The following is a 115,343-nucleotide window of genomic DNA, read 5'->3' on the forward strand; positions in this document are numbered from 1 at the left end:
GTTGAGGCGCGCCGCGGCGTTTTGCAAATGCGACGTTGCAGCGGCGCGGGCAGCTAGCGGGTCGCCAGCGCAAATCGCTTCGAAGATGAGGACATGCTCGCGATGCACGTCGTCCGGCAGCCGCTCGCGCGTGAGCGAATGCGTGCGCGCCGTTTGCACCGCCTGCCGGATCTGCAGATTCAGGTATTGCAGCAGGTCCACGTAGTAGCGGTTATGCGTGGCATGAGCAATGGCCACATGAAACGCTATATCCAGTTCGACCGCCGGTTCCGGCGTGTAGAGGTTATCGGCGAGGGATTTCAAAATGCTTTCCAGTGCCTCGATGTCCGCAGTGGTGCGCCGCGCCGCAGCGAGCGCCGCGGAAGCGCCTTCCAGATCCAGCCGCAGTTCGTAGACCGCGCTTAAATCCGCGCGGTCGTTGCCCAGCGCTGATGGAACCCGAAAGCCGCCACTTTGAGTACGCGCCGTGACCGTACAGCCCGCACCCTGCCTGCTATCGATAAGACCGTGAGCGCGCAGGCGTTCCGTGACCTCGCGAATCACCGACTGGCTCACGCCGAAGCGGATCGCGAGATCCTTGCCCGACGGAAGCTTCGTCCCGACAGGATAGATACCGTCGCCAATATCTTGGGTCAGCTGCTGCGCGACCTGATGCGTGAGGGTAAGAGTCTTGGTCAACGACGTTCGCTCATCTCGATTTATCATGTTTGCATGTTATATGAAAACTTTGGATCAAGAAACCCACCTTATGACGAAAGCGGCGCGCGCTGAACCCGCGACCCTTTGCAACCATCGAGCACGCATGCGTGCAACCGGCGTTCCTAGTGGATCGAGGACATCGCCAGCTGATTCAAGGCCATGCTTGGCGGCGATGTTTGAAACGGCCGGATCGCTGACGGATCCGGCCCGTTCGATGAGCACCGGCACGGCGCTCGGCCACGTCCTGATGCGAGAACGCGCAGCAGGATATCCCGGCCAGTCTTACTGGTTCACCAAGTCCTTGAACGCTTTACCGGCGGTAAACTTGACTGTTTTGGCTGCGGCGATCTGGATGGTGTCGCCGGTCTTCGGATTGCGGCCCGTGCGCGCAGCGCGTTGACCTGTGCTGAACGTGCCGAAGCCAACAAATTGAACGCTCTCGCCGCTGACAACCGCTTGGGTCACGGTGGAGATAAATGCATCGATAGCCTCGGCGGCGGCGGCCTTGCTGGTGCCAGTAGCGGACGCAACAGCGTCAACGAGTTCTTGCTTGTTCATTTCTGTTTTCTCTAGGATTGGTACGACTCACTGCCCATGCGAGCGCACGGTGGAAGCGTCACCTTACCGGAGGCGGCGGCCATAGGCAAATCAGTTTCTCCCTGATAGGGCAGGCGATCCGGGCCGGTTGCACTGCGCCGGGACCATTGAACAGCATCGCGGTGTCAGGGGAGACAGCGTTGCGTGGCTGGCCAGTTGTCCGGTGTGTGCGGACATAAGCTTTTCTTGCCGGCTTTAACGGGCAAGTGCGTCGAAAATGTATCCAACTTCGATTTTCTGGTCGGCATACCCCAGTTCCATATAGGAAACAGCGATGTAAGCAACGCCGATAATATTACTGTTTGCTTTCGAATAGAGGGTAAGGATTTTTACAAAGGCGATGTCGTTGCATTAACTTTAGACAAACCAGAAGCCTGTCCGCACCTTTACATGTTGTACGGCAAGTGGTGGCAATCGCCACTTCTCTTGCCTTGGCTGCCGCGATATTTCCCTGGGCCCGTTTTCATAAAGCGGTGAAGCTGATATTTCAATAGTTCGATATCCGAACTACACATAAGCCGCCCGTTTTCACGTCACGCCCAATTCGAAAAGCTTGTGCGTCTGGTCGTTTTCCGTTCCCGCCGCCCGCACTTTCTTCCAGCCGAGCGCCCGCGCATAACCGCCCAGCATTCCTTGCGCAATCAACGCTTCTTCCGATATCGCCACATGAGCGTCCGCGTTCGGATCGACGTACATGGCGTCGGCCGGACAGTACAGTTCGCACATGAAACAGGTTTGGCACTGATCCGGCCGCGCGATCACGGGAATGCTGCCATCGACTGCGTCGAAGACCTGGGTCGGACACACTTCCACGCAGCGATTGCACGACGTGCAGCGCGCCTCGCTGATCAGTTCGATCAAGACCGCTCTCCTTTCCGGGTTCAGGTGGCGACGGGTTCGGTGCTGAATTCGAATGAGTCGATGCCAGCAACAACCAGCCGGTGACGCATCGCATCCGAACGCTCCGGACAATCACCGCGCTGGTGCAGCGCGCGCGACTCCCTGCGATGCAATGCGCTGCGGTAAGCAAGGCGTGCAACGTATAGCATCGCACGCGCCGAACGGGCTTCGGCAAGATGGGGCGTGTCGGCGTCGACGTTCGTTTCATGCCAGGCGTCGTCGAGCAGCTTGAGCGCGGGCGTAAGAACCGCGGCGCTACGAAAAAGATTCGTGCGCAACGACAACACATGCTGGCCGATCAGCTCGCGCGAAGGGCCAACCGGACTGAGCGCAATCTCTTCTTCACGTGCGAGGGTGCCGGCTCGTCGCGTCCCTTGCCGTCGCGCAAATTCGCTCGCCGCCGTGCCCGCCCAGCTGCCGGTCACGATAGCCCACGCCGAGTTCGGCGAGCCGCCGCCGGTACGGCCGCCCACCACCGTCTCGCGTGATGCGGCGTCTCCTGCCGCGTAAAGTCCCGGCACGTCCGTGGCGCAATCCCGTCCACGCAACCGGATGCCGCCGGTCCCCCGCACCGTCCCTTCAAGCCGCAGACCAACCGGAAAGCGCTGCGTAAAAGGATCGATGCCCGCGCGGTCGAACGGCAGAAACGCATTGGCCTGGCCGCTGCGCAGCCATCGCTGAATGTCGGCGTTTGCGCGATCGAATACGGCGAACACGGGCTCGTCCACCAGCACTCTCGCCACCGATACGAACGGTTCATCATCAACAATCGGCACGACAGTACCGTCCCCGCGCGTATAGGTGCTCCATACGAAAGGCAGGCCCTTGGTCACGGAAGACTGGCTCGCGGCGAGTCCATACTGATTCGAGAATTCCATGCCGGAGAACCGTGCCCCCACCTCGCCGGCCGCAAGATGACCGTCGCCCGTGCATACGTTCGTGCCTAGTGCGCCGCTCATGAACGCGCACCCGCCCGTTGCAAGCACGGTCGCGAAAGCGTTGACCTGCCATTGTGTACCGTCTCTCGACACGCCATGCGCGCCTGTCACGCAGCCGTCCCGTTCAAGCAGACCAAGCATGGGACTGTGATCGAGAATCTGCACGCCTGCGCGCTTGATCTGCAGCCGCATGAAGCGCATGTAGTCGGGACCGCGCAAGGTCGCGTAGTTGACATCTCCCGTTTCGGTCTTTGGAAACGGATAGCCGAGCGTGCCAAGAAAATGCAATTGCTCCACGGCGCTTTCGAGCAATGCAGCGGTCCAACCGGGTTCGCTCAGTCCACCGCCAGACGCAAAACGCGCACCGAACTCCGCCTCCTGCAACTTAGGATCCCTGACGTACCAGACATTGTTATTCGATGCCGCCGCCGCACCCGAGGTTCCGCAATAGCCCTTGTCGGCAAGCACGACTCGCGCACCGCCGCGCGCCGCATGCAGCGCGGCCCAGGTTCCGGCGGGACCGCCGCCGAGCACGAGGACGTCCGCGTCCCATCTCGAAGCGCCGGTCATGCATGTCCTTCCCATGGCACGAGCACGCGTTGAAGCGACCTGAGTCCCCACTCGAACACGCCCGCGATCAACGCAATCACGACAATGCCCATGATGACGACATCGGTCACGAGAAACTGCGCTGCCGACTGAATCATGAAACCAAGGCCACGCGTAGCCGCGATCAACTCAGCTGCAACGAGCACCGACCAGCCCACACCGAGGCTGACCCGGATGCCGGTCAGAACATCCGCCGCCGCGGACGGCACAACGATGTACCGGATCAGTTGCCACCGCGTGGCGCCGAGCGCCTGCGCGCCGCGCAGACGGCTTTGCTTCACGCGCCGCACGCCTTGCTGAGTGGAGATGGTCAACGGCGCAAAGATCGCCAGCCAGATCAACAGGATCTTGGACGGCTCGCCAATGCCGCACCAGATGACGATCAAGGGCAAATATGCAAGCGGCGGCACCGGCCGATAAAACTCGATGAGCGGATCGGCAATAGCGCGCGCTGTCGGATTGAGGCCGATCAGCACGCCAAGCGGCACTGCAGTGACGACAGCCAGTGCGAGCGCCGCGAATACGCGCGACAGGCTTGCGGCCGTGTGCTGCCAAAGGGTGGCGTCGCTGAAACCATTCACCGATACATCCACGAACTTGTGCGCCACCGCCGCGGGCGATGGCAGGAATACGGGGCTGATGAGTTTCAGCCGCGCCGCGAGCGTCCAGGAGGCAATGACCACCAGCACCGTCACGATGCTGATCAGACGCTGCCTGTTGAACCGCAAGGGTCCGGGTTTGGGGGTGTTCCTTTCAGACAGCGCGGGGTCCGGATAATACGCAAGACGCTCTGTGTCGCTCATGGCAATATCTCATCGTCAGCAAAAAACCGGCTCTCGATTTCGTCCCGCAAGCGGATGAACGCAAGGTCGCTCTTAATGCTGCGCGATGACTCTCCCGCAACAAAGCGTGCGCCAAAATCAAGGCGCTGCACAGACGCAATGCGACCCGGGTTCGCCTGCATCAGAACGAGATCCGTGGCCATGAAAAGCGCTTCGGCAATGTCATGCGTGATCATCACCATGCCCTTGCCATAGCGCTTCCAGAGCGTGAGCAGATACTCCTGCATCTTCAGGCGCGTCGAAGAATCGAGTGCGCCCAGCGGTTCATCGAGCAGCAAGAAGCGGGGATCTACAGCCAGTGCGCGGGCAAGTCCCACGCGCTGGCGCATGCCTCCCGAAATTTTCCACAACGGATAACGCGCGTACGCGCTCAGGCCGGTCAACTCAAGCAACGCTTCGACCGTCGCCTCGCGCTTCGCTTTCGGCACGTCAGCAAGCGTCAGGCCGAATCCTATGTTCTGCTCGACGTTCTGCCAGGGCAACAACGAGTCGTCCTGAAACACCATGCCGCGATCCGCGCCTGGACCTGTGATCGCTTCGCCGTCAATCGATACCTGTCCCGCCGACGGTGCAATAAAACCCGCCAGCACGTTCAGCAACGTCGTCTTGCCGCAGCCCGACGGCCCCAGCACGACAGTGAAGCTGCCATCCCGCAATTCGAGGCTGATATCCGCCAGAACCCGGTGCGGGCCGCTTGATGTATCGAAGGAAACGCTGAGCGCGTCGATCCGGATCATGATGTTACTTGCCGCTTCCCGCGCTTGCCTGCTGCACGAACGAAGCCGTGACCGTAGGACCGTAATCGGGCAGCACATCATCCACGCGTTTTTGTTCCTTCAAGAAAGCCGATGTATCGGCGAGCGCCTTCGCAATGCCGCCGCCCAGCAAACGCGGCGAGGCCTGTTCATCGAGCAGCGGGAAGGTCGTTCCCTGCAGCAGCGCGGGCAGGTCGGCAGCATCCGAACCGCTGATCCGCGCGATGTCCGCCACCTGTGGCGTGGCCGCGGTCCACTTCGCACCATCCTTGCGATACTCGGCATTCTGCGCGCCCGTGACCCGCGAAAAAGCGACCAGGAAGTCGGGGTGCGCCTGCGCGAAATCCTTGCGCGCGACCCATGCGAGGAAGGTCGGCGAGCCCCACTTGCGCACTTCCGCCGACGTGGTCAACACCTTGCCCGTCTTTACGATCTTGCCGAGCGCCGGGTCCCACACATAAGCTGCATCGATATCACCGCGCTGCCATGCCGCCGCAATCTCGGGAGGCGCGAGGTTCAGGATGGTGACCTGATTGGCTGGAATGCCCCAATGCTTGAGCGCTGCCAGAAGACTGTAGTGCGTGGTCGAGACGAATGGCACGGCAACCTTCTTGCCAATCAGATCCTGCGGCTTGGTGATGTTGCTGCCGTTTCGCACGACCAGCGCCTCTGCTGTACCAATCTCGGCCGCGACAAAGAACGTTTCGAGCGGCAAGCCGCGCGTGACGCCCGCCGCAAGCGGACTGCTGCCCGTGAAGCCGACCTGTACATCGCCCGAGGCCATCGCGGCGATCACGTCGGCGCCGGTATTGAACTTGCGCCAGTTGATCTTGTAGCCGCTGGCTTTCTCATAGAGGCCGCTGGCCTGCGCGATCTTGGATGGTTCGATATCCGTCTGGTAACCGACCGTGACAGTCTTGTTGTCGGCCGCAAATGCGGAAGATGCGAAGCTCGCGATAAGACTGGAAACAAGCGCCAATAACGCAGCGCCTCGAATCAGATGCTTGAACATGCTTTGCAGCTCCGTAGGAAAACGCGCGGGCGCAGCGGACAGGTCCGCATTCCGGCCCAGTGTGGAATGGTTTGATCAATATGACGCAACATGATTCGGATTCCGATTCAAATGAATCGGAATCCGGTATGGGCATGAAAGCATGCGGTTTTGCACCTTCGCCCGGTTGTCATTACAACTTTTCTGAGGACAGTATATGAACGGCGCCGCACGATTTCCAAGCGATGAATTCTCACTAGCTTAGTGAATTTCCAGCTTTGCGCAGCGTTCTGTGCACGCGTGGTCTAATGTATCCTCGACATCTGAGCGCAGGCTTCACCGTGCGAAGATTGAACTCGCGTTGTCATGACATCGAAACCGATCGCAAACCATTGATGCCCATGCAGGACTACGCCGGCCCGCTGTATAGACGCATAAAAGATCAACTTCGTGCGCGCATGCTCGACGGCACCTATGCGCCGGACGCGCAGTTACCCACTGAACAGGCCTTGTGCGACATGTTCGATGTCAGCCGCATTACCGTGCGCCAGGCGCTGGATGAATTGCGCCAGGAAGGCGCCGTCAAGACGGTTCGCGGACGCGGCACCTTTGTGGCGCCGCCGCGCGCTTATCAGAATATTGCCGCGCTGCAGGGCTTTTCAGAAGCAATGATCCCGCTGGGCCATCAGGTAACGAACCGGCTTGAGGGGTTTCGCTATTTCGATCCGGATGTGGACCTTCGGGCGCGGTTGGGTCTTGACACGGACGTCGGCAACAGCGTCCGGGTCGCGGAAATCAAACGGATACGCATACTTGATGGAACACGTTTGTCGTTCGAGACCACGTTCCTGGGCGAGTTGCTCGCGCAGAAGCTGACGACCGCGGACCTCGCCACGCAAGACATTTTCAAACTTGTCGAAGAACGCAGCGCCGTACGCATCGATCATGCAAATGTGGCGGTGGATGCGATTCTCGCCGATGAAGAAACGCTCTCGGCGTTGGAACTCGCACCGGGTAGTCCGGCACTTCGCGTCGAGCGGCACGTCTTCGACATTCACGCGCGCCCTGTCCTTTTCGAGTTCCTCCATTTTCGCAGCGACGCGTTTCAATATCGCATGCGCATTGACCGTGAACGCTAGCCAGTTAATATGAACATTCTCACTCACGCCGCGCTTCGCGAGCCTTCAGCATCATGATCGGTTCCTTGAAAACGTCGGAGCAGGACACAACCGTAAACATAGTCGTGGTTGGCGGTGGTTTTACAGGTGTTGCGTTTGTGATTCATGCCATTCGAGCGCGCCCGGCTAACGTGAGTCTCGACTTCACCATCGTGGAACCATCGGCTGAACTGGGGCGCGGGATCGCATATGGCACGACTGAACCGTTGCACCGGATCAACGTCCCGAGCGACCGAATGAGCCTCTTCGCCACCGACCCCACGCACGCCACGCGGTGGCTCAGGGATCACGATGCGCTTGATGCAGGCAGCGTCGACGCGCAAGGTCACTACTACGTATCGCGCCAGCGATACGGCGAGTATGTGCTCGCAACGTTGCAAGATGTTATGGCCGAAGCCGCTGCAGACGTGCGCGTGAGCCATCGGCGCGCGAGCGCTGCCGGCTTGAGCAAAACCAGCGCGGGCTATATCGTCACGCTCGATGACGGCGCGCAACTGGATGCGCAGCGTGTCGCGCTGTGCTTTGGGCACACGCCGTCGAAACCGCCAGGACGTATCGATAAAGACGCCTTGCGCGATCCGCGCGTGATCGCGCATCCGTGGTCGCACGACGCATTGCACGCCATTCCCGCTGACGCGCCGGTGCTTCTGGTCGGCACCGGCCTGACCATGGCCGACGTCGCCGTGACGCTGATCGGGCGCGGGCATCGCGGGAGCATCACGGCCATCTCGCGACGCGGCTTGCGAGCGCAACCACACGGCATATTCGCCGATGCCGCCGATTTCCTCGGCAATAGCGCGCCGCCCGCCACGGCACGCGCACTCGTGCAGAGATTGCGGCAGCGGATTGCGCGCGACAAGCTCGCGAACATTGGCTGGCAACCCGCGGCGGACGCGCTGCGCTTCGAGCTTCCACGCATCTGGAACGCACTTCCCGCGCATGAGCAACGCCGCGTTGTCAAAAGGCTGCTGCCGTTCTGGGACGTGCATCGGTTCCGGATCGCGCCGCAGATTCACGAGGCCATCGAACGTGCGATTGCAACGGGGCAAATGAACGTGGTCACGGCTGGTATCGGCGATATACGGCGCCATGAGCATGGCTTTCGCGTGGGACTCAAGCGCCCGGGCGGCAACATGGACGAACATGACTTTGGCGCCGTGGTGTTCTGCACGGGACCGGCGCGCGATATCGATAAAAATCCGCTCGTGAAGTCATTGCTCGAAAGCAGGCTCGTGCGTCTGGACGCCGTGCAGGCCGGTCTCGACACCGACCTGCAAAGCCGGATACTCGACGCGGACGGCAACGTGTCCTCCGGCCTCTTTGCATTCGGCCCGATGACCCGTGGAAGCTTCGGCGAGATGACCGGCGCACCGGACATCGCGCGCCATCTGGAGCGGCTGTTGAAGGACAGCAGCGTGCTTGCATACGCGGCGCCCTAACAACTTTTAATCACATGACGACTCAGAAAATTCATCACGTCGTGCCTGACGCGAGCCCGCCGCCGCCTTCGTCGCTGTATTCGCACGCAGTTGAAGCCGCTGGCTGGCTATACGTCACAGGCCAGCTTCCCACCGATCCTGATGCGCCCGCATCATCATTGGCCGGCGGCATAGAAGAACAAGCCGCGTTCTGCTTCGGGAACCTCAACCGGATACTGCGGCATACCGGCTATGACTACGAAGACGCGGTGTTCGTGCGTATTTATCTGAGCGAGTTCGATCGGGACTTCGCGCGGTTCAATACCGTATATGCGCGTCATTTCGCACAGGACAGTGTGCGCCTGCCCGCGCGCACAACCGTTGGTGTGGCGCGTCTTGGCAGAGGCGCATTAGTGGAAATCGATCTGGTTTGCTATAAGCAGCCTTGAGGGACGTTGGGCAAGTCATCGCTTAGCAAAGCAGAATTACTTGTTTAGCAAGCGATTTCGTTTCCGCTAAGTTCTTGTCGGCAAGCTGTATGCAAGCTAACCGATCAAGACCAAGGAGGAAAAAGAATGACCTTGCTGCGTGGAATTTGCGCGTTATTGTTGGCGTCAGTTGTCACCGCGTCGGCGCATGCGGCCGATCCCGACAAGAAGGAAATTCGCTTTGGCGCGACTGCCGGACCGTATGCGGACCAGATCCGCTATGGCATCAAACCCGTGCTCGAGAAGGAGGGCTACAAGGTCACCATTGTCGAATTCACCGACTATGTTCAGCCGAATCTCGCGCTTGCCGACGGCGCGCTCGATGCCAACGCGTTCCAGCACGAGGTTTACCTGAAGAAATTTTCGGACGACCACAAGCTGCAACTCACCCAGCTAATCAAGGTGCCCACCGCGCCCATCGGTATATACAGCCATAAGCTTAAAAGCCTAATTGACGTAAAAGATGGCGCGACTGTTTCACTTCCGAACGACGTCACCAATCAGGCGCGCGCAATCGTGCTTCTGCAGCAAATTGGCTGGGTGACTTTGAAACCAGGCGTCGATCCGGTAAAGTCGTCCGAGCACGACATTGCTACCAACCCGCACCGGATAAAGTTACTGCCACTCGACGCCGCGCAATTGCCGCGCTCACTCGACGACGTGGACTATGCATTCATCAACGGCAACTTCGCACTTGCGGCCGGGCTGAAGCTCACGGACGCGCTTCTTCTGGAAAAAATCCCCCCTTACTATCTCAATCTCGTGGCGGTACGTACCGGCGATCTTCAGAAACCATACGTTAAGGATATTTCCGCTGCTTATCGATCACCCGAGTTCCGGCATGTCGTGGATGAGCGTTTTCAGGGCTTTAGTAAACCCGATTATTTGCGTTAAGCTGAAACCGGTGCGCCAGCACGTTTCGCATTGCAGTTTTTGCGGTTTGGAAAGCTTCAATAAATATTGGCACGGCGTACAATTGAATCGCGATAATTCCTGAGCGTCCTGCACGGCAAGGTATCTTCGTTACGGACACGTTTAAGGATTGGCGAAGTCTTGTCACAACAATGCAATGCGACGCGACTCGGCGCCCTGGCTTTATCCTCGGTTCTACTTTTATTTTTTAGCTTTAAATTTTTTCTGGACACACTCATGGCAACCGGTACGGTCAAATGGTTCAACGATGCAAAGGGCTTCGGCTTCATCACGCCGGATGACGGCGGCGAAGACCTGTTCGCACACTTCTCGGAAATCAAGGCAGAAGGCTTCAAAAGCCTTCAGGAGAATCAAAAGGTCACGTTCGAAGTGAAGCAAGGGCCGAAGGGCAAGCAGGCGTCGAACATCGTTCCAGCCTGAGTTTCAAGCGGCCCGCGCATCATCCGGCCTGGGTCGTCCACTGTTTATTGGTGAGTACGGTAAAAGCGATGCGCGGCCAGATCAGGCCACTGATCCAAACGCGGTCGTCGTAATGTGCTGCATTGCGCGACCGCGAATTTACCTCGGTTCAACCAGGGTCGATCGGCCGGTATTCATCTGCCAGTTCCGGCAAATTCATCATTCTGCATGACTGCGTGTCCGCTCGAGCCGTGCGCTTTTGCAACGTTGTCCGCGGGACTGTGAGCCAAACTGAAACGCTCGTTCGGCGCGGTCCCGTTCAAATGGTAATTGCCAACAGCGGCCTCACGCTGGATGGCGGGATTATGCGAGACAATGACGCGTGCATTGCGCCAATGGCGGTCGAGCCGGCGCGCTTCGCTCGTCGCCGATGCACCACCCACTTCAAATAACAAGGTTGCCGCCTCCAGCACCTGTTCGAGCACGATCTGCTGCGCCTGATAAGCCTGGATGTCCACAGCGACGTAATCCGCCGTGGTCACCGCGTCCGTAATGCGTGCCTGATGTACACGTTCGAGCGCTGCAGCCACGGCCTCCACGAGCGCTTCGGCCGAATACGCGAGGCTTCCAAGCCGTCCGACAACCCGATGCACCAGCGGATTGTCACGCGGACTGGACTGCCCGGCAACACCGAAAGTCCGCGTGCGGCCCTGAACGAATTCAACGCCGTCACGCAATACCGCGCGGGCTATACCGGCCAGCGTTGCGAGATGGACTGTCTGATAGAACGCAGTAAGCAAGGAATTGCGGCGGGGCTCTGATGCCTTGTACCGGGACAGGATCTGGTCCGCAGGGACCCGGACGTTATCGAAGCGCGTTGTGCCGCTTGCCGTCAGGCGCTGACCAAAACCATCCCAGTCGTCGTGGCGGGCAACGCCCGGGGCGTCGCTGCGCACAAGCACGTGCAGGTCGCTTTGTGTATCGTGCGCTGCGACATTGATCCATTCTGAATAGAGCGTACCCGTGCTGTAGTATTTCTCTCCATTGAGCAGAACGTAAGCCGGATCCTTGTCGGAGATCACGGTTACGCTGTTATGCGTGGAGCCTGTGCGTTCCGACGTGGCTGCGCCAATTGTTTCGCCTTTCGCAATGCGTCCGAGCCATCGATCGCGCGCCGCAGCGTCATCGCTCTCAAGCCGCTGCTCAATGAAGCCGGAGTGCGCGCGGATAATCTGCGGCAGGTTCGAATCAGCTTCGCCCAGCCGTGTCAGCAAGCGGAAATATTGCGGCAAGGAAACGCCGGAGCCGCCATATTCACGCGGCACGCGCAACGCGGTGAAACCGCTGTCCTTCAATTGCCTGACCGCATCGCTAGCGAGTTCGCGATTCTGTTCGCGCGCAAGCGCGCCTTCGCCGATGTGCTTGAATACCTCGGCGAAACGCGCGTAAAGCGCTGCGTCCGACGGTGCTGACGTCGTCATTCATTTCTCCACGGATTAAACGCTATTTAAAGACGCGCGATTGAAACTTCCGTCGACTTCACCAACGCGACTACCTCGGTGCCCACCTTGAGATCGAGCTCGTCGATCGACCTTGTCGTTATTACCGAGGTCACAATTCCGTTTGGCGTCTGCACGTCCACCTCGGAAAGCACGGACCCTCGAATGATCTCCTTGATGTGCCCCCTGAACTGATTACGCACATTGATGGCCGTCACGCCCATGGCGCTACTCCTTTATTGAATGAATGAGCTTTGTCCTTGCGGCTTGAACAGCCGCCGCGTCTCGAACCCGCGCGGACAAAATAGTCTAGCGACGCCAACTGCCTAGCTAAACGATTGATTTGATCTAAGGTTCGCCGCAATTTTGCTTAGCGCCGTGGGCGTTGAATACTTAGCGCCAATCCTTAGCGCTGCAAGGCATATCGATCAGCGGATTTATTGGTCGCGTTACGCCGCGCCGGGATTGAGAATCGAAAGCCGGTTAATCAGGGCCCAGGTCTTGCGGCCCGCAGATCAAACAATGGACCGTCCATGACTCGTCAATCGAGCACGTCTTCAAACACAGCGCCACCGCGCCGTCTTCACCTGAACGTCAACATCCTGCATTCGGGTTTCGTGCCGTCGGCATGGCGGCTTGCTGACGCCGATCCGCGCGCGTTTATAGACGTGAAGCATTACGTGCGAGTCGCGCAGATTGCGGAAGCGGCGAAGTTCGACGCCGTGTTTCTTGCCGACAACGCGTCCATAGCGGATCAGATCAACTTTCGCCCGATCACCGCGCTCGAACCGACCATCCTGCTCGCGAGCATTGCCGCGGCGACATCGCATATTGGCGTGATCGGCACGGCGTCCACGAGCTATAACGAGCCGTACAACATCGCGCGCCGGTTTGCTACGCTCGATCATGTCAGCGGCGGCCGCGCGGGATGGAACGTAGTGACGACCGCCGACCTGGGATCGGCCCGCAATTTCGGTCGCGACGCTGTGCCGGACCATGCCGGGCGCTATGCGCGCGCAGCGGAGTTCACGAGCGTCGTCAAGGCGCTCTGGGATAGCTGGGAGGAAGGAGCGATCGTCGGCAACAAGGCCACCGGGCTGTTCGCCGATACGGACCAGGTTCATGCCGCCGCGCACCAGGGTGCGCACTTCGCAGTACAAGGTCCGCTGAACGTCCCGCGCTCGCCACAGGGGTATCCAGTGCTGGTGCAAGCGGGTGCGTCGGGCGATGGCCGCGATCTCGCGGCGCGTCACGCAGAGGCGGTGTTCTCGGCCTCGCAATCCTTCGATGAATCGCTCGGTTATGCGCGCGACCTGAAGACGCGCGCGGCCGCATACGGTCGCGGTCCGGACGCAGTAAAGGTGCTCGCGGGCCTGACGACGATCATCGGTGCAACCGAGGCGGAAGCGCTGCGTCGCCGCGATGAACTTGTGGACCTGATTCCATGGAGCTACAGCCTCACGCGGCTGGCAGGAACGCTCGGTGTCACGCCCGACCGTCTAAAGCTCGACGAAAAGCTGCCGGATGATTTATCGTTACCCGGCCATGGCAACGGCAACCATACGTTCTTCCACGCCACGCTCGCACAAGGCCGGCAGCATGGTTACACGGTGCGTGAGCTTATACGCGCGCTTGCCGGGGGTGGCGGACATCGTGTCATTGTAGGGACACCTGAACAAATAGCCGATGACATCGAGCACTGGTTCAAAGCCGGCGCCGCCGACGGTTTCAATCTGATGCCCGATACCTTGCCGGGAGGCCTGCAGGATTTCGTCGATGGCGTGATTCCAATTCTTCAGCAGCGCGGCGTATTCAGACGCGAGTATGAAGGCACGACGTTGCGTGGCCATCTCGGGCTCGCAGTGCCGGAAAACCGATACTCGGCTGAGCGGGCCACCGCCTTGGCAGTATGAAACGGCTCGTGTTTCACACTGCCATCCATTAGCGACACACTCAATCCCGATCGGGCGCGCCAAGCGGAAAATACGCGCGATAAGGCCGCGCTTCATCGACCGCGCGCGCGAACGAAGGACGCGCCAATAGCCGCTTCCGGTAGGCAATGACGTTCTCAAACGACGTGGCGATCCGATGCGTCCAGTCCGCGTAAAACAAAAATGGCGCGGCGGCGCAATCCGCCATGCTGAACTGGTCGCCGGCGGCCCACTCGCGGCCGGTCATGGTTTTATCGAGCCATGCGTATGCGGTTTCGAGCATGGCGCGGGCATCGGCAACGCCGCGCGGGTCGCGCTCGCCCTCGGAGCGCATGGAATCGAACACGACCTTTTGCTGCGGTGTCGCGACGTAGTTGTCGAAGAAACGGTCCATGAAACGAACCTCGAGCGCGGCGCGCGGATCGGATGGCAGCAACCGCACCGGTCCCGGATAGAGCAGCGCAAGATGCTCGATGATGACCGTCGACTCGGGGATGGTTCTGCCCTCGTCCACCAACAGGGGAAACCGTTTCAAAGGCCAGCGCTCCGTGAGTTCCGCCATTGGCTGCGGGTCTTCGTTCGACAATTGCCTGTACTCGAACGGCGTGCCGTTCTCGTACAGCGCGGTCAGGACCTTCTGGCAGTATGACGAAAATGGATGGGCATAGAGCTTCAATGTCATCGTCGTTCACCTCGGGATAAAAAAGAATCGGAGCAGAGCCGCGCGTGGCCATGCTTGATCCTACGACGACTGGCGCAAGTGGAAAACGACACATAACGAGAAAAAAATTAAAAGAATGAGCGATACCGACGCCAACCGCCCGCACCCACTAAAATCCATGTAGGCAAAGGATTTTTTTAGGCGGTTATTTGAGCGGGCAATCAAGCGGGCCTCAACCCGGTTTCATTCTGACGCGGCATTGGCGGGACACGGCCGATGGCACCGACGTGGAATTCTGGCTGGCGACGGACAATGGTCCCCGTCATCTGCGCTTGCGCGCTCAAGAGTCGGTGGCGTTTATCCCGGCGCAACAACGGGAGCGTGCCGAAACCATCCTGCAGCGCGAAAGACGCGCCGAGTTGCGGCCGCTCGATCTGGTCGATTTCAGTCATCGGCCCGTGCTGGGACTTTATACCGCGCAATACCGGCAGCTCACGGCGCTTGAACGGCGCCTGAAGCAAGGCGGCGTGGATGTCTATGAAGCTGACATCTTCCCGCCGGACCGCTACATGATGGAGCGCTTCATCACCGCGCCTGTCACGTTCAGCGGCGAGTCTTCCAACGAGTCTCCATTTGGCGCGCAGCCATTTTCTCCGCTCATCAATGCCGAGCTGAAACCTGCGCCGGAATATCGGCCGAAGTTGAAGCTGGTGTCGCTCGATATTGAAACCAGCGCGCATGCGGAGCTATATTCCATCGCGCTGGAAGGCTGCGGCGAGCGGCAGGTCTATATGCTCGGGCCGCCGAACGGCGACGCTGGCGACATCGACTTCAAACTCGAATACTGCGAGACGCGCGGGCAACTGCTAGAGAAACTCAACGCCTGGCTCGAACGTTTCGATCCCGATGCGATCATCGGCTGGAACGTGATCCAGTTCGACCTGCGCGTGTTGCAGGAGCACTCGGAACGCTATCAGGTTCCATTGCGTCTTGGCCGCGGCGCAAGCGTCATGGAATGGCGTCAGCATGGCCTCAAGCAGAACCATTTCTTCGCGGGCGCGGCGGGGCGGTTGTTGATCGACGGCATCGAAGCGCTGCGATCGGCGACCTGGAGCTTTCCGTCGTTCAGCCTCGAATATGTTGCACAAGCGTTGCTGGGGGAAGGCAAGGCAATCGACAACCCGTATCAGCGAATGGACGAAATCCAGCGCCGCTTCGACGAAGACAAGCCCGCGCTTGCCCGCTACAACCTTAAGGATTGCGAACTCGTCACGCGCATCTTCGCGGCAACCGAACTGCTTGCCTTCTTGCTGGAACGCGCATCGGTGACCGGTTTGCCCGCTGATCGAAGCGGCGGATCCGTTGCGGCGTTCACGCATCTTTATATGCCGCGCATGCATCGGCAAGGGTTCGTCGCGCCCAATCTCGGCGATGTGACCGGCGCGGCAAGTCCCGGCGGATTTGTGATGAATTCCCGCCCGGGCCTTTACGATTCCGTGCTCGTGCTCGACTATAAGAGCCTGTATCCGTCGATCATTCGAACGTTTCTGATCGACCCGGTTGGCCTTGTCGATGGCATGCGTCATCCCGACGACGAACATTCCGTACCCGGTTTTCTTGGAGCGCGGTTTTCGCGCACGCGCCATAGCTTGCCGGCAATTGTCGGTCAGGTCTGGAAGGGACGCGAAGAAGCCAAGCGCGAGAACAACAAGCCGCTTTCGCAAGCGTTGAAGATCATCATGAACGCGTTCTACGGCGTGCTGGGTTCCACCGGATGCCGTTTCTTCGACCCTCGCCTGGCCTCGTCGATCACCATGCGCGGCCACGAGATCATGCGTCGCACGCGCGAACTGATCGAGGCCGAAGGCTACGAAGTGATCTACGGCGACACCGATTCCACGTTCGTCTGGCTGCGGCATGCACGCAGCGAGGACGAGGCGGCGCGCATTGGACGCGCGCTCGTTGAACGCGTCAATGCGTGGTGGAAAGAAGATGTACGCGAACGTTTCGGACTGGAAAGCGCGCTGGAATTGCAGTTCGAGCGGCACTATCGGCGATTTTTCATGCCTACCATCCGCGGCGCGGAAGAAGGCAGCAAGAAGCGTTATGCGGGACTGAGCCTTCTGCCCGACGGCAGCGAGGAAATTGTCTACAAGGGACTCGAAACCGTTCGCAGCGACTGGACGCCGCTTGCGCAGCAATTCCAGCGCGAGCTCTATTCGCGCATTTTCAGGCGGGAGCCGTACGAAGACTACGTGCGCGAGTATGTGCGCCGTACGCTGAGCGGTGAATTCGACGAACTGCTGATCTATAGAAAGCGCCTGCGCCGGCCGCTCGATGCGTATGAGCGCAATGTGCCGCCGCATGTGCGCGCCGCGCGTGTTGCCGATGAATACAATCGCGCGCAAGGGCGGCCGCTGCAATATCAGCGCGGTGGCTGGATCAGCTACGTCATGACCAGCGCGGGACCCGAACCGCTTGAAACCTGGCGCTCGGGTATTGACTACGACCACTATCTGACGCGGCAGCTCAAGCCCATAGCCGATGCGATCCTGCCGCTTCTACAGAGCGATTTCGATATGCTGATTACGGGGCAGCATGAGTTGTTCTAGCGGTCGGGATATCCACAGAAATTGGTGACAAGGCTGTGGACAAGTACATTGAACATCGGGCAAGGCCTTGATTTGCTTACGACTTGGTGGCTTGCCTCGATTGCGAGGCATGCAACGAGCCATCGGTCGCGAATGCATGTTGCAACGGCTCTGCCATTCCCTCCCGCGCGGCCTCGTTCTTTCGAAAGACGTTCTTCAAAGCCCCTTCCCACCAATGTCGTCAAGCATCGCAATGCCTTCGTTTTTTGACCATCCGTCACACATTGGCGGCGCTAACCCCGTCGGCGTGTAAACTAGCGGACTTTTTGACTCGGCCTAAATGGTGCAAGCTCCACAGCGCACAGCTCTCGGCGGCCCCGCGCTCATTCGCTTACTTGCGCGCCTGACGGACGTCGAATTTACCGAATCAAGGCAATCGCTTTCGGACCGGCTGAGCCAATGGCTCCACTGGACCGATGCAATCGCGCTTTCTACGGCGCTGGGCGGCAAACCGCCCGCGGTTGCTGCGGGCACGCACGTCTTCAGCAGCGCGGAGGACAGCGAGTGCGCGGGCGCACGCGGCGCATTGGCGAACGCCATCACGAACGATAGCGTGCTGGGTGTCCCGAAGAAGCGGCGCGGCATGGGGCAGACGGATATCGAACCAGCCATCGACTATCCGGTCTTTCGTCAACGCTATCTGACCCTGCAACAGACGATGGAAACCAGCATCGGCACGCTGCGCGGCCGCCTGCGCGCACGACTTGCCGGCAGGACACCTGCCATGACGCGGCTCGCGGAGGTGGACGCGGTCATGGAGCGCGCGCTCGGTCCGCGCGAGCGGGCCCTGCTTGCTACCGTACCCGCGTTGCTGGGACAGCACTTCGAGCGTCTGCGCCGCGCCGCGCTGGACACACTGGCTAACGACGCCTCGAACAACACGCCAGACGCATGGCTCGACGTATTTCGTAAAGATATGCAGAGCGTGCTGCTGGCCGAACTGGATCTTCGTTTTCAACCAGTCGAAGGGCTGCTCGCCGCCCTTCGCACTAGCTAACCGGGACGCCATGTCCAGAAATCTGATCAATCTCGTTGTGTTCCTGAGTGGTCTGGCCGCTGTGTGCTGGATCGGCGCGGGTTACATTGGCTCGAACTTGCTGGCGCTGGCCGTCACGCTCCTGATCGCCGCCTGCTACATGGCCGGCGCGTTCGAACTGAAACGCTATGGCGAGGCCACGTCAAGCCTGACGCGGGCAATTACGGGCCTCACCGCGCCGCCGGCGAGCCTTGGCGCGTGGCTCGACCCATTGCCTGCCAGCCTGCGTAATCCCGTGCGGCTGCGCGTGGAAGGCGAGCGTGTGTCCTTGCCGGGCCCGGCGCTGACGTCGTACCTCGTGGGACTGCTGGTGTTGCTGGGCATGCTGGGGACGCTCCTTGGCATGGTGGCGACCCTCAGGGGCACGGGCATGGCGCTCGACAGCGCGACCGACCTGCCGGCCATTCGCGCATCGCTCGCCGCCCCGGTCAAGGGACTGGGTTTCGCGTTCGGCACGTCTATCGCGGGCGTGGCCACATCGGCCATGCTCGGGCTGCTTTCCGCGTTGTGCCGGCGCGAACGCATCCAGGCGGCACAGATGCTCGACGTGAAGATCGCGACGACCTTGCGCATCCACTCGCAAACGCATCAGCGCGAGGAAGCCTTCAGGCTCCTGCAGCGCCAGGCCGATGCCATGCCCACGCTGGTCGATCGTCTGGAAGCGCTGATGGCCACGATCGAGCAGCAGAATCTTGCGGTGCACGAGCGGCAGATCGCGAGCCAGGACGCTTTCCATGGCCGGACCGAAGTCATTTACACGCGCCTCGCCGCAGCGGTTGAGCGTTCGATGAAGGATAGCGTCGCCGAAAGCGCCCGCGCCGCCGGCGCCGCGCTGCAACCTGTCATGGAGGCGACCATGGCGGGTCTCGCGAGCGAGTCGGCTGCATTGCACACCTCGGTCACGAACGCCGTGCAGCGGCAACTGGATGGATTGTCGAACGGTTTCGAATCGACGGCCACGAGCGTGTCCGACATCTGGCATCAGGCGCTCGCCGCGCACCAGCGATCCACCGAAGCGCTGTCCGACCATTTGCGCACATCGCTTGACCGCTTTACCGAAGTCTTCGAGGAGCGCTCGGCCAATCTGCTCGACGGCGTATCCACGCGCCTTGAAACCACAACGGCAAGCATGTCGGATGCATGGAACGATGCACTGTCGCGGCAGGAACGTACCGGCGGGAAACTGGCGCAGCACAACGAGCATGCGTTGAACGCCGCGGCCGCGACATTCCAGCAGCATTCGGTCTCCCTGCTGGACAAGGTGGCGCAGTCGCATGCGGACCTGCAGACGGAACTGGCGTCGCGGGATGAACAGCGGCTCGCGGCATGGACCGGGCAGCTTGCTTCAATGGCCGCAACGCTCAGCCACGAGTGGGAACAGGCGGGGACGCGCACCGCGAGCCGGCAGCAGGAAATCTGCGACACGCTTGCTGAAACCGCTCGCGATATATCCGCGCAAACGCAAGCGCACGCGAGCGAGACCATCGGCGAAATCGCGCGGCTGGTGCAGGCTGCATCGGAAGCGCCCAGGGCCGCGGCAGAAATGATTGCGGAACTGCGCGCGAAGCTCTCTGACAGCATGGTCCGCGATACCGCCATGCTCGAGGAACGCAGCCGTCTGCTGGCAACGCTCGAAACCCTGCTCAGTGCCGTCAACCACGCATCCACCGAGCAGCGCTCAGCTGTCGACGCGCTGGTGAGCACATCGGCGGATCTGCTGGACCGCGTCGGCACCCGCTTCACCGAGAAGGTGGAAACGGAGACCGGGAAGCTCGCCGGAATTGCGGCGCAAGTCACTGGCAGCGCGGTCGAGGTGGCAAGCCTCGGGGAAGCATTCGGCGTGGCCGTGCAGCGCTTCGGCGATTCGAACGAGACGCTCGTGACTCATCTTCAGCGTATTGAAGCCGCACTGGACAAATCGCTTGCGCGCAGCGACGAACAACTTGCTTATTACGTTGCGCAGGCCCGGGAGGTCGTCGACCTGAGCGTGATGTCGCAGAAACAGATCATTGAAGACCTGCAGCAGATCGCTGGCAAGCGGGCGGCGGGAGCCGAAGCGGCATGAGCGAGGATATTGACGGCGGCGTGGAACCCGCAGCACCGGTATGGGCCGTTTTTGGCGACCTGATGTCGGTGCTGCTCGGCGCGTTCATGCTGATCCTGGTGGGTGTCATCGGCGTGCAGCTTGAGCTTTCGAGCAAGCTGGAACAAGAGGTCAAGCAGCATCAACTGGAAGCGCAGCGCCGCAAGACGCTCGAGCAGGCGCTCGCCGGGCCGCTGGCGGCGGGCCGCGTCACGCTGGTCAATGGACGCATCGGCATCAACGGCAGCGTGTTGTTTGCGCTCAACTCCGATCAGTTGCAGCCCGAAGGCAGGAAGGTGTTGAAGAGCCTCGCTGGTCCGTTGTCGGCTTATCTGCGGGCCAACGAGCAGATCCTGATGGTGAGCGGCTTTACCGATGACCGCCAGTTGCGCGAAGGGAACCGCCGGTTCGCCGACAACTGGGAACTCTCGGCGCAACGCGCGTTGACCGTGACGCGCGCATTGATCGATGAAGGCGTGCCCTCCTCTTCGCTCTTTGCCGCCGCATTCGGCTCGCAGCAGCCAGTCGAATCGAATGCGGACGATACCGGGCGCGCCAAAAACCGGCGCGTGGAAATTGCGCCTGTTCCCCGGCCATCGACAGCAATGGTGAAGGCGCCATGAGTGAGGGTTTCGGCCCGCCCAACGTCATCGCGACGCTCGATGCATGGCGCGCACAGGGCGCCGATGCGCTCGATCCGGTGCGCTTTCGGGTTATCGAAGCAATGCATCGGCGGGCGATGGCATATGACGGCGTAACGCGGCGCGCTCTGGATGCGCGGATAGCGAGGTTGATCGATGCCTATGCCAATGATCTGGCTTCGCACGTCAAGCCCGGAGCACCGGTTAGCAAGCCAGTTCGTGGAGCGCTGGCTGAACTGGCCGATCGTATTGCAGATAATAAAGACGCTTCGCTCGCCTATCCGGAAATGGAGGCGCTCGATTACTTCAGGCAAACGTGGAACACGCTCAGCACCGAAAGACAGTTCAGGCAATCGCTTGCCCAAGTACCAGGGAACGCCGGTCCGCTTAATTCGAGTAGCCTCGTGCACCGGTCGCTAATGCTGATGCGCGAACTGTCGCCGGGTTATCTGCAGCAGTTTCTGTCGTATGCCGATGCTTTGTCGCGGCTTGAGCATATGAATGGCGCAAACACGGCAACGGGCGATAAAGACGCGGCTCGCGCGGGACCAGCCAGAAAAAGCGGCCGGAGTAAAACGCGCTGACCTTCTACCTGAACGCGATCGTGAATACTCGAGTCTGGCCAGCCGCTATATCTACTCCCCGCATTGCACGTCCGGCCTCGGCACGGCGATGATCGCCGGGTATGTCCCCCGGTCGAGTTCAATGCGCGCGACAACGGCCATCGTTTCGTTGTCGATATCATCGTACACGCTGACTTTTTCATGCCGAAGACTGGTGATGCCCGTACAGGCGGACGCGCGGCCCTCGTCGGAAACGCGGCACTGGATCGGGTTGTCGGTGAGGTAGCGATATCTGTCGCGCTCGGGCGTTGCAAGATATTCGTGAACGCTTTGTGCCGAGCCGCCAACGCCAGTCACATACCCAATCGCGCACTGCTGCGTGGATGTCACGCCGCTCGCGGATGTCTGGGCTGTCGCTGTCGCACTCGTGGCGAGGACGGCCACCGCGAATGCCGATGCAAATAAATATCTCATGATGCAGGTTGCCGTTGTCGGATCGAAGTGCTGGAATTGTACGGCTGACGGCTCGCCGGCGTGCGGCGCGTCCGAACTATACTGGGCGTCTGGAGGATTCAATGGCCGATAACGAAAGACTGCATCCGCTGCGCCCGTTCCTCAAAAACTGGGTTTGGGAGCATGGTCGAATTGGGACTCGCTATCTCGACTGCGTCGATGGCGCAATCAAGTTCGACGAAGGCAAGAAAGCGCATTTCGCCGCCGAGAAATACATCTACGTGCCTCTCGGCAAGGACGCGGAAGACACGGGCGCAACAGACGGCCCCGTGATTCAGGAAGCGGGACTTGCGCGATTCCTGCGGGCCGCGCAGTTGGGCACGCCAGCGGACGCCGGTTCCGTTACGGACGTTCAGCGCGCGGTGCAGGATTGCGTGGAACTCGGGCTGTTCAGTGCATATCAAGCCGAAGCCCGGGAGGCGTTTGCCCGCTATTCGGAAGAGCCCATGTTCGAGGACGAGATCCGCGCGGCGGTTGCGGACGACATTCGCCGCAGCTATGCCAGGACACGCGAACAACTGGCGCTGTACGATTTCAGCGTGCTTTACGGCTTGCGCGCGCCGCTGCTGATCAGCGAGACGCCTTTTATCGACTGGCGTGTGCGTGCCAATCCGGCGTTGCCCTATGTGTCGATGCCGCTGGGACCTTACTGCTTGCTGGTAGGCGCGCCGTCGGGCAGGAGCAGCCGCTTGGGTCCTGTAGTCTGGAAGGCCGCGAGCGCGATGGGCCCGCTGAAGGACCACAATCGCCATATCGCGGAGCATGCGCGCCTTTGGCTGGTGGCGACCACGGACGATCAACTGATTGCCGAGCAAAGTCGCTTTGCTGCTCCCGCCAGCGCAAGGAACGAGGATATGAAGCCGTGACCCGGCGCTGATCCAATGCCCCGCCCCCAGTATCATGTCGGTCTACTTCAGACCGCACAGGTGGATCAATGCACGAAGAGCGATGCGATGTTGCAGTTGTCGGACTTGGCGCCATGGGTGCGGCGACGCTTTATCAACTGGCCAGGGCTGGCGCTGACGTAGTTGGCATCGACCGGTTCGCGCCGCCGCACGATCAGGGTTCGAGCCACGGCGACACCCGCATCACGCGACTGGCAGTAGGCGAAGGCGCGGCTTACATTCCGCTTGTGCGCAGGTCGCACGCCATCTGGCGCGAGCTAGAGGCGCAAAGCGGCGAAGCGCTTTTCGAGCAATGCGGCGTGCTCGTGATGACTTCGAGCGAAGCGCCGGGACGGCACCACGGCGCAGACGATTTCACGGCGCAAACCATCGAACTCGCGCGACGTTACGGCATCGATCACGAGGTGCTCAAGGCATCGGAGATTCGCGCGCGCTTTGCGCAATTCGGGCCAATTCGCGACGACGCCACCGGTTACTTCGAACCCGAAGGCGGATTCGTGCGTCCGGAGCGGTGTATCGCCGCGCAACTGGATGCCGCCCGACGACACGGCGCAACGGTGGTCACGGGCGTGACCGTTTCTTCGATAGAGTCAGCGGGCGGCGTAGTTCGGGTCAAAACCGCCGACCGCACATTCGTGGCGAACAAGGTCGTCACATGCGCTGGAATGTGGTCCGCCGGTTTGCTGGGCGAACCGTTCAGCGCGTTGCTGAAAGTCTGCAGGCAAAAGTTGTTCTGGTTCAGGCTCGAAGCGCCATCGATATTCGCTGAAGTCTCCCCGACTTTCATCCTCTCGCACGGTCCGTCGGAAACGGATATCTGCTACGGTTTTCCGCCCATTCCCGGCGAAAACAGCATGAAAATAGCGACCGAGCAATATACGGGACTCGATTCCATTGACTCGCTGGATCGCACTGTTTCGGAGGCGGAAGTCGCGCAGATGTATCGGGATCATGTCCTGGGCAATTTCGCGGGCGTGACGCCTGAACTGGTCAAAGCCAGCGTTTGTACCTACACGGTTACGCCCGACTACGGATTCATTATCGACGAACATCCAGCGCTTGCGAATGTGACGGTGGTATCGGCCTGCTCCGGACACGGCTTCAAGCACTCTGCGGGAATCGGCGAAGCGGTGGCGCAGCGGTGCCTGACAGGCCGGAGCGACGTGGACCTTTCGGCGTTTTCGTTAAACCGCTTTCGTTAAGCATCTTCGCCAAACCATCTTGCGACCGGTAATATTTGCGTTTCTCGAAGCGCCGAGCACTCGCCATTTCCATCGAATTAGCCGTGGAAAGCCGCGCTTTTCACGCAATTGCTTTTTCACCCACGGCCTCACAATTCACCTATGCCAGCTTTTCTTGCAGGCAGCCTCAGGAAAACAATTCGGTTCGGGGATGAAATGAGCACGTTGATGTGGATCTTGTCTGTGTGGGCGACGGCTGCATTGCTTGTCGTGTTGTTCGTGCACGGCGCGAGTATCAAGTCGAAGCCGCCGGCCAAGCGCAAGCCGGCCGACGCACGCACACCGGCAGATTCATCGGAGAATCTCCGCCGCATTTCCTTCGAAGGCTGAACGCTTCCAACAACGTCGGCCCCAAAAAAAGCCGCGCCCGTTTCCGGGCGCGGCTTTCGTTTTACAGCCGGTTCTTGCAGCTGGCTCCCGCAGTCAGCACGCTCAGTCCGCCGGGCGCATCTTCGCCACTTCGGCATCCGATGGCTGCACGCTCGCGCCATCGACATACCGGTACGACGTCATCACGCCCTTGCCATCCTTCAACGCGGTCGTACCCACATACGCGCCCATGGTCGACTGATGGTCTTGCGCACGATACGAGATCGGGCCAAACGGTGTATCGACGGACAAGCCCTTGAAGGCTTCGGAAAGCTTCTCGGAATCGGTCGATTTGGCCTTCTTCAGGCCATTCGCAATGGACATCAGCGCCGAATAGCCGACCACCGATCCAACCCGCGGATAGTCATGATATTTCGCCTGATACGCCGCGACGAACTTCTTGTTCGCAGGGGTATCGATTGAATACCACGGGTAGCCCGTCACGATCCAGCCAACCGGCGCTTCAGCGCCCAGCGGATCGATATATTCAGGTTCGCCCGTCAGCAACGACACCACCGAACGGTCCTTGAACAAGCCGCGCGTGTTGCCTTCGCGCACGAACTTGCCCAGGTCGGCGCCGAACTCCACGTTGAAGATGGCGTCGGGCTTGGCGTCGGCGAGCGCCTGCGTGACCGCGCCCGCATCGAGCTTGCCGAGCGGCGCAGCCTGGTCGGCGACGAACTCCACGTCAGGCTGCGCAGCCTTCAACAAGCGCTTGAATGTCGCCACCGCCGACTGACCGTATTCATAATTCGGATACACCACGGCCCAGCGTTTCTTGTGGAGCTTCGCGGCTTCGGGCACGAGCATGGCGACCTGCATGTACGTGGATGGACGCAGCCGGTACGTGTATTTGTTGCCGTCCTCCCAGACGATCTTGTCGGTCAGCGGCTCGGCGGCAAGGAAGAATATCTTGCGCTGCTTTGCATAGTCGGCGAGCGCGAGACCGGTGTTCGAGAGAAAGCCGCCGAACAGCAACGAGACCTGCTCGCCGGTCGCCAGTTCCTGCGCAACGCGAACGGTGTCGCCCGGGTTGCCGTTGTCGTCGCGCGAGATGACTTCGAGCTTCTTGCCGTCTATACCGCCCGCCGCATTGACTTCGTCGAGCGCCATGTTCCAGCCATTCTTATATGGCCCGAGGAACGCCGGCTGCGCCTTGTAGCTGTTGATTTCGCCGATCTTGATGGTGTCGGCGGCAAGCGCGCCGGTCGACGCCAGGGCGGCGGCCAACGGCGCAAGCATCAAAACGGTCAGGCACAGCCGCGATCCAGCACGCGTGGTCATAGTTGTTCTCTCCAGAGAGGGCATAGATTGATGCTGAGAAGGAAACCGCTTTATACACTGAGGTACGCACGCCGCACGGCTTCGTCGCGGGCAAGTTCATCTATGGTGCCGCTGAAGCGGATCTGTCCTTTCTCCAGCACATACGCGCGGTCGCTGACCAGTTCGGCGAAATGCATGTTCTGCTCGGAGAGAAGAATGGAGAGTCCTTCGCGCTTCAATTCGAGAATCATGTTCGCCATCTGTTCAACGATGATCGGCGCCACGCCTTCGGAAGGTTCGTCGAGCAGCACGAGATAGGGATTGCCCATCAGCGTGCGCGACACGGTCAGCATCTGCTGCTCGCCACCGCTCATCTGGCTGCCCGGACGGTTCGGCATTTCGCCGAGATTCGGGAACAGCTTGAAGAGCTTCCCGGGCGTCCAGCGCGGCGCGTCTTCACGTGGCGGCTGGCGGCCGGTATCGAGATTTTCCATCACGGACAGATCGCCGAACACGCGGCGGTCTTCCGGCACGAACCCCATGCCAAGCCGCGCGATGCGATACGGCGGCAAGGTTGAAATTTCCTGTCCACGGAAACTGATCCCGCCACGCCGCGTGGGCAGCATGCCCATAAGGGCTTTCATGGTCGTCGATTTACCCGCGCCGTTGCGGCCCATCAACGCGACCACTTCACCGCGGCCGACTTCGAGTCCGACGTCATAGAGAATTTGCGCGCGGCCATAGAACGCGTTCAGGCCCGACACTTTGAGCATGGCCGTCATCGCGCCACCCTGTCTTCGGCCAGCGACGCACGCGGCATGAACGATTTCCCCGTGCCGAAGTACACTTCGCGCACGCGCGGATCGTTGCGCACGGTCTGCGCATCCCCTTCGCCGATCAGTTTGCCGCGTGCGAGCACGATGAGTTTGTCGGCATAAGCGAACACCACGTCCATGCTGTGCTCGGTGAACAGCACGCCGAGCTTGTGGTCGATCACGAGTTGCTTGGTCAGCGCCATGAGGTCGTTGCGCTCCTTGGGCGCCATGCCCGCGGTCGGTTCGTCCATCAACAGAAGTTTCGGCTTGTTGGCAAGTGCAATGGCAAGCTCGACGCGCTTTACGTCGCCGTATGCGAGCACGCCGCACGCACGTTTTGCATGCGCCGCCATGCCGACCTGTTCGAGCAACGCGAGGGCTTCGCCGGCATGCAGCGACGGCGCTGGTTTCCACATGTTGAATAACTGGCGATCGCGCGAGACCAGCGCCATCTGCACGTTTTCAATGACCGTCATGGAGTTGAACGTGGCCGCGATCTGGAAGGTCCGTCCAACGCCCATGCGCCAGATATCGCGCGGACGTTTTCCGGCGATCTCCTGTCCATCGAAAAGAATGGAGCCCGAGCTGGGTCTCAACTGCCCGTTGAGCATGTTGAAGCAGGTCGATTTACCCGCGCCATTCGGGCCGATCAGCGCAAGCAGTTGTCCGGCTTCGAGGTCGAAGGAAACGTCGTCGACCGCCTTGAGGCCGCCAAACGATCTCGCCAGATTCGATACGCGCAGCAAGCTCATGACGCCTCCTTGGCGGGTTGCGGCGCTGCGCCGTGATCGGCGTCACGGCGGGAGTCGAGCTTGTGCTGCACGAAGCCCACGATCCCCTGCGGGAACGCAATCACGAGAACCAGGATTGCGCCGCCGAGCAGCGCCTGCCAGTAGTCGGTTTGACGCGCCACCGTATCCTGCAACCAGGTGAACACCGCCGCGCCCACAACAGGCCCGGTCAGTGTCTGCAAGCCGCCGAGCAGCACCATCACGAGGCCGTCGACCGAACGACCCACGCTGATTGCCTCCGGCGAAATGGAACCCTTGGAGAACGCATACAACGAACCGGCCAGCCCGCAAAACAAGGACGCAATAATGAACGCGACCCATTGAATACGCTTTACATCGATACCAATGGCTTCTGCCCGCAACACCGAATCGCGCGATGCACGCATGGCATAGCCGAGCGGCGAGAACAGCATGCGCCTGAGCATCCACACGCCGATCACGGCGAACAGCAAGGTCAGGTAGTAATACGCGATCGGCGAGCTCAGCCATGCCGATGGCCACAGGTTGAGAATGCCATTGCTGCCGCCCGTCACCGCGTCCCACTGGTACACGATCGACCACACGATCTGCGCGAAGGCGAGCGTCAGCATCGCGAGATAAACACCCGACAAACGCACGCAGAACCATCCGAATACCAGCGCGCCGACGCCCGCGAGGACGGGGCCCAGCACAATGGCCGCTTCCATCGGCAGGTTGAGGACTTTCAGGAATAGCGCTGCGCCATAGGCTCCGAGGCCGAAATAAGCGGCATGGCCGAACGAATGCATGCCGCCGGGTCCCATGATGAAATGCAGGCTCGTTGCAAACAGGACAGCGATCAGGATTTCAACCAGCAGCACGGGCATGTACGGAAACACGCCCGACAACAATGGCGCAAGCAACAGCACCGTGAGGACAATGCCAGCAAATATTTTCAGCCGCGAATCCGCGCGGCGCAGCGGCGTTTCGGCGAACGCCATGGTGCGAACGGCGGTCTGCGCGCGGCCAAGCAAACCCCACGGCCGCACGACCAGCACGATCGCCATCACCACAAACTCCGCCACGAGCGTGAACTTGCTGAGCGAGAACACCACGCCGCCAATGGTCACGTCGCCAATGCCAATGCACAGCGCCTTGATCTCCGCGATCAGCAACGCGGCCACGAACGCACCCGGAATCGATCCCATGCCGCCGACCACGACGACGACGAAGGCGTTGCCGATGGTATCGAGGTCCAGCGAAAGATTGGCCGACATGCGCGGCACTTGCAGCGCGCCGCCGAGACCCGCCAAGAACGCGCCGATAAAAAACACGCCCGTGAAAAGCCACGCCTGATTGATCCCGAGCGCGCCGAGCATTTCGCGGTCGCTCGTCGCGGCGCGCACGAGCGTACCGAGCCGCGTGCGCGTGAGGCCAAACCACAACACGGCGAGCACGATGGGACCGATCACGATCAGCGCAATGTCATAGGTTGGCAGCGAGTGGCCAAGCAGGCTGACCGCGCCGCCGAGCAAGGGCGCGCGCGGACCGAACAGGTCTTCCGGGCCCCAGATATAAAGCGCGGCATCGCGGAAGATCAGCACCAGCGCGAAGGTCGCGAGCAAGTGGAACAATTCGGGCGCCTGATAGATGCGCCTGAGCACGATCATTTCCACGAGCGCGCCGATCACCGCCACGACAATGGCTGCTGCAAGCATCGAGAGCCAGAAGCCTGCGACCGTTGAACCAAAGCGGCTCGCAATGCTATAGGCCACGTACACGCCAAGCATATAAAACGAGCCATGCGCAAAGTTGACGATACGCGTGACGCCAAAAATCAACGACAAGCCCGATGCAACCAGAAACATGGCGCATGCGTCCGCTAGTCCGTTGATGAGTTGCACAGCCAGATTCGACAACATGACGCCTCTATCGCTTGGGGTTCATCAGTAAGACGGCGCGCGTCTCGCGCAGCGCTGGATCAACTCATCAATACAAATGTACACGCTCTAATTCTAGTCTTCTATGCAATGAGCATGCCTGTTTTTAGGCTAGTGGCTTTTACTAGGTATTTTGGCTTAAAACCATTATCCAAAAGGCATTTCACGCTGACGGATCGCTGACACTCGGACACTGCGCAGTCCCGCACTGCACCTTTAAAACCCAGCGTACACGCCATAGTCTCTGTTACGGTGCGAAGGTCCCGCTATTGGTGCAATGCCGCGACGCAGTGCAGCGGGGCATGACAGGTTATCGGCCGATTATAAGAAGTGTTGGACGAAAGGGCCTGAACCAACCGCGCGCCCCTACGAAGCGAATATTTAATGCGCGTGCTTCCGAACCCGCGCCGACGCCTGTTCAAGATCCTTCCACGGCGCTTCGTTTGGCGCAAAAGTCGCGCGAATATACGTCACGAGTTCCGCCATCTGACTATCGTCGAACGAATCCCTGAAGCCGGGCATGTAGCCAAGCGCGTCGGTCGCGGGTGCATCAATACCGTTTTGAATGACCTTCAGCAGGTTGTCCGGCGTGGCTTCGCTCACGCTTGTATTGAGCGCAAGCAACGGACGCACGCCGAAGTTGCCGACACCGCCCGTCACCGCATGACACACCGCGCACGCGCCTTCGAAAATGCGGTGGCCACTGTCAAGGCCTTGTAGCGTGACGGCGTCTGATTTAGGTTGCGCAACCTGCGTTGGTTTGGAGGCGTCGGACGTATCCGACAACGAAGCCACGTAGTGCGCCATGGCGCGCACATCGGCTTCCGGCAGCGTCGACAGACTTGCGACGACCGGCGCCATCGGTCCTGCAGCAACACCGTGTTCGGGCGAGAAGCCGGTCTTGAGATAATCGTAGAGCGCCTGCTCGGTCCATTTGACCGGCGCTTTGGAGTTGCCGACAAGCGATGGCGCGACCCATCCCTCCGCGCTGCCGCCCGTCATGTACAAGCGGCCGCCCTTCTCCGCGCCGAACATGTTGCGCGGCGAATGACACGCGCTGCAATGGCCGGCGCCATCGACGAGATACTGGCCGCGATTCCATTGCGCCGAGCGCGTTGGGTCCGGCTTGAATTCGCCTTGCTTCAGATACAGCGCGTTCCATCCCGCCACCAGCGCGCGCTGGTTCAGCGGAAACGGCAGGCGCGTTGGCGGCGGCGCATTTTCGACCGCAGGTTGCGACATGAGATACGCGTAGAGCGCGGTCATGTCCGCTTCGCTCATCTTCGTGAACGCGGTGTAGGGAAACGCGGGATACAGATGATGCCCATCGCGCGAAATGCCCTGACGCATTGCGCGATCGAAGGCGGCGAACGACCAGTTGCCGATACCCGTCTTCGGATCGGGCGTGAGGTTGGTCGTGTAGACCATGCCGAACGGCGTTTCGAGGCCCAGGCCACCCGCGTTGACCGCACCGCCGGGCGCCGTGTGGCAGACGGCGCAATCGCCGAATTCGGCGACTTCCCGGCCACGCGCGATGGTGGCTTCGGACCATGTGGAGGCCAGTGGGCGCGCAATGGGTTCAATGGGTGCACGGAGCGGCCAGAGAGAGCACGCGAGGCCGATCACGCCGCCCACGCCACCCGCCGCCAGCAGCGCCTTCAGCGAGCGCCTGCCGCGCTTCGGCGCGCCCACGAACGACGACGCCGATCCATCCAGCGCCGCGCGCACGCGTTCCGGCGTGAACGGCGGCGCGCGAAAGCGCACGCCGGTTGCGTCGAAGAGCGCATTGGCGATGGCGGCCGCTGCCGGCGAAGCATCGATGCTTTCGATCGCGATCTCGGCAGGCAACGTTGAAGACGGCGCCAATGCCAGTTCGTGCGATACCGCCTGCGCGTCGGGCGTTTCATCGTGCGAGGGCCGCGCGGTGAGTTGCAAACCCAGTGCGCGCGAGGCCGCCGCCGCGATCAGCCGCGCTGGAACGCCGCCCATGTTGCCGAGCCTTCGACGTCCGCTCGCGCGTCCCGCGACCACGCGATTCACGGCCACGTCGCCCGTTAGCCGATTGACGTCGAGATCGACAATCCATGCCGAATACGCGGGCGTTTCGGCGTCGCGCTTGTGTTCGTCGAATGCGAAACCTCGGCCGTGGACAATCGCGGTAGTGCGCGTTTGCCTGGGCTTGCCTCCCCACGCGGCGCGCTCGGCAATGGTGTCGATCAACGCGCGCGCGCCGTCCTGCTCCACGGGATCGAGATGATCGAGCCGGAACGACACGGGGTCGCGCTGATTGTCACGCGCAATTTCATCGATAAACGATTCGCGCGCGAATGTGTGCGCGGCATCCGGAATGAGTCCGGCCGGATCGTCGGTCAGCGACCGGGAACGGCGGGAGAAGTACGGCCCCGAGTCTTCAGCGGCAGACGCTTCGTTGCCTGAAGATCCTGGTATGCGCGCCTCGTATTGCCAGTCGAGCAGCGTGCCTGTGCTATCGAGCGAAGCGGCAACGGCGAACGTCGCTTCCCGCGCGTTCGCCAACGATAAATATACACCGACACACACCGCGCCGCCCACTTCGTTCATCAACATGACGGCCGCCATGGCGGCGTGTGTTGCCAACGCCAGATCCGTGGCCTTGCTCTCGTCCAATGAATGGAATTCGAAGTGCCCGGCGGAAAATCCTGTCGCGGCAACAAGCTTCGAAAGCAAATCCGCATTGGCGGGCGCACGCGTCCACAACGAAACCAGATCGCCATCCATGCGCGCAATCGCCTCGCATGGCGTGAAAGAATCCGAAGAGAGAGGCCATGCGTAATGCGCTTGGTGCTGAAGGTCCGAACGCGCGACCGGCAGCGAAGCAGCGTCCACGCCCGCGCCGGGAACATCGATCAGACGGCGCGCCGCGTCACATGCAAGCTCAAGCCGGCCCGCAACAAACGCAGCCACGCTCCCTGTGTGAATCCAGCGCACGCCTTCGGTCCGCAAGGCAGCAGCACGCTCCAGCAACGCGGCGTCGGCGTTCATCAGCACACATGCGTGAAGCATCGAATCGGGCAGCAGCACGGGCTGGCCGGAATCCCGTTCGCGCATGGCGTCCAGTGCACGCGTCATTGATTCAGCGCCCTTCTTCGCGTTTCAGGTACTCGATCGCGCGATGCACGGCCTTCATGATCTCGATGTGCGTGCCGCAGCGGCACAGGTTGAAGCGCAGCGCGTCGCGGATCGCGGCGTCATCGGGCTCGGGATTGCGATCGAGCAGCGCCTTCGTGCTCATGATCATGCCGTTCAGACAATAGCCGCACTGCGCCGCCTGTTCGTCGATAAAAGCACGCTGGATGGGATGCAGCGCATCCAGTGTGCCGAGCCCTTCGAGCGTCACCGTTTCCCGGCCGACCGCCGCCGCAACCGGCACCACGCATGAACGCGCGGGACCGCCGTCGAGCAGGACCGTGCATGCGCCGCATTGCCCGAGGCCGCAGCCGTACTTCGGGCCATTCAATTCGAAATCGTTGCGCAGCACATAGAGCAAGGGCGTGTCGCGCGTCACGCCTTCGAGCGTGCGCGACGAACCATTGACGGTCATGGTCAATGGTTCGGGAGCCGGCGACACAGACGCAGATGCGGACACGCTCATGTTTGATTTATCGGAATCAGACCGCAGCTACCGATGCCTGTTTCGCCACCGGCGCCTTTAACGGCTCGTTGAACACGTCATACGCAAACACCCACGCCGGATCTTCGTTCGTGCGCAGCCACGTGTTGTTATGCGAGACCAGTTGCACCTTCGAAGCACGCTCCGCGCGATTCGCTTCATACAGCGCGAACGCGCTGGCGTAGTCGTTCACACCGGCCTCGTCCAGGCAGCGCGTCAGCATGGCCGCATCTTCGATTGCCATGGCCGCGCCCTGCGCCATATGCGGTTTCATCGGATGGCAGGCGTCGCCAAGCAGCACCAGGCGGCCGCGGCTCCACAACGGCAAGGGATCGCGCTCCAGCAGCGGCCACTTCGTGACTTCCGGCGTGGCGTCGATCAGCTTTTGCACCGAAGGATGGTAACCCGCGAAAACTTCGCGCATCTCGTCGCGGCTGCTCGGCGCAACCGATTGTCCCGCCGGCCACTCGGCTTGCGGAACGCCGGTCACGTAATAGATTTCATCGCGTTTGGACGTGACGTAATACACCATCATATGACGATCTTCCGACCACCACTTCACGCACAGATCGAACGGATCGGCGCCGAGCAGCGACGCCGGAAACACGGCGCGGTGCGCCACATAACCCGTATAACGCGGCGGTTCGGCGCCCAGCAGATGGTCGCGGATCTTCGAATTCACGCCATCCGCGCCAATCACGATGTCAGCCGTCTCCACGCTGCCATCGGCAAACGTGAGGCGCACATCCTTGCCGGTTTCTTCGATCTGGGTCAGGCACTTGTTGAACTCGATGGTGCCAGGCTCGACCGCCTCGGTCATCAGCGCATGAAAGTCGCCGCGATGCACCGTGAGATACGACGCGCCGTATTCCTTCTCCGCGAAGTCGCCAAGCGGAATCTGGGCAATCGCTTCGCCGCTTTTCCAGTCGCGGCTGTACCAGAAGTCCGGATGCGATCCCATGACGTTGAGCGCATCTTCGCAACCGATGCGACGCATGATCTTCATCACATTCGGTCCGAGATGAATGCCTGCGCCAAGACGCGAAAACGCCGGAGCCTGCTCGTACAGACGCACTGAATACCCGGCGCGCTGCATCAACGCGGCTGCCGCCGTTCCTCCGAGGCCCGCGCCAACAATCGCGATACGGGGTGTGCTCATGATGATCTCTCCATGTCTGGCGCTCGGGCAAAAATTGCTTCAGCCGAGCCTGTTGAATGAACTGATATCGAGTGTACACATTGAATTATTTTGGGTAAAGAAAATTTGCATTTGATCCAGTCAAGTGCGAACAAGCCCTTTATAGGTGCGATTTATCAGGGTTTTCACCAACATAAAGCATGCGTGCACCAGCAAAAAATATTTGTGGAAACTTGTTATATTCCAATGTGTACACTAGAATTTCCTGACGCAATCAACGCACCGCATCGCGCATCCAAGCACTGAACCTATCAAGCCGCCCCGCGTGGCTCACGAAATACGGAGTCGAACAGATGAGCAAGAACTTCCGCATCGGCCAGATCGTGCCGAGTTCGAATACCACGATGGAAACCGAGATCCCGGCCATGCTGCTCGCGCGCCAGGCCATCCGCCCGGAGCGCTTCACGTTCCATTCGAGCCGCATGCGCATGAAGAAGGTGGTGAAGGAAGAACTCGCGGCCATGGATGCGGAATCGGACCGCTGCGCGCTGGAACTGAGCGACGCGCGCGTGGACGTGCTGGGCTATGCGTGCCTCGTCGCGATCATGGCGATGGGACATGGTTATCACCGGGTTTCCCAAAAGCGGCTGCACGAACGTACGGTCGAAAACGGCGGCTCGGCGCCGGTCATCACGAGCGCGGGCGCGCTGGTCGAAGCACTGAAGGTCATCAAGGCAAAGCGTATTGTGGTGGTTGCGCCCTACATGAAGCCGCTGACGGAACTCGTGGTGGATTACATCCGCTCGGAAGGGTTTGAAGTCGTCGACTACCGCGCGCTCGAAATTCCCGACAATCTGGATGTCGGCCGCCACGACCCGCGGCTCTTGCCGGAAATCGTGAAGACGCTGGACTACAAGGACGTGGATGCAATCGTGCTGTCGGCCTGCGTGCAGATGCCGTCGCTCGCCGCCGTGCCGCAAGTCGAGGCCATGACCGGCAAGCCGGTGATTACGGCGGCGATTGCGACCACCTACGCCATGCTGCGCGAGCTCGATCTCGAACGCGTGGTGCCGGGCGCGGGCGCGCTGCTCTCCGGCGCATATTGACCGCGCCGTTGAACCTTTCATTGAAAGCTTTCGACTCATCTACGGACCCCGCGATGGACTCAACCTTGCTCTACGGCGCGAATGTCAATGCCAATGGCATTCGCCAGCATTTCCTGCGCTATGGGGGCGCCGACGGCGTGCGCGCCGGCCGCCCTGCCGTGATCCTGATTCCGGGCATCACGAGCCCCGCAGTGACGTGGGGGTTTGTCGGCGAAGTGCTTGGCCGCCAGTTCGATACCTACGTGCTCGATGTCCGCGGCCGGGGTTTGTCGGAGGCATCGGCCACGCTCGACTACAGTCTCGACGCGCAAGCCGCCGATGTCATCGCGCTGGCTCAGGCGCTCGGCCTCGAACACTATGCGCTCGTTGGCCACTCGATGGGCGCCCGCATTGCCATCCGCGCCGCCCGCAGCGCACCAAAGGGCCTCACGCGCACGGTGCTGGTCGACCCGCCCGTATCCGGTCCCGGCCGCCGCGCGTATCCGGCGAAACTGCCGTGGTACGTGGATTCGATCCGCCTCGCCCTCAAGGGCATCGACGCCGAAGGCATGCTCGCCTTTTGTCCGACCTGGACCGAAGAGCAACGGCGCCTGCGCGCGCAATGGCTCCATACCTGCGACGAACGCGCGATGCTGACTTCATTCGAAGGTTTCCATACCGACGATATCCATGCCGATCTGCCGCACCTGCGCGTGCCGTCGCTACTTATCACGGCGGCGCGCGGCGACGTCGTGCTCGACGAAGACGTCAAGGAAATGCAGGCGCTCGCACCCGGTCTGCTGCACACGCGCGTGCCGGACGCCGGCCACATGATCCCGTGGGACAACGAAGCCGGCTTCTACGCAGCATTCGGCGATTTCCTCGGCGCAAAGCTTATTTAAAGGAGCTGTCATGCCTATCAGCGATTACGAAATGATTGCCGCGTGGAAAGAGGTGCTGACGTTGTCGAACCTTGAAGCCGGCCAGACCGTCACCATTCTCACGAGCGCGTCCACACATCCGCAGACGCTGTCGAGCGCGCTGATCGCCACGCAGTCGATGGGCGCTATCGTCAACCGGCTCGACCTGTTGCCGGTAAATGGCGAAAAGGCGTTGAGCCGCGACTCGCTCGCGTATCTCGGCACCACGCCGCTGACCGGCAATCACGCGGCCATCGCGGCGTTGAAGGAAAGCGATCTCGTGCTCGACCTGATGACGCTGCTGTTCTCGCCCGAACAACACGAGATCCTGAAAACGGGCACGAAGATCCTGCTCGCCGTCGAGCCGCCCGAAGTGCTCGCGCGCATGGTCCCGACCGCAGCCGACCGAACCCGCGTACGGGCCGCGGCGGCGCGCATCACGGCGTCGCGTGAAATGCGCGTGAAGTCGAACGCCGGCACCGAACTGGTTTGTCCGCTGGGCGAATTCCCGGCGATCTCCGAATACGGTTTCGTCGATGAACCCGGCCGCTGGGACCACTGGCCAAGCGGTTTCGTGCTGACGTTCCCGAACGAAGGACAGGCGAGCGGACAGATTGTGATCGATCGCGGCGACATCCTGCTGCCGCAGAAAAGATACGTGAACGACCCGATCACGCTGACCGTTGAGAACGGGTATGCAACGCGCATCGATGGCGGCGTGGACGCCGCGTTGCTCAGCGATTACATGGCGTCGTTCAACGATCCGGAAGGTTACGCGATCTCGCATATCGGCTGGGGTCTGCAGCCACGCGCACGCTGGTCGACGCTCGGGCTTTACGACCGCGAAGCGACCATTGGCATGGATGCGCGCGCGTTCGAAGGCAACTTCCTGTTTTCTCTCGGACCGAATAACGAAGCCGGCGGCAAGCGCACCACGACATGCCATATCGACATTCCGCTGCGTCATTGCGACGTGATGCTCGATGGCGAAGCCGTGGTTCGCGACGGCGTGGTGATGGACCGCTGACACAATCCTGAATCGGAGCATTTGAATGAGCGACATCCAGAGCCATGCGGAATCCGGCGTCTACAAGCAGCAGGGATTCGGTACGCCGTTGCCGGTGAAAGGCAATATCGGCTTGCTGATCGTGGACTTCGTGGTCGGCTTCGCGGACCCGAAGACCTTTGGCGGCGGCAATATTGCGCCGGCCATAAACCGCACCACGCATCTGCTTGCCGCCGCGCGACGCCATGAATGGCCGGTTGCGCACAGCCGCATCGTCTATGCCGCCGATGGCAGCGACGACAACGTCTTCTCGCTGAAAGTCCCGGGCATGGCGACGCTGACCGAGGATCATCCGAACAGCGCCATCGTGCCGGAACTCACGCCGGCGGCCGGCGAACTCGTGGTACGCAAGACAGTGCCATCCGCATTCTTCGGCACGCAGCTCGCGCCGTGGTTATCGCAGCGCGCGGTTCAGACGTTGATCGTGGCGGGCGCGGTGACGAGCGGATGCGTGCGCGCAAGCGTGGTCGATGCCATGTCGCATGGCTTTCGGCCGCTGGTCATTTCCGATTGTGTCGGGGACCGCGCGATCGGCCCGCACGATGCAAATCTCTTCGATATGCAGCAGAAATACGCCGCCGTGATGACGCTGGATGAAGCGCTTGCCGCCATCGAAAATCGATAAGAACACTCAGGTCCGAACGCTCGAGAAGCGCGGCTGAATCAACGCGATTTACCTCGAAAATGTCCCGCCGATCCGGCCCGCGGGACGCTTCAACACGCCTGAAGTAAAAATGATAACCAACTGATTTATAACGATATTTTGTTATAAAAACATTGCATTCCGGATTTTGATTTCGTAACTTTGCAGGTGTCGCGACGCTTAAGTTTTGCACCTTGCACAGCGTGGTCGTCGCCTCTTTGCGGAACTCGCTCTGCCCGCGCCTACAACGAATCACCCAGCCAAAATCCATGAGTCAGTTCTCGCGTTCGCCTTATCCACACAACCGGATGTTCAAGCTCGCAGCGGCAACCGCCGCGACGATTAATTGCGTGCTTCCGTGACGGCGACCGCCGGGCAGTTCGCCGGAACGCTCGGGCTTTATCACCTGTTCTGACCTGTTACAGCACCTTATTTACAGCACCTTATTTACAGCGATTCCCAGGAGACACCTCATGTCGACCCCGATCACGGACACTGCGCGCGGCACGCTGCACACCGACGCCCAGGCGGAACGCGAGCTATACCGAAAGCTCACGTGGCGGCTCATTCCGTTCTTTTGCCTGTGTTATTTCTCGGCCTACCTGGACCGCGTGAACGTGGGCCTCGCGAAGTTGCAGATGCTCGATGCGCTGCATTTCAGCGACACCGTCTATGGACTTGGCGCGGGCCTCTTTTTTGTCGGCTACATTCTTTTCGAAGTACCGAGCAACCTGGTCTTGCAGAAGGTCGGCGCGAAGCTCTGGATTGCACGGATCATGGTCACGTGGGGCATTCTTTCCGGCCTCACGATGTTCGTCAAAACGCCCGGCCAGTTCTACGTCCTGCGCTTCATGCTGGGCGTGGCCGAAGCTGGGTTCCTGCCCGGCGTGCTGCTGTATCTGACGAACTGGTTCCCCGACGCACGGCGCAGCAAGATCATCGCGCTCTTCATGATGGGGTTGCCGCTGTCGAGCTTGATCGGAGGCCCGTTGTCGGGCTGGATCCTGACCTTCTTCGACGGCATGCACGGCTGGCAAGGATGGCAATGGTTGTTCGGGCTGGAAGCGTTGCCGTCCATTGTATTGGGCGCGCTGGTGTTCTTCTATCTGCCGAACACGGTGGAATCCGCCAGGTTCCTCGATCACGATGAGCGCCAGCGCCTGAAGCACGATCTCTCGCAGGAATCGCATGCGGGCAAGCGTCACAGGCTGCGTGACGCATTCACGGACCCCAAGGTATGGGCACTCGGACTGATCGATCTGTGTGTACTGCTGGGCACGTATGCCATCAGCTTCTGGCTCCCGAGCATCATCCGTGATTCGGGCGTCAAGAGTGCGCTGGAAATCGGCATGCTGACCGCCATTCCAAATGCGCTCGCCGTGGTCATGATGCTGGTGACGGGCGCGAGTTCGGACAAGTATCGCGAACGCCGCTGGCATATCGTCGTACCGTTTGCATGCACGGCGTTTGGCCTGATTGCCAGCACGTTCTTCAGCGGCAGCACAGCCATAACGGTGATCCTGTTGTCGATTGCGAATGCAGGCGTTGCCGCTGCCATGCCTGTGGTGTGGGCGCTGCCCTCCACGTTCCTGCGCGGCACCGCGGCCGCGGCAGGCATTGCGTTCGCGTGTTCGATTGCGAATCTCGGCGGCTTTGCAAGCACCTACGTACTCGGCTGGATGAAGGACGCAACGCACAGCATGAGCGCTGGCTTGATCACGTTCGGCTTCCTGATGCTCGCCGGATGTCTCTTGGCGTTGGCGATGCCCAAGAGTATTGTTAATCGATAAGCGCATTTTCAGGAAAACGCGTCATGCCAAATGCAGGAGCGCCTACCCGAGGTGAACTGCTCGCCCGCAACGGCTGCCTGAGCATTGTCAGGCAGCCGGCGGCGCCGGTAAAACCCGCTCCCGGACAACCGGGCAGCGGATCTTCCTACGTTCAGGACACGCCGGAAATCTTCGTCGCAGTGCTGGACGACGGGCGAATTTTCGCGTTCAACGGTCACGTGGATCTGGGAACGGGCATACGCACGTCGCTCGGGCAGATCGTGGCGGAAGAACTCGACGTGGCCGCAGCGCGCGTGCAAATGATCCTGGGCGATTCGACGGAAGTGCCCAACCAGGGGCCGACCATCGCGAGCGCGACGATCCAGATTTCGGCGGTGCCGCTGCGCTTCGCTGCAGCCCAGGCGCGGCTTGCGCTGATCGGGATCGCGGCACAAACGTGGGGCCTGAGCGCGGACCTGCTCCGCACCGGCGACGGCTGCGTGATCGCGCCGGACAACACCCGGCTCACATTCGGCGCGCTGCTTGAAGGGCGCCGCGTGACGCTTGCGCTCGACAACACCGTCGCGGTGAAAGACCCGTCGGCGTATCGCATTGTCGGGCGTTCGGCGCCGCGCGTCGATCTGCCCGCCAAGGCAACTGGCGCGCTCACCTTCGTGCACGACATGCGCGTGCCCGGCATGCTGCACGGGCGCGTCGTGCGGCCGCCGTATGCGGGGCACGATTGCGGCGAGTTCATCGGCAAGATGCTGCTCGACGTGGATCGTGCGTCGGTGGAAGCGTTGCCGGGCGTGCGGGGTGTCGTCGCGATCGGCGATTTTGTCGGCGTAGTCGCCGAGCGCGAGGAGCAGGCCATCCGCGCCGCCCGCGCGCTGCGTGTCACATGGCGCGCGTTGCCTCCGCTGCCTTCTCTGGATGATCCGGCCAGGGCCATATCGAGCGCGCCCGCCAGGCGGCGTTTGCTGCTGGAAGAAGGCGACGTGGAATCGGTCCGAGGTCAGGTCAATACCACTACGCTCGCACGCACCTACGTCTGGCCGTACCAGATGCATGGGTCCATAGGACCATCGTGCGCGCTGGCGGACTATCGCGATGACCACATCACCGTGTGGTCGGGAACACAGAATCCGCTGAGCTTGCGCTACGACCTGTCGGTTCTCGTGGACCGCGCGGAAAGCGATATCGATATCGTGCGCATGGAAGCCGCCGGATGCTACGGCCGCAATTGCGCCGACGACGTCTCCGGCGACGCGCTGCTGCTTTCCCGCGCTATGCATTGCCCGGTACGCGTGCAGCTAACGCGTGCCGATGAACATCAATGGGAACCCAAGGGAACGGCGCAAGTGGTGGACGTGACCGGCACGGTGTCGGACATGGGCGAGACGCTGGGTTATGAATTCGCGTCGCGTTATCCGTCCAACGATGCACCGCTGCTCGCGCTGCTGCTCACGGGCGCAACGCCTGCCGAACCTCGCGTTTTCGAAATGGGCGACCGCACGGCGGTTTCGCCCTACACGTTCAAGCATCGGCGCTTCGTGTGCAACGACATGGCGCCGCTCGTGCGCGCGTCGTGGTTCAGAGGGGTATCGGCGCTGCCGAACTCGTTTGCGCACGATGTGTTTATCGATGAACTCGCGTTCGAGGCCGGCGCTGATCCGCTCGAATTCAGGCTGCGTCATCTGGAGGACGAACGCGCGCGGGAGTTGCTGGAGGCAGTCGCCACGCGTGCCGGCTGGCAGCGCCGCGTCACGCGCAACGACCCGGACGCGCGCGTGCTGCAAGGACACGGCGTGGCGTACGCGCGCTATGTACACAGCCGCTTTCCGGGTTTTGGCGCGGCGTGGTCGGCGTGGATCGTGGATCTGGAAGTCGACCGTGTGACCGGCGAGATTCGCCTGAAGCGCGTGACCGTTGGACAGGATACCGGCACGGTGGTCAATCCGGATGGCGTGCGTCATCAGATTCACGGCAACGTCATCCAGACGCTCAGCCGTACTCTGAAAGAGCGTGTTCGCTTTACCGATGGTCTTGTCGCGAGCCGCGAATGGGGCAGTTATCCGATCCTGACGTTTCCGGAATTACCCGCTGTCGATGTCGTGCAGATGGAACGTCAAGGCGAACCGCCGCTGGGTTCGGGTGAATCGGCTTCGCTGCCGGGCCCGGCGGCAATCGCCAATGCATTGTTCGATGCCACCGGCGTCAGGTTCCGGGAAGCGCCGTTCACCGCCGACGTGGTGCGTGCGACGCTGCAGGCGGCGATGACGGCGGTTTAGAAACACGGCGTTGCAGGGCGCCGCCCTCGTTCCGAGTCCCATGTTCCGTCAACGCCGGCCCGAATTTCCAGCCTCGGACTAGAAGCGCATCCCCACGCCGATACCCACCACCAGCGGATCGATCTTCAGCGAACCGAGCGACGTGTCTCCCGCGGAGGCACTCGTGCGCATCCAGATCTTCTTGATATCGGCATTCACGAACAGATTGCGCGCGACCTGCACGTCAACGCCGGCCTGAAGCGCGGGGCCAAAGCTCGAGTTCTTGATGGAGACCGGCGTATCTCCGGCGTGCAGGCCGTTGTTGTAGAAGAGCGTGTAGTTCAAGCCCGCACCGACATAAGGACGCACCTTGCCCGCGGCATTGAAATAATATTGAAGCAGCAGCGTGGGCGGCAACACGTTCACCCCGCCGAGCGCGCCCGTGTTGGATGTCACCTGGTGGCGTGAGGTCGCGAGGATGAGCTCGACCCCAATACTCGGGCGCACCATATAAACAAAATCAAGTTCAGGGACGATGGCGTTATTGACGCCCGTCCCAATAGCGCCCAGCGTTCCGCCCGCCGAAACATCAGGCTGAATGCTGATCGCCCTGACGCGCGCGAGAATGTCGCCCTGATCCGCATGAACAGACGAACTTGCCGTTGCCAAAACAGCGCAGGCAAATGCGATTGCGATGGATATGTTCTTCTTCAAAATTCACCCCGTTTCTTGGTCCGGCGTCGAATGAAATCGCCATAACAAGATTTTCTATGGAGGTGGATTTTGTCGTTTGATATGGATCAGCGAATGTATTACGGGCTGCGAACTTCGTTGAGCATGTCTATAAAAACCCACAGGCTCGTGCAGACAGCACACCGGTCTTCCCGCTAATTCTCCTCTGCTCGCGTCATCGCCTTCAGCAAATAGACGATTGCCACACGCTCGGCCGGATTCAGTCCGCCGAATGTCTGCTCGCTGACCTGCTTGGCGAAGGGAATGCTTTGATCGATCAACGCGAGGCCTTCAGGCGTGGTGCGAACGATAAGCTTGCGGCCATCGAGCGGATCAGGCGAGACCACGATCAGCGAGCGCGCCTTGAGCCGCTCGACCACGCCGCGGATGGTCGCCTGATCGATTGCGGTCGCTTTCACAATGTCGTTGAGCGAGCAGGATTGCTGCTCCTTCACCGCGCACAATGTCACGAACTGCGCGGCGGTCAGGTCCGAATCCGGAATGGCCGCCTGGAAAATGGCGACGTGGCGCTGATACGCGCGCCGCAGCAGATGGCCGATCTGCTCGGAGAAGTGATACTCGTCAACGCCGGGAATGACGGGCGAAGCGGGAACGGCTGCATCGGCGCGAACAACCGGAGCGGAAAGGGATTTTTTAGCCATGCGGCAATTGTAGCGTACACGTTATACCTCCGGCGATGCACCGCGCAGCGATCAATCGTCGCGGTCAAGGTATGAAAACCGTGCGGCGCAAGCTGTCCGCGTTGTCCCAATGCGCGCCGAGATCCGCCAGAGGCACGGCGTGGGTCGCGATCTGCAATCCAGCGGGTGCGGCTGCTTCGAATACGCCCAGCATGGCATTTAGAAGACGCGGCAGCGGAACGCTGCCAATTCCGCTGCCGAGCAGGGTGATCGCCGCCGCGCGCAGGACGGCGGACGGCAACGGGATCTCCGCGCCGCCAATCGAACCGATCTGGATGAAGCGCACCGGATGATCGTCAGGCGAGGCTTTCGCCGCCGCAATCAGCAGCGACCGGGCGCTCGCGCCCCACAAGTAATCCAGCACGACATCCACGCCTTCGCGAAACTGCGATTCGAATGCTCCGTTCAGCGCGCCCTCGTCCTGCGCCAGTGAAATCGTCACATCCGCGCCGGCCGACTTCAACGATGCCAGCGCATCCGTGCGCCGGCCCGTAGCGATGATCTTCCGCGCGCCAAGCCACTTCGCGACCTGCACGGCGAGGCGGCCGGAACTGCCCGTTGCACCGTTCACGAGCACGGTTTCTCCCTTCACGAATCTAGCCCGTTCCACCAGCGCCGCCCAGGACGACATGCCCGGAATCGCAATCGCCGCGGCCGTGACGTCATCTATTCCATCGGGCAAGAGAACGCAATTCGCTTCCGGCGCGATGCTGTATTCGGCCATCGAACCGAACGGGTCTTGCGGCTTGAAGAAATAAACGCGGCGCCCGTCTTCCAGACGCCCGGTGCCATCGACGCCCGCAACAAACGGAAATTTCCCCACCGACGAATAGTGCGACCCCGATGCCTTGGACCGCGTGACGTGACTGAGCGCGGACGCGGTGACTTCAATCAGCCGATGACCCGCTATGGGAACAGGTTTATCGAAATCGGCGTAAGCGGGACCAGTTCCTGGCACTTTGACGACTGCAGCTTTCATGGCGTTTCCCTCAATATGTGATGTTTGACTGATGCGCAGGTCAATGTGCATCGACCCAATTGCGCAGCGCGGTATCGCGAATGTCCAGTACATCGAACAATCCGACGGCGCGCAGCGCGGGCAATGCTTCGAGCATGTCGGTCTCGGCTTCGGCGCGGGCGCTTGCGGATGTTTCCGTATTTGTCCAGACACGCGCATTCGCGAGAAATGCCGCGACGGTGCCTTTGCGGATCGTCGTACCCGCCAATGTCGGCTTGATTGATGTGGTCAGGAAGGATGTCTTCGGCTCGCATTATGATCGCCTCCGGTGCAGTAGGAATGAAGCCAGTTTAGGCGTGCGAAAGCGGCCAGTCTCCGGTATAAATGCCAATCGATACCGCGTTTCAGCCATGACCTCCTATTTGATCCGACCGGACCTCGTGACCTCGCCCGACGGTCCGTTCCTTGCCGCGGCCGAACTGACGCAGGCCGAGGCGCGCGAGACGCCGCCGCACAGCCACGCGCGCGGACAACTCATGGGCGCGTTGAGCGGACTGATGTCGGTCGGCCTCGACAATCAGCACTGGGTCGTCCCCGCCGTCCATGCAATCTGGATTCCGCCGCACTGCGTTCATTCAGTGCGCTCGTACGGGCCGTTTTCCGGCTGGAGCGTTTTTATCACCGAGCCGCGATGCGCGAACTTGCCGGGCGCGCCCCGTGCAATCAGGACCACGGCGTTGCTGCGCGAAGCCGTGAGACGTGCCGCGACGTGGCCGGGCGCCGAACTCGATCAGACGCAGGCGCGCATCGCGGAAGTGGTCATCGACGAACTGCGGGCATCGAAAGAAGAATCGCTGGCGCTGCCGCGCCCCGAAGATCCGCGGCTCATCCGGATCACGGACGCGCTGGCGGCTGATCTGTCGGATAACCGCCGTCTCGAGGAATGGGCGGCGTGGGCGGGTCTCGCACCGCGCACGCTGAGCCGCCGTTTTTTGGCGGAGACCGGCTTGAGCTTCGCGCAATGGCGTCAGCAAGCGCGCTTGCTTCGCGCACTGGAACTCGTGGCGGACGGGGTCGCGGTGACCACAATCGCGCTTGAACTCGGCTACGAGAATGTCAGCGCGTTTATCGATATGTTTCGCCGGACGCTCGGGACAACGCCCGGGCGGTATCTTGCGGCGGAAGAAACGAACGATAATGCGGGCGCTTGAACTGTCCGCTTGTTGCAAGTCAGTTGCGCCCGCCCAAAGCCTCACAAAGCCGGTGGCGTGGCGCATTCTATTGTTGGGTTTGCGCGGCGCCGGCACCCGGCTTCACGCTGCCATCGGCTTGCGGGACTTCCACGGGCTTGACTTCGACCGGCGCGGTGCCGTTCTCTTTCAACCCGAGCTTGTCGGCGGTCTTGGGCGATACGTCGACTATCCGATCCTTCACATAAGGGCCGCGATCCCTGATTTCGACCACTTCGTTCTTGCCGTTTTCCAGATTCGTTACGCGGGCCTTCGTGCCAAGCGGCAGCGTTTTGCTGGCAGCGGAATTCGTTTGCGGATTCATGGGCGTTCCGTCAGCCATCTTTTTCGAATAAAACTTCTGGCCGTAGTACGAGGCTTCGCCTTTGCGGGCTTTCCCGGTGCGATCAAGACTGTGATGGCGGCTTGCCTTTGCGCCCGGCTGGCTGGCAGCGGTCGATACCGGCGGTTGCGCGTAAAGCGCCGTGCTCAGGCAACATGACATGACCAGAAGCACCAGCCTTCCAAGAACGTCGTTCATTTGCCAAGTCCTCGTCCGCGCGTCAAAACGGCATTGAAATAGCCCTATCGTGGATCCACGGCTTTGAGAAGACTGGCACGCCGGCGCACGATGTCTGTACGGTATCGCACCGAGTTAAGCGCGCGCGAGAAGGCGACTGCCAAATGCATCAAACATGCTTGTAGTAAAACGTCGTCGCGCAGAACGTGCCATGCGGCATCAACGCGTATTTCGGCACAACGCCCACACGTTGCCACCCTGCCTTTTCATACAGACGCTCGGCATCTCCACCTGTCACGGTATCGAGCACAAGCACGCTCTTGCCTTCCGCTCGCGCGGTGTCTTCGGCGGCTTTCATCAGCCGTTGCGCAATACCCCTGCGTCGAGCGTCGCGACGCACCAGCATCTTGGCAACATCAGCACGATGCGACTGGTTCTCAGGTTGCGCCAGGACCAATTGCACCGTGCCAACAACATGGCCGCCGCTATCTTCCGCGACCAGCAACGCACGTTCGCTAGAGGCTACCCCTTGCGCCACACCACGCCAGAACGCCAGTGCTTTCTCGCGCGACAGCGGCAACATGAAACTGACCGAGGCACCGCCCTCGACGCAATCAATCAATACATCGGCCAGGCTTTCCACGTAGGACGCAGCTTCATTTGAGCCGATGCGACGTACGTTTATGTCGTTGCTCATGCTTTTCTCCGGGCATGAATAAAGGGATCGATCCAGGTTTGCATCTTAGCCGTTACCGGGTCTCTTCTAAGTCGGGCGAGCATCTCCAATGCTCGCCGATATTCGAACGGGACGTAGTCGTAGCGTTGGATGCGCGGTCGGCTTTCGTCCAACGAATGCCCGCCACCATTATTCGCCTGGCTGTTCTATCAATATAATTTTTGATCATTTGCATTTCGCATGCTTGCAGCGCAAGAATGCAATTTCTGCATTCATCGATATCGATCTGCCGGCTCATGGAAATTCGCCAACTCGAAGCGTTTGCCGCCGTCATGTCCGCCGGAAGCGTCACTGCTGCCGGGCGTCTGCTTGGACGCTCGCAGCCGGCAGTGTCGCGTTCCATCCAGGAACTCGAAGCGGAGATCGGTTATCCGCTGTTCCAGCGTTTTGGCCCGCGCGTGGCGCCTACGCGCGAAGCGTCCGAGCTTTATCAGGACGTCGAACGCACGCTGGCAAGCCTGCGTCAGGTCAAGTCGCGCGCGGCGCAGATCGCGCTGAACGCGCCGCCGCCGCTGACCATTGCCGCAACCTCCGCGCTCGCAGCGGGTCTCGTGCCCCATGCGTTGGCGCGGCTCAGCCAGACGCATGCAATCGAATCCGTGCACTTGCGCAGCGCCGCACCGGAACAGGTGGTCGATGCAGTCCTGAACGGCATGGTCGACATGGGTGTGTCAAGCCTGCCGCTGGAACATCGCGGCGTGCTCGTGCATTGGATCGGCGAATCGGCGTGCGTGGCCGCCGTACGCGCCGACGATCCGTTGGCAAGATCGAAGCGAATTGCGTTGAGCGACTTTGGCCGCCGTCGCCTTGTGACAATGCAGAACCCCTACCGGCTGCGGCCGCGTCTGGATGCCGCGTTCGCACAGGCAGGCGTGCGCACCGCGGGTGTGATCGAAACAAATTCGTCGCTGAACGCGCTCGGCGCCGTGCGCGCGGGGCTTGGGCTTGCTGTGCTCGAACCCGTGACGGCGCGCGGGCTGCCCGTGGAAGGGGTCGTGCTGCGCCCGCTCGATATCCGCATCCCGTTCCTGTTCGGCGTCATCACGCCCGAATTCCGGCCGCCGGGAGCGGCGACTCTGGCCGCGGCCGAGGCGCTCATGCACGCCGCCGCCGAGATCCTGCCCGACTTCGTTCTGCACGACGCCAGCCAGCACGGCGCGATCCTCCAGACACTGTATGGCGAAGCCGACGAGACCCTCAATCCCACCGAAGAGCACGCGACGTGAGCCTCGATACCCTCGCTTCGTCGAATCAGATCAAAGGGCTCACTGCGCTCGAACTGCGGCTTGCCGAGGACTTGTCCCTGCTCGAACTACCCGCGCGCGAATGGGTGATGAGCAGGACGCATGACGGCCAGGACGTGCTGGAGGTTGCGGTGATCGGCGGCGGCATGGCGGGGCTGGCGGCATCGGCGGCGCTCAAGTTGCTTGGCGTGCGGGCGTGCATTTTCGACCGCTCGCCGCAAGGGCTCGAAGGCCCGTGGGCCACGACCGCACGCATGGAAACGCTACGCTCACCGAAGCAATTGACGGGGCCGGCGCTCGGATTGCCGGCGCTTACTTTTCGCGCATGGTTCGAAGCGCAGTTCGGCGCCGACGAATGGCAAGCCCTCGATAAGATCGACCGCTTGCAATGGATGGCGTATCTGGTCTGGTATCGCCGGGTGCTGGCGCTCGATGTCCGCAACGAACATAGCATTGAAGCCGTGACGCCGCGCGCGGACGGCCTTGTCATGCTGAGTGTGCGGACGCAGGAGCAGCGCTTCAATGTCTTTGCGCGCCGCGTCGTGCTCGCGACCGGGCGCGATGGTTTGGGCGGACCGGCGTTGCCAGGTTTTATCGATGGATTGCCGCGTGCGCGTTGGGCGCATTCCTCGGATACGCTCGATTTCAGCACGCTCGCGAACAAGCGTGTGGCCGTGGTGGGCGGCGGATCTTCCGCCATGGACAGCGCGGCGACCGCGCTCGAAGCGGGTGCCAAAAGCGTTGACCTGCTGATCAGGCGTAACGATCTGCCGCGCGTGAACAAGGGCAAGGGCGCAGGCAATCCGGGCCTCACACATGGCCATCAAACACTCCCCGATGAATGGAAATGGAAGATCCGCCATTACATCAATACCGTGCAGGTGCCGCCGCCGCGCGGCAGTACGTTGCGGGTATCGCGTCATCATCCGAAGGTGCGGTTCAATCTCGGATGCCCGGTCCTCTCCGTGGAAAACACGGACGATGGTCTCGCTATTCATACGCCGAAGGGAACGTTCGCGGCCGACTTCCTGATCGTCTCCACAGGCTTCAAGGTCGACTGGAGCGCGCGTCCGGAGTTCGCCGCGTTTGCGCCTTTCATCCGTACGTGGGCCGACCGGTACGCGCCACCATCCGGCGACGAAGACGCGGAATTGTCGGACTCGCCCGATGTAGGACCCGCCTTTGAATTCCTCGAAAAAACGCCGGGCGATTGCCCGGGTTTGTCGAACATCCATTGCTTCTGCTATCCGGCAACGCTCTCGCACGGCGCGGTCTCCGGCGACATTCCCGCCATCAGCACGGGCGCAAAACGCCTCGCGCAAGGTATTGCGGGTTCGCTGTATCGGGAAGACGTGGAGCAGCATTACGCAGCACTCGAAGCGTATGCCGAGCCCGAGCTATATGGCGATGAATTCACGCCCGCCGACGCACCGCCTCAGTATGCGGAGGACCAGTGACCGGCTGGCTCGTTCGCCGCGTCGCGCAAGCGGCGTTCGTGGTGCTACTGATGACGCTGATCGTGTTCGTTGGCTTGCATGCAATCGGCAATCCAGTCGACATCCTCATCGGGCAGGATGTGGATCAGGTCGACCGGGCGCGCATTATCGCGCAACTGGGACTCAATCAGCCGCTCTGGAAGCAATACCTTGCGTTCCTCGCAAGCGCCACGCATGGCGATCTCGGCAACAGTTTCGTTTATAACGAACCCGCGATCCGCCTGATCCTGCAACGGCTTCCGGCCACGCTCGAACTGGCGGTGTCCGCGCTGTTGCTGGCGCTTTTCATCGGCATTCCGCTCGGGCTTTTTGCAGGCCTGCATCCGCGCAATCCGCTTTCGAAAGTGCTGATGACGGGCAGCATCGTCGGCTTCTCTCTGCCTACGTTCTGGGTCGGTCTCATGCTGATCATGCTCTTCAGCGTCAAGCTCGGCTGGCTGCCCGCAAGCGGTCGCGGCGCGACCGCAAACCTGTTCGGCGTGCAGTGGTCATGGCTGACCATCGACGGTCTGCGCCATCTGATCTTGCCCGCGCTGAATCTCTCGCTTTTCAAGGTCTCGCTCGTGTTGCGCCTGACGAGCGCCGGCGTGCGCGAAGTCATGCCAATGGAACACGTTCGCTTCGCGCGCGCCAAGGGCTTGTCGCCCATGCGCGTGGTGCTCGTGCATATCCTGCGCAACACGCTCATTCCGCTTGTCACGGTGATTGGACTGGAGTTTGGCTCGACCATTGCATTCGCGGTCGTGACCGAGACGGTATTCTCGTGGCCGGGCGCGGGCAAGCTGATTCTCGACAGCATCAATGCGCTCGACCGGCCGGTGATTCTTTCGTATCTGATCGTGGTCGTGTGCATGTTCGTCACGCTGAACCTGCTGGTCGATATTCTCTACAAGTTTCTCGATCCGCGCGTGCGGCTGGAGGGCGCGCGATGAGCACAACGCCTCTCGCGCCCGACACGCCGGCTCGTGCGACGCCCGAGCGCCGGCGTTCGCCGTGGCGCCAGCTTGCGGCGGATTTCGGGCGCTCGCCGGTGGCGCTCGCGGCGTTGATCGTCGCGATCCTGCTCGTGCTCGCGGCGATTTTCGCGCCGTTCATCGCGCCGCAAAATCCCTACGACCTGCTGCAACTCGATGTCCTCGATGCACGCCTGCCGCCCGGTTCCATGAACAGCGCCGGAACGCATGCGTACTGGCTTGGCACCGACGGCCAGGGACGCGACCTCTATTCGGCGATGCTCTATGGCTTGCGCCTGAGCTTGTCCGTGGGCCTCGGGTCGGCGGTCATTGCAGGCGTGGTCGGCACGGTGTTCGGATTGATCGCGGCTTACGCGGGCGGGAAAATCGACAGCCTCATCATGCGGCTTGTCGACTTGCTGCTCGCCTTCCCGTCCATCCTCGTTGCAATGATGCTGCTCGCGTTCCTTGGCAAGAGCGTGACGAACGTCGTACTGACTTTGGTATTGATCGAGTGGGCGTATTACGCGCGGACTGCGCGGGCGCAAGCGCTCGTCGAAGCGCGGCGCGAATATGTGGAAGCGGCGCGCAGCCTCGCGATTCCAAACTGGCGCATCGTGCTGGTTCATATGCTGCCCAATTGCCTGCCGCCGCTGATCGTGGTCGGCACGCTGCAAGTCGCGCGCGCGATCACGCTTGAAGCAACGCTGTCCTTTCTCGGACTCGGCGTGCCGATCACCGAACCATCGCTCGGGCTGCTCATTGCCAACGGCTACCAGACCATGCTCTCCGGCGAATACTGGACCAGCGTTTATCCGGGACTCGCACTGCTCGCGATTCTCGTATCCATCAACATGGTTGGCGACCGGTTGCGCGAGTTGCTCAATCCGAGGTTCGTGAAATGAGCGGCATGCCTATTCATACCTCCGATACCACGCTCGAAGTCCGCGGTCTTAAAACGCGCTTCCTCACGCGCGAAGGAGAGTTGCCGGCGGTCGAAGACGTATCGCTCAGGCTTGGGCGCGCGTGTGTGCTGGGTCTTGTCGGCGAGTCGGGGTCGGGGAAATCGGTGACGGGATTCTCGATCATGGGACTTGTCGATGCACCCGGCCGCGTGGTCGGCGGCGAAATCCTGTTCAAGGGCAAGAACCTCGTCGGCCTGCCCGAAGCCGAGATGCGGCGCTTGCGCGGCAGCCGTATTGCGATGGTGTTCCAGGATCCGATGTCCACGCTCAACCCCGTGCAACGCGTGGATGCGCAGATGATCGAGGCCGTGCGCGCGCATCGGGATGTAAGCCGGCGCGCCGCGCGCGAGCAGGCAAGCGAAGCACTGGCCGCAATGGGCATCGCGAGTCCCGGCGAGCGCCTGCGTGCCTATCCACATCAATTGTCGGGCGGCATGCGCCAGCGCGTGGCGATCGCGATTGCGATGCTGCATCAACCCGATCTCATCATTGCCGATGAACCCACGACCGCGCTCGACGTCACCATCCAGGCGCAGATCCTGTCCGAAGTGCAAAGGCTGGTGAGGACGCAAGGCACGTCGCTGATCTGGATCACGCACGACCTGTCCGTGGTCGCGGGTCTCGCCGATGACATCGCCGTCATGTATGCGGGCAGGATCGTCGAGCAAGGTACAGTCGATGCCGTGCTCGATCACCCGCAGCATCCCTACACGGCGGGTCTGATCGATAGTTTGCCGAGCCTGAATACGCGTCACCGGCGGCTCACGCAAATAGCGGGCATCACGCCTGACTTGCGCTCGCTGCCGCCGGGCTGCGCGTTCGCGCCGCGCTGCACGCGCGCGAGCGCCGTGTGCATGACGCCGCCCGCCCTTGGTCCGTCGCCCGCGGCAAAAGCGTCCGACCATGGCACGCATCTCGTGCGCTGCTTCCATCCGGGCCGTCACGCCGACGTGCGCAAGGAGACGACGGCATGAGCCAAATCAATACACGCGCGCTCGTTGAACTGCGCGGCGTCAGCCAGCGCTTCGGCGAACGAAACGACAACGCCGCTGCGCGCTGGCTGCGTGAACGAAAGCTCCTAGCGCCGCATGCGGTCACACGCGCGGTCGATCACGTGAATCTCGCGATACAACCTGGCGAAGTAGTCGGACTCGTCGGCGAATCGGGTTGCGGAAAATCGACGCTCGGCCGCATGGTTTCGGGTCTTATCGCGCCGACAGAAGGCGACGTACTGGTCGACGGCGAGATTCGCGAAACGATGTCGCCCGACGCGCTGCGCGCCGCCCGGCTCGCCATCCAGATGATCTTCCAGGATCCCTATTCGAGCCTGAATCCACGGCGACGCGTGCGGGACATCGTTGGTGAGGCGCCGCTTGTTCACGGCATGACCGATCGCGCCGATCTCGACGCGTATGTGGCCGCACAATTAAAGCGCGCAGGTCTCGATCCAGCACTTGCCGACAGATATCCGCACGAGTTCAGCGGCGGTCAACGACAGCGCATTGGCATAGCGCGGGCGCTTGCTGTCAATCCGTCCATGCTCGTCTGCGACGAAGCGGTCGCCGCGCTGGATGTATCGATTCAGGCGCAGATACTCAACCTCTTCATGGATCTGCGCGAGCAGCTCAACCTGACCTACCTGTTCATCAGCCACGACCTGGGCGTGGTCGAACAGTTGTCGGATCGCGTGGTGATCATGTATCTCGGGCGCGTGGTCGAAAGCGCGCCAGTGGAAGAGATATTCCGGCATCCGAACCATCCATACACGCAGACCTTGCTCGCGGAAATCCCACGTATGGATGCACGCAAGAGGCGCTTCACCGCCATTCGCGGCGAGATGCCGAGTCCGCTCGCGCCGCCATCGGGCTGTCATTTTCATCCGCGATGTCCGCACGCAATGCCGCGTTGCAGGACAGAAGTTCCGGCCTTGCGCGGTATCGCTGTTGAACATATCAGCGCCTGTCATTTGAACGACACGCATTGATTCTTCAATCCAGAACACACTTATAAAAAGGAATTGCATCGTGAACCGCTTGATCCTTTCCACGCTGAGCGTCGCGCTTGCCGGCGCGGCGCTGTTCAGTTCGGCTGCATCTGCGCAGACGCTCAACATTGCGTTCGCCGACCCGCTCTCATCGCTTGATCCGCAGTTGAACAACTATGCCGGCGACCGTTCCGTGGACCTGCATTTCTGGGACTTGCTGGTGGAGAACCACGACAACACGCTCGCGCCCGGTCTTGCAACAAGCTGGAAGGCAACGGGCAACGACACATGGGAATTCAAGCTGCGCCATGACGTAAAGTGGCAGGACGGTACCCCTTTTACCGCCGATGACGTAATCTATTCTTACCAGCGCGCCCGCAATGTCCCGGGCACCATTGCGACCTTCGCGGGCTACCTGCGTACCATCGCTTCGGTGAGCGCACCCGATCCGTACACGCTCGTCATCAAGACCAGCACGCCGACGCCGGACCTGCCGCTCAACCTGACATCGGTGCACATCATCAGTAAGCATGTGGGCGAGAAGTCATCGAGTGAAGACTACAACGCCGGCCGTGCAATGGTGGGCTCGGGACCGTACAAGTTCGTTTCATACACGCCGGGCGACCGCGTGGTGATGAAGCGCAACGACGCCTACTGGGGCGCGAAGCCAATCTGGGACACGGTGAACTATCGCTATGTCAGCAATGCGGCGGCCCGCACGGCGGCGCTGCTCTCAGGCGACGTGGACATGATCGACAAGGTCTCCGTTTCCGACTTGCCGCGCCTGAAACAGTCGCCGAAGGTCTCGGTCTACGCCTACCCAGGCTTGCGTGTGTTGCTGCTTCAGCCGAGCTTCCGCGAAGGCCCGAGCCCCTATATCACCGATAACGCCGGCAAGCCCCTGCCGAAAAATCCGCTGCTCGATGTGCGCGTGCGCCGCGCGTTGTCCCTGGCGATCAACCGTCCCGCGATCACCGACCGCATCTTGCAGGGCGCGGCGACAGTCGCAAACCAGTGGATGCCGGCAAAGACCTTCGGTTACAACCCCGAGGTCAAGGACATTCCGAACGATCCCGCGCAGGCGAAGAAACTGCTGGCCGAAGCAGGTTTTCCCGACGGCTTCCAGTTGACCTTGAGCGTGCCGAACGACCGCTATCCGCAAGCGCCGGAAACCGCGCAGGCGGTCGCGCAATTCTGGGCGCGCATTGGCGTGAAGACGAAGGTCGAGGTCATGCCGTGGGCCAGCTACGCGAGCCGCGCGAACAAGAACGAATTCGCCATGAGCATGATTGCGTGGGGCAACGGCACGGGCGAAGCAAGTTATGCGCTCGTGAACATACTCGGCACCGTCGATACGAAGAAAGGCATTGGTTCATCGAACTGGGGGCGTTATAGCAGCCCGGCTGTCGATCACGCGCTCGATGCCGCCACCGCCGAGTTCGACGCGGCCAAGCGCGAAGCCATCCTGCGCGGCTCGGTGAAAGTGGTGAGCGACGACGTGGGCATCATTCCGCTGTTCCACTACGAGAACATCTGGGCCGCGAAGAAAGGGCTGAAGGTGACGCCGGCCGTCAGCGACCGGACAACCGCAATGATGGTCACGCGCAGTGGCAATTGAGGCGGATATGGCTGGCATTATCGAAATCGCCATCTCGCCGGCCGACGACCTGATCGATGTCCCGCGCCACATTACCGTAAGCGGCGCGCAGCCGGACTCGTTGATCGAGTTGCGCACGCAAACCGCACGCGGCGACGGCGCGATCTGGACAAGCCGCGCGGTCTTTCGCGCAGATGATCGGGGCGTTGTCGATGTTTCGCGCGATGCGCCGGTTCAAGGCGATTACAGCGACGTTTCGCCTATGGGACTCATTTGGTCGCAAACTCCGGTTGAGACTGGAAAACGCGAAGTGTTTCCAGCGGACGTATCGGAGGCGTTGACGACTCACATTGAAGTCTTCGACGCCGATGGGCAGCGCGTGACCGCGGGCGTGTTGACGCAGCGCCTGATGGCGCCGGGCGTTCAGCGGCGCGAGATGCGCGTGGACGGCTGCATTGGCACGCTGTTCGTTCCCGCAACGCAGGGGCCGCATCCGGTCGTGCTCGTGCTGAATGGATCGGGCGGCGGCATCAATGAACCGCGCGGCGCGTTGTATGCATCGCGTGGATACGCGGCTTTGGCGCTCGGTTACTTCAAGACGCCGGGGCTGTCCGACTACATCTCGAACACGCCGCTGGAATACTTCCGCCGCGCGCTCGACTGGATCCACCGCGAGTTGCAACCCGCGCATGGCTTCATTGCAGTCAGCGGACAATCGCGTGGCGGCGAACTTGCGTTGTTGCTCGGCGCGACTTATCCGGATCGACTCAAGGCAGTGATTGGTTATGTACCGGGCGCGGTCGTTCATAGCGCGCAAAATGCCGCCGATCCCGCGACGGGCCGTGAAGGTCCCACATGGCTGCTCGATGGCGAACCGCTGCCGCATCTCTGGGAAAACAATCGTACGGCAAGCTGGAAGCCGTTCGACGAAGGTCCGCCGCCCCATCGGCATGAACGCGCAATCCGCACCGCATTGCTCGATGAACAAGCGGTGGAACGTGCCCGGATTCGCGTGGAACGAATCAATGGACCCGTGCTCCTGTTTTCCGGAACCGATGACGGTTCATGGCCCTCGTCCGACTATTCGCGCATGGTCGTCAAGCGGCTTGAGCGGGAACGGCATGCGTATCCGGTTCGCCATCTGGACTTCGACAAAGCCGGCCACGCCATCCTCTTCCCCTACGTGCCGACCACGCAACTCGTGTATGCGCATCCCGTGTCGGGGCGCATCAGCACCGGCGGCGGCCATCCTGCCGCGAACGCACACGCCGACGAAGCATCGTGGCGCGCCGTACTCGATTTCCTCAACGCCGCGACAACTTCAAACGCACGCGCAATGGAGCAACCATGAGAGACACTTACGATCCCGCTACAGATATTGTCGACCGCATCGCGGGTCTTACGCCCGGCTCGGTGACTCATGCCACAAGGCATCAGCGCGAAAAGGTCGCCGACGCGACGCAGCGCAGCTATGACGCGCTGTTCGACCCGGCGCTGCCGGATTTATCGCTTGGCGACCGGTTGCTGGTTGCGCTGTACGCATGCACGTTGTCGAACGCTCCGGCGCTTGCCACGCACTACGCGGAACGGCTTGCGTCCATTGACGTGGATCGCGCTGTGATCAATCAGATCGCTCAGGGTTCCATCGGCACACAGGAGCCGCGCCTGCACGCAATGCTGGTCTTCACGCGCACGCTGATCGAATCGCCCATCAATGGCGATAAGGCCGCGCTCGAACGTCTGCCCGCAGCAGGCATTTCAACGCCTGCCGTAGTCGCCCTGGCGCAATTGATCGCGTTCCTTTCCTATCAGATCCGCCTTGCCGCCGGACTTCGCGCGCTGCAGGCATTGAACGCAACGGAGGCAGCATGAGCCGTCTGATTGAAGCGCATGGATTCACGAACCGCGTGCTCGGCTGGGACGCCTGGCTTGACATCGTGCAACTCGGCGATGCTTCGCCCGAACAAGTCGCCGTGCTCGAAGAAAGTCATCCGAAGGCGAAGGAGTCCGATTACTACCTGTTCCTCGTGCATCAGCCGGAGATCCTGAGGCAGCGTTCGGCTGCGTTCAACGCAATCATGTATGCGCCGGGCGGCCTGCCGCGCGCGGAACGCGAGCTGGCGTCGACCGTGGTATCGCGGATCAACGGCTGCGTGTATTGCGCGTCGGTGCATGCGCAGCGTTTCGAGCAGTTGGCCAGGCGCGACGACGTGATCGAACAAGTGTTCAATGATCCGGTCACCGCAGGAACCACGCCGCGCGAGAAGGCGATCGTGCGGGCTTCGATTGATCTGACGCTTACGCCGGGCCATGTCGAACCGGCTCAGTTGAAAGCCTTGCGCGACGTTGGACTCAGCGATGATGAGATTCTCGACCTGATTCATTCCATCGCCATTTTTGCGTGGGCCAACCGGTTGATGCTCAATCTGGGCGAACCAGTGGGTTGAAGAACGTGAAGTAAATTCGCAAAACCGCATAAGCATCCAACAACAAGTTCTTTGCATAAACACGGCATGACAGGTAGGTATGGATCTCGCTCGCTGACCCTTTCCGACTCCTGTCATGTCATCCAACGCTGAAAGAATTGCCGACTGGCTACTCGCCGGTCTCGAACTGAAAAGCACGCTGTTTCACGTCGGCCAGTATTGCGGGGCGTGGCAGGCATCGACCGCGGGTCACCAGCAAGCCAGCTTTCATGTCGTACTGCATGGCGAATGCTGGCTGCACCTGCCGGCCAGATCCGGGCGCAGCGCGTCGGGTGTGCATCTGACGCAAGGTGACGCCGTGTTTCTCCTGCACGACATGCCGCACTGTCTTTCGCCTTCACCTGCAGCGCCGCCAGCCGGTCAGGAAAGCGCGCGTGCCGGCGCCATGCAGCCCTTGCAATCCGATCAGGAATCGCAGGAGCCGAGCCTCGGCCTTGCCTGCGGGTTCTTCGAATTCCGCTCCGGCCTCGACGACCAGCTGCTGGGCCTGATTCCCGAGCACATCGTCGCCCGTCGCGACTGCGCGGCGCTCGACGGTCCACGCGCCGTGTTCGACCTGATTCGTGCGGAAGCGCATCGTCATCCGGATATGCCGTCGGCGTTGATCACGCGTCTGACCGAGCTGCTGTTCTTCTATGCGCTGCGCTCGGTCGCCGCACGCGAAGACATCGCGCCCGGCCTCTGGTCGCTCATGAGGCGGGCGGAGTTCGCGCCGCTGATCACGGCGATCATCGATACCCCCGCGAAGCGGTGGACCACCGATTCAATGGCCGAGTTCGTTCACATGTCCCGCGCGCGGTTCTGCAAGCAGTTCGTGGAAGCATGCGGCCAGCCACCCGCGCAATTCGTCACGCTGGTTCGTATGAAGGTAGCCGCTACAATGCTTCGAAGCGGCACGCCGACGCCCGACGCCGCGGGACTCGTGGGCTACCAGTCCGAATCGGCGTTCGCGCAAGCGTTCAAGCGTGTGACCGGCGAGCAGCCGGGCGCTTACAGGCGAAACCGGGCGCAAGAGCCAATGGACGCGGTCCACTAAAAAAGACAAACGCGCATGAATCGCAGACGCACGCGCATTGCCGGGAGCACGGCTCATCGCGGACAATGCAGGCTCGACTACAAGGAACCGTCATGAGCCGTCTGCCGTTGCAAACCATTGAAAGCGCGCCTGAAGCCAGCCGCCCTTTTCTCGAGAAGGCGTTGGCGAACAACGGCTTTTTGCCCAATCTCGTGGCGTCGCTCGCGAACGCGCCCGTCGCGCTCGAAACCTATCTGACCGTCGCGGGCATCAACGGACGCAGCGGCTTGACACTCGCCGAACGCGAGACCGTGCAGATCACCGCCGCCGCCGTTCACGGCTGCGGTTTTTGCGTCGCCGGACACACGGCGGTCGCACTGAAGAAGGCACAATTGGACGCGCCGGTAGTCGATTCGATCCGCGATCAGACGCCTGTCAGCGACGCACGTCTCAATGCTGTCGCGGTCTTCACGCGCGCCGTCATCGCGGCACGTGGCGCGGTATCGGATAACGAATTGAGCACGTTCCGCGCGGCCGGCTTCACCGATGCCAACGCACTCGAAGTCGTGCTCGGCGTGAGCCTCGCCACGCTATGCAACTTCGCCAACAACCTGGCGCAAAACGAACTCAACCCGGAACTCGCGGCGTACAAATGGGAACCTCAAGCCAAGGCGAACGCTGCATGACATCCCAAGGGCTGCAGCCGGATACGTCCGAACTCGACGCGTGGCTCGCCACGAATGCCGAAGCTATCGATACAACGCAGGCACTTGCGTCAGAGATCCTGCCTCGGCTCGGCCGCGCAGGCGTGTTTCGTATCGGCGTGCCGGCTCATTTCGGCGGCTCGGGCGCGACCATCGCGGATGCCATTGAAGCCGTGGCGCATGTCGCCGAGCAATCTCTCGCGGCCGCGTTCGTGTTCTGGGGACAGCGGACGTTTATCGAATATGTGCTGCAAAGCTCGAACGAAAGCTTGCGCACGCGCTGGCTGGACACGTTGTTAAGTGGCGAACTCGCGGGCGCAACGGGTCTTTCGAATGCGATGAAATACCTGTCGAACATCGAACCGTTGCAGATGAAAGCGCGCTCGCTCAATGGCGACCAATGGACGCTCGACGGCAGTTTGCCGTGGATTACCAACTTGCGTCCGCAAGGTTTTGTGGCCGCCGCCGCGTTCGATCATGCATCGCAGGAAAGCGGCGTGCCGCCCTCCATCTTCGCGATACCGCACGACGCCAAAGGCGTGACGCGCAGTGAAGACCTTGACCTGATCGCGCTGCGTTCGAGCAATACCGCGGCGCTGCGCGTGGAAGGCACCGTGCTCGACCAATCATTCCGCATCACCGCCGATGCCCCCGCGTGGCTCGCCCGCGTGCGCCCGGGCTTTCTCGGCCTTCAGTGCGGCATGTCGGTGGGCCTTGCACGGCGCTGCCTTGCGGCCGTCGGCGAGGCGGGTCCGGGATCGCGCGCCGCTGTCGCCGGCGAAGCAGAACATCTCGCGAATGAACTTGAAGACCTTACGCATCGTTTGAAAGACGGCGTGCTCAAAGGCATTTTTATTGCAGCACCTGCTGCGCTGTTCGAGATCCGGATTGCACTGGCAGCGGTCGTGGAAGCGGCTGTCGGGCTCGAAGTCCAGGTCACCGGCGGTCGTGGCTACTTGCGCGGACAAGGCGGCACGGCACGCCGCATGCGCGAAGCGGCGTTCGTGCCCATCGTCACGCCGAGTCTCATGCAACTGAAAAACCAGCTCGCGCTGCATGCAAAGGCACACGCCGCATGAGCACGCAGCAGCCGCTTATCGAAGCGCGAGGCTTGAGCCTGAGTTTTCCCGGACGCTCCGTATTGCGCGGCGTGGACCTGAGCGTTCAACCCGGCGAACTGGTTTCCGTCCTCGGGCCAAGCGGTTCCGGTAAGTCGACCTTGCTGCGCATTATCGCGGGATTGCTCAAGCCGACATCGGGACATGTCCTCGTGGATGGCGCGCCGCTCGATGGCCCACGCCCCGACGTCGCCCTTGCGTTTCAGGACCCTTGCCTGCTGCCGTGGTTATCGGTGGAACGCAATGTGGGATTCGGACTTGGCTTCTCGCGGCAACCGTCGCTTACACGTGGCGAACGGCGCGACCGGGTGACCGCCGCGCTCGATGAAGTCGGCCTTGCCCACGCTCGAACCTACATGCCGCGCCAGTTATCCGGCGGCATGGCGCAGCGTACCGCCCTCGCCCGCTGTCTCACGCGTCAACCGCGCGCGCTGCTGCTCGACGAACCCTTCGGCGCGCTTGATGAAGTCACGCGCGCCGACATGCAGCGTCTGCTGCTCAAGGTCGTGCAGGACACGCACGCGGGTACGGTGCTGGTGACGCATGACATAGATGAAGCGTTGCTGGTCTCCGATCGCATCGTGCTGCTCGGCGCGCAAGGTTCGCTGATCGCGCAATGGCGCGTCACGGTGAGCGCGCCGCGTGCGGCCGAGGTCCAGGCGCTGGGCGCGTTGCGCATCGAGATTCTCCAGGCGCTGCAGGATTCCATGGCGCGCGGCAAGAACGCAGCATAAAAAAGGCCGGCACCCGGCTTAACTTTCAATCGATGCAGGAAACGCAGGATCACCATGTGCCAGCTTCCGATGTCCCGCCGCGAGTGGCTGAAACTCGCATCCATGTTTACCGTCGCGGGCGCGGCGCCGTTGCTGAGTTCGTTGAACGCGCGCGCCGCGAGCGATTCAAACGGGCCCGTGCGCATAGGCTATCTGCCGATCACCGACGCCACGCCGCTGCTCGTCGCGCATAACAACGGCTATTTCGATGCAGCCGGCATCGCAGCCGACAAACCAACGCTTCTGCGTAGCTGGGCGCAACTGGTCGAAGCGTTCCTCTCGGGCCAGGTCAACGTAGTTCACCTGCTCTCGCCCATGACCGTCTGGGCCCGCTACGGCAGCCAGGCACCAGCCAAGGTGGTCGCGTGGAATCACGTCAACGGATCGGGGCTGACGGTCGCGCCGTCCATCGCCAAGCTCGGCGATCTTGGCGGCAAGACCGTTGCCGTGCCGTTCTGGTATTCGATCCATAACCTCGTCTTGCAGGACATGCTGCGCTCGCAAGGGCTCGTGCCCGTGCTCAAGAAAACCGATGCCCTCAAGCCCAACGAGGTGAACCTGATCGTGATGGCGCCCTCCGACATGCCACCGGCGCTGGCGTCGGGGCAGATCGCGGGGTTTATCGTTGCGGAGCCGTTCAATGCAGCGGCTGAGGGGCTGAAGATCGGCAAGGTGCTGCGCTTTACCGGCGACGTCTGGAAAAGCCATGCGTGCTGTGTCGTGTTCATGCACGAGCAGGACCTGAGCGGGCGCGCGGCATGGTCGCAAAAGGTCGTCGATGCAATCGTGAAAGCGCAGGTCTGGACACGCGAGCATCCGGCCGAAGCGGCGCAGGTTTTGTCGAAGGAAGGCAAGAACCACTACACGCCGCATACGCCGCAAGTGCTCACGCGCGTGCTTGCACCCTCGCCGGACGAGGCGGGCCGTTATCTCGCCGATCGCGCCATTGTTCATGCGGACTGGCACGAGAAGCGCATCGATTTTCAGCCCTATCCGTTTCCGAGCTATACCGAGGAACTGGTGAAGCGGATGAAGACCACGCAGGTGGAAGGCAACGCGCAGTTCCTCGCGAAGCTCGACCCGGCATTCGTGGCGCGGGATCTGGTCGACGACCGTTTTGTGAAGAACAGCATTGCAGCGGTTGGCGGCATGAAGACCTTCGGTTTGCCCGAAGGCTTCGCGCGTTCGGAGCGTATCGTTGTCTAGCGTGTCTTCTTCATCGTCCGCGCCCGTGGAGGGCGGTTCCAGACCGTCTCCACGCCGGCGCTCGTGGTTCGGGCGTATCTGGCCGGGGATCGCCGGCATCGTGGCGGTGGTGGGCTTGTGGTGGCTCGTGCTGACGGTCGTGGCAAGTCCTGATAGCCTTGCGGCCCAGTTCCTGCCAACGCGCGCCATTGCCGCGCTGCCCTCGCTCATTCGCGATGACCGCTTGTTCGAGCACGTTGTCACGAGCTTGCGCCGCATTGCGGTGGGTCTCGCATGGGCTTTGGTGATAGGCGTGCCGCTCGGATTTTTGATCGGCAGGCTGCGCTGGCTCGATGCCGCGTTGTCTCCCACGCTGCAATTCCTGCGCATGATCTCGCCGCTTTCATGGATGCCGATAGCGGTCATGTCGCTCGGTGTCGGCGATAAAGCCGTGTACTTCCTGCTCGCGTTCGCCGCGTTGTGGCCGCTTGTGATGAGCACGGCTGCGGGCGTTGCGCAGATCGACAAACGCTGGCTGCAACTCGGCGAGAGCCTGGCCGCGACGCGTTTCGAAATGCTGTGGCATGTCTACGTGCCGGGCATCGCATCGCATGTTTTGACCGGCGTGCGGCTTGCGATCGGGATTCTCTGGATCGTGCTCGTGCCGGCGGAAATGCTTGGTGTCAGCGCAGGACTCGGATATCTGATCCTCGATACCCGCGACCGTCTTGCTTACTCCGAACTGACGGCTGTAATCCTGGTGATCGGCGCGCTTGGCTTCTTGCTGGATTACGCGGCGCGAATGGTTTACCGGCGCTTCGGGGCAGGACACGTGGTGGGCGACGAGTAAGAAAAAGGCCACGCGAATGCGTGGCCCGGGCGACGGACTCACTTCACTAATGGTCGCTCATGCTGCGGCGAGCGAAGCCATATCGATCACAAAGCGGTACTTCACGTCATTCTTGAGCAGGCGCTCGTAGGCTTCATTCACAGCCTGTATGGGTACGATTTCAACGTCGCTGACAATGCCGTGCTCGGCGCAAAAATCCATCATCTCCTGTGTCTCGACCATACCGCCGATTGCCGATCCAGCCACCGCCTTGCGTCCAAAGATCACGCTCACGCCCGCGAGCGGTTCCGTATCCGTCAACACGCCGACGAGAGCCATGGTCCGGTCGCGCTTGAGCAGCGCCATGTAGGGATTGAGGTCGTGCCCGACCGGAATGGTGTTGAGCAGGAAATCGAAGCTGCCTGCGTGCGCGGCCATATCGGCGGAATCGGTCGAGACCAGCACTTCGTCGGCGCCCAGGCGGCTCGCATCCTGACCCTTAGCCCGCGACGTGGTGATCATGACCACGTGCGCGCCCAGCGCCTTCGCAAACTTGACGCCCATGTGTCCGAGTCCGCCCAGCCCGATCACGCCAACTTTCTGACCCGGGCCCACGTTCCAGTGCCGCAGCGGCGAGTAGGTCGTGATACCCGCGCACAATAGCGGCGCGACCGCCTTCAAGTCCAGGTCCGCGGACACTTTCACCACGAAACGCTCTTCCACCACGATCTGATCGGAGTAGCCGCCGAAAGTCAGTTGATCGCTGCCGCGTTCCTTCCCGTTGTAGGTCCAGGTCGCGCCTTCCTCGCAATACTGTTCGAGGTTCTCGCGGCACGCCGAACAGTGGCGGCATGAATCCACCATGCAGCCCACGCCTGCGTAATCGCCCACCTTGAACTTCTGGACGCTGCTGCCGACCTCCACCACGCGCCCGACAATTTCATGGCCCGGCACCATGGGATACAGCGCATTGCTCCAGTCATCGCGCGCCTGATGAAGATCGGAATGGCAAATGCCGCTGTACAGGATTTCGATGCGAACGTCATGGGCGCCGGTATCCCGGCGCGTAAAGCTAAAGGGAACAAGCGGCGTGGTCGCGCTATGAACGGCATATCCTCGGGCTTGAAACATGTAAGTTTCCTCTCTGGCTTTGTTGAACATACACGCACAATAACGAGCACATCGCCCCGGCACAAGCTTGATTTTCCGCATGTATCGTTGAATAATCCTGCACAATCATGCGTCCCGACAACCTTTCGCATCTCTCCGCATTCGCCGCCGTCGCCCGTCATGCCAGTTTCCGGAAGGCAGGCGCCGAGCTGGGACTTTCCACATCGGCGGTCAGCTATGCAATCCGCGGACTCGAGGAACGGCTGGGCGTCAACCTGATCAACCGCACCACACGCAGCGTCGCACTGACCGACGCCGGCCAGCGCCTGCTCGAACGTCTTCAGCCAGTGCTGCACGACCTGGGCGACGCGCTCGAGGAAATGAACGACTTCCGCGCAACGCCAACCGGCACGTTGCGCCTGAACATGTCGCACGTTGCCGCGCGGCTCGTGGTCGCGCCGCTCATGTCGCGCTTTCTTGCCGCTTACCCGGACATTGCGCTGGAGATTGTCGAAGATGACAGCCTCGCCGATATCGTCGGTTTGGGTTTCGACGCCGGCATCCGGTTTCAGGAGTCCGTGCCGGAGGACATGGTCGCGGTTGCAATCGGCCCGGCGCAGCGTGGCCTTGTAGTCGCGTCCCCGGCCTATCTGGAAGGGCGTGCGCCGCTGCGCCATCCCAACGATCTCTTCGATCACAACTGCATCCGGTACAGGTTTCCGAGCGGCAGACTCTATAAGTGGGAACTGGAAAAAGACGGCACGCAGCTCGAGATGGACGTCAAAGGGCGCGTCACGGTCGGCACCATGCACCTTGCGTTGCAGGCGGCGCTTGATGGAGTTGGCATCGGCTTTGCCATTGAAGGCTCGGTTACCGAACACATCAACCAGGGGCGGCTCGTTTCCGTGCTCGAAGACTGGTGTCCGTATTTTCCGGGCTTCATGATGTATTACCCGCGCCAGCGAAGAACTTCGTCGGCGCTGCGTGCTTTCATCGATATGGCGCGGGAGGCCGGAGCCGGCCGATCATCCGGCCAAAGCGTTTCCCCGTAGAATCGGGCTATGCCAGAACGGCATCACCCTCGGATACTCGCACGCATTGATGATCACCACGCTCGAAGAACTGCGCGCCGGATTGCCGGCCGGCACCCGGCAACTCAAGCTCGCTTGCGGCCTGACGGAATTTCCACGCGAAATTTTCGATCTCGCCGATACGCTGGAGTCACTCGACTTGTCCGGCAACGCGTTGTCTTCGCTTCCGGACGATCTGCCGAGGCTTGAAAAGCTGCGCATCATCTTCTGCTCCAACAACGCGTTCACTGAATTGCCAGAGGTCCTGGGCAAGTGCCCGAAGTTGAGCATGGTCGGGTTCAAAGCCAATCGTATTGCCAGGGTGACGGGCGCGGCGCTGCCTGCCAATCTTCGCTGGCTGATTCTCACCGATAACCACGTTGAAGCGTTGCCGTCCGAGATAGGAAACTGCACACAGCTTCAGAAGCTGATGCTCGCGGGTAATCGCCTGCGAACCTTGCCACCCACGCTTGCGGCTTGCTCACGCCTGGAATTGCTCAGGCTCGCCGCGAACCGGCTTGATGAATTGCCTTCGTGGCTTGCGTTAATGCCGCGTTTGTCGTGGCTCGCATATGCGGGCAATCCGCTAAGTGAAGCACTCGAAACAAATGCGCTGACCCACACGCCGATCGACCTTGTCGATTGGCAGGATCTTGAGCTTCAACATGTCCTGGGCGAAGGCGCTTCAGGCGTGATCTATCGTGCGGAATATTCGACGGGCAACGGCGCTGCCCAACCGGTCGCGGTCAAGTTGTTCAAGGGCGCGGTAACGAGCGACGGCTTGCCCCACTGTGAAATGGCCGCGTGCATCAACGCGGGCGAGCATCCGAACCTCATCTCGGTACTTGGCAAGGTGCGCGGACATCCGCGAGGAACCGACGCACTCGTGATGGCGCTGATCGATCCGGAATTCAGGAATCTCGCGGGACCGCCGAGCCTCGATTCGTGCACGCGCGATATCTACGCGAACGGTACACAGTTCACACCAACATCCGCGTTGCGCATTGCTTCGGCAATCGCATCGGCTGCGTGTCATTTGCACGCAAAAGGGATCATGCATGGCGATCTCTACGCGCACAACATCCTGCACTGCGGTGAAGGTCGCGCGTTGCTGGGAGACTTCGGCGCGGCGTCGTTTTATGCGCCTCAGGGCGCTCTGGCTTTATCGCTTGAGCGTCTTGAAGTGAGGGCCTATGGCTGCATGCTGGAAGAATTGATCGATCGATGCGAGTCCGTCGAGCCTTCATTGATCGAACTGAAAAACAGATGCCTGAGCGAGAAGAATGATGACCGGCCGCTGTTTGGCGAGATCGTGTCCATCTTGGGCGCGCTAGCCGAAACCAGAAGCTGATCCAGCTAGTGAAGAGAGGCGGGCATGAAGCCCGCCTCTCGGGTTTTAATCAAGATACATTTACGTTAATCAAGGCCCGACTGGCTCCTGAGCGCGCTTGAGTTCCTCCCGCGCTTCGTCCAGCTTGCGCTGGCGGGACGCAATTTTCTTGGGACTATCGCCTTTATCCTGGGCCTTTTTCAAATCGGCTTCCCGGGATTCGACTTTGGCCTGCGCCTGGGTAATGCGGTGCTGACGTCTCTTTTCAAGCGACGCGTCGGAACAATTCTTCCGGGTCTGATCAAGTGCGGTCTGAAGACCCCTGACTTGCGCAGTGTTGCCATGCGCACGCGCGTACTCGATTTGCTGGCTGATCTTGTCCTGCTTTTGCTGGCAAGTATCGCTGTTCGCGTTCGCAAAAGCGCTTGTTGCTAGCACGCTTAAGGTGGCAGCCGCAAGAATACGTCTCATTTTTTCTCCAGGTTGGCAATGCGCGAGAGTCCTAATGTAAACCGTTTCAACGCGTACACCAACCGCGATTGCTCTCCGGCCGATATGCAAACCGCAAAACGATCTAACGGCACGGCAAGCGATCAGCTAGATTTTCGAATCCATACGTGTGCGCCAAAGCGTTAGCCACACCCGCTCCTTGAACCTCAGAAAGGATTCGACGACATGACTCAATTGCCGCCTGGCACGTTATCGGTTGGAGCCGATTACGACAATGTCGCGCGCCGCTTCAGGCCAATCTTCGCCTGTATTGCCGAGAGTGCGGTCGCACGCGACCAGCTCAGGACACTGCCGCGCGAACAAATCGCCGAACTCAAGCAAGCCGGCTTTGGTGCATTGCGCGTGCCGGTCTCGCACGGAGGCGCGGGCGTGTCGATCAAGCAGTTGTTCCGCTTGTTGATCGAACTCGGCACCGCCGACTCGAACCTGCCGCAGGCGTTGCGTGGACACTTCGCGTTCGTGGAAGATGTCGTCAATGCGCCCGCGAGTCCAGAGCGGGACCGGTGGTTCAAACGTTTTGTCGAAGGCGATCTGTTCGGCAATGCATGGACGGAAGCAGGCGACGTTGCGCTTGGCAGCATAAAGACGCAGGTGTCCAGGCGTGATGGCCGGTGGGTCGTGAACGGCGAAAAATACTACAGCACGGGCAGTATCTTCGCGGACTGGATCGACGTCTATGCGCAACGCGCCGAAGACGGCAGCGACGTCATTGCCGCAGTCGCCACGCAACAACCAGGCGTCACATTGAGCGATGACTGGGACGGTTTCGGCCAGCGCACCACCGGCAGCGGCACGACCGTATTCAACAATGCCGAGGTCGAGCATGCGCACATAGTCGACTTCTCGCGCCGCTTCAAATATCAGACCGCCTTTTATCAGCTCTTCCATCTGGCGACGCTGGCCGGGATTGCCCGTGCAGCCGAACTTGACGCCGCCGCCGAAGTGCGCGCGAGAAAGCGCATCTACAGCCACGGCAACGCGCCCCATGTCAGCCAGGACGTGCAGATCCAGCAGGTCGTTGGTGAGATCGCGGCATGGGCCTACGCCACCGAAGCGATTGCGCTGCGCGCGACCGAGCCGGCGCAGCGCGCATATGAAGCACATTTCGCGGATGATGCCGAAGCCGAGAAGCGCTTTAACATTGAAGCAGAAATAGAATCGGCGAAAGGTCAGATTGTCGCGACAGAACTTGCATTGCGCGCTTGCACGCATTTATTCGATGCGCTCGGCGCATCGGCTATTGGAGGCGGCAAGGCGCTCGACCGGCACTGGCGCAATGCGCGTGCGGTCTCCTCGCATAACCCGGTCATCTACAAGTCGAAACTCGTGGGAGACTGGTCCATCAATCAGAAGGAGCCGGTGTACCTCTGGCAGATCGGCGCCGGGCCTGCAAACAAATAGACGCTAACCGCGAGCACGCGCCCTCTGGTTCGACGCGTAGATGTTGTCGCGTACCGGTGCGGCGCCGCCTTCGAGCACATCGATCCATTCGTCGGTGGAAAGCACCGCGGCAAACCGCGATTGCATCACGACAGTGAACACGCGGTGGATCTCTTCGGCGCTCGCATGACCCGCGCGGTTTTCATAGGGCACGGAACCGGTGGCATCGACGAGAAACTCAACCGACATGCCCGCGTGGACCGCGTGCTTCACGGTGGAATCATCGCAGTTGTGCGTCATGTAGCCGGCGATCACGAGCGTGTCGATTTCGTGCGCCTTCAACCAGTCGCCCAGCCCCGTTCCGGCGAACGCGCTGGGCAGCGCCTTCTCGATCACCTGCGCATGCGGCCGTGAACTCACCACGTCATGCAGCGCGGCGCCGACTGATCCGCGCGCGAACAATGGCGACGTTTCGGGAGCGATATTCTGGATCAGCACCACAGGTACGTTGTGGCGGTTCGCGGCGTCGATTGCGCGGCCTATATTTGCAAGCGACACATCGACGTCCGGATATTCAATCAGCAGGTTGCCGGTGACATATTCATTCTGCACATCTATGACGATCAGCGCGCGGCGCGGCGAGGACGGCATGGCGAAGCTCCTGTGGTGTGGTGAACCTGCTCGCGACTATACAACGTCACGTTCAAGATGTGCCTTCAGCGCGTCGATGAAAACGCGCACCATCGGCACCGGATACCGTGCCGACGGAAACACCGCATGAATCCCCGTCGGCGGCCCCGACCATTCCGGCAGCAAGCGCACGAGCCGTCCTGCCGCAACATCGTCGCCGATTGAAAAGTCCGTGAGAAACGCCACGCCGCCGCCCGCGAGGGTCGCGGCGCGGCAGGTGGGCGCGGTATCGGCGAAAAAGCCTGCGTTGAAGCGGATCGTGCGTTTGGCGCCGCGTTTGCTTTCCACCGATACCACCAGCGGTTTCGTCAACGCCGACATGGCCACGAACGGAAGCTTGGCGAACGCTTCGGCCTTGGCGGGCTTGCCCCATGTATCGATAAAACCGGGACTCGCGACCAGCCACTTCACGAAGCCGCCAATCTTCACCGCGCGATAACTCGAGTCCGCGAGCCGCCCAAGGCGGATGGCGACATCCACGCCTTCCGCAACCAGGTCGACCAACCTGTCCGCCGATACCAGTTCGACTTTCAGTTCCGGATGGGTTTGCCGCAAGGCGACCAGCATTGGCGCGATGACGCTTGCGCCGTAGTCGATCGGCGTTGCCACGCGCAGCGTTCCGCGCAATTCGCCCGACCCTTGAGCGAGCGCCGAGATCGCGTCATCCGCCGTGCTCAGGATATGCCGGCAGGCCGTGTAGAACGCGCGTCCCGCCTCAGTCACGGTAACGCGGCGCGTGGTTCGCACGAGCAGGGTGGCGCCGAGTTCCGCTTCGAGCCGCTGCATGTGCGTGCTGACCATGGTCTTCGCGATTCCCAGGCGGTCCGCGGCGGCGGTCAGCGATCCGGCTTCGACAACGGCCGCAAAAACTGCCAGCCGGTTGAGGTTCACTCCGCTCAGGTTGGTCATGTCGATTGTCCACTTTAAGAGGATTGTGTTACCGCGATTATCCATCTTTCAGGATTATTCGGGGCGCACTATGCTGGAAGCATTCGTTCACTTCCTCAACTGTGCCGGAACCCGATAATGCCCGCCACCAACAAACCCCTGCCAAACCAGCCGATCCGTCTGCACACCACCTTGCTCTCCGGACATGGTCATCGTGTGAAGCTTTTCCTGACGCTGCTGGACCTGCCGTTCACGACAATCGAACTCGACATGAAAGCCGGCGACAACCGCAAGCCCGCGCATCTCGCACTCAATCCGTTCGGCGAAGTGCCGGTGATCGAAGACGGCGATATTGTCCTGACGGATTCGAATGCAATCCTTGTATACCTTGCACGCAAGTACGGCGATGCGTCGTGGTTGCCGGAAGATCCCGTCAATGCCGCTGCCGTCCAGCGCTGGTTGTCGCTCGCGGCGGGCAAGATTGCATACGGTCCGTGTGCCGCGCGGCTCGTGACCGTGTTCGGCGCGCCGCGCGACCATGCAGGGGCAATCCGCATTGCGGAAGATCTTTTTGCGATCATCGAAACCGAGTTCCGTGACAAGCCGTTCGCTGTTGGACACGCACCGACGATTGCGGATATTGCCGCGTACTCCTACATTGCGCATGCGCCCGAAGGTGGCATATCGCTCGATCCTTATCCCAACTTGCGCGCGTGGTTAAAGCGCGTGGAAGCATTACCGCGCTTTCTGCCGATGCCTGTAACGAAGGCCGGCTTGCTCGCTGAGTCTGCCTAACGTTTCGGCTTCGACCAACAACCGGTGAACGCTCATGTCCGATACGCTCGTCGCGGTTCCGCCCGCAGGCTGGAGCATTGCTGAATCGCCTTTTCATGCGGGAGAGCTCGCGGCGCAGGAGCGGGTCGGCGTGCGTGAGCGCATGGATGTCAATGCGCGTCGCGGGATTCGCGATTACATGCCGGAGCAGCATCGGATATTTTTTTCGGAGCAGCCATTCATGGTGCTTGGTGGTGTGGACACAGCGGGGCAACCGTGGGCTACGTTGCGTATCGGCGAACCGGGGTTTGTGTCCACGCCCGATGAACACACGTTGCGCATTGCAGGCCGCAGCCTCAATGGTGATCCGCTTGCGGGCACGTGGAAAGTGGGTTCCCTGTTAGGTGGCCTTGGCATTCAGCCTGCAACGCGCAGGCGTAATCGCGTGAACGGAGTTGTGACGGCTATCGATGAACATGCGATTACCGTAGCCGTCAGCCAAAGTTACGGCAACTGTGCGAAGTACATTCAAAGCCGGACGCCATCGCCCATGGATTTCGACACGCAAGCACGTGACGATGAAGCGCCTGTCATATCCGATCATTTGAGCGATGCGGATCGCCAATTGATCTCCAGTGCGGACACATTTTTTATTGCTAGCGCTGATACATCAAAGGATGCGGGATATGGGCGTGGCGCGGACGTCTCGCATCGCGGTGGCAAGCCGGGGTTTATTCGTATCGACGATAACCGCACGCTTACCACGCCGGATTTCAGCGGCAACCTATTCTTCAACACCATTGGCAACTTGCTGCGCGATCCGCGTGCGGGCTTGCTGGTGATCGACTTCGTCAGTGGTGATTTGCTGTATCTGGCCGTGGATGCAGAGATCATTTGGGAAGGGAAGGAACTTGAATCCTTCGATGGCGCCGAGCGTCTGATCCGCTGGCGAGTGCGCGAGGTCAGGCGTACTCGGCGCGCTTTGCCGTTGCGCTGGTCGGACGTTCAATATGCGCCGCAGTTAGTCAAAACGGGAAGCTGGACGAAGACGCCGAGCGCATGGCGGAAGCTTAAGGTATCCGAAGTTCGAGAAGAAGCGCCTGGCATCAAGTCGTTTTATTTTGAACCGGCCGATGACATGCCTCTTCCTCCCTACGAGCCCGGTCAGTTCTTGCCGATCCGCCTGGACATTCCGGGCCATGCGGGACCGGTCACGAGGACCTATACGCTATCCGATGCCTACGATGCGCGGCGTTACCGGATCACGGTCAAGCGAGAGGGCGTTGCGTCGACATGGCTGCACGAGCACGTTAAAGCGGGTGCATTTTTAGAGGCCAAGGCGCCAAGTGGCGCATTCGTTCTCGACCGCACGAACACACGTCCGATAGTCCTTGTCTCTGCGGGCATAGGCATTACGCCGATGATCGCGATGCTTAAAAGCATAGTTGGCGACCCAAATGAACGCTCGGGGCTTGAGCATATTTACTTTATTCATGGCGCGCGTGACGTGAATGAGCACCCGTTCGCTGATGAACTTCACGCCGCAACGAAAGCATTTCCGCGTGTTTCGATTCATCTTAGGGAGAGTCGGGCGGTGAACGCTTCTACGGCGGGGCGTGTGGACATTGCGTATTTGAGGAGCGTATTGCCGTTTGGTGATTATGACTTTTATCTTTGCGGCCCGGCGGCGTTCATGCAGGATTTGTATGGCGGCTTGCGGGGGCTCAACGTAGCTGATGACCGTATTCGTTTTGAGGCGTTTGGTCCTGCCAGCGTCAAGCGAGATAAGGGGCTTATAAACCTGATGCCGATTGTGCCTGAGCGTTTGGCGAAGGTTGTTTTCAAGCGGTCGCAAAAAACGGTGCAGTGGTCTCCGGAGGATGGAAGTTTGCTTGAATTGGCGGAAGCGAATGGCGTGGAGGTGGCGTCGAATTGCCGGTCGGGGGTATGCGGCACGTGTTCCACGCGCATTATTTCGGGCGATATAACCTACCCCGTGCCGTGCGAGGGAGAGGCCGAGGCTGGAATGGCGCTGCTTTGCAGCGCGATTCCAGCGAAAGCGGGTAAAGGAAAGGAGTCGACCGTAGTGATAGATGCGTGAGCGTGAACTTGCCCGAGAGCGCTGGTGGCGAAGCGTGTGGATGTAGGGATACGGAGGGGGAGGGTTTCAGGTGTTGTTGGTTATGGCGTCGAGGGTTCTTTTGAAGTCCCAAACCGATGTAACTGCACGCTCGGGACACTTAAGAATTGGCGGTTGAGAGGCGTTTTCTTTGCTTGGCGTTTTCAAGGTACAAGTGCAACACCTTTGAAATAGGATATGTTGCATGGGACAAAGCTATGAACATCTCAGCGCTGAGGAGCGTGGCTCAATATTTGCCATGAAACTTGCCAACGAAAGCACGCGCGCGATCGCGCGTGCGCTCCGACGTTCGCCAAGTACGATCAGCCGCGAACTCAAGCGCAATGGCTGGAAGTCCGATGAAGAGCGCGGCGACAGAGGACGGCCTGCGATCGCGGGCGCTTACTGCGCGATCCGTGCTGGTCGACGCGCGGGACGGCTTCGCCGCAAACCGCGTTACGAGCGCAAACTGCACGTTGACGGCGCGTTGTGGCCCGAAGTGCGGCAGTATCTGCAAAAGTGTCACTCACCCGAGCAGATCTCAGCCGCACTCAAACTTGCCCACCCTGATGAGCCTGCTTTGAACGCTTCGCATGAAACCATTTACCGAGCCATTTACGCCGCGCCCCGAGGCGAGTTGCGCCGGGAACTCGTCAGCCTGTTGCGACAGGGACGTGGCGCACGCAGGCCGCGCACGCGAGGACAGGACCGGCGCGGCAAGCTCTCCGACATGCTCAGTATTCACGTACGCCCTCCCGAAGCCAACGACCGGCTCATCCCGGGTCACTGGGAAGGAGATCTGATCAAAGGCCTGGCTAACCGTTCGGCAGTGGGTACGCTGGTGGATCGCAGCACGTTGTTTGTGATGCTGGTCAAGATCGATGGCAGTACGGCGCAGGCAGCGCTGGAAGCCTACAGTGCCGCGTTCGCGCCGCTCGATCAGGGACTGCGTCAAACCCTGACCTACGACCAGGGCAAAGAAATGGCGTTACACAAAAAGCTGGCTGAGGCGACGGGCATCAAGATCTACTTCTGCGATCCACACAGTCCGTGGCAACGCGGTATCTGCGAAAACATCAATGGGCTGCTGCGCCAGTTTCTACCCAAGGCGACCGATCTATCGGTATTCTCGCAGCGACAACTCGATGCGATCGCGCTGAACATGAACACCCGCCCTCGAAAAACGCTCCAGTGGCGCACGCCTGGTGAGGTCTTTATTGAAAACTGCGCCAAGCACGGCATTGTCATTGACCCCGCTGTTGCACTTGGAGTGTGAAAGCGCCCTTCGTTTCTTTTTCGCCGTTGGAAAAAGAAATGAAGTCCCGCCACGGACAGTGGCTAACAGTGCTAAAAAGGACCACCGAACAGGAGTCGCGCGCGGGCGCAAAAAACAGCAACCCTGCGCGACCCCCGCCCAAGGGGCTAAAAACGACCTCACCCCCTACTTACTAACCGGCATGGCAAACTCCGCCCCTTTCTCGGTAGATTCCGGCCACCGCTGCATGATCGACTTCTGCCGTGTATAAAACCGCACCCCTTCCTCGCCATAGGCGTGCATATCGCCAAAAAGGCTGCGTTTCCATCCACCAAACCCGTGCCATGCCATAGGCACAGGAATAGGCACATTAATCCCGACCATCCCGACTTCGATCCTGCGTCCGAACTCACGCGCAACGTGCCCATCGCGCGTATAGCATGCGACGCCATTCCCAAACTCATGCGCATTGATCAGGTCAACCGCTTCGGTAAAGTCCTTCACCCGAACGCAAGCCAGCACCGGCCCGAAAATCTCTTCCTTATAGATACGCATATCGGGCGTCACGTTATCGAATAGCGTACCGCCGGTAAAGAACCCTTCCTCATGCCCGGGCACTTTCAACCCACGCCCATCGACAACAAGCGTTGCACCCTCTTCCACACCCAGTGCGATATACCCTTCAATGCGTTCCAGCGCCTGGCGCGTGACGATTGGCCCCATCTCGGCATCGGCTTCCATGCCATTCTTCACGATCAGCGACCGGGCGCGTTCTGCAAGCCGCGGAATCAGTTTGTCGGCGACATCGCCCACCAGCACCGCGACAGAAATCGCCATGCAACGCTCACCCGCCGAGCCATAACCCGCGCCGACCAATGCATCGATCGCCTGATCCAGATCGGCATCCGGCATCACGACCATGTGATTCTTCGCGCCGCCAAGCGCCTGCACGCGCTTGCCGTGCTGCGCGCCGGTCTGATAGATATAGTTCGCAATCGGCGTAGAACCCACGAAGCTGATGGCCTTCACATCGGGATGCACGAGCAGCGCGTCGACCACGACCTTGTCGCCCTGCACCACGCTGAATACGCCATCGGGCAAGCCCGCTTCCTGCAACAAACCCGCCATGAAAAGCGATGCCGACGGATCGCGTTCGCTCGGCTTCAGCACGAAGCAATTGCCCGCTGCAATCGCGACCGGGAACATCCAGCATGGCACCATGCACGGAAAGTTGAACGGCGTGATGCCGGCGACCACGCCAAGCGCCTGACGCGTTGTCCAGTTATCGATACCGGTGGAGACCTGTTCCGTGAAATCGCCCTTCAGAAGCTGAGGAATGCCGCAAGCGAATTCAATCACATCGATACCGCGCGACACCTCGCCTTGCGCGTCGCTGAACACCTTGCCGTGTTCGGCGGTAATGATTGCGGCGAGTTCATCGCGATGCTTGTTCATCAGTTCAAGGAAACGCAGCATCACGCGCGCACGGCGGATAGGCGGCGTTTCACTCCATCCGGCGAACGCTTTCTTTGCGGCTGCAACGGCGGCATCGACGTCTGCTACGTCGCCCAGATGCAGCGTGCGTGCTTCCGCGCCCGTCGCGGGGTTGAAAATCGGCTGGGTACGCGCGCCCGTTCCGGGTACACGGCGGCCCTGAATGAAATGGCCGACGTCCGCGCGATCGCTGAAGCTTTGCATGATGAGGCACCTGATTGAGTAGAAAGTCTGTTGAGTGTAAGAACCCGGAGCATGCCTGCAAAGACGTTATGATTGAAATGATTGTTTTCTATGGTGAACAATGGGTATATGGAAACGCAACGAGTCGAGTCTCTCTGGACACACCTTTACTGGCTGACGATCCTCGCGCAGCAAGGCAGCTATACGCGCGCCGCCACGCGGCTTGGCGTGAGCAAGGCCGCCATGAGTCAAAGGATAGTTGAACTGGAACGCGCCGCCGGTGTGTCGCTGGTGCAGCGCACCACGCGCAGCGTGCGGTTGACGGAGGCGGGACAAAGGCTGGTCGAGCAGACGCGCGGGCAGTATGAGGATATTGCGCAGAGCTTTGCGGGCGTTCGCGATTCGGCGGGAATTGCGCGCGGTGAATTGCGCGTCACCGCGCCGGTTGCCTTCGCGCGACAGCAACTCGTGCCGCATTTATCGGCTTTCCTAAGGGCAAACCCGGAGGTGCGGGTGCAACTGGAGGTATCGGACCGGATCAGTTCGCTTGCGAGCGAGGGTTTCGATCTCGCCATCCGCCATAGCGCCGTCGCACCCGAAACACATGTTGCGTGGACGCTTTGCAAGACGCGATCCGTGATCGTGGCGACACGCGCTTATTTGAAGCGTCGCGGCACACCTTCCACGCCGCACGAGCTGGCCTCGCACGACTGCCTGTTCTACCCGCGCGCGCAGGACGCGCCAGCATGGACATTCGAACGCACGACCGGGCGCAAGGCGGCGGGACGTGTCACCGTGCCGCTCAACGGGCCATTCTCGGCGAACAATAGCGAGACCTTGCGCGATGCCGCTCTCGATGATCTCGGCATTGCATTGGTCCCCGATTTCAGCGCTCAGGCCGCGCTGCGTGCCGGGCAACTCGTACGGCTGTTGCCGGACTGGCAGCCCACGGGCGTATTCGCCGAGCAGCTTTACGTGGTTCGCCCCTATGCATCACACGTGCCGCGCGCCGTGACGGCGTTTGTATCCTATTTGCGCAAGACGTTTGAAAACGGATTCTCCGATTAACGTCTGCGCCTTTGAAGCGCGAGATGATCCGTTCGCTTAGCGATTGGCCGCGCGATTGTCGATCCAGTTGACGATCTCCGCGTGATACGTGCGCGGCGCTTTCGCCACCGTGCGCGCCGCCAGATCCGCCAGCGTCTGTGCTTCCAGCACTTCGTGCATGCGCTTTTCAGCCTCGAGCATGACGGCATGAATGGAACACATGCCGCTTGTCGCCCACTTGGGCGCGGTATCGCCGAAAATTGCGCAGCGCGCGCGAATCTCGCGGCAATCGAATAGGGCCTTCGGCCCATCGACTGCCTGCACCACGTCCAGAACCGTAATGCGCTCGGCGGCCCGGGCGAGCGTGAATCCCCCGCGCGCGCCCTCGGTCGCCACGGTCAAGCCAGCCTTATGAAGCTTGGTGAACAGCTTGGCAACGTAATCCACCGATAACCCCTGCAGTTCCGCGAGATCCCGCACGCTTGCCTCGCTCACGCCGGCGGGCGCATCAGTCAGGTACAACAGGCAATGCAGCGCGTATTCGACGCCTGAACTGATGTGGCTCATCCTATCTCCGACACATTAAATCCTAGTTGCGACATTCTATTCGTTGACGTGGCGTCAGGCAACGACGATTTTTTTGATCTGAAAATGTATTTTTTTGCCACATTTTGTAGGTCTTTTCTCCATATAGCAGCAAGCAAAGTCTGAATGCATGTGCGACGCCATGGCGCTTGCACAATTTATCTCCGCCTCGTAAAGTCGTAGTTATCGCATCAAGAACCGACAGCGAAAACACGATCAACAAACGGAATTTTTGGAAATGACTGATAACCGCAAGAGAATCCTGGTTGTAGGCGCCGGTTTCGCCGGCATGTGGAGCGCACTCGGCGCAGCGCGTTTGCTCGACGCTGCTCGCACACACGGCGAGCAAATCGAAGTGGCCCTGATCGCGCCCGAGCCGTCGCTGCATATGCGACCGCGCCTTCACGAGGAAAATCCGCTTAGCTTGAAAGCGCCTTTGTTGCCGCTTTTTCATGCAACAGGAATTCGCTTTATTGAAGGCAGCGTGCGCGATATTCGCGCCAGGGATCACGAAGTGGAAGCCGTCGGCACGGACGGCAAGGCCTTTACGGTGCGATATGACAAGCTCGTACTGGCCAGCGGCAGCGCGCTATTTCGGCCGCCGGTTCCAGGCCTCGATTCGGCTGCATTCAGCATCGATCAGATCAGCGACGCCGCGCGTCTCGAAGCACATCTTGACGCTCTCGCAAGTCAACCCGACACACCCGCGCGCAATACCGTGGTCGTGGTGGGCGGCGGGTTTACCGGCATCGAGATCGCAGCCGAACTGCCTGCACGCCTGCGCTCGATTCTGGGCGAGCACACCGCGGTCAAGGTGATCGTGATCGAGCAGGCCGACGCCATAGGTCCGGATCTTGGCATGGGACCGCGGCCGGTTATCGAACAGGCGCTGTCCGAACTCGACATTGAAGTGCGCTTGAACGTTGCGGTAAAGAGTATCGATACAGACGGCATCGTTACCTCGAACGGCGAACGCATCAACGCGAAGACGGTCATCTGGACCGCCGGCATGCGCGCCAATGCGCTTACAAAACAGTTCAATGCCGAACGCGACCGGCTTGGTCGCCTGCACGTGGACGCAAGCTTGCGCGTGACCGGCGAGGACGATATTTTCGCTGCAGGCGACGTCGCCTTCGCGGCAACCGACGACGCCGGCAACCACGCGCTCATGTCGTGCCAGCACGCAATGAACATGGGCCGCTTCGCAGGCCACAATGTGGCGGCTGATCTGATTGGCGGCGAGCTTTTGCCTTATCGACAACCGGTGTATGTGACCTGCCTCGAACTCGGGCCCTGGGGCGCCGTTTTTACGGAGGGATGGGACAGGCAGATCAAGCTCGTCGGCAACGAAGCGAAAGCGCTCAAGCGCCAGATCTGCACCGAGTGGATTTATCCGCCGGAAGCCGATCGAAAAGCAGCGTTCGATGCAGCCGATCCCATGGTCACGGTCGTGGCTTGAACGCTGGACGCGGACGGCGTTTCGGAACAACCAGACTAACGTTCGAGGCTTGCTACAAACGCCGCGATGCGCTCGCATGCCTCGGCAAGACGTGCTTCGTCGAGGACAAAACCGAGCCGCACGAAACCCGTTGCGGTTTCTCCGAACGCGCTTGCATCGAGCAACGACACACCCTGAGCGCGAAATAGCTGCCAGCTGAAATCGTAAGCGCTCAGGCCCGTGCCTCTCACGTCGACCATCATGAACATGCCTGCCTCGGGCAAAAGGCAACGCAAGCCGGGCACATTGCGCAGACGATTGAACACAATGTCCCGGCGCCGCCGGTATATCTCGCGCATGTCCGCAACAATCCGCGGACGGTTCTCGAGCGCGGTCATTGCTGCTTGCTGAATGAAACCCGGCAAGCCGTACAACATGCACAACGCGAGCCGTCCAAGATGTTCGACAAGCGCCTTCGGACCCACCACCCAACCCACGCGCCACCCTGGCATTGCATGCGATTTCGACAAGCTGCCGATTGTCACCGTGCGCTCGGCCATGCCTTCGAGCGAAGCAATGCTGACGTGCTCGCGATCGAACGTCAGGTCGGCATAGACTTCGTCGGAGACGATCCACAGATCGTGTTTTTTCGCCAGCGATGCAATGCGCTCAAGATCCTCGCGCGGTATGACAACGCCGGTCGGGTTGCACGGCGTCGCGAAGAAAATGGCTCTAGTACGCGGCGTGATGGCGGCTTCGAGCGCATCGCAATCCAGATGAAATGCCTTCGCCAGATTTACGGCCACGGGCACGAGCGTCGCGCCGGTGACGCGGACGCTGGCTTCGTAAGTCAAGTACATCGGTTCAGGCACGATGATCTCGTCGCCCGCTTCGCACAGGCACATGGACGTAGCGAAGAGTCCGTTCTGCGCGCCCGCCACGACGATCACGTTGTTCTCATCGATGTCTTGATTGCCGGTCTGGCGCACGTGATCCCGCGCAATCGCAGCACGAAGCGGCGCGCGTCCAACCACTTCCGCGTAGTGCGTGTCGCCTTCGCGCAGCGCATCAATAGCACGATCGACGATCACTTCGGGTGTCGCGAAATCCGGATCGCCAACACTCAGAATGATGACGTCGTTGCCTTTATTGAAGGCTTGCTGCGCCGCGTGATGAATTTCCCATGCGGCAGTGCGCTTGCCTTGCAGACGCCCGACGAGATTCGAATACTTCATGCGGCCACTCCGTTGAAGCGCGACGAATGAACCGGCACGCGTGGATGGAATCTGATCCGCTGGATTATAGCGGCGGTCTTGTCAGTGGCTGACGCCGAGGTTCGCCGCAAGATAGTCCAGCAACGCCTGCACGCGCTGAGGCCTGCCCCGGCGCGTTGGCATCAGCGCGATGACTGGCGCGCTGCCAAAGTCCCATTCGCCAAGCAGCCGGACGAGCTTGCCCGATGCAACCGCATCCGCCACGTCCCATTGCGAACGCAGCACGAGGCCCAGGCCATCTTCGGCCCAACGGCGCGCAACGCTGCCGTCGTTGGTGCTGAACGCCGCGCTGACACGCAGCGCAAGCGGCGTCGAATTCCGCGCGCCGGCTCGCGAGCGCCTTCGGCGTATGCGCCAGAGCGTCACGTCTTCATCGTTCTCGCGGATACAGATGCAATCGTGATCGAGGATCGCGCGCGGTTCGCGTGGATATCCGCGCGCCGCGACATAAGCCGGGCTTGCGCATAACCATCGCTCGTTCGCAAGCAATGTCCGCGCGGTCCACGACGTGTCGCGCACCGTGCCGATCTGGATGACGACGTCAGCATCGTGGCTATGCGGCCAGGGTGTTTCGAGCAGATCGAGTTGCAGCCGAATCTCCGGGTTCTCGCGCGCAAAACGCGCGAGCAAGGGTGCAACGTGCACACGGCCGAAGCCGAACGGCGCCGCAATGCGGATGTGACCCGCGAGGCGCGCGGTCTGGTCGCGGAAGGTATCGGGAAGCGCTTCGATTGCCGCGAGCAAGCCCTGGGCTTCGCGTGCGAGCCTCGCGCCGTCGGCAGTCAGCGACATGTTCCGGGCATCGCGCGTGGCGAGCGTTACGCCCAGCGTTTCCTCCAGCTTCTTGAGCCGCATTGAAAGCGCCGATGTGGTCACGTTGAGCACACGCGCCGCCGCGCTAAGCGATTCCGAGTGCGCAAGCGTGGTGACGAGCCTGAGATCGGCGAGTTCCATCGTTCAATTCAGTTTAAGGATAGATGTGATCCGATTTAACCATACCTTAATGTTTTATCGGTAGAGTTGTGCCCATCATGCCAAATCAATCTGCCTCGAATTATCCGAAAGCAGTGCTGTTCGACCTGCTGACCGCCCTGCTGGATTCATGGACCCTGTGGAACCGCGTGGCTGGCAGCGAAGCCGCTGGCCGCGCGTGGCGCGCGGAATATCTGCGGCTGACCTATCACTCCGGCGCGTATGTGCCTTACGAAGAACTCGTGCGTCAGGCCGCGTTGCAGGTCGGCCTGAATGAGTCGGCCGCGCGCACGCTCGACGCCCAATGGCTGCATCTTGCGCCATGGAGGGGCGCCCGCGATACGCTGCGCAGACTCGTGCCGCACTGCAAGCTCGCGATCGTAACGAACTGTTCCGAGCGGCTCGGCAAGCAGGCTGCGGAACTGTTCGATATCGATTGGGATGTGATCGTGACAGCGGAAAGCGCGGGCTTCTATAAGCCCGATCCACGGCCTTACCAGCAGGCGCTGGATCGCCTTGAAGTAAGCGCTCACGACGCTGCGTTCGTCGCCGGTTCGAGCTATGACATGTTCGGCACCGCCAGGCTCGGCTTGCGGACTTACTGGCACAACCGCGTGCATCTCCCGCTCGTGGAGGGAGCGCAGGCGCCCGAAGTCGAAGCGCCGACGTTCGATGCGTTGCTGCCCTGGCTGCGCGATTTCGGTTTATCGAAGGAAAACTCCGCACAATGACGCTCGACCAGATCGAAACACCCGCCGCGTTGATCGACCGGCCGCGCATGATGCGCAATATCGAGCGCATGCAGTCGCATATGGACGCGCTCGGCGTGGCGTTCAGGCCGCATGTGAAGACGTCGAAGTGCGTGCAGGTGGCGCGTGCGCAACGCGATGCGGGCGCGCGCGGCATCACGGTATCCACGCTGAAGGAAGCCGAGCAGTTCTTCGCGGCCGGTTTCAGCGACATCCTGTATGCAGTGGGCATGGTTGCATCGAAATTACCGCGCGCGCTGGCGTTGAAGCACGCCGGCTGCGATCTGAAACTCATCGCCGATAATCTCGAATCGGCGAACGCCATCGCGGAGTTTGGCCGCTTGCATGGCGAGACTTTCGAGGTCTGGATCGAGATCGATACCGACGGTCACCGCTCAGGCGTCAAGCCCGGCGAAGCGCGTTTGATAGACATCGGCCGCGCGCTGAACCAGGGCGGCGCGCGTCTTGGCGGCGTACTCACGCATGCAGGTTCGAGCTACGAACTGAACACGCCGGATGCACTCGCCGCGCTCGCCGAACAGGAGCGCGCCGGTTGCGTGCACGCGGCCAAGCGGTTGCGCCACGCGGGCCTGCCGTGCGATGTCGTCAGTGTCGGCTCCACGCCAACGGCCCTCGCCGCGCGGCATCTGGAGGGCGTGACAGAGGTGCGGGCAGGCGTCTATGTGTTCTTCGATCTCGTGATGCGCAACGTTGGCGCGTGCGATACCGCCGATCTGGCGCTGAGCGTGCTGACCACGGTCATCGGGCATCAAGCCGACAAAGGGTGGGCCATTCTCGATGCCGGCTGGATGGCGATGAGCCGCGACCGCGGCACGGCGAAGCAAACGCACGACTATGGTTACGGGCAACCATGCACGCTGGATGGCGCGCCGCTCGAAGGCTACACGCTTGCTGGCGCGAACCAGGAACATGGCATTCTCGCGAGTACGGGTCAGCCGGACACGGATATCGCCGCGCGCCTGCCCGTGGGCACGCGGCTCCTGATCCTGCCGAACCACGCCTGCGCGACCGGCGCACAATACCCCGTGTATCACGCGCGCTCGGGCGAAGGCCGGATTGAGGTGTGGGAGCGGTTCTACGGCTGGTAAGCCCGGCGCGACTTGTCAGATAACGTTTTCACAAACCGGGTTCCCGCGCGCGTGGCGCGCTCAGGCGCGGCGCTCCATTTCGGCTGATCGCGACCGATTTTCCGGCTTCGCGGCCGGCACCATCAAAAATATTTGTGTCATAAGGTCAACAGACAACCTTTTTGTCCAACTATACTTACGGCCTTCTGACTTCCTGGCTTGCCGGTGTCGCCAATCAAGGGCCGATTCCCCATGGCAGCAATGAAGCCAACGCATCGCCATGACTGAAAAGCGCCGTCGTTCCAGCCTGATATCCCGCTATGCGCTGATTGCCGTAACCGTTGGCGCCACGGCGGGATTGTTTGCATGGGCCGGCGGATGGGTGCATGGGCCGATTGGTCAGCCACCGCTTACCTCGAGCCGCCTGATCGATGCGTTCGAAGCCAATACGGGTCCGCATCCCGGCTTTCGGCGCAATCATGCCAAGGGCGTATGCGTGAGCGGCCGGTTCGAAAGCAACGGCAACGGCACGCAGCTTTCGCGTGCAAGTGTATTCAGGCCGGGCGTGGTGCCGGTGGTCGGCCGTCTCTCGGCGCCGGGTTTCGATCCGACGCAGGAAGACGACACCGCCATGGTGCGCAGCCTGGCACTCAGCTTCACGTTGAGCCATGGCGAGCAATGGCGCACCGCGATGAACTCCGTGCCCATCTTCGCCGTCAGCACGCCACAAGCGCTGCTGGAGCAGCTGGCCGCTTCACGGCCGGACGCCGCGAGCGGCCGCGTGGATCCGGCGAAGATGGAGATGTTCCTTGAAAAGCATCCTGAAACAAGGGCTTTTCATGAATGGCTGTCGAGTCACCCGGCTTCATCGACTTTTTATGACGCCAGTTATTTCAGCATCAATGCGTTCAAATTTACCAACGCGGCCGGCAACACGCGCTTCGTGCGCTGGAGCGTAGTGCCGGATGCGACGTACCGGCCCGTCGCCGCGAGCGCCGCGCGGGATCCTGATTTCCTCGCGCACGACCTGAGCAAGCGGCTCGAGCGCGGCCCGGTGCGCTGGCATCTGATGATCACGCCGGCCGGTCCGGGGGACCCGACGAACGACGCCACGCGCGTCTGGCCAGAAGAGCGGGAATTGCATCGCGTGGATGCGGGCGTGCTGGTGATCGGCCGGGCGGAATCGCAAATTGATGGACCTTGTCGCGATATCAACTTCGATCCGCTTGTTTTGCCGGTTGGAATGGAGCCGTCGGACGACCCCTTGCTGGCTGCGCGCTCGTCGGCTTATGCGGTTTCCTTCAATCGCCGGACACGGGAAGAAGCATTAGCAGCACAGGCAGCAAGTAACCGGCGCTAGGCCTCGCGGTTCGCCGCACGGCTACACGGCGAGATGTCCGATCTCAAGTTAAAATTCACGGTTCGTTTCACGCAGCGCTCGCGTGCATGCTGCCAGCAGCATTCGGACAAGACACTGGTACCAGGAGATATTCGTTCGATGAACGGTGCAGACTTACCAAGCATGCTCCCCGAGATGCTGCCGCGCTTGTGGGCCTTCGCGCTGCGCATATCGGGCGACCGGCACGACGCCGAGGATCTCGTCCAGCGGGCGTGCCTGCGCGGCCTCGAACGGGCGCATCAGTTGCAGCCCGATACGGCCCCGTTAAGCTGGATGTTCTCAATTGTCCATTCCACCTGGATCAACGAGTTGCGGGCGCGAAGCGTGCGCAAACGTTCAAGCATGGAATGGGATGACGACTTCCTGGAAAACGTTGCCGACCCGGTCGACAAGGGTCCGGAAACGCAACTCATGCACAGCCAGATCATCAGCGCCGTGGAACGCCTGCCCGAAGCGCAGCGCGTGGTCATGCTGCTGGTCGCGGTCGAAGGCTTGAGCTATCAGGAAGCCGCGGATGTGCTCGAGGTTCCTATCGGAACCGTCATGAGCCGTTTGTCGCGCGCACGGCAAGCCGTCGGCGCGCAATTCGGCGCGCAGGAACCGAAGCCAAAAGCATCGGCGACGCGAAAGGATTCAATCGCATGAAAACCGAAGAAGTCACGGAAGTGACATTAATGGCCTATGTCGACGGCGAACTGCCGCCGGCCAAGCGCCATGAAGTCGAGGAACACATACGCGCTTCGTCCGAAGCCGCGGAGCTGGTTGCGCTGCTGAAGACGTCGCGCGTGGATTATCAGGACGCGTTCGCCACGCAGAACTTGCCGCCCGTTCCGGATTCGCTCACGCAAAAGATCGCAGCGATGTCCCGCGCGCATGCGGGCAAGACCGCCGCGCCGACAGTCGCGTTCGCCGTCAATGACAGCGCCATGCCAGCGTCTGCAAAAGCTCCCGCCGCGCCCGTTCGTTCGCGCTTGCGAACCGTGCCGGCGTGGCTTGCCGCGGCGTGCGTGGCGGGCGCGTTCTGCGGCGGCTTGTTCCTGCGGCTCGGCCCTCTGCTGGAGCACGGCGCACCGGGATCGACAGTTGCAAGCAATCTCTCGCCGTGGGTGCAGGCGGCCACGGGCTACCAGAAGCTTTACACCCGCAACACGCTGGCTTACGTCAACGAGACTGCGGAAACGTCGTCGAGAACTGTCGATGACATCCGTCGCGACGACGGTCTTGCGCTGCGCATTCCGGACTTGCGCAGCGCCGGCCTGACGTTCAAGACGGTGCAGCGGCTGCGTTTCAACAACAAGCCGCTCGTGCAGATCGTGTACCAGCCCGAAAAGGGCGAACCTGTTGCGCTATGCGTGATGAAGGACGTGAAACCCGATCAGGCGGTTTCGGGCCAGGATGTCGACGCCATGCGCGTGGTCACCTGGCGTCAGGCCGAGCTGAGCTACGCGCTGATTGGCAAGCCGGATGGCGTGGACCTCAATGCGCTTGGCAAGCGGATCTCTAATCGCGAAGTGGAGCAACTGTTTGGCGACGCGGGTTCTGTGTTCCCGCCGATTGCATCGGTCAGCTGATTTTTCACAGCGTGTACGCCGTGGCGCGTTTTTGCCCGCGGCGTTTTCTCCTAGCGACATTCAAAACATGTGGGTTGCACGAAACACGGTTTAAGCGTCCGCACAAAAACACAGTTACACTTGTTACAGGTTCGGCTCTGCCGGAATCGCATGTTTTGTATGGCCGACTATTTTAAATTGGCACATATGGAATTTTGGCGAAACCTGAAGTGTTCTTCATATAGCGCCGGTTCCACTTGAGGCGTCGTCGCGCGGTTGGGGCGGTCTCAAGCGGCCTATTCCTGACAGTCCGGCGTTGCCGGCAGCGCAACGGGTAGTTATGCTGGCTGTTCCGGACACGCGGATTTGGTTATATATCAGCCATTACAAACTGTGATGAAGCAGTAGGTCCTCGAAGGTCGATTGCAATCGCGCAACGAGCAGTTGCTCGTCGCCGGAAGCAATAAAGGGCACGAGAGAAACAAAAACATAAATCATCAGCGAAAGCGAACTGCTTAAGTCTTATGAAATCGGACGATACCCTGCTGATGGCCTACGTGGACGGCGAACTGCCGCCGCACGAACGCGAGGAAGTCGAGCGCGAACTGCGCACTTCTCCCGACGTGGCTGAGCGCGTCGCGCTCTTGCAGGCATCGCGGCTGCCGTACCGCGACGCGTTTGCCGGACAGAAGTTGCCGCCCGTACCGGCCAGCCTGACGGCGAAGATAGAAGAGATGGCGCGCGCGGCAAAGATCAAGGCGGCCACGCAAACGCAGGCCGCGATTGCCGAAGCCGATGTCAGTGTCAATGATCCAGTGGCCGAACGCGTGCCCGGAAGCCCTGCTTCGTCCACTATCCGCTCGCGGCTGCGCGTGGCCCCGGCGTGGCTCGCCGTCGCGTTCCTCGGCGGCGCGTTCGCGTGCGGACTCGTGCTGCGGCTCGGACCCGGCGCGGGACCGGCTTCGACCGTGGGTGCATCGATTGCATCGGTGGGAACGGGTGTATCGCCGTGGATTACGGCTGCGGCCAGCTACCAGCAACTCTATTCGCGCGAGACGGTCGCGAACGTCACCAGCGACACGGATCTGTCCATCAAGACCGTCAACGAAATCCGCCAGGACGACGGCCTCGCGCTGCGCATTCCGGACTTGAGCGCGGCGGGACTGACGTTCAAGCGCGTGCAGCGGTTGCGCTTCAACAACAAGCCGCTCGTGCAGATTGTGTATCTGCCCAAGGAAGGCGCTCCCATTGCGCTGTGCGTGATGAAAGAGGTCAAGCCGGATGCGGCGGTGGCCGATCAGAAAGTGGCGTCGATGACCGTCGTCACCTGGCGTCAGGCCGAGCTCGGCTATGCGCTGATCGGGCAGCCTCAGGGCGTCGACCTGACCGCGCTTGGCAAGCAGATTTCCAGCAGCCAGGTCGCACCGCTCTTCAGCCGTGACGAATCGCGTGCGGCAGGCGCAGCGCTGTTGGCATCGGCGAAAAACGCCTTCACTGCGCGCCCGGTTTCCTAGGCGCGGAATAATTTCATCGCTTCGCTGTTGTGTTTAATGCGCCGGCCATTTCCTGGCTCGCGGCGCATTAACGCACAGCGAAACGCATGAGACATCGCCTTCATTACTTCCTGTTTCCTTCGCGCTCGCACCCGCCCTTCAAACGCTGTCTGCGCGGCTTGCTCGCGCTCGGCGTTTTATTCGCGGCGCCGCACGCGCATGCCGGCTGGACTATTGCGAGCGCCGACGCGCCGGTCACGATCGTTCGCACGACGAATGTCTATCAGTTGAACGCGGGACAGGCGCTGCGTGACGATGACCTGATTGAGTCCGCGCCGCACAGCATGGTCCAGCTACAGGACGACGCAGGCAATCTGCTGGCGCTGGGCGCGCAGACGCGCGTGCTGCTCCAGGCGGGATCACGCGTGTCGCTGCTCGACGGCTGGCTGAAGGTCGCGCATGCATGCGCGACGGAGCCGTGCACGACGCCTGCCATCGATACTGAACGGGGTTCCGTTGAACCCGGCGCGAATGCTGCGGCAGTCGTCGCGGCCCTTCCCGGCACCAATGGCGGCAAGTCGACAATCGCCGTATTCAGCGAGAGCGGCACGCAAACGTTAGCCGTCTCCGCACGCCGAAGCACGATCACGCCGGGCAGCTTTGCTTATGTGACCGCGAGCGCGCCGCCGCAAATCGCGCAGCGTCCATCAAGCGCATTTCTCACCGACATGCCGGTCGCCTTCCGCGATGCGTTGCAGCGTCTTCCCGTGACGCCGTCCGCACATGACAGCGGATCAAAACCGCTGCGTGCCGCGACCTATGACGACGTGTCCGCGTGGCTCGCAAGCGACTTGCCCGCGCGCAAGCGTTTTCCCGCGCGCTTCCGTCCGCGCTTGGCCGACCCCGCGTTTCGTCGCGCGGTCGATCAGAACCTCAAGGCGCTGCCCGAGTGGCGCGTGCTGCTCTATCCGCCCGCACCGCGGCCCGACGCGCGCCAGCGCGCGCTGCATGCGCTTCGCGTCGACTCGTCCGCGTGGCCCGCGAACTCACTCTATCTGCACCCATGAAACGCAAACTCTCCCTTAGCGTCAAGTTCAACCTCGTGTTTCTGTTCATCTTCGCAATCGCATTGAGCGCGGCGGGCGTGGTCGCGGACCGCCTGCTGCAAAAGCAGGCGCTCGATGAAACCGTGCACGACGCCAACGTGCTGATCAGCGCGGCTGCATCGATGCAAAGCTACACCGCGACCCACGTCACGCCGCTGCTCGCCACGCAGATCAAATACCAGTTCGTGCCCGAATCCATTCCCGCGTTCTCGGCCATCGAAATGCTGAACCTGCTGCAGAAGGATTTCCCGAACTTTTCCTACAAGTCGACCATGCTCAATCCGACCAATCCGCGCGACCGCCCGACGGATTGGGAAACCGATGTAATCACGCATCTGCACGACCATCCCGACCTGAAACAGATGACCGGCCAGCGCATCTCGTCCGGCAATCCGACGCTGTTCCTCGCGCGGCCAAGTCGCATCACGGACGTGGCGTGCATGCAATGCCACAGCACGCCGAGCGCGGCGCCCGCCACCATGATCGATAAATACGGCTCGGCGAACGGTTTCGGCTGGACCATGAATGACGTGATCGGCGCGGAGTTCGTCTCGGTGCCCATGACACAGCCCATAGAACGCGGCCGCGCTGTCTGGCGCACCTTCATGCTGTCGTTGACGGCAGTGTTCGCGGTCGTGCTGATCGTGATGAACGTAATGGTGAACATGCTGATCACGCGGCCAATTCAAGCGCTCTCGCGCGCCGCCGACGAAATGAGCCTAGGCAAGCTCGCCGAAACACCGCTGCCGACCGGAGGATCGGATGAGATTGCGTCGCTGGCGGTATCGTTTGGACGCATGCGCACGAGTCTGGTTGAAGCGTTCAAGATACTCGACGAAGAGCCGCACGAATCATGACCGCCGCAGCCGATACCCCTTCCGAACTCGGCCGATACCGCATCGAGCGTGTGCTTGGACGCGGAGCGATGGGCGTGGTGTATCTGGCGTTCGATCCGCAGATCGAGCGCCATGTCGCGCTCAAGACCATCCGCCACGAGTTGTTGCCGAGCGGTTCCGAAGGCGGCTCGCTGCATGACCTGACCGCGCGTTTCCTGAACGAAGCGCGTGCGGCGGGCCGGCTTGCGCATCCGAACATTGTTTCGGTGTACGACTACGGCGAAGCGGCGGACACCGCGTACATCACGATGGAGTATGTGCGCGGCGAGAGCCTTGCCGCGCGGCTCGTGCAACATGCCCGGACCCAAACGCGCATTGAACCGGCGCGTGCGTTGGGCTGCTTCGTACAGCTGCTCGATGCACTCGATTACGCGCATCAGGAAGGCGTGATTCATCGCGATATCAAGCCTGCCAATTTGCTGATCACGCAGCGCGGCGAGTGCAAGATCACGGACTTCGGCATTGCGCGAATAGAAGCGTCGCATCTCACGCAACTGGGTACGGTGATTGGTACCCCTAGTTATATGTCGCCGGAACAGTTCACCGGCGAAACCATTGACGCACGCGCCGATCTGTTTTCCGCCGCCGTGGTGCTGTACGAAATGCTGACCGGCGTGTGTCCGTTCGCGGGCACACCGACCGTGGTCATGCGGCAAGTGTTGAGCGACACGCCGAAGCTGCCATCGGAAATCGCGCCGGATCTGCCGGGTTATATCGACGCCATCTTGATGAAGGCGCTTTCCAAGCGCCCCGACGATCGATTTTCTTCCGCGCGCGAATGGCGCGACTTGCTGATGGGCGCGCTCGGTGCAGCGCAATCCGACGATAGCGATCAGACGGTCATCGCGTTTGCGAAGCCGGTCGCATTGCTCGAAGCGCCTGAACTCAGCGAGCCGTCAATGGAATGGCCGCCCGAACTGATTGCGCAACTGGAGGAGCGTCTGGCAAGTCACGTAGGGCCCGTCGCGACGATCTTGCTGCGTCGTGCAACGGCCAGGTCGTCGGACTTCAACGCGCTGCGCGAGCGGCTTGCCGCGCATTTTCCGACAGACGCCGCGCGTCGCGATTTCAATTCGCTTTTGATGCGGCTGGAAATGCCGGGGGACGGATCGCGGGTTTCCTCGAGCATGAAGCGGACTTCAATGCCCGGGAACACGTCGATGGTCCGCGCGAACCTTGAGCCCGCGTTGCTGCAGGACGCAACGCTCAAACTGGCCGCGTATGTTGGGCCCATAGCGCGGGTCATAGTGGCGCGCGCTGCTGCAAACGTGCCCGATACCGACGCATTCTACGAGCGTCTTATAGAAGCTGTGCAGAACCCGAAAGACCGCGATGCGTTGGCGCGGGATTTCGGTATCGTCCCCGATTAGCCTTCCAGCAAGCGCAGGAACAGCGCCGCGTCCAGCGCGCCCTCATGCGTGTGCAGCGCTTGCGCCGCTGTCCACCACACGCTCGCCGCATTGTCCTCGTTCAAAAAGCGCCTGAACGTGTCGCGCCAGACGAGCGTCTCCGCACCGCTGTCGAGTTGCGCCAGCTCGGCCTCGAATGTGCTCAGCGAAAAGCTCGCCTTCAACGTCGATAGCGCCAGTCCCGCAGCATGTTCGTACCACGCGGAACTGCTGCGCAGCCAGTCGTGGAAAACAGTGTGATCCATTGGACGGGCCACGACCAAAGGAAAATAACGCCCAACCGCGTCGATGCCCGGCATCATCACGCCTGCATATGCTTCGTCATCCATAACGCCGGGTTTCATGGCGAAGCACCATAGCGGCATGCCAAGAAAGTCCTGCAGCCATGCTTCGCCGAACCGTTCACGTGCCTTGAGCAAGCCGCGCTGCAGCCACGCATCCCATTGCACGACAAATTCCCGCGACAAACCCCGTCCGACGAAATCACCATGCGTGCGCACTTTTCCGTAGAAACCCGTGCCGGCTTCTTCGCGTTTCATCATAGTTGCGCCGGGCAGCGAAAGCGGTCGAGCACGCCCGCGCGAAACGGATTGACCACGCTGCTCGCGGTGAGATCGACCGTGACCAGGCCGTTGCCGAACGCTGCCTTGAAATGATCGGGTTGGCCCGCTGGCGTAATGCGGGCTGTATCGAGCAGATGGAACAACGCCCACGGACCGTCCGCGTGCGGCGTGCTCGTTTGCGCAGGTTCAAGTTCCACGTGCGCTTGTCCCGTGCCTTTACCGCTTGGCCACTGGAATGCTGCTGTGGCGCCCGGCGTGCTGTCCGTGGCAACCAGTTGCACGCCGTCTATATCGAGTACAAAGCGTTTGACCGATGGATCGATGGCCGCAAGCTTCGCCGAAAATCGCACCGATACATCATGGCCGCCGTCGCGAAAGAGCGCATCGCGAATCTGCGCGGCGTTCTGAAACTGGGCGAGCACATCATCAGGAATGCCGAGCGAACGCGCTTCCGGACGCCAGCGCCACACGGCTCCCGACGTATCCACGCGGTTCTGCAGGTTCTTCTGGAAGAAGTCGTCAATCAACCCACCGGGCGCGAGAATGCGGCCGAAGTCATCGGGCGCGGCGTCACGCGTGGAGGTACGCACGAGCGGATAGCGGCCGTCGAGCGCCTGCCTGCAAGCAGGTGCAACAGCCGATGCCCACAGCGCCCGAAGCTGCGCGCGCTGGCTTTGGACCTGCACCGTGTCGGCGTTATCGGCGACGCCCTGCAGCACCGAACCCAGCGGCGCGGGCGCACCTTGCGCGAGCAGCTTGAGGCGGTCGAGCGAACCTGTCGGCGGCAGGGGCAGCGATTGCTTGCGCGCGGAATCGACCGCCTGCAACGTTGCGGCGGCTTCCTTCAATGCATTGATGGAGTCGTCCACGGGCGCACCGGACGCCGCGCCGGGCTTGCCCGCCAGATCATGCAGCGCCTGGAAATGCGTGTTGACGAGCGCGGCGCTGTCGGCGGCCGCGGCAGGCTGCGCTTGTCCTTCCGCTGATCCACTGCCCAAGCTCTTGCGCAAGGCATCGAACTTGCCCGTGGCAGCGCCAGTCGCAGCGCTGGGCGCGACGAACGTGGTCTCGACCGACGCCGCCTCGATCAATGCGCGCAGCGGCGAATTCTGCGATCCCATCAGGTTGGCCACACGCGCTCCCTGATCGGGTGCGGAGAACGGCACGACGCCGACATCGCCAAGCAGGCCATCCCATTGCCGGATACTTTCCTCGCAATACAAACGCGTGAGCGCAGTACGAAGATCGTCGATACCCGCCGCATCCGGTTTCGTTTCAGCGCGTCCCAATACCCAGTCATCCTTCGCAATGTTGGCAAGCGTCATCTCGCGCAAACGCAGGAACGCGGTGAATCCGGCTTGCGTATAAGCGCCATCGATACCCTGCGTCAACGGCGTTCCGCTCTTGCGCACGAACACAAGCAAACCACTCGGCCCCGCCGCCTTTGCGATCGAAAAATCAGCCAGATGCAGTTGCGAAAGCTGCTGCTGGATACGGCTGTTCAGACGCTGCGCAAGCGGCACGCGGCTTAACGTTGCGCGCGCTTGTGCAATCAGGTTCTGATCGAGCGGCAGGTTCGAGTCGAACTGTCCACGGCGGAAAAGCGCTTCAAGATGCTGGTCGATGCTCGCCCGCTGCGCGTCGCTTGCCGTCCTGAGCGGACCGCGTTGCCAGTCGCGCATGGCCCAGCTTCTCAGCGCGTCGGGATCGTAGTGCGTCGGGTCGCCGAGCATCAGATACGCGCGCAACACTTCGTATTGAAGCGCGGCGTTGTTCGCATCTCCACGCCGCAACTCTTCCTCCATGCGCTGCACGACAATCGGCAACAGCGTCTGACGCAACAACCGCTGATAGACACGTTGCGCTTCCGCGCCAAGCTTCTCGCGTTGGTCCAGGCCGAATTTCGCCCACCAGATATCGCCGCGGCTTTCGCGTTCCGCCTCGCCGCCGGGCAAGTCACGGGCGGCATCGAGTACGGGAAGCACGGCGAGCGGATCATCGCCGAGCGTGGTCTGTTGCACGCGCTGCTGCAGGGCCGCGATCTGTTGGCGGCTTTCTTCCACGAAGCGCCGGTTCGCCCGGTCGCTTGCGAACAGACCCACCAGGCCCGCGATCAACAACGCCCCGACCACGCCGATGGCAACCTGCTGGAAGCGCGCGCGCCGCCGTTCAACGCGTAAGTTAGTGCCCGCCAGACCCGCTTCCTCAAAGATCACGTCGCGCAGCAAGCGCTTTACGAAATAGGCGCGGCCACTTGATGTATCCGCCAGCAACACCTCGCGTTGCAGCCCGAGCGCGGCGGCCATGGAACTCATCATGCGGTCGAGCGGCCGGCCGCTTTGCGTGCCGCTCGTGAAGTACACGCCGCGCAACAATGCAGCGCGATCAAAGCGCGATTCGCCGAAGGCATCGTCGAGAAAGCGCTGCAACGATGCTTCGATTCCAGCGAACTGCTGCGGGAACGAATAGATCAGCGCACGGCGGCGCACATCGGTTTCCTGCTGCATGCGTTGCAACACCCGATCCTGAAGCTGGCCGTGCAGCAGGCGGAATTCATCGGGGAAACGCTGCAATGGTTGCGCCGCATGTTCCGTATCGTCCTCCACCGAATACTGGAACGTCATGCCCCAGACCTGCTCGCGTTCGTCGCGGCCGAGGTCATCGAAAAATTCGGAGAAGCCCGAGAGCATGTCGCTCTTCGTGACCACTACGTACACCGGAAAACGCATGCCTAGCTGCTTGTTAAGCTCGCTCAAGCGTTCACGAACCGACGCTGCGTGGGCCGAGCGCTGTGCGTCGGTCTGCTGCAACAGGTCCGCCGCCGATACGACCACCATCACGCCATTGAGCGGCCGCCGCGGACGGTATTTGCGCAGCATCGCAAGGAAGCCAAGCCACGCGCCGCGATCCGCTTCTGCGTGGCTGTCCTGCGTGGTGAAGCGGCCGGCTGTGTCGAGGAGAACAGCGTCGTCGGTGAACCACCAGTCGCAATGACGCGTGCCGCCGACACCGCCAATCGCCTGCGCGCCCAGACGGTCTGCCAATGGAAAGCGCAGGCCGGAATGGACCAGCGCCGTGGTCTTGCCCGCGCCCGGCGCACCGACGAACATGTACCACGGCAGGTCGTAGATGGTCTGGCGGCGCGCATTGAACCACGAGCGCCAGCCTTTGTTGTCCTTGCCTGTTGCCGTGCTGCGCAGCGTCTTCAATGCTTCTTCAAAACGCGTGCGCAGGATCGCGAGATCGGCATCGGCTGCTTTGCGCGCCTCGCTCGGTTCGCGATTCGCAGGGTTCACCGAATCCGCGATAAGACCGCGCACGAAACTGGAACTCGCGAGCCGCGCCTTCAAAGCACGCGCGCCGAAATAAATTGCCCAGCATGCGAAGAGAAGCGCGATCACGATCCATCGGCTTGTTGTGCTGCCAAGCGGCGCGCTGCCGTTGAACGCGAGCAACGGCCCCTCGAACCACACGATGAACGCCAGCGCCATCACGCCGAAAAACGACATGACCGCCGGCTTTCTGAATCCGCTTAACCATCTCATGACGCGGCTCCTGGCGAAAGAATCACAATGGCTACGCGACGATTTTTCGCGCGGCCCGCAGGGGTATCGTTCGATGCAACCGGGTCCGTGTCGCCCCGTCCTTCGGCGCTCAGGCGCGCGGGCGAATTGATGCGCGCCGCGAGGATCGCGCGCACCGTGTCGGCCCGAGCCTGAGAGAGCGCCACGTTAGATGGAAACCGCGCCGAGATGATGCGCTGGTTATCGGTGTGTCCGATCACTACCACGTTGCCCGGCTTGTCCTGCAATGCGTCCCCAATGCGTTGCATCAGCGGGGCGAAATGAGGATCGAGATCGGCGCTGCCCGATGCGAACAACTGCGTGCCCGTGGCCGTGTTGTTGATCGTGACCGTGGTGCGGTCCGCCGAATCGCCGACGCTCACCAGGCCTTGCGCAATCTCAGGCGCAAGGAATCCGGCAAGCGCGGCGGAAAGCTTGGGCGCGGCATCGACCTTCGACGCCAGCACGGGCGCAGGCGCCACGCGGATCGAACGCATGGAAGCGAACACCGGATCGGAAAAATCGTTGATGCGAAAGCTCAATACAAGGCTTGCCGTGACGAGCACGAATGCGGCGAGCGCAAGCGCGACCCATAGCGGCATGAACTGCAGCAAGCGCTTGCGCTCGCGCGGCGCGGGCCGCCAATGCGGCGACAACGCGCGCTCGATCGGTGCACGCTGCGCGCGGATCATCTGTTCGAGGCGTTCGCGTATGACATCGAGTTGAGTCTTGCCGCCTTCCATCAAACGGTAGCGTCCGTCGAAGCCCAGCGCGAGCATCACGTAGATCAGTTCGAGCAGATCGACGTCGATAGCGGGTGTCTGTGCAAGGCGCTGCAGGATCACGAACAGGCGCTCGCCGCCCGATGCCTCGTTATGGAACGTCACGAGCAAACTGCGGCGGCCCCATACGCCCGCGCCCCACGGCGTGGCTGCAATCGATTCATCGATAAACGTGCACAGGCAATAGCGCGCCGGACCAAGCTGCGCGTCGGGCACGCCGAACGCGCGCCCGTTGGCTTCGAACGTGCGCACCATCTGGATCAATTGCGTGCGCAGTGCTTCGAGGTCAGGATGGCTCGTCAGGCGGCGCAATGGCAAGGCGAGTTCGAGCAGCGGATTCGCGGCGCGCAGCAGCGGATTGCGGCCGGCGAGCGTGGCGTCGAGCGGCGCCAATGCGGGCGCCTTCGCCGTGGTCCTGGCAGCCGCCGCACGCTCGCGCTTGAGGCCGGGCGTGGGCAGCATGATCGTGCGGGCCGCATCCAGGAAACCCGAGTCGTCGAGTGTCGGGTCCGTGTCGTTAGTCATTGCAGTGTCCTTGTTTCATCGACGGATGGCCCAGCATTCCATTGCGAGGCCCGGGAATTCGCCCGCGACGTGCAGCGCCATGCCGGCCGATGCGTTGAGCGCTTGCCAGCCTTCGTTCTTGTCGTCGAGTTCGAAATACGTGAACCCCGCATGGAACGGAAGCTGTCGCGGCGCGACCGGCAACGCGCGCAAGCCGATGCCCGGCAACTGCAGGTTGACGAGATCGCGAATCTTTTCGACCGCGCCGATCTTCACCTGGCTGCCGAACGCGGACAGCAGCGTTTCGGTCGGAACCTGGGCGCGCACTGCGAGCACGAAGGTGGCGTTCGTGAAGAGCGAGCGGTCGGCGACCAGCGCGACCCGCAGGCCGTACTTGCGTTCCTCGAGCGGTATCGACACGACGCCCGGATCGGCGACGCGGCTCAAGGCAAGACGCAACGCTTCAATGACGGGCATGAACGTCTCCTTCAACCTGTCATGCCGATACACCGGAAAAACCGGCGGCCGCCGATCGCGCTGGCTGAAAGTCGCAAGCTCGCCCGCCAGCTGCAGCGTCGCCTGAAACAGCGCTTCCGGATGCAGGCCGGTCATCGAACCAAGATGCGCGACCAGCGGCTGCGCCCGGTTGACGATCTGCAGCAGCAGGAAGTCGGAGATTTCCGCCATGCCCGCCGCTTCCGGTTGCGAAAGGCGGCCCGCCAACGCCTCGCCGCGTTGCTGCAGCAAGCCGTTGAGTTCGGTTGAAAAACGCGCGAGCTTGGCCGCCACGCGAAAGTCCAGACACGGCGCGCAGTATTCTTCGTCCAGCACCACGCGCGAATCGCTCAGACGCTCGACCACGCGCGCGACGCCCACATAAGCATGCGCGTGCGCCACGTCCGGTTCGAGCGCAAGCTTCAAACGAAGCTTGCCCACTTGCAGCAACGTGCTGACGGCATCGGGATCGTTGCTGTCGTGCACCTCGAATTCTTCCGCCCGATAACGCGCGAGATTGTCGACGCGTTCGGGACCGCCCGACTCGGTTGCGCCCGGCCGGCGCACCGGCAACGCGAGTACGACGAGCAGGTTAGCCGTGCCTTCGGGGATATCGAGCGGCTCGGGAAGATCGTCGTCGGCGGGCAGGTTGAACGGCGTGCCGTCGGGCAACACGCCTGCCGCCGAACGCAGCGCGAGCTTGCCGAGTTTCAGCAGTGCTTCATCTATTTCCACCGATGTAAAACCCCAGCCGTAAGCACGCAGGCTTTCAACGCGGGCTTCGAGTTGCGTCTGCACGTGGCGGTCGTGCTGCTGCAGATGCTGCGGCTGCAGGAACATGCCTTCTGACCAGATGACCTTGCTATTCCAGTACATGGTTTATTCGCTTGGAGTTGGACGCGTAAGCGCGTCGAGCTGCGCCTGGTATGCGCGGCTGAAAGGCTCGCCGAAAGTGCGCTGGAAGTCGTCGCCGGCGTCGCGCGCCACGTGTTCCCAGGTATCGACGAAACGCTGCCAGAGGCGCGCGCGACGATTGCCGAGCAATGCGTCGAGACCTTTCGCCGCTCCAAGCGATCTGTCGATGGTCACTGGATCAATACGCGACATTGCATGTTCGAGCGCGGCACGCATGCCCGCTACAACGGCGAGTTCGTGTGCCTGGATATCGCGGAAGGCTTCTTGCAACGCATCTTCGGGTGCGAGATAACCCGCGCCGCCAGCACCGAGCATTTGCGTGAGCGCCATGTCGACGTCCGGGAAAAACTTCAGCGGATTGTTGTCACGCTCCTCGATCAGCGTCATCGCTATGCGCGTCTCGCGCTTGGCCATGGAACGTGAGCGCAGCGCGGTCATCGTTCCTTGCGTCGCCACGCGCAGCATGCCGCCGACAAGTCGCGCAAGTTCGGGCGCGGGAATGTGGCGGACGGTGCCGGCATGGATGCCGAGGCCATCGAGCAGTGCTGCGAACGTGGTGTCATCATTTGCCGGTGGTGTCGCTGCGGCGGCTTCCGGTCGCTGCGCTTTCGGCCGAGGCTGGGGCTGGGCCTTTGGCTCGGGCACGACGAACGCCGTCTCTGGGAGCACAGGTGGCGAGCCCTCCTTCAGTTCTATCGGCGGAATAAATGAGTCCACGTCACCCTCCATACTTGCGGCGCGTTGCTCGTTTATTGGCAGCAACGCTGGCACGGCGGACATGGCGCGTTCCGGCGATACATGTTCGAAACCCTTGCTCGATCCCGATACCGCGAAGGGCGAAACATCCCGTTTCGCAGGACCGATTCCAAGTGCACCGCCGGGCGCGCCGAGCGCGTCGATCAGTTCCTGGTTCGCGTCCACACCGAATCGCGCAGGCTCGCGCAAGAGCGGTGTGGACGCGAGCGGATCAGGCGTGAACGGTGTATTGGCGTGACTTTCCTTCGATGCTTCATGCGGCGCGTTCCAGTCATCGGGAATCAGCGGCGCGACGGGCTTCACATCCCAATCTGGTTTCTCCGGCATCGGCGCCGGCGTTGCCGGCACTTGCGGGCGCGTCATCATGGTCAGGTTCTGCGGGTCCTGCTGATCTTGCGGGTCCTGTTCGATGAATACATCCAGCGAATACGGCCCAATACGCAAGCGATCGCCTTCGTGAAGCTGCGCCTGACGCGACCCATCGAGGATCTGGTCGTTAATCAAGGTGGGATTGCTGCCTGTATCGATCAGGACGAAAGCGCCGTCACGCCATTCAATGCGCGCCTGCACGCGCGAGATTGCGCGCTGCGTGTCGTGCAGCACGACGGTGCACTCGGGCGCACGGCCAAGCGTGCCGCCGGCTGTATCGAATTCGATGTTACGCGCTGCGGTTGTCTCGCCGCCGCTCAGCGTCATTCTCAGTTTCGTTGCGTTGGGATCATTCGATGACATGCGGACTCCTTATTTGGCGACCTTGCGCGATCCGTCGTCGGCATCGCGCGGCGGGGTCGGCGGCGGCGGGGGCACGCTGACAGGAACGGGCGGAATGCCGGGGCCGATGGGTATCGGGAAGCTCGACATCTCGATGGTTTCAGGACCGATCAAAATGTACGAAGCTCCGGCACGCAACGCGATGGTCGCGCTCGCCTCGATCTCCACCGCCATGCCCGCCTTGATCTGCACGGCCATGCCGGCGTTGAGCGAATACGCTTCGCCAACGAACTGGTTGTGCGCCGTCATGGTCGCGGCCGTCACGCCGCCGAGCACGCTCGACTTGCTGCTGCCCATCACGGTGTCGTTACGCGTGCCGTTCGTCTTGATGTACTCGCTGCCACTCACGCTCAGGTGGCGGTCGTGTTTCACGTTCATCAGCGCGTCGTGCTTGACCCAGGTCTCATGATCGCGCTCGGCGTGAAAGAACAGTTGTTCGTCGCCCTTGCGGTCATCGAGACGCACTTCGTTGTAGCCGCTGCCGCCTTTGGTCGAGTTGCTCTTCAGCGTGGAGATTGCCGCGTTCGCGGGCAGTTCGTAGGGCGGCATATTGGTGGAGTTGTAGACCGCGCCCGTGATCACCGGGCGGTCCGGATCGCCTTCTATGAACTCGACCAGCACCTCCTGCCCAATGCGCGGCAATTGCATGGAACCCCAGCGCTTGTTGGCCCAGCTTTGCGACACCCGCACCCAGCAGCGGTCGAGTTTTTGCGTACCCGATGACTGCGCAAGCTGCTCCCAGTGGAACTGGACTTTCACACGGCCGTATTGGTCGGTGAGGATTTCGTCGCCATCGGGACCCACGACCACGGCTGTTTGCGGACCCGCCACGCGGGGTTCTGGCGTAGTCCGCGCGGTGCGAAAAGTGTTGTCGGCACGAATGGCTGTAAAGCTGCAATCGAAGATGGGCAATGTGCCATCGCTCGTCGATACATAGGCATCCGACACAATCTCCGCACGCGTCTCTGTCACCAGATACTGGCGGTCCTGCGCGGTCGCCGGATGATCGCGCAGTCGGATCAGGCCGCCTGGAATGAGTCCGCGCGACGTGCTGCGTGCATCGATGGAATCATTGAGCGTCTGATGGATCTCCACGTTCACGCGTGCGAGCCGGTCGCCATCTGCGGCCTTGACGTGACCCGTCAAGTGCTCCTGCATCACATAGCGCGCCGGATCAAAGGGTGCGGCGCGTGTCGCGCGAGAGACCAGGCCGTGACTATTGCTCACCGACGCTTTCTCGAAGTCGTATTCGTTGACTTCGTATCGGCCGGTCTGCAACGTCGCGCCCGATACCCAGCGGTACACGCATTCCTCATCCTGCTCGGGCGTATCCCATGCCTGATACGGAATGGTCTCGTAGTGCGGAATCGGCCGATGTTCGCTGTTCGAATCCGCAAGCACGAGCGTATGCTTGCCACCCGCATATTCGAAGAAATAGTGGATGCCCTCGCGCTCAAGCAGGCGGCTCACGAAGTCGAAATCGGTCTCGCGATATTGGACGCAATGTTCGAGCGGCGGGTAACTCGCGCTACACGCGTTGCGAAAATCGATATCGAACGGTTCGAACACGGACGTCACGATCTGCGGCACTGTTTTCTGATAGAAGAAACGCCGATGCGCCGATTGCGTGAGCAACCACACCCTCGGATGCACGACTGCTTCATAACGCGCCATGCGGTTATGCGTGGTGTCTCCCGGCACGATCAGCCGCAACGTGGTGACAATCCCGTTGAACTGACGCTCGCCGCCCGCTGGGTAGTCGAGCGTGACGGAAAGGTTCTGGCCGAGAACATCGCCCGGATCGATGTCGTTTCGCGGGCTCAGGAACGCGAGCTGGAATTCGCTCATGCGGCCAAGCGCTTCAATGGTCGACATGCGCATGAACACCGCCGTGTCGCCGAGCGCGGCGCATTCCATGCGAACGTGGCGAGTATTAGTCGAAGACATAGGTGAACTCCTCCGCTTCAACGCTGACATGCACGCGTGCAAGTGTCTTTCCGTCGATCACGCGCGACAGAAACTCCGTGCTGATACGCGGCAAGAGACTGTTCGTGAGGATCGCGTCGATCATCCGGCCGCCACTTTCAAGTCGCGTGCAACGCACGGCGATCTGGCCGATCACGTCTTCGTCAAAAGTGAACGGCACCTGATGCGTACGGGTGACGCGCTCCGCAACACGCCCGAGTTGCAGCCGGATGATGGCCCGCAGCATTGTGTCGCTCAACGGGTAATAGGGGATCGTGACCATGCGCCCAAGCAAGGCCGGCGGGAACGTATGCAGCAGTTCCGTATGCAACTGCTCTTCAATGGTTTCCATCTCCGGCATGTGTTGCGGATCGCGGCACAGATGCGCAATGCATTCGGTTCCTGCATTCGTGGTCAGCAGGATCAGCGTGTTGCGGAAATCAATGGAGCGGCCTTCGCTATCTTCCATCCAGCCTTTGTCGAAGACCTGGAAGAACAGTTCGTGCACATCCGGATGCGCCTTCTCCACTTCGTCGAGCAGCACGACGCTATGCGGCCGGCGACGCACGGCTTCGGTCAACACGCCGCCTTCTCCAAAGCCGACGTAACCCGGAGGCGCACCCTTCAGCAGCGAAACCGTATGCGCTTCCTGATACTCGCTCATGTTGATGGTGATCAGGTTCTGCTCGCCGCCATACAGCAGTTCGGCGAGCGCCAGCGCCGTCTCCGTCTTGCCCACGCCCGAGGTTCCCGCGAGCATGAACACGCCGACCGGTTTGTTCGGATTGTCGAGTCCCGCACGCGACGTGCGAATACGCCGCGCGATCATCTCGGTCGCGTGCCCCTGCCCGATGATGCGTTTGTCCAGAAGCTCGCCAAGCCGGAGCACGTTGTCGATATCGTTCTTCACCATCTTGAGAACAGGCACGCCGGTCCAATCCTGAACCACTGCCGCGACCGCTTGGCGGTCGACGCCAGGCAGGATCAACGGCGCATCGCCTTGATGGTCCGCGAGCAACGCCTGTTGCGTTCTGAGCGCGGCAAGGTCCGCGCCCGGCGCCCCGTCGCGTAGTTGTGCACGGCGCGCGAGGATATCCTTCACGAGTTCACGCTCGGTCTTCCAGCGTGCGTTGAGCGTGGCTAAACGTTGCGTCTCTTCTTCCAATGCCGTTGACGCCGCCTCTTGCCGCGCGGATGTATTAATACCGATCAGGCTTTCGCGCGCGATCACGTCGAGTTCCGTCCTCAACGCAGCAATGCGCTTTTGCGCGTCTTCCACTGCGGGCGGCGTAGCGTGCTGGCTCACCGCAACGCGCGCGCATGCGGTGTCCAGCAAGCTCACGGATTTGTCGGGCAACTGACGCGCCGGAATGTACCGATGCGACAAGCGCACGGCCGCTTCAATGGCTTCATCGAGGATCTGCACGCCGTGATGCTGCTCGAGCGCGTGAGCAATACCGCGCATCATGGTGATCGCGCGCGCTTCGTCGGGCTCGCGCACTTGCACGACCTGAAAGCGTCGCGTCAACGCGGGATCTTTTTCAATGTGCCGCCGATACTCCGACCACGTAGTCGCCGCAATCGTGCGCACCGTGCCGCGTGCAAGCGCGGGTTTGAGCAGGTTCGCGGCATCGCCGGTTCCGGCCGCGCCGCCCGCGCCCACGAGCGTGTGCGCTTCATCGATGAAAAGAATCACCGGGCGCTCCGCCGATTGCACTTCCTCCAGCACCTGGCGCAAGCGCGTTTCGAACTCGCCCTTTACGCCGGCGCCGGCCTGAAGCAAGGCGACATCGAGCGTGCGCAGCGTGACATCGCGCAGCATGGGCGGCACGTCACCGGCGACGATCCGCTGGGCGAGGCCTTCGACCACGGCCGTCTTCCCCACACCCGCTTCGCCCGTCAAGAGCGGATTGTTCTGGCGGCGACGCATGAGAATATCGATGACCTGACGAATCTCTTCGTCGCGTCCAACGATTGCGTCGAGCTTGTCCGAACGCGCCTGTTCCGTCAGGTCGACTGTGAAGCGCTGCAATGCATCCTGCTTGCCTGAAAGCACTGAAGTTGCCGCTGCTGGCGTGCTGGAAACCTGCACACTCTCCGGCGATCCATCAAGCAGAGTCTCGAAGTCGTCAACGAGGTCATCGAGCCTCACGCGATCGAACTCGCGGGAAATGCCACGCAGCGCATTGCGCAAACCCGGCGTCTTCAACGCACCCACGATCAAATGCGCGCTGCGGACTTTCGATGCATCGAACAACAACGAGCCGTATACCCAGCCGCGCTCAACCGCTTCTTCGAGTTGCGAAGAGATGTCCGTGATCGATGTAGACCCGCGCGGCAATCTATCCAGCGCCTCGGTCAGATCGCGCGCGAGCGTGGACGGCTCGACACCAAAATGCTTGATGATCCGGTGCAGGTCCGAGTCGGGCAACTCGAGCAGTTGATGCATCCAGTGCGCCAGTTCCACATACGGGTTGCCTCGCAGACGACAAAACGTCGTGGCGCTTTCCATCGCGCGATAGCTGAGCGTGTCGAGTTTGCCGAACATCACGGCGCGGCTGATTTCTGCCATGGTTAATCCTGTGCGAGAGTTTTGACGCGGCCACCGGGACCGAGGGGTTTGAGTAGGAGTTGCGTGGCGTCGGTTGCAGCCGGACGCGATAGCAGCCAGGTCGTGTAACCAAGACGCTGATGCCGCCCGAGTGCAAGAAGCGGGACGTCGGCGCGACGCAGTTGCAGGTTCAGATCCCATTCGAGCGGGTCGCGCACGTAGTTGCGGATCCAGTCGGCGAGGCGCACGAGGCTCGCGCCGCCCGGAAGAAACCGCTGATAGTCGGCCATCGAAAGCGGCCCGAGTGCAACACGAAACTTGTGCTGCCGGTCCCATGCGCGCGCGCCGAGCATGGTGCCGAGACCCAGACGGCCGCTTTCGTCAGCGGCGCCGAGACGGCTCAGCGAGCGCGCCGGAAAGTCGATCCAGTGCCCGACGTTCTCCTTGACCTCCACCGGGACGTTAAAGAAGCGCATCAGCACGAGACGCAAGCCCGCGGCGTGACGTGTCGGACCGCTGAGCACGCCGGCAAAATGAAGCTTCGCAAAATCAGGGATGCTGTCGCGGTTGCGCAGCGCTGCTTCACCCAGTCCGAACGTGCTGCCCACATACGCCGAAAACCGGTCGCCGTTATTCCGGTCGAGACTGACAGTCGGCTGCGCCACCGCCCACGACCGATAAAAAAGCGACGTCATGCGGTGATGGAACACGTCGAGAAAACGCGCGAAGGTCGGATCGGCTGCGTTGCGCGACCGGCCGCGGATGTACTCGGTGAGATGCGTGGGCATCGGACCATTCGGGCCAAGCAGTCCGAAGAAATTCACGACGAGCGTGGGCGCTGTCCCGGCGTCCTCGTTCACGACGAAATTGCGCAGCGTGGCCGGAAAAAAGATGAGATCCGGTTCCTGGCCAAAGCGCACCGCGTCATCGCGCGGACGCAAGGAAGAACCCACGCGCGGCAAGCGCGGATATGCACATTCGAGCAAACGCACGGCCTGGAAAAAGTCGAAGCGCGTGGCATCGGCGCAAAGGCGGGCGAGGACAGTCACAGCGTTTTGCATAGTCCGCTCCCCGGTGCCCATCGCATGATTTCACCGCGCGTCGCGCTCGTGACCACCGTCTCGGTGAACGAATTCAGCGACACGTATTGCGTGAAGAAGCGCGCCAGCACGGCGCCAAAAAGAAACGCGCTTGCACCTTCGAAAGCGGTTTCATCGATCAGCAGGTTGATCTCAAGACCGCGGCCGAACACAATGGGTCCGCGCGACGGCAAACGACGCGTAACCGGCTGCGTATCTATGGAGCGAAGGCCGTCGACCTGCCTTGCCGCAGCGCCGTCACCAGCAGGCGCATACAGGCCGAGCAAATCGCGCATGGCTTGCGCGCCCTGACCGTCGTTGCCATCCACCAGCGACGCATAGTTCAGCGACAAGTGGCTCAACAGGCGCCACGCGACCGGACCTTCCGCATACGACGGCAAAGGCCTGCTCGGACCGGCAATGCAACGCGCGCCGAGCACCGGTACTTCCAGATCGACGGTGAAGTCGGTGGCGCTGTCCCCAAGCGGCATGGTCAGCGTCAGGTCGCGATTGGTGCACAGCACGCTCAGGCCAAGCTGATGAAGCTCGCCGGGATATGGGGCGTCGGTTGTATCGACAAGCGCGATAAAGGTCTCGCTGCCAAGATAGTTCGAGCGCACGCCGCGTTCATTTTGTCGCGAAGATGGCAAGCGTTTCTCGCGGCGTACCTGGTAAAACGCACCGACGCCCGAGTCGGGAATGCCCATGTCCCGTGCGCGATAAAACGGCTGAAATGGCAACTCCGCGCCGCCGCCTGCGCGATATCCGGTTACGTCCTGAACCTGATAAACCTCGAAATCCATCGGCCGCGTGCGGTCCACCACCACGTGATGCTCGAACTGCTCGCCGGTCACTGCAATGCGGTCAGTGCGACGCGGAAACAAGTTGATGCACGGCGTGCAGTGCAGCGCGAAATGCGATGCATCGACAAGCTGTTCAAGCGCCTGATCCGCGCGCGAGAGCAACACGATCAACTCGATTTCATCGCTGTTGCAACGGGCCATGTGCGGCTTGAGTCCATCGATGGAAACAAACATGAAGCGCCGTGCAAACGCGAAATACTCCTGCAGCAAGCGATAACCGGGGAACGACTGGCTGCTGACGGGGAGCAAGGCTTCGTCGTCGGAAAAGCCTAGCGGCCTGAAGGAGGATGCTGGCAACAGCTTGCCTTCAACAACCACACCGAGCGTGGAGCCGAGCAGCAACTCGTACAAACGCGCTGGCAATCCCTCTGCGCCACGCAAATAAAGCGGGAGATTATCCAGCGAAATATCACCGATCTTCTGGTTGTTCAGCGCCCGCAAGCGCAGACGCAAACCCGCCTTGACGCCACGCGGCAAGGTCACGTTCACACCGCCAAGCGTTCCCGTATGCGTGAACATGCGCGCTTCGGTCAACTCGATAGGCCACATGGTGATTGCATGCGCGGTTCGGAATTCGCAACGCGTGGAACTGTCTCCATCGAGCCGTCCGTGCAGCGCCGTGCCACGCGGAACCTGTACCCCTTCGGGAAGCGCCGGATGCGTCATGTCCGGTTGTATCTCCACGATCGTCATTGCCGGCGTGGGCGCAAGATAATGCGGATACACAAGCTCGGCCAGATGCTGCGTGAAGCGCGGAAACTCGGCGTCGATCTTCATCTGCACGCGCGCCGAGAGAAAGCTGAAGCCTTCCAGCAAGCGCTCAACGTAAGGATCGGCGCACTCGAAGCTTTCAAGCCCCAGCCGTCCCGCAACTTTAGGGAACGCCTTCGCAAACTCCCCGCCCATTTCACGGACGTGCTGAAGCTCCTGGCTGTAGTACTCGATCAGTTTTGGGTTCATGGCTGGGGCCTTCGGTTTCAGCGCGTATCCGCTTGCTCGGATACGTTGACCTTCCCTGCTTCGAGGTCGAGCTCGGTCCGCAAATAAAGACGTTCAGGCACCGGATGGGCGTGCAAATCCCCTTCCACGATGAACGCAATGGCGTTGTGTTGCCCCGTGGTCTCGCCCGATTGCACCGCCCGCACGCGCAATGTGCCGGGAAGAATTCGCGGCTCGAACGCACGGATGGTGTCGGCCATCAGGCGCTCGATCTGCACTATGTCGACGTTCGACGCGCTCTTGCCCGCAAGGTCGGAAAACCCGAAATTCAGCACCGAATCCGCGACGCCAGGAAAGTGCCCAATGTCCTGTGACGACGATATTCCCTGCGCATTCAAGAGCCATCCAAGATCGCGCATCACGCTCTGGCGCAACGCCCGGGCGGAACTCGCCCGTTGTTCCCGTACTTCGCGGGTCGCCTCGGGCTCGTGATCGGTGAGACGTTCGAGCAGCGAGGGCTGGATGCGCCCCGCATTGCGCGCGATCGTGGGCGGCTTCGTCACAATCAGGCTTCCGCGTTAGCAGGGATATTCCACTTGCTTTCGACCACGCCGCCCAATGCCGAGCCGGACGTCGGATCCTGTTGCTGATAGCTCACGTGAAATTTCTCGAAGTTGAGCGTGACGGTCTCCGTGAAACGATCTTCTCCGTCCGAACCACCTGTCGCGTAGTTCGTGACCAGCACTTTTTCCATCTCGATGATGTAGTACTCGAGCGGCTTCGTTCCACCGGCCTTGCGTACCGTCAGCTTGCCGGTCGGATAGTGCTTGCCCGTGGTACATGCCGTGACAATGGACGGCGTGGCGCGGTCCGTGTATTTGGTGATCGAAAGGTCGTGGACCGCAACCTTGCCTCCGCCGCCGCCCGTACCGAGGTGCATTGTTCCAGACTGGCTCATGCCCCAGCTCCACGAGAGGATGTCGATCTCGTCCTTATGTACCGAATCCAGCGATTCGCCTTTGACGGTACCGAGATCCAAGAAAATATCGACTGCCATGATTTGGTTTCCTAATTAGATTGCTGCGTTAAAAAACGTACGGTCTTTACCCGATGAACCAAAATTGATTACGCGGCTTTTGCTGAAGGAAGCTTCGACACCAGACGCAACGAGACCGTCAGGCCCTCAAGCTGATAATGCGGACGCAAGAAAAACTTCGATGTGTAGTAACCCGGGTTGCCTTCCACTTCTTCCACGACCACTTCTGCGGCAGCCAGCGGCCGGCGGGCCTTGGTGAGTTCCGATGAGTTCTCCGGATCACCATCCACGTATTGAAGAATCCAGTCCTGCAGCCAGCGCTGCATGTCATCCTTCTCTTTGAAGCTGCCGACCTTGTCGCGCGCAATACACTTCAGGTAATGTGCGAAACGGCTGCAAGCAAACAGATAAGGCAAGCGCGCTGCCAGATTTGCATTGGCGGTTGCGTCGGGATCTTCGTATTCGATTGGCTTGTTCAACGATTGCGCGCCAATGAAAGCGGCGAAATCCGAGTTCTTCTTGTGCACGAGCGGCATGAAACCGTTCTTCGCCAGTTCTGCTTCGCGGCGGTCGCTGATTGCGATTTCAGTCGGGCATTTCATATCGACACCGCCGTCATCGGTCGGGAACGCGTGAACCGGCAGATTCTCCACCGCGCCGCCCGACTCTATGCCGCGAATCCGCGAGCACCAGCCATAGGTCTTGAACGAGCGGTTTATATTGACCGCCATCGCATAGGCTGCGTTTGCCCATGCGTACTTCGACGCATCCGCGCCAGCCGTATCTTCTTCGAAATCGAACTCTTCAACCGGGCTCGTCTTCGCACCATAAGGCGTGCGTGCGAGGAAACGCGGCATGGCAAGACCAATGTAGCGCGAGTCTTCAGAGTCGCGCAGGGAACGCCATGCGGCGTGTTCCGGCGTCTGGAAGATCTTGGTGAGGTCGCGAGGATTGGCGAGTTCTTGCCATGAATCCATCAGCATCACCGCGGGATCCGCGCCGGCAATAAACGGCGCATGTGCCGCTGCGGAAATCTTGCCCATCTGCGTCAGGAAATCGACGTCCGGGCCGCTGTTGTCGAAATAGTAATCCGCTACCAGTGCGCCATAGGGTTCGCCGCCGAACTGACCATACTCTTCTTCATAAAGCTTTTTGAAAAGCGGGCTTTGATCCCATGCAACGCCCTTGTACTTGCGCAACGAGCGATGCAGATCATTCTTCGAAATGTTGAGCACGCGCAGCTTGAGCGTCTCGTCGCTTTCCGTGTTCGTCACGAGATAGTGCAGGCCACGCCACGCGCTTTCGAGTTGCTGGAATTGCTCGGTATGCAGGATCACGTTCACTTGCGCGCCAAGCTTTTCATCGATCTTTGCAATCAGCGATTCAATGGTCGCGAGCGCGTCGTCGGATACAAGATGCGTGTCTTGCAGCACTTGTTCCGCGAGCGTGCGCACAGCGCTTTCAACGGCTTCCTTGGCTTTGTCGGTACGTGGCTTGAACGCCTTTTGCAGGAGTCGGCCAAACTCGCCGGATGCATCCGCCTCGGCTGTTTGCACTTCTTGCGGGTTCGCCGGTTGCTGCATGTTGTCGCTGGCTTCTGCCATGATTGTTCCTCCTGGCTTGCTGGTTGATGAAGATTGGGACCCGGAAGATCACTCTTGCGGCTTGGGCGCAGATGCAAGCGCGCTGAGAAGAGCCGGATCTTCGAGCAGCTTGCTGACCAGCTTTTCCGCGTCGGTCTTGCCGTCCATATAAGTCAGCAGGTTTTGCAACTGACTGCGTGCCTCAAGCAGTTTTGCGAGCGGCTCTACCTTGCGGGCAATTGCCGCCGGCGAGAAGTCATCCATGCTTTCGAAGGTCATGTCCACGCCCATCTTGCCGTTGCCGGTCAACGTGTTCTCGACCTGCATGGCAACGCGCGGCTTCATGGAACGCAGGCGTTCGTCGAAGTTATCGATGTCGATCTCAAGAAACTTGCGGTCGGCTACCGGCTGCAGCGATTCTTCGGGTGTCCCCGACAGATCGGATAACACGCCCATTACAAAGGGCAGATTCACCTTCTTCTCCGACCCATAAACTTCGACGTCGTATTCAATCTGCACACGCGGCGCACGATTGCGCGCGATGAATTTCTGACTGCTTTCCTTGGCCATATTCCTGTTCTCCAGTGATGAATCGAACGAGTTATTCGGATGCCGACACGCCGGCCGCTCCAACTACGCTGGTCAGTTGAGCCAGCCCTTCGGGTGCAAGGTCCTTCAGCAGGTCGACAAACGACTTGTCGACCAGTCCACGCGCACGCTGCAACAACAAGGGCACGGGACTGGATGGTTCGTGGCGCGCGTAGTAGTCGCAAAGCCGGTCGAGCATGGCGATGACATCGGCGCGTGTCGCGGGTTGGTGTGTGGACGGTACTGCGGCATCCACTACGGCCGATAGCTGCCCAGCGGCAAGCGTTTCGGGTTCGGGTGTCTTGTCGATATCCAGCTTCGACAAGCACTCGCCAATCAGCGATTCGCCTCTCCGCAATGGCGTCTTCAAGGCGGAGAGATCCAACGCCTGCGCGATGCCAACGTGTTTCGTCAAGACAACTTCAATCCGCTCGGCGTGTGCAAGCGCGGCGCTGAACGAGGCCTTGAGCAATTTCGCGTGATCAATGGCGGCCGTGATTGCCGCTTCGATTTCTGCGAGGCTCATGACGGCCCGGCCCGGGGGCGCCGTCATGTCGCCATTCGCATAAGACCAGTCGCGCAAGGTGACCGGCAACGTTTGCGAGGAAAGCTGGGGAAGCAACGGCGTGTCGAGAAGCTCGTCAAGCACGCCCGATTTATCCACGAACGCGGCGAGCGCATTGATGCGCGCGGTTGGATCGTTGTTGTCTCCGGCGTCAAGTTGCGGATGGACATGGTGCCAATGCTGCTGCAGGAGGCCATGGGCAAGCGCGAGTCCATCGGCAAGTCCAGCAACGCCGACACTTGCAAGACGCGCTCGCGACAGGTACGCAACGACCCTCAAATCACGGCTGCGCGACATCAACTCGGCGCACAAGGTATTTGCCGCTTTCCAGTCCGGCGGCACGGCTGCAACAATGGTCTTCCCGTATTCCGCTTCCGGCTTCCCGTTCACCGCTTCTTCGAGCAACCGGAATGAAGGGTCATATTCGAGATCGACACCGCAGGGAAGCGTTGTGGATATGTCCTCGAGCCAGCCGGCCCATTCGATATGCGTGATGAATTCAAGTGTCATGTCGGGACTTCGGAACGACTCGGTTAGGTAACTCGTCAGCAACGATCAACGCGCCTCTTACCTAACAGAACATCCTGAGCCCGGGTTTATTCCGATTCGATTTCCTGCCGCTCCATTCAAAATGTTTCTGAATGAAACAAGCGTTCCTGGCCGCGATCGAATCGCGTAAGTACACGCCACGCAATAGACTCACAGTGCGAACAGCGTGCTGGTGAAGATCGGATTACTAACCTATTTGAGCAATAAAAAGGCGCGCCTGGACCGAAGTCCACGCGCGCTTTCAGACACAGCATTGGCTTACTGAGACGTTGCCGGCTTATCTTCGGCGTCAAACTCCGCCTGGATTGCAACATGCACGTCGTCGCCTACTGCCGGATACCACGTCGACAAACCAAATTGGGCTCGGCTGAAGTGACCATCGGCGGAAAAACCAAGTGTCTCCTTCTTCGTTAGCGGATCCTTCGCATGTCCGTTGAAGGTCACCGCCAGCGTCACGGGACGGGTCGTGCCACGAATGGTGAGGTCACCGGTCAATTCACCCTTCTGGTCGCCCGTGCGTTTGAATTGCGTGCTGACGAAGCGGATAGTCGGATACATATCCACATTCAGAACGTCGTTGCCCTTGATCATCTTGTTGAGGATCGGAACGTTGGTGTCGAGACTGTTTGCGTCGATAGTCGCTTCCACCGTACTTTGATCCAGGCCGCCCGCGTTCCAGTTCAACTGCGCATCGACCTTGTCGAAGCGCATGACGAAGCGTGAATACTTGAAGTGATCGACGTCGAAGCTGACATTCCAATGATGCGCGTCGAGCTGATAGCGCCCGGCGGGCACGCTCGCCTCATCCGGCGATACAGAATGCGTCACCACGCCGATTGCGGTGCAGGCAGACAACGAGATCAATCCCGCCACAAGCAGTCCAGCGCGAATGGTATGCAAGCTCGATAACAATCTGGATTGAGTCATGGTTGTCCTTGAAAAAATCAGCACGCCGTTTTTGCTACTTGTAGAAAACGTAATTCGCCAGGTACGGTGAGCTGCCTGCCTGATGTTCGGCCGTACATGCACTGGCCGGCATCAAGCCACCGACAGTATTGATACGCCGAACAAATCGAATACTGGACAGCGTTCCGCTACCACCCGTACTGTGCGTTTCCAGCAGTAACTGCGCAATGCTTGCAGGCGTATTGCTCGGCGCTTGTGCAATCACATGACCGACTATACGGCTGCCGTCTTCAGCTTGCCATGACGGTCCGGCCGCATGCTTGATTACAGCTTGCCCGCTGGTATCGTAAAGCGTTGCGAGCGGGCTCTTGAATACCCACGCCAAGTGATGATCTGCATCGTACTCGCACGAATAGACCTGCACGCCGGAAGCGGTCGTCGCCATCACTTGTTCCGCTTGTGGCGGCTCAATGGACGACGCGGCCAGCGCAGCGGAACACGCGGCCATTACTGCCATTGCGGAAATGAATAAAGCGGCCTTGCGGCCCGCGCGCCTGGAACGAATCAATAAAATGGACATGAAATTCCCGCCTGAATAGTTGCCGGTGAACTACAAACCATGCGCCGCCTTGCATGCCTTCACATTGCTTGCGCGACGCCCCGCACGATCAAACCCGGTCCAGATTTGCCGATGCAAACGCCCAGTTCAAATGCTGCGAAACCGTTGCGACCAGATAGTCCGGGCGGCGATTTTGATAGTCCAGGTAATAGGCATGTTCCCATACGTCCACGGTCAGAAGCGGTGCGAGGCCGCGCGTGAACGGTGTTTCCGCGTTGCTCGTTTTAACCACGGCAAGCTCGCCCTGATCCACGACGAGCCAACCCCAGCCGCTGCCGAATTGCGATGCCGAGGTCGCAACCAATGCCTTGGTCAACGACTCGACAGAACCGAATTTCCGCGCAATGGCCGCCTGAAGTTTCTCGCTTGGCTGCGTGGCCACCGGGCTCAGGGAATTCCAGTAGAAGTTGTGGTTCCAAGCCTGCGCCGCGTTATTGAAAACATCGGCGAGATTGGGCTGGTCATGCGTTTGCACGATCAACTGCTCAAGCGACGCCTGAGCCAGCGGCGTGCCGGCCAGCAGCTTATGCAGATTGTCGAAATACGCACGATGATGCTTGCCATAATGAAAGCTGATGGTACGTGCCGAAATGACCGGCTCAAGCGCGTTTTCCGCGTATGGGAGCGGCGGCAGCGATTGCGGCGACGACCCCAGATAAGCCGGCACGACGCCAAGCGTTGGCTTGGCTTCGGCCTGCATTTTGCCGGACATGTCTTGCGGCGTGGCGCCGAAAGCAAGCTTTGACAGCGCCGCGCCAGCTGACGCCAGCATTCCAGTTGCAATCAGGCTACGGCGGGAAATGAGCGAGTTGAGCATGGTGGAACCCGTAAGTGTGGAGTAGTTGCAGCCGTTACCGTTTTGGGTTTTTCCTGGCTGCCTTGACACAACACCTCACACTCCGGGTCTATTCCGTTGCTTAAATCCAATTCGCTTTTGCATTTCCGGCAGCATTCATGCCTTAGGAAACGCGTGGCTTGCTTCAGCGTACAGCTTACAAAACGGCTGGTCGAGCCGATTTATTCCCTTGCTCTTAGCCCTCGCGAAAGATGAAGCTGTACGCATTGAGCGCCGGCACGCCGCCCAGGTGCGCATAAAGCACTTTCGATCCCGCCGGGAATTCACCACGCGTGACCTTATCGATCATTCCATGCATCGACTTGCCTTCATATACGGGATCGGTCAGCACGCCCTCGAGTTTTGCGCATAGCCGGATTGCGTCGAGTGTGCCCTGATTCGGCAGACCATATTCGGGGCCGCCGTAACGCTCGTCCAGGACAATATCGCTTGCCGTGATGTCGCGTCCGAGTTCCACCTGCTCCGCCGTCTTGCGTGCGATCCGGTGAATCTGTTCGCGTGTCTTCTCGGGCTTGGCCGATGCATCGATCCCGATCACACGATCCGCGCGGCCATCCGCCGCGAACCCGACGACCATGCCCGCCTGCGTGCTGCCCGTCACCGAACACACCACGATGTAATCGAACTTGAAACCAAGCTCCGCTTCCTGCTGTCGCACTTCCTCGGCAAAACCAACGAAGCCAAGGCCGCCCAGCGGATGGTCCGAGCACCCCGCCGGAATGGCGTAAGGTTTCCCGCCCGCCTGCCGCACGCTTTCCAGCGCGTCTTCCCAACTCTTGCGAAAGCCGATGTCGAAGCCGTCCGCAACGAGCCGGACATCGGCGCCCATGATCCGCGACATCTGGATGTTGCCCACGCGGTCGTACACGGCGTCCGAATAGTTGACCCAGTTTTCCTGCACGAGCACGCATTTCATGCCCAGATGCGCGGCGACGGCGGCGACCTGTCGCGTCTGGTTCGATTGAATTCCGCCGATTGACACCAGCGTATCGCATCCCTGCGCGAGCGCTTCAGGAATCAGATATTCGAGCTTGCGGGTTTTATTGCCGCCGAATGCAAGGCCGCTATTGCAGTCCTCACGCTTGGCATACAGTTCGACCTTGCCGCCAAGATGGTCCGATAGCCGCTTGAGCGGCTGGATTGGCGTGGGGCCGAACGTCAACGCATGCCGCGGGAATTTCCTGAGATTCATATGTCGCTCCTGTGATCAGCCAAGTCGCCGCAACCATTTGCGCCGATACGCGCCGATACGAATAGGGTAGAAAAATTCGCCGCAAGCGGTGTTGCAAAGATAAATGCATTATTTTTATTAGCGGGCTTTAATCGGGTAATTGGCCTAATTAACGTTCGGAGAATTGCTGATGAACGCAACAAAAATTCGTTCTGGTTTGGGTCGAAACGCCAGGACCGTTGAGCCGCCTGAGCGCTCAGGCGATGAAATTGACCGCGTCGACCGGGCAATCCTGCGGCAGTTGCAGCGCGATGCATCCATCTCCAATGTCGCGCTTTCGGCCAAGGTCAATCTCAGCGCGCCAGCTTGCTTGCGTCGCGTGGAAAGGCTTAAGCAGGCGGGATTCATCAGCGGGATCGTCGCTTTGCTTGCGCCCAAGAAGCTCAATGCCGGAATGCTGGTGATGATCGGCGTGGTGCTGGATCGATCGACGCCCGAGTCCTTTGCCGCTTTTGAGAAAGCCGCGCAAAAAGTATCGGGGTG

At 61.1% G+C, this 115,343-nt stretch carries 104 protein-coding genes and 1 pseudogene (2 of these 105 cut by a window edge); 55 read left to right on the forward strand and 50 right to left on the reverse strand.

Annotated features, from left to right (window positions below):
• The 7 genes from ACRWA7_RS00235 to tauA all read right to left on the reverse strand — a co-directional run.
• Positions 1-678: the 5' portion of a FadR/GntR family transcriptional regulator gene (locus ACRWA7_RS00235; RefSeq protein ID WP_438390562.1), read on the reverse strand. It extends 75 nt beyond the left edge of the window; only the first 678 of its 753 coding nucleotides appear in the window; the start codon lies at positions 676-678; its stop codon lies off the left edge, out of view.
• Between the two features lie 303 nt (positions 679-981).
• Positions 982-1,257 carry an HU family DNA-binding protein gene (locus ACRWA7_RS00240; protein ID WP_060857617.1) on the reverse strand — a complete coding sequence of 92 codons (276 nt, stop codon included), beginning with the start codon at positions 1,255-1,257 and terminating at the stop codon, positions 982-984.
• 567 nt (positions 1,258-1,824) lie between these two features.
• Complete coding sequence (locus ACRWA7_RS00245) at positions 1,825-2,157, reverse strand: 4Fe-4S dicluster domain-containing protein (RefSeq protein ID WP_438390563.1); 333 nt, start codon at positions 2,155-2,157, stop codon at positions 1,825-1,827.
• A gap of 20 nt (positions 2,158-2,177) precedes the next feature.
• On the reverse strand, positions 2,178-3,704 hold the full coding sequence (locus tag ACRWA7_RS00250; RefSeq protein ID WP_438390564.1) for an FAD-binding protein: 1,527 nt from the start codon (positions 3,702-3,704) through the stop codon (positions 2,178-2,180).
• Positions 3,701-4,546, reverse strand: coding sequence for a taurine ABC transporter permease TauC (tauC, locus tag ACRWA7_RS00255; protein ID WP_438390565.1), 846 nt, complete (start codon positions 4,544-4,546; stop codon positions 3,701-3,703). Before tauC ends, ACRWA7_RS00250 begins: the two co-directional genes overlap by 4 nt.
• Entirely contained in the window at positions 4,543-5,322 is a 780-nt protein-coding gene (locus ACRWA7_RS00260) for a taurine ABC transporter ATP-binding protein (RefSeq protein ID WP_438390566.1), read from the reverse strand. Before ACRWA7_RS00260 ends, tauC begins: the two co-directional genes overlap by 4 nt.
• Before the next feature lie 4 nt (positions 5,323-5,326).
• Positions 5,327-6,340, reverse strand: a complete 1,014-nt coding sequence (gene tauA, locus ACRWA7_RS00265; protein ID WP_438391016.1) for a taurine ABC transporter substrate-binding protein — start codon at positions 6,338-6,340, stop codon at positions 5,327-5,329.
• A 299-nt stretch (positions 6,341-6,639) separates the two neighbouring features.
• Here tauA and ACRWA7_RS00270 point away from each other — a divergent pair, with 299 nt between their 5' ends.
• The 5 genes from ACRWA7_RS00270 to ACRWA7_RS00290 all read left to right on the forward strand — a co-directional run bounded on the left by ACRWA7_RS00270 (position 6,640) and on the right by ACRWA7_RS00290 (position 10,768).
• On the forward strand, positions 6,640-7,470 hold the full coding sequence (locus tag ACRWA7_RS00270) for a GntR family transcriptional regulator (protein WP_438390567.1): 831 nt from the start codon (positions 6,640-6,642) through the stop codon (positions 7,468-7,470).
• Between the two features lie 53 nt (positions 7,471-7,523).
• Positions 7,524-8,948 (forward strand): FAD/NAD(P)-binding protein, encoded by a 1,425-nt coding sequence (locus ACRWA7_RS00275; RefSeq protein ID WP_438390568.1) that lies wholly within the window; start codon positions 7,524-7,526, stop codon positions 8,946-8,948.
• 14 nt (positions 8,949-8,962) lie between these two features.
• Positions 8,963-9,376, forward strand: a complete 414-nt coding sequence (locus tag ACRWA7_RS00280) for a RidA family protein (RefSeq protein WP_438390569.1) — start codon at positions 8,963-8,965, stop codon at positions 9,374-9,376.
• Between the two features lie 126 nt (positions 9,377-9,502).
• Positions 9,503-10,309 (forward strand): MetQ/NlpA family ABC transporter substrate-binding protein, encoded by an 807-nt coding sequence (locus tag ACRWA7_RS00285; protein WP_438390570.1) that lies wholly within the window; start codon positions 9,503-9,505, stop codon positions 10,307-10,309.
• A 255-nt stretch (positions 10,310-10,564) separates the two neighbouring features.
• The gene (locus tag ACRWA7_RS00290; protein WP_031356584.1) at positions 10,565-10,768 is read left to right on the forward strand and encodes a cold-shock protein; all 204 of its coding nucleotides are present in this window, start codon (positions 10,565-10,567) and stop codon (positions 10,766-10,768) included.
• 173 nt (positions 10,769-10,941) lie between these two features.
• Here the strand turns inward: ACRWA7_RS00290 and ACRWA7_RS00295 are convergent, their stop codons facing one another.
• Positions 10,942-12,228 (reverse strand): acyl-CoA dehydrogenase family protein, encoded by a 1,287-nt coding sequence (locus tag ACRWA7_RS00295; RefSeq protein WP_438390571.1) that lies wholly within the window; start codon positions 12,226-12,228, stop codon positions 10,942-10,944.
• 26 nt (positions 12,229-12,254) lie between these two features.
• Positions 12,255-12,470 (reverse strand): TOBE domain-containing protein, encoded by a 216-nt coding sequence (locus ACRWA7_RS00300; RefSeq protein WP_060857608.1) that lies wholly within the window; start codon positions 12,468-12,470, stop codon positions 12,255-12,257.
• A 309-nt stretch (positions 12,471-12,779) separates the two neighbouring features.
• On the opposite strand from ACRWA7_RS00300, the gene ACRWA7_RS00305 reads away from it, so the two are divergent.
• A complete protein-coding gene (locus ACRWA7_RS00305; protein ID WP_438390572.1) occupies positions 12,780-14,159 on the forward strand; it encodes an LLM class flavin-dependent oxidoreductase in 1,380 nt (459 codons plus the stop codon).
• 40 nt (positions 14,160-14,199) lie between these two features.
• Here the strand turns inward: ACRWA7_RS00305 and ACRWA7_RS00310 are convergent, their stop codons facing one another.
• Positions 14,200-14,859 (reverse strand): glutathione S-transferase family protein, encoded by a 660-nt coding sequence (locus ACRWA7_RS00310; RefSeq protein ID WP_438390573.1) that lies wholly within the window; start codon positions 14,857-14,859, stop codon positions 14,200-14,202.
• Positions 14,860-15,047: 188 nt separating this feature from the next.
• Between ACRWA7_RS00310 and ACRWA7_RS00315 the strand changes: the two genes are divergently transcribed.
• The 5 genes from ACRWA7_RS00315 (at position 15,048) to ACRWA7_RS00335 (ending at position 21,833) form a co-directional block, all read left to right on the forward strand.
• On the forward strand, positions 15,048-17,450 hold the full coding sequence (locus ACRWA7_RS00315) for a DNA polymerase II (protein WP_438390574.1): 2,403 nt from the start codon (positions 15,048-15,050) through the stop codon (positions 17,448-17,450).
• 319 nt (positions 17,451-17,769) lie between these two features.
• The gene (locus ACRWA7_RS00320; RefSeq protein WP_438390575.1) at positions 17,770-18,486 is read left to right on the forward strand and encodes a DUF3348 domain-containing protein; all 717 of its coding nucleotides are present in this window, start codon (positions 17,770-17,772) and stop codon (positions 18,484-18,486) included.
• A gap of 10 nt (positions 18,487-18,496) precedes the next feature.
• On the forward strand, positions 18,497-20,590 hold the full coding sequence (locus ACRWA7_RS00325) for a DUF802 domain-containing protein (RefSeq protein WP_438390576.1): 2,094 nt from the start codon (positions 18,497-18,499) through the stop codon (positions 20,588-20,590).
• The gene (locus ACRWA7_RS00330; RefSeq protein WP_060857602.1) at positions 20,587-21,231 is read left to right on the forward strand and encodes an OmpA family protein; all 645 of its coding nucleotides are present in this window, start codon (positions 20,587-20,589) and stop codon (positions 21,229-21,231) included. The genes ACRWA7_RS00325 and ACRWA7_RS00330 overlap by 4 nt, the downstream gene beginning before the upstream one ends.
• Entirely contained in the window at positions 21,228-21,833 is a 606-nt protein-coding gene (locus ACRWA7_RS00335) for a DUF2894 domain-containing protein (protein ID WP_438390577.1), read from the forward strand. Before ACRWA7_RS00330 ends, ACRWA7_RS00335 begins: the two co-directional genes overlap by 4 nt.
• 51 nt (positions 21,834-21,884) lie before the next feature.
• On the opposite strand, the gene ACRWA7_RS00340 is transcribed toward ACRWA7_RS00335, so the two are convergent.
• Positions 21,885-22,286 carry a hypothetical protein gene (locus tag ACRWA7_RS00340; protein ID WP_438390578.1) on the reverse strand — a complete coding sequence of 134 codons (402 nt, stop codon included), beginning with the start codon at positions 22,284-22,286 and terminating at the stop codon, positions 21,885-21,887.
• 101 nt (positions 22,287-22,387) lie between these two features.
• On the opposite strand from ACRWA7_RS00340, the gene ACRWA7_RS00345 reads away from it, so the two are divergent.
• From ACRWA7_RS00345 to ACRWA7_RS00355, 3 genes are all read left to right on the forward strand, one after another.
• Positions 22,388-23,191 carry a hypothetical protein gene (locus tag ACRWA7_RS00345; RefSeq protein ID WP_438390579.1) on the forward strand — a complete coding sequence of 268 codons (804 nt, stop codon included), beginning with the start codon at positions 22,388-22,390 and terminating at the stop codon, positions 23,189-23,191.
• Positions 23,192-23,259: 68 nt separating this feature from the next.
• The gene (gene solA, locus ACRWA7_RS00350; RefSeq protein WP_438390580.1) at positions 23,260-24,432 is read left to right on the forward strand and encodes an N-methyl-L-tryptophan oxidase; all 1,173 of its coding nucleotides are present in this window, start codon (positions 23,260-23,262) and stop codon (positions 24,430-24,432) included.
• A gap of 195 nt (positions 24,433-24,627) precedes the next feature.
• The gene (locus ACRWA7_RS00355) at positions 24,628-24,801 is read left to right on the forward strand and encodes a hypothetical protein (RefSeq protein WP_438390581.1); all 174 of its coding nucleotides are present in this window, start codon (positions 24,628-24,630) and stop codon (positions 24,799-24,801) included.
• Positions 24,802-24,903: 102 nt separating this feature from the next.
• Here the strand turns inward: ACRWA7_RS00355 and ACRWA7_RS00360 are convergent, their stop codons facing one another.
• The 7 genes from ACRWA7_RS00360 to ACRWA7_RS00390 form a co-directional block, all read right to left on the reverse strand.
• Complete coding sequence (locus ACRWA7_RS00360) at positions 24,904-26,124, reverse strand: ABC transporter substrate-binding protein (RefSeq protein WP_438390582.1); 1,221 nt, start codon at positions 26,122-26,124, stop codon at positions 24,904-24,906.
• Between the two features lie 50 nt (positions 26,125-26,174).
• Positions 26,175-26,885 carry an ABC transporter ATP-binding protein gene (locus ACRWA7_RS00365; protein ID WP_438390583.1) on the reverse strand — a complete coding sequence of 237 codons (711 nt, stop codon included), beginning with the start codon at positions 26,883-26,885 and terminating at the stop codon, positions 26,175-26,177.
• The gene (locus ACRWA7_RS00370) at positions 26,882-27,670 is read right to left on the reverse strand and encodes an ABC transporter ATP-binding protein (protein WP_438390584.1); all 789 of its coding nucleotides are present in this window, start codon (positions 27,668-27,670) and stop codon (positions 26,882-26,884) included. Before ACRWA7_RS00370 ends, ACRWA7_RS00365 begins: the two co-directional genes overlap by 4 nt.
• Positions 27,667-29,589 (reverse strand): ABC transporter permease, encoded by a 1,923-nt coding sequence (locus tag ACRWA7_RS00375; protein ID WP_438390585.1) that lies wholly within the window; start codon positions 29,587-29,589, stop codon positions 27,667-27,669. The genes ACRWA7_RS00370 and ACRWA7_RS00375 overlap by 4 nt, the downstream gene beginning before the upstream one ends.
• Positions 29,590-29,988: 399 nt before the next feature.
• Complete coding sequence (locus ACRWA7_RS00380) at positions 29,989-32,715, reverse strand: c-type cytochrome (RefSeq protein WP_438390587.1); 2,727 nt, start codon at positions 32,713-32,715, stop codon at positions 29,989-29,991.
• Between the two features lie 4 nt (positions 32,716-32,719).
• Positions 32,720-33,238: a (2Fe-2S)-binding protein gene (locus tag ACRWA7_RS00385; protein WP_438390588.1), complete on the reverse strand. Its 519-nt coding sequence runs from the start codon at positions 33,236-33,238 to the stop codon at positions 32,720-32,722.
• A gap of 16 nt (positions 33,239-33,254) precedes the next feature.
• A complete protein-coding gene (locus ACRWA7_RS00390; protein WP_438390589.1) occupies positions 33,255-34,415 on the reverse strand; it encodes an FAD-dependent monooxygenase in 1,161 nt (386 codons plus the stop codon).
• A 332-nt stretch (positions 34,416-34,747) separates the two neighbouring features.
• On the opposite strand from ACRWA7_RS00390, the gene ACRWA7_RS00395 reads away from it, so the two are divergent.
• From ACRWA7_RS00395 to ACRWA7_RS00420, 6 genes are all read left to right on the forward strand, one after another.
• Entirely contained in the window at positions 34,748-35,500 is a 753-nt protein-coding gene (locus ACRWA7_RS00395; RefSeq protein ID WP_060857591.1) for a maleate cis-trans isomerase family protein, read from the forward strand.
• 53 nt (positions 35,501-35,553) lie between these two features.
• On the forward strand, positions 35,554-36,381 hold the full coding sequence (locus ACRWA7_RS00400) for an alpha/beta fold hydrolase (protein WP_438390590.1): 828 nt from the start codon (positions 35,554-35,556) through the stop codon (positions 36,379-36,381).
• A 10-nt stretch (positions 36,382-36,391) separates the two neighbouring features.
• Positions 36,392-37,426: a 2,5-dihydroxypyridine 5,6-dioxygenase gene (locus ACRWA7_RS00405; RefSeq protein WP_438390591.1), complete on the forward strand. Its 1,035-nt coding sequence runs from the start codon at positions 36,392-36,394 to the stop codon at positions 37,424-37,426.
• A 25-nt stretch (positions 37,427-37,451) separates the two neighbouring features.
• Positions 37,452-38,090, forward strand: coding sequence for an isochorismatase family protein (locus ACRWA7_RS00410; RefSeq protein WP_060857588.1), 639 nt, complete (start codon positions 37,452-37,454; stop codon positions 38,088-38,090).
• A gap of 491 nt (positions 38,091-38,581) precedes the next feature.
• On the forward strand, positions 38,582-39,898 hold the full coding sequence (locus ACRWA7_RS00415; protein ID WP_438390592.1) for an MFS transporter: 1,317 nt from the start codon (positions 38,582-38,584) through the stop codon (positions 39,896-39,898).
• Positions 39,899-39,921: 23 nt separating this feature from the next.
• A complete protein-coding gene (locus tag ACRWA7_RS00420; RefSeq protein ID WP_438390593.1) occupies positions 39,922-42,168 on the forward strand; it encodes a molybdopterin cofactor-binding domain-containing protein in 2,247 nt (748 codons plus the stop codon).
• Positions 42,169-42,246: 78 nt separating this feature from the next.
• On the opposite strand, the gene ACRWA7_RS00425 is transcribed toward ACRWA7_RS00420, so the two are convergent.
• The 4 genes and pseudogenes from ACRWA7_RS00425 to ACRWA7_RS00440 all read right to left on the reverse strand — a co-directional run bounded on the left by ACRWA7_RS00425 (position 42,247) and on the right by ACRWA7_RS00440 (position 44,852).
• The gene (locus ACRWA7_RS00425) at positions 42,247-42,861 is read right to left on the reverse strand and encodes an OmpW/AlkL family protein (protein WP_438390594.1); all 615 of its coding nucleotides are present in this window, start codon (positions 42,859-42,861) and stop codon (positions 42,247-42,249) included.
• Positions 42,862-43,034: 173 nt separating this feature from the next.
• Positions 43,035-43,541 (reverse strand): MarR family winged helix-turn-helix transcriptional regulator, encoded by a 507-nt coding sequence (locus tag ACRWA7_RS00430; protein WP_438390595.1) that lies wholly within the window; start codon positions 43,539-43,541, stop codon positions 43,035-43,037.
• A gap of 64 nt (positions 43,542-43,605) precedes the next feature.
• A complete protein-coding gene (locus tag ACRWA7_RS00435; RefSeq protein ID WP_438390596.1) occupies positions 43,606-44,559 on the reverse strand; it encodes a quinone oxidoreductase family protein in 954 nt (317 codons plus the stop codon).
• Positions 44,560-44,599: 40 nt separating this feature from the next.
• Positions 44,600-44,852, reverse strand: a pseudogene (locus ACRWA7_RS00440) (hypothetical protein).
• A gap of 96 nt (positions 44,853-44,948) precedes the next feature.
• Between ACRWA7_RS00440 and ACRWA7_RS00445 the strand changes: the two are divergent.
• Positions 44,949-45,749 (forward strand): AraC family transcriptional regulator, encoded by an 801-nt coding sequence (locus ACRWA7_RS00445; protein WP_438390597.1) that lies wholly within the window; start codon positions 44,949-44,951, stop codon positions 45,747-45,749.
• Between the two features lie 67 nt (positions 45,750-45,816).
• Here ACRWA7_RS00445 and ACRWA7_RS00450 read toward each other — a convergent pair whose 3' ends face one another.
• Both ACRWA7_RS00450 and ACRWA7_RS00455 read right to left on the reverse strand, forming a co-directional pair.
• Positions 45,817-46,308, reverse strand: a complete 492-nt coding sequence (locus ACRWA7_RS00450; protein ID WP_438390598.1) for a septal ring lytic transglycosylase RlpA family protein — start codon at positions 46,306-46,308, stop codon at positions 45,817-45,819.
• 148 nt (positions 46,309-46,456) lie between these two features.
• A complete protein-coding gene (locus ACRWA7_RS00455) occupies positions 46,457-46,984 on the reverse strand; it encodes a GNAT family N-acetyltransferase (RefSeq protein WP_438390599.1) in 528 nt (175 codons plus the stop codon).
• Positions 46,985-47,259: 275 nt separating this feature from the next.
• Here ACRWA7_RS00455 and ACRWA7_RS00460 point away from each other — a divergent pair, with 275 nt between their 5' ends.
• The 16 genes from ACRWA7_RS00460 (at position 47,260) to ACRWA7_RS00535 (ending at position 63,393) form a co-directional block, all read left to right on the forward strand.
• Positions 47,260-48,249, forward strand: coding sequence for a LysR family transcriptional regulator (locus tag ACRWA7_RS00460; RefSeq protein ID WP_438391017.1), 990 nt, complete (start codon positions 47,260-47,262; stop codon positions 48,247-48,249).
• Complete coding sequence (locus ACRWA7_RS00465; RefSeq protein WP_438390601.1) at positions 48,246-49,724, forward strand: NAD(P)-binding domain-containing protein; 1,479 nt, start codon at positions 48,246-48,248, stop codon at positions 49,722-49,724. Before ACRWA7_RS00460 ends, ACRWA7_RS00465 begins: the two co-directional genes overlap by 4 nt.
• A complete protein-coding gene (locus tag ACRWA7_RS00470) occupies positions 49,721-50,695 on the forward strand; it encodes an ABC transporter permease (protein ID WP_060857578.1) in 975 nt (324 codons plus the stop codon). Before ACRWA7_RS00465 ends, ACRWA7_RS00470 begins: the two co-directional genes overlap by 4 nt.
• Positions 50,692-51,621 (forward strand): ABC transporter permease, encoded by a 930-nt coding sequence (locus tag ACRWA7_RS00475; RefSeq protein WP_060857577.1) that lies wholly within the window; start codon positions 50,692-50,694, stop codon positions 51,619-51,621. The genes ACRWA7_RS00470 and ACRWA7_RS00475 overlap by 4 nt, the downstream gene beginning before the upstream one ends.
• A gap of 5 nt (positions 51,622-51,626) precedes the next feature.
• Positions 51,627-52,655: an ABC transporter ATP-binding protein gene (locus ACRWA7_RS00480; RefSeq protein ID WP_438390602.1), complete on the forward strand. Its 1,029-nt coding sequence runs from the start codon at positions 51,627-51,629 to the stop codon at positions 52,653-52,655.
• On the forward strand, positions 52,652-53,665 hold the full coding sequence (locus ACRWA7_RS00485; protein ID WP_438390603.1) for an ABC transporter ATP-binding protein: 1,014 nt from the start codon (positions 52,652-52,654) through the stop codon (positions 53,663-53,665). The genes ACRWA7_RS00480 and ACRWA7_RS00485 overlap by 4 nt, the downstream gene beginning before the upstream one ends.
• Before the next feature lie 40 nt (positions 53,666-53,705).
• Positions 53,706-55,283 (forward strand): ABC transporter substrate-binding protein, encoded by a 1,578-nt coding sequence (locus ACRWA7_RS00490; protein ID WP_438390604.1) that lies wholly within the window; start codon positions 53,706-53,708, stop codon positions 55,281-55,283.
• A gap of 7 nt (positions 55,284-55,290) precedes the next feature.
• Positions 55,291-56,613, forward strand: coding sequence for an acyl-CoA thioesterase/BAAT N-terminal domain-containing protein (locus tag ACRWA7_RS00495; protein WP_438390605.1), 1,323 nt, complete (start codon positions 55,291-55,293; stop codon positions 56,611-56,613).
• Positions 56,610-57,134 (forward strand): CMD domain protein, encoded by a 525-nt coding sequence (locus ACRWA7_RS00500; protein ID WP_438390606.1) that lies wholly within the window; start codon positions 56,610-56,612, stop codon positions 57,132-57,134. Before ACRWA7_RS00495 ends, ACRWA7_RS00500 begins: the two co-directional genes overlap by 4 nt.
• Positions 57,131-57,709 (forward strand): peroxidase-related enzyme, encoded by a 579-nt coding sequence (locus ACRWA7_RS00505; protein WP_438390607.1) that lies wholly within the window; start codon positions 57,131-57,133, stop codon positions 57,707-57,709. Before ACRWA7_RS00500 ends, ACRWA7_RS00505 begins: the two co-directional genes overlap by 4 nt.
• Before the next feature lie 115 nt (positions 57,710-57,824).
• Positions 57,825-58,784, forward strand: a complete 960-nt coding sequence (locus tag ACRWA7_RS00510) for an AraC family transcriptional regulator (protein ID WP_438390608.1) — start codon at positions 57,825-57,827, stop codon at positions 58,782-58,784.
• Between the two features lie 92 nt (positions 58,785-58,876).
• Positions 58,877-59,449 (forward strand): carboxymuconolactone decarboxylase family protein, encoded by a 573-nt coding sequence (locus ACRWA7_RS00515; RefSeq protein ID WP_438390609.1) that lies wholly within the window; start codon positions 58,877-58,879, stop codon positions 59,447-59,449.
• On the forward strand, positions 59,446-60,546 hold the full coding sequence (locus tag ACRWA7_RS00520; protein WP_438390610.1) for an acyl-CoA dehydrogenase family protein: 1,101 nt from the start codon (positions 59,446-59,448) through the stop codon (positions 60,544-60,546). The genes ACRWA7_RS00515 and ACRWA7_RS00520 overlap by 4 nt, the downstream gene beginning before the upstream one ends.
• Positions 60,543-61,319 (forward strand): ABC transporter ATP-binding protein, encoded by a 777-nt coding sequence (locus tag ACRWA7_RS00525; protein WP_438390611.1) that lies wholly within the window; start codon positions 60,543-60,545, stop codon positions 61,317-61,319. The genes ACRWA7_RS00520 and ACRWA7_RS00525 overlap by 4 nt, the downstream gene beginning before the upstream one ends.
• Before the next feature lie 54 nt (positions 61,320-61,373).
• On the forward strand, positions 61,374-62,564 hold the full coding sequence (locus tag ACRWA7_RS00530; RefSeq protein ID WP_438390612.1) for an ABC transporter substrate-binding protein: 1,191 nt from the start codon (positions 61,374-61,376) through the stop codon (positions 62,562-62,564).
• A gap of 25 nt (positions 62,565-62,589) precedes the next feature.
• The gene (locus ACRWA7_RS00535; protein ID WP_060857667.1) at positions 62,590-63,393 is read left to right on the forward strand and encodes an ABC transporter permease; all 804 of its coding nucleotides are present in this window, start codon (positions 62,590-62,592) and stop codon (positions 63,391-63,393) included.
• A 57-nt stretch (positions 63,394-63,450) separates the two neighbouring features.
• Here the strand turns inward: ACRWA7_RS00535 and ACRWA7_RS00540 are convergent, their stop codons facing one another.
• Positions 63,451-64,503 carry an NAD(P)-dependent alcohol dehydrogenase gene (locus ACRWA7_RS00540; protein WP_438390613.1) on the reverse strand — a complete coding sequence of 351 codons (1,053 nt, stop codon included), beginning with the start codon at positions 64,501-64,503 and terminating at the stop codon, positions 63,451-63,453.
• A 107-nt stretch (positions 64,504-64,610) separates the two neighbouring features.
• Here ACRWA7_RS00540 and ACRWA7_RS00545 point away from each other — a divergent pair, with 107 nt between their 5' ends.
• Both ACRWA7_RS00545 and ACRWA7_RS00550 read left to right on the forward strand, forming a co-directional pair.
• A complete protein-coding gene (locus tag ACRWA7_RS00545; protein WP_438390614.1) occupies positions 64,611-65,534 on the forward strand; it encodes a LysR substrate-binding domain-containing protein in 924 nt (307 codons plus the stop codon).
• 49 nt (positions 65,535-65,583) lie between these two features.
• Positions 65,584-66,903, forward strand: a complete 1,320-nt coding sequence (locus tag ACRWA7_RS00550; protein ID WP_438390615.1) for a leucine-rich repeat-containing protein kinase family protein — start codon at positions 65,584-65,586, stop codon at positions 66,901-66,903.
• Between the two features lie 69 nt (positions 66,904-66,972).
• Here the strand turns inward: ACRWA7_RS00550 and ACRWA7_RS00555 are convergent, their stop codons facing one another.
• On the reverse strand, positions 66,973-67,353 hold the full coding sequence (locus ACRWA7_RS00555; RefSeq protein ID WP_438390616.1) for a DUF1090 domain-containing protein: 381 nt from the start codon (positions 67,351-67,353) through the stop codon (positions 66,973-66,975).
• 204 nt (positions 67,354-67,557) lie between these two features.
• On the opposite strand from ACRWA7_RS00555, the gene ACRWA7_RS00560 reads away from it, so the two are divergent.
• A complete protein-coding gene (locus ACRWA7_RS00560) occupies positions 67,558-68,793 on the forward strand; it encodes an acyl-CoA dehydrogenase family protein (RefSeq protein WP_438390617.1) in 1,236 nt (411 codons plus the stop codon).
• Positions 68,794-68,796: 3 nt separating this feature from the next.
• Here the strand turns inward: ACRWA7_RS00560 and ACRWA7_RS00565 are convergent, their stop codons facing one another.
• Both ACRWA7_RS00565 and ACRWA7_RS00570 read right to left on the reverse strand, forming a co-directional pair.
• Complete coding sequence (locus tag ACRWA7_RS00565) at positions 68,797-69,423, reverse strand: cysteine hydrolase family protein (RefSeq protein WP_438390618.1); 627 nt, start codon at positions 69,421-69,423, stop codon at positions 68,797-68,799.
• Positions 69,424-69,459: 36 nt separating this feature from the next.
• Positions 69,460-70,371 carry a LysR family transcriptional regulator gene (locus ACRWA7_RS00570; protein ID WP_438390619.1) on the reverse strand — a complete coding sequence of 304 codons (912 nt, stop codon included), beginning with the start codon at positions 70,369-70,371 and terminating at the stop codon, positions 69,460-69,462.
• A gap of 117 nt (positions 70,372-70,488) precedes the next feature.
• On the opposite strand from ACRWA7_RS00570, the gene ACRWA7_RS00575 reads away from it, so the two are divergent.
• The 3 genes from ACRWA7_RS00575 to ACRWA7_RS00585 all read left to right on the forward strand — a co-directional run bounded on the left by ACRWA7_RS00575 (position 70,489) and on the right by ACRWA7_RS00585 (position 74,519).
• Positions 70,489-71,145 carry a glutathione S-transferase family protein gene (locus ACRWA7_RS00575; RefSeq protein ID WP_438390620.1) on the forward strand — a complete coding sequence of 219 codons (657 nt, stop codon included), beginning with the start codon at positions 70,489-70,491 and terminating at the stop codon, positions 71,143-71,145.
• A gap of 34 nt (positions 71,146-71,179) precedes the next feature.
• Positions 71,180-73,225: a 2Fe-2S iron-sulfur cluster-binding protein gene (locus ACRWA7_RS00580; protein WP_438390621.1), complete on the forward strand. Its 2,046-nt coding sequence runs from the start codon at positions 71,180-71,182 to the stop codon at positions 73,223-73,225.
• 223 nt (positions 73,226-73,448) lie between these two features.
• The gene (locus tag ACRWA7_RS00585; RefSeq protein ID WP_438390622.1) at positions 73,449-74,519 is read left to right on the forward strand and encodes an IS30 family transposase; all 1,071 of its coding nucleotides are present in this window, start codon (positions 73,449-73,451) and stop codon (positions 74,517-74,519) included.
• Positions 74,520-74,684: 165 nt separating this feature from the next.
• On the opposite strand, the gene ACRWA7_RS00590 is transcribed toward ACRWA7_RS00585, so the two are convergent.
• Positions 74,685-76,196 carry a CoA-acylating methylmalonate-semialdehyde dehydrogenase gene (locus tag ACRWA7_RS00590; protein WP_060858776.1) on the reverse strand — a complete coding sequence of 504 codons (1,512 nt, stop codon included), beginning with the start codon at positions 76,194-76,196 and terminating at the stop codon, positions 74,685-74,687.
• A gap of 108 nt (positions 76,197-76,304) precedes the next feature.
• On the opposite strand from ACRWA7_RS00590, the gene ACRWA7_RS00595 reads away from it, so the two are divergent.
• Positions 76,305-77,243, forward strand: a complete 939-nt coding sequence (locus tag ACRWA7_RS00595) for a LysR family transcriptional regulator (protein ID WP_438390623.1) — start codon at positions 76,305-76,307, stop codon at positions 77,241-77,243.
• 36 nt (positions 77,244-77,279) lie between these two features.
• On the opposite strand, the gene ACRWA7_RS00600 is transcribed toward ACRWA7_RS00595, so the two are convergent.
• Positions 77,280-77,789, reverse strand: a complete 510-nt coding sequence (locus ACRWA7_RS00600) for an RrF2 family transcriptional regulator (RefSeq protein ID WP_060858775.1) — start codon at positions 77,787-77,789, stop codon at positions 77,280-77,282.
• A gap of 256 nt (positions 77,790-78,045) precedes the next feature.
• On the opposite strand from ACRWA7_RS00600, the gene ACRWA7_RS00605 reads away from it, so the two are divergent.
• Positions 78,046-79,266 (forward strand): NAD(P)/FAD-dependent oxidoreductase, encoded by a 1,221-nt coding sequence (locus ACRWA7_RS00605; protein ID WP_438390624.1) that lies wholly within the window; start codon positions 78,046-78,048, stop codon positions 79,264-79,266.
• Between the two features lie 35 nt (positions 79,267-79,301).
• Here ACRWA7_RS00605 and ACRWA7_RS00610 read toward each other — a convergent pair whose 3' ends face one another.
• Positions 79,302-80,480 (reverse strand): pyridoxal phosphate-dependent aminotransferase, encoded by a 1,179-nt coding sequence (locus ACRWA7_RS00610; protein WP_438390625.1) that lies wholly within the window; start codon positions 80,478-80,480, stop codon positions 79,302-79,304.
• An 81-nt stretch (positions 80,481-80,561) separates the two neighbouring features.
• Positions 80,562-81,473, reverse strand: coding sequence for a LysR family transcriptional regulator (locus tag ACRWA7_RS00615; RefSeq protein WP_438390626.1), 912 nt, complete (start codon positions 81,471-81,473; stop codon positions 80,562-80,564).
• 77 nt (positions 81,474-81,550) lie between these two features.
• Between ACRWA7_RS00615 and ACRWA7_RS00620 the strand changes: the two genes are divergently transcribed.
• The 9 genes from ACRWA7_RS00620 (at position 81,551) to ACRWA7_RS00660 (ending at position 91,142) form a co-directional block, all read left to right on the forward strand.
• Complete coding sequence (locus ACRWA7_RS00620; RefSeq protein ID WP_438390627.1) at positions 81,551-82,222, forward strand: HAD-IA family hydrolase; 672 nt, start codon at positions 81,551-81,553, stop codon at positions 82,220-82,222.
• On the forward strand, positions 82,219-83,349 hold the full coding sequence (locus ACRWA7_RS00625; protein WP_438390628.1) for a DSD1 family PLP-dependent enzyme: 1,131 nt from the start codon (positions 82,219-82,221) through the stop codon (positions 83,347-83,349). The genes ACRWA7_RS00620 and ACRWA7_RS00625 overlap by 4 nt, the downstream gene beginning before the upstream one ends.
• Positions 83,350-83,608: 259 nt before the next feature.
• Positions 83,609-84,688 carry a catalase family peroxidase gene (locus ACRWA7_RS00630; RefSeq protein ID WP_438390629.1) on the forward strand — a complete coding sequence of 360 codons (1,080 nt, stop codon included), beginning with the start codon at positions 83,609-83,611 and terminating at the stop codon, positions 84,686-84,688.
• A gap of 138 nt (positions 84,689-84,826) precedes the next feature.
• On the forward strand, positions 84,827-85,372 hold the full coding sequence (locus ACRWA7_RS00635) for an RNA polymerase sigma factor (RefSeq protein ID WP_060858784.1): 546 nt from the start codon (positions 84,827-84,829) through the stop codon (positions 85,370-85,372).
• Positions 85,369-86,298, forward strand: a complete 930-nt coding sequence (locus ACRWA7_RS00640; protein WP_438390630.1) for an anti-sigma factor family protein — start codon at positions 85,369-85,371, stop codon at positions 86,296-86,298. Before ACRWA7_RS00635 ends, ACRWA7_RS00640 begins: the two co-directional genes overlap by 4 nt.
• Positions 86,299-86,801: 503 nt before the next feature.
• Positions 86,802-87,791 carry an anti-sigma factor family protein gene (locus ACRWA7_RS00645; RefSeq protein ID WP_438390631.1) on the forward strand — a complete coding sequence of 330 codons (990 nt, stop codon included), beginning with the start codon at positions 86,802-86,804 and terminating at the stop codon, positions 87,789-87,791.
• Positions 87,792-87,877: 86 nt separating this feature from the next.
• Positions 87,878-88,837: a hypothetical protein gene (locus ACRWA7_RS00650; RefSeq protein ID WP_438390632.1), complete on the forward strand. Its 960-nt coding sequence runs from the start codon at positions 87,878-87,880 to the stop codon at positions 88,835-88,837.
• A complete protein-coding gene (locus ACRWA7_RS00655; RefSeq protein WP_438390633.1) occupies positions 88,834-89,733 on the forward strand; it encodes a c-type heme family protein in 900 nt (299 codons plus the stop codon). The genes ACRWA7_RS00650 and ACRWA7_RS00655 overlap by 4 nt, the downstream gene beginning before the upstream one ends.
• Positions 89,730-91,142, forward strand: coding sequence for a serine/threonine-protein kinase (locus ACRWA7_RS00660; protein WP_438390634.1), 1,413 nt, complete (start codon positions 89,730-89,732; stop codon positions 91,140-91,142). Before ACRWA7_RS00655 ends, ACRWA7_RS00660 begins: the two co-directional genes overlap by 4 nt.
• Here the strand turns inward: ACRWA7_RS00660 and tagF are convergent.
• The 18 genes from tagF to ACRWA7_RS00750 form a co-directional block, all read right to left on the reverse strand.
• Complete coding sequence (gene tagF / locus ACRWA7_RS00665; protein ID WP_438390635.1) at positions 91,139-91,723, reverse strand: type VI secretion system-associated protein TagF; 585 nt, start codon at positions 91,721-91,723, stop codon at positions 91,139-91,141. The two genes, ACRWA7_RS00660 and tagF, sit on opposite strands and share 4 nt — an antisense overlap.
• A complete protein-coding gene (gene tssM, locus ACRWA7_RS00670) occupies positions 91,720-95,289 on the reverse strand; it encodes a type VI secretion system membrane subunit TssM (protein ID WP_438390636.1) in 3,570 nt (1,189 codons plus the stop codon). Before tssM ends, tagF begins: the two co-directional genes overlap by 4 nt.
• Positions 95,286-96,614 (reverse strand): type VI secretion system protein TssL, long form, encoded by a 1,329-nt coding sequence (gene tssL / locus ACRWA7_RS00675; RefSeq protein ID WP_438390637.1) that lies wholly within the window; start codon positions 96,612-96,614, stop codon positions 95,286-95,288. The genes tssM and tssL overlap by 4 nt, the downstream gene beginning before the upstream one ends.
• Before the next feature lie 15 nt (positions 96,615-96,629).
• On the reverse strand, positions 96,630-97,964 hold the full coding sequence (gene tssK, locus ACRWA7_RS00680) for a type VI secretion system baseplate subunit TssK (protein WP_438390638.1): 1,335 nt from the start codon (positions 97,962-97,964) through the stop codon (positions 96,630-96,632).
• Positions 97,965-97,967: 3 nt separating this feature from the next.
• Positions 97,968-99,491: a type VI secretion system-associated FHA domain protein TagH gene (tagH, locus tag ACRWA7_RS00685; RefSeq protein ID WP_438390639.1), complete on the reverse strand. Its 1,524-nt coding sequence runs from the start codon at positions 99,489-99,491 to the stop codon at positions 97,968-97,970.
• Between the two features lie 9 nt (positions 99,492-99,500).
• Positions 99,501-101,477 carry a type VI secretion system Vgr family protein gene (locus ACRWA7_RS00690; protein ID WP_060858760.1) on the reverse strand — a complete coding sequence of 659 codons (1,977 nt, stop codon included), beginning with the start codon at positions 101,475-101,477 and terminating at the stop codon, positions 99,501-99,503.
• Entirely contained in the window at positions 101,464-104,067 is a 2,604-nt protein-coding gene (tssH, locus tag ACRWA7_RS00695) for a type VI secretion system ATPase TssH (RefSeq protein ID WP_438390640.1), read from the reverse strand. The genes ACRWA7_RS00690 and tssH overlap by 14 nt, the downstream gene beginning before the upstream one ends.
• A 2-nt stretch (positions 104,068-104,069) precedes the next feature.
• Positions 104,070-105,107, reverse strand: a complete 1,038-nt coding sequence (tssG, locus tag ACRWA7_RS00700) for a type VI secretion system baseplate subunit TssG (protein ID WP_438390641.1) — start codon at positions 105,105-105,107, stop codon at positions 104,070-104,072.
• Positions 105,092-106,948 (reverse strand): type VI secretion system baseplate subunit TssF, encoded by a 1,857-nt coding sequence (gene tssF, locus ACRWA7_RS00705; RefSeq protein WP_438390642.1) that lies wholly within the window; start codon positions 106,946-106,948, stop codon positions 105,092-105,094. Before tssF ends, tssG begins: the two co-directional genes overlap by 16 nt.
• A gap of 17 nt (positions 106,949-106,965) precedes the next feature.
• Positions 106,966-107,490 carry a type VI secretion system baseplate subunit TssE gene (gene tssE / locus ACRWA7_RS00710; protein WP_438390643.1) on the reverse strand — a complete coding sequence of 175 codons (525 nt, stop codon included), beginning with the start codon at positions 107,488-107,490 and terminating at the stop codon, positions 106,966-106,968.
• Between the two features lie 2 nt (positions 107,491-107,492).
• Positions 107,493-107,984: an Hcp family type VI secretion system effector gene (locus tag ACRWA7_RS00715; protein ID WP_060858756.1), complete on the reverse strand. Its 492-nt coding sequence runs from the start codon at positions 107,982-107,984 to the stop codon at positions 107,493-107,495.
• Between the two features lie 68 nt (positions 107,985-108,052).
• Complete coding sequence (tssC, locus tag ACRWA7_RS00720; protein WP_438391018.1) at positions 108,053-109,546, reverse strand: type VI secretion system contractile sheath large subunit; 1,494 nt, start codon at positions 109,544-109,546, stop codon at positions 108,053-108,055.
• A 69-nt stretch (positions 109,547-109,615) separates the two neighbouring features.
• Positions 109,616-110,116 (reverse strand): type VI secretion system contractile sheath small subunit, encoded by a 501-nt coding sequence (gene tssB, locus ACRWA7_RS00725; protein WP_438390644.1) that lies wholly within the window; start codon positions 110,114-110,116, stop codon positions 109,616-109,618.
• Between the two features lie 31 nt (positions 110,117-110,147).
• Positions 110,148-111,209 (reverse strand): type VI secretion system protein TssA, encoded by a 1,062-nt coding sequence (tssA, locus tag ACRWA7_RS00730; RefSeq protein WP_438390645.1) that lies wholly within the window; start codon positions 111,207-111,209, stop codon positions 110,148-110,150.
• A 297-nt stretch (positions 111,210-111,506) separates the two neighbouring features.
• Positions 111,507-112,175, reverse strand: coding sequence for a YceI family protein (locus tag ACRWA7_RS00735; RefSeq protein ID WP_438390646.1), 669 nt, complete (start codon positions 112,173-112,175; stop codon positions 111,507-111,509).
• 34 nt (positions 112,176-112,209) lie between these two features.
• Positions 112,210-112,734 (reverse strand): DUF3455 domain-containing protein, encoded by a 525-nt coding sequence (locus tag ACRWA7_RS00740; RefSeq protein WP_438390647.1) that lies wholly within the window; start codon positions 112,732-112,734, stop codon positions 112,210-112,212.
• Positions 112,735-112,822: 88 nt separating this feature from the next.
• Positions 112,823-113,590 (reverse strand): superoxide dismutase, encoded by a 768-nt coding sequence (locus tag ACRWA7_RS00745; RefSeq protein ID WP_438390648.1) that lies wholly within the window; start codon positions 113,588-113,590, stop codon positions 112,823-112,825.
• A 214-nt stretch (positions 113,591-113,804) separates the two neighbouring features.
• Entirely contained in the window at positions 113,805-114,821 is a 1,017-nt protein-coding gene (locus ACRWA7_RS00750; protein WP_438390649.1) for a 1-aminocyclopropane-1-carboxylate deaminase, read from the reverse strand.
• A 169-nt stretch (positions 114,822-114,990) separates the two neighbouring features.
• On the opposite strand from ACRWA7_RS00750, the gene ACRWA7_RS00755 reads away from it, so the two are divergent.
• Positions 114,991-115,343 carry the 5' portion of an Lrp/AsnC family transcriptional regulator gene (locus ACRWA7_RS00755; RefSeq protein ID WP_438390650.1) on the forward strand. It continues 178 nt past the right edge of the window, so only the first 353 of its 531 coding nucleotides appear in the window; the start codon lies at positions 114,991-114,993; the stop codon falls past the right edge of the window.

The sequence above is a fragment of the Caballeronia sp. DA-9 genome, from assembly GCF_051615025.1.
In the GTDB taxonomy this organism is placed as follows: domain Bacteria; phylum Pseudomonadota; class Gammaproteobacteria; order Burkholderiales; family Burkholderiaceae; genus Caballeronia; species Caballeronia sordidicola.

Coding starts and splice junctions, on each gene's coding strand:
- ACRWA7_RS00240 (WP_060857617.1), bottom strand. CDS start 1,257: ATGAACAAGCAAGAACTCGTTGACGCTGTTGCGTCCGCTACTGGCACC.
- ACRWA7_RS00250 (WP_438390564.1), bottom strand. CDS start 3,704: ATGACCGGCGCTTCGAGATGGGACGCGGACGTCCTCGTGCTCGGCGGC.
- tauC (WP_438390565.1), bottom strand. CDS start 4,546: ATGAGCGACACAGAGCGTCTTGCGTATTATCCGGACCCCGCGCTGTCT.
- ACRWA7_RS00260 (WP_438390566.1), bottom strand. CDS start 5,322: ATGATCCGGATCGACGCGCTCAGCGTTTCCTTCGATACATCAAGCGGC.
- ACRWA7_RS00270 (WP_438390567.1), top strand. CDS start 6,640: ATGTATCCTCGACATCTGAGCGCAGGCTTCACCGTGCGAAGATTGAAC.
- ACRWA7_RS00275 (WP_438390568.1), top strand. CDS start 7,524: ATGATCGGTTCCTTGAAAACGTCGGAGCAGGACACAACCGTAAACATA.
- ACRWA7_RS00280 (WP_438390569.1), top strand. CDS start 8,963: ATGACGACTCAGAAAATTCATCACGTCGTGCCTGACGCGAGCCCGCCG.
- ACRWA7_RS00285 (WP_438390570.1), top strand. CDS start 9,503: ATGACCTTGCTGCGTGGAATTTGCGCGTTATTGTTGGCGTCAGTTGTC.
- ACRWA7_RS00290 (WP_031356584.1), top strand. CDS start 10,565: ATGGCAACCGGTACGGTCAAATGGTTCAACGATGCAAAGGGCTTCGGC.
- ACRWA7_RS00295 (WP_438390571.1), bottom strand. CDS start 12,228: ATGACGACGTCAGCACCGTCGGACGCAGCGCTTTACGCGCGTTTCGCC.
- ACRWA7_RS00300 (WP_060857608.1), bottom strand. CDS start 12,470: ATGGGCGTGACGGCCATCAATGTGCGTAATCAGTTCAGGGGGCACATC.
- ACRWA7_RS00305 (WP_438390572.1), top strand. CDS start 12,780: ATGACTCGTCAATCGAGCACGTCTTCAAACACAGCGCCACCGCGCCGT.
- ACRWA7_RS00310 (WP_438390573.1), bottom strand. CDS start 14,859: ATGACATTGAAGCTCTATGCCCATCCATTTTCGTCATACTGCCAGAAG.
- ACRWA7_RS00320 (WP_438390575.1), top strand. CDS start 17,770: ATGGTGCAAGCTCCACAGCGCACAGCTCTCGGCGGCCCCGCGCTCATT.
- ACRWA7_RS00325 (WP_438390576.1), top strand. CDS start 18,497: ATGTCCAGAAATCTGATCAATCTCGTTGTGTTCCTGAGTGGTCTGGCC.
- ACRWA7_RS00330 (WP_060857602.1), top strand. CDS start 20,587: ATGAGCGAGGATATTGACGGCGGCGTGGAACCCGCAGCACCGGTATGG.
- ACRWA7_RS00335 (WP_438390577.1), top strand. CDS start 21,228: ATGAGTGAGGGTTTCGGCCCGCCCAACGTCATCGCGACGCTCGATGCA.
- ACRWA7_RS00340 (WP_438390578.1), bottom strand. CDS start 22,286: ATGAGATATTTATTTGCATCGGCATTCGCGGTGGCCGTCCTCGCCACG.
- ACRWA7_RS00345 (WP_438390579.1), top strand. CDS start 22,388: ATGGCCGATAACGAAAGACTGCATCCGCTGCGCCCGTTCCTCAAAAAC.
- solA (WP_438390580.1), top strand. CDS start 23,260: ATGCACGAAGAGCGATGCGATGTTGCAGTTGTCGGACTTGGCGCCATG.
- ACRWA7_RS00355 (WP_438390581.1), top strand. CDS start 24,628: ATGAGCACGTTGATGTGGATCTTGTCTGTGTGGGCGACGGCTGCATTG.
- ACRWA7_RS00360 (WP_438390582.1), bottom strand. CDS start 26,124: ATGACCACGCGTGCTGGATCGCGGCTGTGCCTGACCGTTTTGATGCTT.
- ACRWA7_RS00365 (WP_438390583.1), bottom strand. CDS start 26,885: ATGACGGCCATGCTCAAAGTGTCGGGCCTGAACGCGTTCTATGGCCGC.
- ACRWA7_RS00370 (WP_438390584.1), bottom strand. CDS start 27,670: ATGAGCTTGCTGCGCGTATCGAATCTGGCGAGATCGTTTGGCGGCCTC.
- ACRWA7_RS00375 (WP_438390585.1), bottom strand. CDS start 29,589: ATGTTGTCGAATCTGGCTGTGCAACTCATCAACGGACTAGCGGACGCA.
- ACRWA7_RS00380 (WP_438390587.1), bottom strand. CDS start 32,715: ATGACGCGTGCACTGGACGCCATGCGCGAACGGGATTCCGGCCAGCCC.
- ACRWA7_RS00385 (WP_438390588.1), bottom strand. CDS start 33,238: ATGAGCGTGTCCGCATCTGCGTCTGTGTCGCCGGCTCCCGAACCATTG.
- ACRWA7_RS00390 (WP_438390589.1), bottom strand. CDS start 34,415: ATGAGCACACCCCGTATCGCGATTGTTGGCGCGGGCCTCGGAGGAACG.
- ACRWA7_RS00395 (WP_060857591.1), top strand. CDS start 34,748: ATGAGCAAGAACTTCCGCATCGGCCAGATCGTGCCGAGTTCGAATACC.
- ACRWA7_RS00400 (WP_438390590.1), top strand. CDS start 35,554: ATGGACTCAACCTTGCTCTACGGCGCGAATGTCAATGCCAATGGCATT.
- ACRWA7_RS00405 (WP_438390591.1), top strand. CDS start 36,392: ATGCCTATCAGCGATTACGAAATGATTGCCGCGTGGAAAGAGGTGCTG.
- ACRWA7_RS00410 (WP_060857588.1), top strand. CDS start 37,452: ATGAGCGACATCCAGAGCCATGCGGAATCCGGCGTCTACAAGCAGCAG.
- ACRWA7_RS00415 (WP_438390592.1), top strand. CDS start 38,582: ATGTCGACCCCGATCACGGACACTGCGCGCGGCACGCTGCACACCGAC.
- ACRWA7_RS00420 (WP_438390593.1), top strand. CDS start 39,922: ATGCCAAATGCAGGAGCGCCTACCCGAGGTGAACTGCTCGCCCGCAAC.
- ACRWA7_RS00430 (WP_438390595.1), bottom strand. CDS start 43,541: ATGGCTAAAAAATCCCTTTCCGCTCCGGTTGTTCGCGCCGATGCAGCC.
- ACRWA7_RS00435 (WP_438390596.1), bottom strand. CDS start 44,559: ATGAAAGCTGCAGTCGTCAAAGTGCCAGGAACTGGTCCCGCTTACGCC.
- ACRWA7_RS00445 (WP_438390597.1), top strand. CDS start 44,949: ATGACCTCCTATTTGATCCGACCGGACCTCGTGACCTCGCCCGACGGT.
- ACRWA7_RS00450 (WP_438390598.1), bottom strand. CDS start 46,308: ATGAACGACGTTCTTGGAAGGCTGGTGCTTCTGGTCATGTCATGTTGC.
- ACRWA7_RS00455 (WP_438390599.1), bottom strand. CDS start 46,984: ATGAGCAACGACATAAACGTACGTCGCATCGGCTCAAATGAAGCTGCG.
- ACRWA7_RS00460 (WP_438391017.1), top strand. CDS start 47,260: ATGGAAATTCGCCAACTCGAAGCGTTTGCCGCCGTCATGTCCGCCGGA.
- ACRWA7_RS00475 (WP_060857577.1), top strand. CDS start 50,692: ATGAGCACAACGCCTCTCGCGCCCGACACGCCGGCTCGTGCGACGCCC.
- ACRWA7_RS00480 (WP_438390602.1), top strand. CDS start 51,627: ATGCCTATTCATACCTCCGATACCACGCTCGAAGTCCGCGGTCTTAAA.
- ACRWA7_RS00485 (WP_438390603.1), top strand. CDS start 52,652: ATGAGCCAAATCAATACACGCGCGCTCGTTGAACTGCGCGGCGTCAGC.
- ACRWA7_RS00495 (WP_438390605.1), top strand. CDS start 55,291: ATGGCTGGCATTATCGAAATCGCCATCTCGCCGGCCGACGACCTGATC.
- ACRWA7_RS00500 (WP_438390606.1), top strand. CDS start 56,610: ATGAGAGACACTTACGATCCCGCTACAGATATTGTCGACCGCATCGCG.
- ACRWA7_RS00505 (WP_438390607.1), top strand. CDS start 57,131: ATGAGCCGTCTGATTGAAGCGCATGGATTCACGAACCGCGTGCTCGGC.
- ACRWA7_RS00510 (WP_438390608.1), top strand. CDS start 57,825: ATGTCATCCAACGCTGAAAGAATTGCCGACTGGCTACTCGCCGGTCTC.
- ACRWA7_RS00515 (WP_438390609.1), top strand. CDS start 58,877: ATGAGCCGTCTGCCGTTGCAAACCATTGAAAGCGCGCCTGAAGCCAGC.
- ACRWA7_RS00520 (WP_438390610.1), top strand. CDS start 59,446: ATGACATCCCAAGGGCTGCAGCCGGATACGTCCGAACTCGACGCGTGG.
- ACRWA7_RS00525 (WP_438390611.1), top strand. CDS start 60,543: ATGAGCACGCAGCAGCCGCTTATCGAAGCGCGAGGCTTGAGCCTGAGT.
- ACRWA7_RS00530 (WP_438390612.1), top strand. CDS start 61,374: ATGTGCCAGCTTCCGATGTCCCGCCGCGAGTGGCTGAAACTCGCATCC.
- ACRWA7_RS00540 (WP_438390613.1), bottom strand. CDS start 64,503: ATGTTTCAAGCCCGAGGATATGCCGTTCATAGCGCGACCACGCCGCTT.
- ACRWA7_RS00545 (WP_438390614.1), top strand. CDS start 64,611: ATGCGTCCCGACAACCTTTCGCATCTCTCCGCATTCGCCGCCGTCGCC.
- ACRWA7_RS00550 (WP_438390615.1), top strand. CDS start 65,584: ATGATCACCACGCTCGAAGAACTGCGCGCCGGATTGCCGGCCGGCACC.
- ACRWA7_RS00555 (WP_438390616.1), bottom strand. CDS start 67,353: ATGAGACGTATTCTTGCGGCTGCCACCTTAAGCGTGCTAGCAACAAGC.
- ACRWA7_RS00560 (WP_438390617.1), top strand. CDS start 67,558: ATGACTCAATTGCCGCCTGGCACGTTATCGGTTGGAGCCGATTACGAC.
- ACRWA7_RS00565 (WP_438390618.1), bottom strand. CDS start 69,423: ATGCCGTCCTCGCCGCGCCGCGCGCTGATCGTCATAGATGTGCAGAAT.
- ACRWA7_RS00570 (WP_438390619.1), bottom strand. CDS start 70,371: ATGACCAACCTGAGCGGAGTGAACCTCAACCGGCTGGCAGTTTTTGCG.
- ACRWA7_RS00575 (WP_438390620.1), top strand. CDS start 70,489: ATGCCCGCCACCAACAAACCCCTGCCAAACCAGCCGATCCGTCTGCAC.
- ACRWA7_RS00580 (WP_438390621.1), top strand. CDS start 71,180: ATGTCCGATACGCTCGTCGCGGTTCCGCCCGCAGGCTGGAGCATTGCT.
- ACRWA7_RS00585 (WP_438390622.1), top strand. CDS start 73,449: ATGGGACAAAGCTATGAACATCTCAGCGCTGAGGAGCGTGGCTCAATA.
- ACRWA7_RS00590 (WP_060858776.1), bottom strand. CDS start 76,196: ATGCAAAGCTTCAGCGATCGCGCGGACGTCGGCCATTTCATTCAGGGC.
- ACRWA7_RS00595 (WP_438390623.1), top strand. CDS start 76,305: ATGGAAACGCAACGAGTCGAGTCTCTCTGGACACACCTTTACTGGCTG.
- ACRWA7_RS00600 (WP_060858775.1), bottom strand. CDS start 77,789: ATGAGCCACATCAGTTCAGGCGTCGAATACGCGCTGCATTGCCTGTTG.
- ACRWA7_RS00605 (WP_438390624.1), top strand. CDS start 78,046: ATGACTGATAACCGCAAGAGAATCCTGGTTGTAGGCGCCGGTTTCGCC.
- ACRWA7_RS00610 (WP_438390625.1), bottom strand. CDS start 80,480: ATGAAGTATTCGAATCTCGTCGGGCGTCTGCAAGGCAAGCGCACTGCC.
- ACRWA7_RS00615 (WP_438390626.1), bottom strand. CDS start 81,473: ATGGAACTCGCCGATCTCAGGCTCGTCACCACGCTTGCGCACTCGGAA.
- ACRWA7_RS00620 (WP_438390627.1), top strand. CDS start 81,551: ATGCCAAATCAATCTGCCTCGAATTATCCGAAAGCAGTGCTGTTCGAC.
- ACRWA7_RS00625 (WP_438390628.1), top strand. CDS start 82,219: ATGACGCTCGACCAGATCGAAACACCCGCCGCGTTGATCGACCGGCCG.
- ACRWA7_RS00630 (WP_438390629.1), top strand. CDS start 83,609: ATGACTGAAAAGCGCCGTCGTTCCAGCCTGATATCCCGCTATGCGCTG.
- ACRWA7_RS00635 (WP_060858784.1), top strand. CDS start 84,827: ATGAACGGTGCAGACTTACCAAGCATGCTCCCCGAGATGCTGCCGCGC.
- ACRWA7_RS00640 (WP_438390630.1), top strand. CDS start 85,369: ATGAAAACCGAAGAAGTCACGGAAGTGACATTAATGGCCTATGTCGAC.
- ACRWA7_RS00645 (WP_438390631.1), top strand. CDS start 86,802: ATGAAATCGGACGATACCCTGCTGATGGCCTACGTGGACGGCGAACTG.
- ACRWA7_RS00650 (WP_438390632.1), top strand. CDS start 87,878: ATGAGACATCGCCTTCATTACTTCCTGTTTCCTTCGCGCTCGCACCCG.
- ACRWA7_RS00655 (WP_438390633.1), top strand. CDS start 88,834: ATGAAACGCAAACTCTCCCTTAGCGTCAAGTTCAACCTCGTGTTTCTG.
- ACRWA7_RS00660 (WP_438390634.1), top strand. CDS start 89,730: ATGACCGCCGCAGCCGATACCCCTTCCGAACTCGGCCGATACCGCATC.
- tagF (WP_438390635.1), bottom strand. CDS start 91,723: ATGATGAAACGCGAAGAAGCCGGCACGGGTTTCTACGGAAAAGTGCGC.
- tssM (WP_438390636.1), bottom strand. CDS start 95,289: ATGAGATGGTTAAGCGGATTCAGAAAGCCGGCGGTCATGTCGTTTTTC.
- tssL (WP_438390637.1), bottom strand. CDS start 96,614: ATGACTAACGACACGGACCCGACACTCGACGACTCGGGTTTCCTGGAT.
- tssK (WP_438390638.1), bottom strand. CDS start 97,964: ATGTACTGGAATAGCAAGGTCATCTGGTCAGAAGGCATGTTCCTGCAG.
- tagH (WP_438390639.1), bottom strand. CDS start 99,491: ATGTCATCGAATGATCCCAACGCAACGAAACTGAGAATGACGCTGAGC.
- ACRWA7_RS00690 (WP_060858760.1), bottom strand. CDS start 101,477: ATGTCTTCGACTAATACTCGCCACGTTCGCATGGAATGCGCCGCGCTC.
- tssH (WP_438390640.1), bottom strand. CDS start 104,067: ATGGCAGAAATCAGCCGCGCCGTGATGTTCGGCAAACTCGACACGCTC.
- tssG (WP_438390641.1), bottom strand. CDS start 105,107: ATGCAAAACGCTGTGACTGTCCTCGCCCGCCTTTGCGCCGATGCCACG.
- tssF (WP_438390642.1), bottom strand. CDS start 106,948: ATGAACCCAAAACTGATCGAGTACTACAGCCAGGAGCTTCAGCACGTC.
- ACRWA7_RS00715 (WP_060858756.1), bottom strand. CDS start 107,984: ATGGCAGTCGATATTTTCTTGGATCTCGGTACCGTCAAAGGCGAATCG.
- tssC (WP_438391018.1), bottom strand. CDS start 109,546: ATGCAGCAACCGGCGAACCCGCAAGAAGTGCAAACAGCCGAGGCGGAT.
- tssB (WP_438390644.1), bottom strand. CDS start 110,116: ATGGCCAAGGAAAGCAGTCAGAAATTCATCGCGCGCAATCGTGCGCCG.
- tssA (WP_438390645.1), bottom strand. CDS start 111,209: ATGACACTTGAATTCATCACGCATATCGAATGGGCCGGCTGGCTCGAG.
- ACRWA7_RS00735 (WP_438390646.1), bottom strand. CDS start 112,175: ATGACTCAATCCAGATTGTTATCGAGCTTGCATACCATTCGCGCTGGA.
- ACRWA7_RS00740 (WP_438390647.1), bottom strand. CDS start 112,734: ATGTCCATTTTATTGATTCGTTCCAGGCGCGCGGGCCGCAAGGCCGCT.
- ACRWA7_RS00745 (WP_438390648.1), bottom strand. CDS start 113,590: ATGCTCAACTCGCTCATTTCCCGCCGTAGCCTGATTGCAACTGGAATG.
- ACRWA7_RS00750 (WP_438390649.1), bottom strand. CDS start 114,821: ATGAATCTCAGGAAATTCCCGCGGCATGCGTTGACGTTCGGCCCCACG.